We start from the raw sequence: 82,163 nt of genomic DNA on the forward strand, positions 1-82,163 counted from the left end.
CGGCCGACGAAACGGCCGCCCTGCCGGGGTGCCGGACCGTCAGTGATCGCGGGCGTCCAGCCGTTCCCGCTGCGGTACGACCGTGTACTTGGGGTCCTCGGCGGACACCACCCCGGCGTGGAACACGGCGAACCGCAGGGCCGCCGAGCCGGCCAGCAGTGCCGCGCCCGCCGTCGCCGACAGACGGCGGTCCGGACGCCGGCCCGCGAGGGCCGCCAGCGCCGCGCCGCCCGCCGTGAGCGCCTCCGCGGCGCGCAGCAGCGTTCGGGGCCTGCCCTGCTCGTACGGCTCCGCCGCCAGGCCCGTGCGCCGCTTCATCAGCCGGAAGGCGCCGAGCTCCAGGGCGGCACCCAGCACCGCCATACGGTGCGCGGGTCCCGCCTGCGCCCCCGGGGCGCCGACCAGGCCAAGTCCGGCCGCCGCGCTCGCGGCGGATCCCGCGAACACGAACGGCATCTCGCGGTAGCCCTCGTGCCAGGTGGGCACCGCCGTGTCGGAGATCAGGACGGCGGTGTAGGTGGCGACCGCCGGTCCCAGGACGGCCGCGCCCGCCGTGGCGGCGGCCCCGGCCATGCGGTAGCGGCCCGCGACGTCGGTGGCCGCGGCGGCCAGCGTCAGCGGCGCGTAACCGGCGAGCAGCCAGGAGCCGACGCTCATCGGTGAGGTCGGCTTGAGGACGCGGAGCATGTTGATGAAGCGGGCCGGGCGCCCCAGGTCGTGCACGAGCGCGGCCAACGACAGCGAGATCGCGCCCGCGGCGCCCAGCTTCGCGGTACGGGCGAGCACCGGCCGCCCGGTGGCCTGGCCCCCGGCGGCCAGCAGCGACGACGCGCCCGCGAGGCCGCCGAGGTAGAGGTAGCCCGCGATGTCGAGGGGTTTCCAGACCGGCTTGTTCAGGATCGGCTTGCCGTAGTACGAGGAGAACTGCGCCTCGGGCACCATGGACCGCTCGCCGCGTCCGCGGCGCCGCCGACGGCGTCCGGTGTGCGCGCCGGTGAGAGCCTCGCGTCCGGGGCGGGCCCCCTCAGAGCCCCGAACAACATGGGCGCCCGGCTCGCGGCGTCTGGCCCGCACGCTCGCCGCGTTGCCGAAAGGCCCACGTAGCGCCGCTACGAGGGCCTTCCGGCGCCTTGCGATCGCACGCACCAGACGCCGCGAGCTGATCGGATTCCCATTTTGTTCGGAGCCCTCGACACCGTCGCGGGTGACGTCCGATCCGGTCATCGCGGCCTCCTGGCGAAGCTGACGGCGGCCAGCGCCGCGAGCGATGCGGCGGCCGCCGCCGCGTGCCGCCACATCGAGGGCAGGTCCCGGGTGGTGACGACCGGGTCGGGCGGCAGACCGTAGACCTCCGGCTCGTCCAGCAGCAGGAAGAACGCGCCGTCGCCGCCGACACCGTCCTCGGGGTTCTCGCCGTACAGGCGGGCATCGGTGACCCCGGCGGCCTGGAGTTGGGCGACCCGGGCGGCGGCGCGTTCGCGCAGTTCGTCGAGCGGGCCGAACTGGATGGAGTCGGTGGGGCAGGACTTGGCGCACGCCGGTTCCATCCCGACGCCGAGCCGGTCGTAGCACAGGGTGCACTTCCACACCCGCCCGTCGCGGGGACGCTGGTCGATGACGCCGTACGGGCAGGCGGGCACGCAGTACCCGCAGCCGTTGCAGATGTCCTCCTGGACCACCACCGTGCCGAACTCCGTCCGGAACAGCGAGCCGGTCGGACACACGTCGAGACAGGCAGCGTGCGTGCAGTGTTTGCAGACGTCCGAGGCCATCAGCCACCGGAGTTCGGTGCGTCCGTCCGGGGACACCGGCGAGATCTCCCCGGCCGGTGCGCCGGCGGGTGCGGAGCCGGGCGTGGGCGCGGTGGCTCCCGGGCCCGGGGAGGAGGCGGAGGTGCCGAGGCTCCGGGCGGCGTCGAAGACGTCGACGTCCCGGTGGCCGGCACCGGGCTCCTGACCGCCGAGCGGTTTGCGCTGCTCGATGAACGCAACGTGCCGCCAGGTGTCCGCGCCCAGCCCCTGGGTGTTGTCGTAGGACATGCCGGTCAGTTCCAGGCCGTCCTCGGGTACGGAGTTCCACTCCTTGCAGGCCACCTCGCACGCCTTGCAGCCGATGCACACGGAGGTGTCCGTGAAGAAACCCATGCGCGGCGGGGTGTCGGTGTACCCGGCCGCCTTCGCCACGTCGGGTTGCGGACCGAAGAGCAGGTTGGCGCGCACGGCCTCCTCGCCTGCCCCGCCGGCCTCCGCGGCGCTGCCACGCGTCATGCCCCGACCTCCTGGACCCTCTCGTCACATCCCCGCCTGCGGTGCGACGCCTGGCCGCCCTGCGGACGGACGACGGGAATGTGACGACAGGGCCTCGCCCAGTCGTCATCGGCACCCGTCGAGTTCGGCGCTCACTCGCCTTTCGAGCCTGGCACGAGTCCCCCGGGTGCGCTCGCCGGAAACACCCTCGGGGGATTTTGTGCCGGAGGCGGCAGTTCGGCAGCCCGACCGTTCGGTCCATCGACGAGCCGCCGTGGACGGCGTCCACCGGCCGGCGAGTGGGGGTTCGCGAGAGCCGGGAGCGCCGCGCGGTAGGAGGACGTATGCCGGAGCGTGAGAGCCCCGCGCGGGCCGTGGACGACGTCGATGCGGTGACCCGGGCCGTCATGACCGCGTCCCGGCTGCTGGTGGGAATCGCCGCCCGTTCCCTCGCGCAGGTCGAGGAGCCGGTGACGCTCCCGCAGTTCCGGATGCTGGTCGTGCTGTCCACCCGGGGGCCCACCAAGCTGGTCACCCTGGCCGACCTGCTGCAGGTGGCCCCCTCGACCGCCATGCGGATGGTCGACCGGCTCATCGCGGCCGGGCCGGCCGACCGGCAGACCAACCCCGCCGACCGTCGCGAGACCCTGCTGGGACTCACCGAGGAGGGCCGGCGGACGGTGGAGGACGTCACCGCACGACGCCGTGCCGAGATCGCCGCGATCGTCGAACGGCTCGCGCCGGAGCGGCGGGCGGCGCTCGTCGAGGCCCTCGCCGCCTTCAACGAGGCGGGCGGAGAGCGGCCGGCACCCGCGTAGGGCGAGCCGGAGCCGCACCCGCTCGCCTGACGGCACGACCACCCCCGCCGCCGTCCCTCCCACCGCGCGGGCGGGCGTCAGTTGGCCGACGGACTGGGCGCGGGGGAGGCCGTGTTGATGTTCAGGTCCGGGCGCGGAGTGAGGACGACCATCGGCTCTCCGGGCTGGGGTGCCGGCGGGGTGAGCTGGTCCTTGGGGAGCTTGGGCGGGGTGGTCTGCTGAAAGTTGGCCTGGTCGAAGTTGACCGTCCCCGTCTTCTCCATCATGGTCAGGTGGTCCAGGACGGTGTCGTTGGCCAGGTCGGCGAGCTGACGCACCAGCGTGTTCTTGGTGGTGGCACGGATCTTGGCGATCACCGGGAAGATCTGGCCGTGGGTCACACGCATGATGTTCGCGGCGGTGGAGTCGAACTCCCTGCCGTTGGCCGCGTCCGCGGTCGCCACGAACCGCTGCTGTTGCGGTGTCGCCCGGTTGGGCAGGATGATGCCCAGCTCCGGGGCGATCTTGCGGCACATCTCGTCGAGTCCGGCGTGCCCGACGATGAGGTGCTTGCCGGCTTCCCGCATCTCCGGCGACGAGCCCTTCTTCAGCGAGATCTCGCCCAGGGGGTACTCCCACAGCCCCGCGGAACGCACCTTGACGACGAAGTCGCGGTCGGCCTCGGTCAGCGGGCCGTACCGGGTGTTGGCGATGACCCGGTCCGGAGAGCTGGACGTGGTCTGGACGCCGAGCATGGCGGGGTAGGCGAGGGCGGTGAGGGTCAGGCCCAGCGCCCCGGCCACGAAGAGGGTTCCTGCGATGTTGCGGGATATGGGCATGCTGCCTCCATGCACGAGCGGCTTGTACAGCAGGAGGTACGTAGGCGCCAGCCGCGTCGATCATTGCTTTGGGAAAAACTTGTCCAGCCCCCTGTGTCGTGCGTCACAGGGGGAGGTGTGCGGGAGGTGTGCTCACCGTGTCAGGGGGCACAGGGCCGTGATCAGGCCTGTGATGCCCAGGAGCGCGCAGGCGCACGCCGCGTGGGCCTTGAACAGAGCGCGCCGCAGTGCGGCGTACCGGGCCTCGTACTCGTCCCGCAGTTGCCGGGCGCGCCGGGCGATGGCGGCCAGTGTCTGACGGGTGATGTCGAGACGCTGGCTGACGTAGTGGCGTACCAGCTCCTCGGCCTGTGCGGTCGTCAGCCAGGGGAGCCGGGCGCACAGGGCCTCGGCTTCGCGGTGCGCCCTGTCGTACTCGGCGTGGGCGAGCAGGTAACCCTCGACTTCGGCGGCGAGCGCGGGGCCCTCGGCGTGCGGTGTCCTGTCGTCCGGTGCGGCGCTCACCGCGGGGGTTCCTGGTGTCCCGGTGCCTCGATGACGTCGCGCTTGCCGGTGTAGGTCGCGTAGTCGACCTCGGCCAGGTCGGGGTGGTGCAGGTCGAAGGCGGGGGACTCGGAGCGGATCCGGGGCAGGGTGGTGAAGTTGTGGCGCGGCGGTGGGCAGGAGGTCGCCCACTCCAGCGAGCGGCCGTAACCCCAGGGGTCGTCGACCTGGACGCGCTCGCCGTACTGCGCGGTCCTCCACACGTTGTACAGGAACGGCAGGGTGGACATGCCCAACAGGAAGGCGCCGATGCTGGAGACGGTGTTCAGCCAGGTGAAGCCGTCGGCGGCCAGGTAGTCGGCGTAGCGGCGGGGCATGCCCTCGGCGCCGAGCCAGTGCTGGACCAGGAACGTGGTGTGGAAGCCGACGAACAGCGTCCAGAAGTGGATGTACTCCAGGCGGTGGTTGAGCATGGTGCCGGTCATCTTCGGCCACCAGAAGCTGAATCCGCCGAACATCGCGAACACGATGGTGCCGAAGAGCACGTAGTGGAAGTGCGCGATCACGAAGTAGCTGTCGGTGACTTCCCAGTCGAGTGGCGGCGAGCCCAGAATCACGCCGGTCAGCCCGCCGAAGAGGAAGGTGACGAGGAAGCCGGCCGCCCACAGCATCGGCGGCTCGAAGGACAGCGAGCCCTTCCAAATGGTGCCGATCCAGTTGAAGAACTTCACGCCGGTCGGCACGGCGATGAGGTAGGTCAGCAGGGAGAAGAACGGCAGCAGCACGGCCTGGGTGGCGAACATGTGGTGGGCCCACACCGTGACCGAGAGGCCGGCGATCGAGATCGTCGCACCGACCAGGCCCATGTAGCCGAAGATCGGTTTGCGGGCGAAGACGGGGATGATCTCGGTGATCACGCCGAAGAACGGCAGGGCGAGGATGTAGACCTCAGGGTGCCCGAAGAACCAGAACAGGTGCTGCCACAGGATCGACCCGCCGTTGGCCGGATCGAAGACATGGGCGCCGAAGCGGCGGTCGGCTTCCAACGCGAAGAGGGCGGCGGCCAGCACGGGGAAGGCGAACAGGACCAGGACCGAGGTCAGCAGCACGTTCCAGGTGAAGATCGGCATCCGGAACATCGTCATGCCGGGAGCGCGCATGCACACGATCGTGGTGAGGAAGTTGACCGCACCCAGGATGGTCCCGAACCCCGCCAGTGCCAGCCCCATGATCCACAGGTCGGCGCCGAGCTGGACGGTGCGTTCGGGGCCGCTGAGCGGGGTGTAGGCCGTCCAGCCGAAGTCCGCCGCCCCGTCGGGGGTGAGGAAGCTGCTCAGCACGATCAGCGCGCCGAACAGGAACAGCCAGTACGACAGCATGTTCAGCCGCGGGAAGGCCACGTCGGGCGAGCCGATCTGCAGCGGCATGACCGCGTTGGCGAAGCCGGCGAAGGTCGGGGTGGCGAACAGCAGCAGCATGATCGTGCCGTGCATCGTGAACAGCTGGTTGTACTGCTCCTTGGAGACGATCTGCAGACCCGGGCGCGCCAGCTCCGCCCGGATCAGCAGCGCCATCGCCCCGGCGATCATGAAGAAGGCGAACGACGTGATCAGATACAGATGCCCGATCTTCTTGTGATCCGTCGTCGTCAGCCAGGACACCACCACGCGCCCCGGGTGGCGACGCCCCTCGACCGGTACGAGTGTGGCCGGCTCCGTCTGTGCGGTCATCGCAACAACTCCAGATACGGGAAAAAGCCGCGAATAGAAATTACGCGGTCAAAGATCCCGTAACGGCGCTTGCTGCGCACGCGCATGCGGCTGAATGGCTCGTCGTGTCGGACACCCCCCAGTGGCGGGTGCATGCCACCTGACCTATCCTCACGAGCAGTACGACGTGAGGTGCCGGCGGGTGCCCGGCGGAGCGCACGAGGCAGACCATGGGAGTCGTGGCCCGCGTGGACGCGTACCAGCGGCGCCACCGCTGGGCGGGGCTGCCGCTCGCCGTGCTGTACAAGTTCTACGACGACCAGGCGACCTATCTCGCCGCGGTCCTCACCTACTACTCGTTCCTGTCGCTGTTCCCGCTGCTGCTGATCCTCGTCTCCGTCCTCGGCACGCTGCTCAGCGGCAACCCCCAGTTGCGGGAACGCGTGCTGAACTCCGCGCTCGGCGAGTTCCCCGTCATCGGCGACCAGCTCGGCGAGAACATCCACTCCTTCCACGGCAGCGGCGTCGCCCTCGTGGTGGGTGTGGTGGGCAGCCTCTACGGCGCCCTGGGCGTGGCCCAGGCCGCGCAGCACGCGCTGAACAAGATCTGGGCCGTGCCACGGCACGCGCGCCCCGATCCGTTCCGGTCACGGCTGAGGGGCCTGCTGTTCCTGTCGATCCTCGCGCTCGGGCTGCTCCTGACCACGGGGCTGTCCGTGGCGGAGTCGCGGGCGAGCGTGTTCGGGGCCCGGCTGGAGACTGGCGTCAGGGTCGCCGCCGCAGCCGTGGCCATCGTCCTCAACGCGGCTCTGCTGCTGCTCGTCTACCGGACGCTGATCCGACGCCGGCTGCCGCTGCGCCGTCTGTTCGGCGCCGTCCTCGGCGGCGCCTTCGCCTGGCAGCTGCTGCAGTGGGGCGGCTCTTACTACGTCAGCAAGGTGCTGCGCGGCGCCACGGCCACCTACGGCCTGTTCGGCATCGTCCTCGGTCTGCTGGCCTGGCTCTACCTCGGGGCCCTGATCTTCCTCATGACGGCCGAGGTCAGCGTGGTCCGGATCATGCGGCTGTGGCCGCGCAGCCTGCTGACCCCGTTCACCGACCGGGTGCAGCTCACTCCGGCCGACCGGCGGGCCTACCAGTCGTACGCGGCCACCGAGGCCTTCAAGGGCTTCGAGAAGATCAGAGTCCGCTTCGGTCCGCCCCCGCGCCCGCCCTCCGACTCCGACGACCCTCCCGAGACAGCCGGCTGACCGGCGGGCGGCGGCAGGCAGGGCGGCGTGTCGTATCCGCGACGCGACACGCCGCGATGAGATGCACCGCTTGTCTCAGCGAGGGGTATCTCGGCGAGGGGTGCGGCGGTGACGCCGATGGTCAGGCCCATGGCCGCCGGCCCCGGAACCGCCGTCACCGCGCCGACCCGGCAGTTGTTCCAGACGATGCCGGCCGCGCGCCGTGCGTGGCGGTGACCACCCAGGGGGAGATGACGAGCCACACGCCGAGCGGGGCGACCACCCACGCCAGGTGGAGCATCCGGTCCGGAGCCAGGGCCGCGCAGAACCCGATCAGGGCGACGGTGGCGCCGACGATCAGGTTGTTGACCGTGATGAACGGGGCTCCCGCCGAGAAGTGCACGACCCAGGGCGGGATCGCCGCGTGGAGGCCCGCCAGCAGTACCCGTCCCGCGAGGGCGATGGCCGACCCGCTGGAGGCCCTGCGTTCCAGCCGTTCCCGCATTACCGCGAGGTCGGGATGCGTGGTCATCCCGGTGGTGTGCTGCGCCATTGCTGCCGCCTCCTGTGGGTGATTCCCGGGATTGTGGCGCCTACGACGTGAGGGTGGCCGCGTCGCCCGTGCCGTTTACGCGTCGCCCGAGAGGGTCACTCATCGTGGCGGCAGAGGTGCGTGGCGAGGGAGCAGACATGACGTTGGTGGCCGATTTCGTGTTGCAGCGCCTGCGCGAGTGGGGTGTCGAAAGGGTCTTCGGCTATCCGGGTGACGGGATCAACGGACTGCTCGGTGCCTTCGACCGGGCCGCGGGGCACCCGGAGTTCGTCCAGGTCCGGCACGAGGAGATGGCCGCCTTCATGGCGTGCGCCCATGCGAAGTTCACCGGCGAGGTCGGCTGCTGCACGGCCACCTCCGGCCCCGGCGCGGTGCACCTGCTCAACGGGCTGTACGACGCCAAGCTGGACCACCAGCCCGTGGTGGCGGTGGTGGGCCAGCAGAAGCGGCTCTGTCTCGGCTCGCACTACCAGCAGGAGATCGCCCTCGAGCAACTGTTCGCGGACGTCTCCGAGTTCTGTCAGATGGTGGTGCACCCGGGGCAGGCGCGGCACGTCATCGACCGGGCGTTCAAAACCGCGCTGACCACCCGAGGCGTCGCCACGATCATCATTCCCGAGGACGTGCAGGAGGCGGACGCCCAGCCCTCGCCGCCCAAGACGCACGGCGCCGTCTTCTCCAGCGTGGGCTGGAGCCGCCCCCGGGTGCTGCCCGACGAGGGCGAACTGCGCAAGGCGGCCGACGTGCTGAACTCCGGCAGCAAGGTCGCCATGATCATCGGCCAGGGTGCGGCCCACGCCGAGAGCGAGGTCGTCGAGACGGCCGAACTGCTGGGCGCCGGGGTCGCCAAGGCACTGCTGGGTCGCGAAGTGCTGCCGGACGACCTGCCGTTCGTCACCGGCCCCATCGGCCTGCTCGGCAGCAAGGCCAGCGACAACATGATCAAGGGCTGCGACACCCTGCTGATGGTCGGCACCAGCTTCCCGTATGCCGAATGGCTGCCCGACGAGGGCCAGGCCCGCGGCGTCGAGATCGACATCGACGGGCGGATGATCGGCATCCGCTATCCCATGGAGGCCCATCTCGTCGGGGACTCCAAGGAGACGCTCAAGGCCCTCCTGCCGCTGCTCAGGCGCAAGGAGGACCGCAGCTGGCGGAAGAACATCGAGAAGGACGTCGCCGAGTGGAACGCGGTCTGCGAGAAGTGGTCCGACCAGCACTTCGGCGGGAAGATCAACCCCCAGGCCGTCGCGGCCGAGCTGTCCCCCCGGCTGCCCGACGGCGCGATCCTGACGGCCGACTCGGGTTCGGGAACGAACTGGTGGGCGCGCCATCTGAAACTGCGCGAGGGCATGCGGGCCTCCCTGTCGGGCACGCTGGCCACGATGGGTCCGGGGACGCCGTACGCGATCGCCGCGCGGTTCGCGTATCCCGACCGGCCGGTGATCGCGTTCGTCGGCGACGGCGCGTTCCAGATGAACGGCATGAACGAGATGATCACCGTCAAGCGGTACCTGGACCGGCTGTCCGGACCGGCGCCGTTCGTCTTCTGCGTGTTCAACAACCAGGACCTCAACCAGGTCACCTGGGAACAGCGGGCCATGGCGGGGGACCCCAAGTTCCCGGGCTCCCAGTACATCCCCGACGTCCCGTACGCCAAGTACGCCGAACTCCTCGGCCTGAAGGGCGTCTACTGCGACAAGCCGAAGAAGGTCGGCACCGCCTGGGACGAGGCGCTCGCCAGCGACCGGCCGGTGGTGCTGGAGTTCAAGGTGGACCGGGAGATCGCCCCGATCCCGCCGCACATCATGACCGAACAGGGCAAGAAGGCCGCCAAGGCCGTCGTGCGCGACCCCGAGAGGGTGGGCATCGCCACCAAGGGCGTGCGCCAGAAGCTCGCCGAGTACGCCGAGCGCCTCCCCGGACGCCACCATGGGGACTGACCACGAGACCCACGGCCCGGCGCCGGCCGAGTGCCGCATCGACGCGGTCGACGTGCACGCCTTCGAGGTGCCCACCGACGGCCCGGACGGCAAGGAGCAGGACGGAACGCTGGACTGGGACTCCACCACGGTCGTCCTGGTCCGGGTCCACGCCGGCGGGCGGACCGGGCTGGGGTACACCTACGGTGACGTGTCGGCCGCCTCGTTCGTCGAATCAAAGCTGGCGCCGGCGATCAAGGGCCAGGACGTGACCTCGCCGCCGGCCCTGTGGCAGCGGATGGGCGTGCGGATCCGCAACGCCGGGCGCCCGGGCGTCGGAGCCATGGCGGTGTCCGCCGTCGACGTGGCGCTGTGGGACCTCAAGGCGAGGCTGCTGGGGCTCCCCCTGGTCCGGCTGCTCCCGGCCTACCACGACCGTGTGCCCGTCTACGGCAGCGGCGGCTTCACCAACTACTCGCTGGACCGCCTCACCGACCAGCTCACCGGATGGGTGGATCAGGGCATCCCCCGCGTCAAGCTGAAGACCTCGCGGGCACCGGAGCGCGACCCGCTGCGGCTGACCGCGGTGCGCAAGGCGGTCGGCGACGAGCCGGAGCTGTTCACCGACGCCAACGGGGCGCTCGGCCGCAAGGAGGCGCTCTACTGGGCGCGCCGTTTCCACGACGAGTGGGACGTGCGCTGGTTCGAGGAACCCGTCAGCTCCGCCGACCTGGAAGGACTGCGCCTGTTGCGCGAGCGCGGACCGGAGCGACTGGAGATCGCCGCGGGCGAGTACGCCTACATGATGCGGGACTTCGTCAACCTCGTGGAGTGTCCCGCCGTGGACTGCCTCCAGGCGGACGTCACCCGCTGCGGCGGCATCACCGGCGTCCTGGAGGTGGCCGGCCTCTCGGCGGCCCATGACCTCGACCTGTCGGCGCACTGTGCCCCGGTGGTGTCCGCGCACGCCTTCTGCGCCGTACGACGGCTGCGGCACCTGGAGTACTTCCACGACCACGTACGGGTCGAGAGCCTGCTGTTCGACGGCACCCTGACGCCCGCGGACGGCGCCCTGCGACCGGACACCGGACGCCCGGGGCTCGGCCTGGACGTCAAGTGGGCCGACGCCGAGCCGTACCGCGTGTACGGGGCGCGGCCGAGCTGAGCCGGGGCAGGTACGGTGGCGGACCGATCAGTGCGTGACGCGCGGCCGCGAGTGGTGTTCGCAGAACCAGCGGCCGAACAGCGCACCGCCGAAGACGACGAACCCGACACCGGTCAGCCAGGACTCCAGTACCAGGACGACGCCGAGCGGTCCGTAACTGACCGCGTTGCTGACGATGAGCGGCGTGAAGACGAGATAGGAGAAGACCCGCAGACCGATCAGCCCGACGATGGTGGCCAGCGCGCCCGGCAGCAGGTCTCGCCAGCGCACCTGACCGCCCAGGAGGAAGCGCTGGCCCCACCAGAAGAACAGCACGCCGGTCGCCAGGGACACCACGACCCGCAGCCATCCGTGCAACGCCAGGCGTGTCTGCACCTCCTGGTAGAGGTAGGCGGTGAGCACGATCAGCCAGGTGGCCTGGCGCCAGATGCGGTGCCACGGGCCGGGAGGCAGGTTCCAGATCCGCTCGTACCCGTTCTGGACGCTCGCGCCGAAGGACACCCCGAACACGGCGAGCAGAATCCCGCCCCACACACTGGTCGCGCTGATCACCTTGCGGGGCGCGGTGGTGATGTCGGTGACCACGTGCGCGGACCGGCCGGACAGCCCCATGCCGTCGACCAGCCAGGTCGTGAAGCCCCCGCGCGCCAGAGGGTCGGCGGCCGCCACCACGATGAGCAGGGGCGCCAGCGTCACCAGGGCCAGAGTGGCGAAGCCGAGGGCGCGGTGCATCAGCTCCAGTTCACGGCCGCGCCGGACCAGGTCGTACGTCTTCAGCCGGTCCCACACGTGGTGCACGGCCTGCCGGATCAGTTTCACGGCCTGCTCCGCGATCATCCTCCCGCTCCTTGGGTGCCCCGCCGATGCATGACGGGTGATCGAAGGACGGGGGGACAAACGTGGGACGGCGCGGGCGGATCCGCTGTGACCTCACGGGATTCCGCCGGATCACAGCACCTTGCGCTGGACCAGGGCCGCGAGGGCCAGGGCGCCCGGAAGCAGCGGCAGCCAGACCGTCAGGACCCGGTAGCCGATCACGGTGGCCGTGGCCAGCTCCACCGGTGCGCCGTACGCGATCAGGGTGACCACCAGCGCCGCGTCGACCGGGCCGATGCCGCCCGGCGCGGGGACGGCCCCGGCCGCCGTGCTCGCGGCGAGAAACGCGAAGATCATCTGCGGCCAGGACAAGGGCAGGGCGAGCGACGCACCGACCGAGGCGACCACACTCGCCTGGAGCACCGGGGCGGCGGCCGAACCGCCCCACAGGGCGAGGACCCGGCTGGGCCGCGTGTGCAGCAGTCGCGCGTCGGTCAGGGCGGTGCGGGCGAAGCCGAGCGTCGCCCGGCGCAGCGGACGTACGGCCGTCAGGAGCACGGCGGCCGTGCCGAGACCGAGGACCGCCCCTCCGGCCACCAGGAGCAACGTCCCCTCGTCCGGGACGAGTCGGCCGAGCCTCAGCATCTTGGGGAACGCCAGGACGAAGGCCACGAGCACCAGCGTTTTCGCGATCGGTTTGACCAGCGAGTACAGGGCGAGGGAGGCGGTGGCCCGGGCCAGGGGGATGCCGCGGGCCTGCAGGAACCGCAGGGTGACGGCATGGGCGCCGATGCTCGCCGGCAGCACGTGGTTGGCCGCCCCGGCGGCGAACTGGGAGGCGAGCAGCGGCAGCGGCGGAAGGCGCTCCGGTACGGCGCCCTGGCGGACGCACGCCGCGGTCACCCAGCCCAGGCAGGTGAAGAAGACCCCGGCCAGCAGCCACCGGGGGTCGGCGGAGGCCAACCGTGCCGTACCGTCGCGCACGGCACGCCAGTCGGCCACCGCCCACGCCCCGATGAGCAGGAGCGGGACCAGGCCGAGCACACGGCGGGCCAGGCGCGCGTACGAACGGGAGCGGACGGGGGCGGGGAGCGGTCGGGAGAGGTTGTCGAGCGGGAGCAGGGACACGGCGCACATCGTCCTTCCCCATCACTCCCGCGGGTACGCGGCGGACGGACGCAAGGCGAGGCAGGGGGACGTGAGCACCGTTCCCGCCCGGTGTGACGGCACGGTGTCCGGGAGGCGAAGGTCCGTCGGCGGGAGGACGACCGGCCCTCGGCGGGAGGACGACCGGCCGAGGACCCGCCGTCCCGCGCCCGCGACGTCCGCCGTCACTTCGAGCCGGAGAACCGGGCGAGCGGGCCCTTGTGCCGGAGTAGGGCGTAGCCGATGCCGAGCCCCAGGGCCACCGGCGCCTCCAGAGCGCCGGCGACGGCCAGCGCGCCGAGACCCACGTACAGGGGCAGGCCGTGCGCGGCGGGCAGGACCCGGCGCGCGGCGGCCACAGGAACCGCGACGGCGTTGACCGCCCAGGTGGCGGCCTCGCCGAGCGAGGGGACGGTCAGCGTGATCGTGCGCCCACCGGAGGCGGCGGGCGGTTTCCTCTCCGGCCGTCTCACGGCCGACTGCCGCACGACCGGCCGAGTCGCGACGGCCTGCCTCACGGTCGCCTGTCTTGTGCTCACCTGCCTCGCTGCCGCCTGTCTTGTGGTCACCTGCCTCGTGGCCGGCCGTTTCGCGGACGACTGTCGCGCGACCGGCCGCGTCGCGGACGACTGTCGAGCGGACGACTGTCTGGTCGTCGCCTGTCTGGTCGTCGCCTGTCTCGTCTTCGGCGGTGTCGCTGCCGCCTGTCTGGTCGTCGCCGGCCTTGTCGCCGACTGTCCTGTGGTCGGTTGTGTCGCGTTCGGCCGACCGGCGACCGGCCGTCGGGCGGCCGACGAGGCGTCGGACCGCTGCCTCGTGCGCGCCGCGGCGGCGGGCTGCCCCGCCTTCGTGCTGCTCGTCACCGTGCGTCTCTGAGCGGTCTTCACCGGGCGCTTCTGCGTGGACTTTCGCGCGGTTTTCGGCGTGGTCACGGTTCACATCCGTTCGTGGGTCCGGGACATCGCCCCCCACCGAGGCAGACGGTACCGGCGGGGAAAGGGGCCTGCGAGCCGGGAAGCCGTTCGGATCAGCCCGCCGAGCGGGCGCTCCGGGTGCGCGCGATGATCGGATCCGTACGAGGACCGGCCCGCTCGGGAGGTGGCACGGATGTCGCTGGTGTCAGGGACGCGACTGCCACTGCCCGGCCCGCTGGCCGACGGCCTGGCCGCCGGTGCCCGGGGTGCCGCGGAGGCGGCCGTGACGCTGCTCGGCCTCGACCGGCGGGACGTGTGGTCCCGCCCGGGCCGCTGCCACATCCAGGTCCGCGGCGTGCACGGCCCCCGCGGCATGCGGGTCGGCCGGATCGTGGAGCGCGCTCTGGAGGAGCATCCCGGGGTGCTGTGGGCGCGTGTGAACGCACCGGCGGAACGGGTCGTCGTGGAACTGGCCTCGCCGCCGCCGTCGCGGCAGGAGCTGCTCCGGATCGTCGCCCACGCCGAGGCCCACGGGGCCGCCGTCACCGCGGAGCCCGGCGAGTACGACGAATGGTGCCCCGAACCGCACCACCCCTGTGAGGCGCCGCGCAGCCGGCCCACTCTCCCGCTCCTCGCCGCGGACATCGCGGGCCTGATCCTCACGCTCGCCACCCGCCTGTCGCCGTGGACACCGCTGCCGGCCGAGGTGGGGGCGCTGGCCACCGCCGTCCAGTGCCACCCCTGGCTGCGCAGGCTGGTCACCTCCGGCCTCACGGAACTGGACCGCCCCGAATCGGTGGTTCCGACGCTCAACGCGCTCGTCCAGGGCCTGGCCACCCGTGGCGGAGGACTCATGCTCGACGCCGCGCAGCGCATCGCGCAGTGGCGGGAGGCGAACGCGACCCTCGAGGCGTGGGCGGACGCGGAGCCGCGGCTGGTGCGGGGACCCGAGCACGCGCAGGCCGAGCCGGTCGTCGTGGAACGGCCGCGAGTCCACCGCGACGTGACGACATGTTACGCCGAACGGGCCATGGGGGCGGGCGCCGCCGTGGGCGCCCTGACCGCGCCGTACGCGGGACTGCGGCGCGCGCTCGCGGTGGCGCTGGCCGGCATGCCGAAGGCTCCCGAGGCCGGGCGGGAGGGCTTCGCCACCAGCCTCGGCCGGTTCCTCGCGCTGCGCGGCGTCGTGGCCATGGACCGCGGTGCGCTGCGCCGCCTGGGCCAGGTGGACACCGTGGTGCTGGACGTGGACGTGGTGCGGGGCGGGCGGTACGAGCTGACCGACCTGGTGCCGCTCGACGGCGCCGACACCGAACAGTGCTCCGACCGGCTCTTCGCCCTGTTCGACCCGGCCGCGCCGACACGGGTCCGGCGCGACGGCGAAGGCTGGGTGCTCGGCCCGCTGGAGGACCTGGAACTGACCGGCCGCACCGGGCGCCCGGCCGCCGAGCGGCTGCGGTCCCGGGGCAGCGAAGGGGTGCTGGGACTCGCCCTGCGGCGCCGCCTGATGGCCGTCGCGGGCGTGGCGACGCAGACCCTTCCGGGCGCGCAGGCCCTGGCCGCGGCCGCCAGACGTTCCCAGATCCGGGTGGTCCTCGCCGGCGACCCGACCGACCCGCGGCTCGGCTTCGTCGACGCGACGGTGCCCTCGGGGCACCGCCTGGTGGCGTCGGTGCGGGCCCTGCAGGCGGACGGCGCGGTGGTGCTGCTGGTGTCGGGCAACCGCCGTGCGCTCGCGGCGTCGGACTGCGGCATCGGCGTGCACCGGGACGGGGAGCCGCCGGCCTGGGGCGCCGACCTGCTGGTCGGCACCGATCTGGAGTCGGTGGCGCTGATCCTGTCCGGCGTCGGCGTGGCCCGCCGGGTCGACAGGGACAGCGCCGTGCTGTCCACCGGCGGCAGCGGCATCGGCGCGGTGGCGGCGTTGCGGGCACCGGCCGCCGAAGCGTGCTCGCGCGGGCAGGCGGCGTGCAACACGGCCGGGGCGATCGCCTTCTGCCTGGGCGTCTGGCGCGCCCGGCAACTCTGCTCCCGCCCCGTCACCCCCTCCGTGGCGATCGTGCCCTGGCACCTGATGCCGCCCGCGCGGGTCCTTCAGAGGCTGCGGACGTCCGCCGACGGGCTCTCCCCGCAGGAGGCCGCCGCGCGGGCCGAAGGCCCCTCGGGGACGGGTGCCGCGCCGCACACCACCCTGCTGTCCGCGTTCGTCGAGGAACTGGCCAACCCGCTGACTCCGGTGCTCGCGGGCGGGGCCGCCCTGGCCGCCGCCGTCGGGTCCAGGGCGGACGCCGCACTGGTCGCCGCGGTCACCGCCACCTCGGCGCTGGTCGGCGGTGTGCAGCGGGTCCGCACCGAGCGTGCCCTCGCCGAGCTGACCGCGCGCTCCGCGGTCGGGGCACGGGTGCGGCGCGGGGGCGTCGAGCGGCTGGTCACCGCCGAGGAGCTGGTGCCGGGGGACGTCGTCGTGCTGAGGCCCGAGGACGTGGTGCCCGCCGACTGCCGGCTGCTGTACGCCGAGGGTCTGGAGGTCGACGAGTCGTCATTGACCGGCGAGTCCCTGCCCGTCGCCAAGACCCCGGCCCCCGTGGTCGCCGCGCAGCTCACCGGGCGCTCCTCGATGCTCTACGAGGGCAGCACGGTCTCCACCGGCGCGGCGGTCGCCGTCGTGGTGGCCACGGGCGCGGCCACCGAGGCAGGGCGCACCATGGCCACCGCGCGGGAGGCCGCACCGGTCACCGGCGTCGAGGCGCGTTTGTCGTCGCTGACCAAGGCCAGCCTCCCCGTGGCGACTGCCTCCGCGGTGGCGGTGGCCGGGGCGGGACTGCTGCACGGGCGCCAGTTGGCCCAGAGCCTCGCCTCCGCGGTGAACCTGGCCGTCGCCTCGGTCCCCGAAGGGCTGCCGTTCCTCGTCAACGCCGCCCAACTGGCCTCCGCGCGCCGCCTGGCCGAGCAGGGCGCCCTCGTCCGCAACCCGCGCACCATCGAGGCACTGGGCCGGGCCGATGTGCTCTGCTTCGACAAGACCGGCACCCTCACGGAGGGCAACCTCCAGCTCGTCGCGGTCAACGACGGAGAGCGGAACGTGTCCGTCGACCGGCTGGGCCCGCGGCACAAGGCGATCCTGTCCGCGGCGCTCCGGGCCACTCCCGTCGCCCGGCAGTCCGAGCCGATGGCCCACCGGACCGACCGGGCGGTGGACGCCGGGGCCCGCCGGGCGCGGGTGTCGGTCGGCCGCGGCGCGCCCGGCTGGCGGCGCACCGGCACCCTGCCCTTCGACCCGTCCCGGGCCTACCACGCCACGGTGGGCCGCACCGCCGGCTCCACCCTGCTGAGCGTCAAGGGCGCCCCGGAGACCGTACTGGCCCGCTGCTTGCGCAGACGACGGAACGGGACCGAGAGCGTGCTCGACGACGCCGGGCGCAAGGCACTCGCCCGGGCCACGGAGGAGCTCGCCGGCGCGGGCCGCCGCGTCCTCGCCGTGGCCGAACGCCCCCTGGGGCAGGACGAGGAGCTGACCGACGACGCGGTGCGGGACCTGGTCTTCGTGGGCTTCGTCGTCCTCGCCGACCCGGTACGCCCTTCAGCCGCGCCGGCCACCGCCCGGCTGCGCGCGGCGGGCGTGCACACCGTCCTGCTCACCGGGGACCACGCCGCCACCGCGGAGGCCATCGCGGCCTCCGTCACCGGCGAGCCGCACCAGAAGGTCTGCACCGGGCCGGAGTTGGACGTGCTCGACGACGACGAACTCGACGCGCTGCTGCCCACGGTGGACGTGATCGCGCGGTGCACCCCGCACCACAAGGTCCGCATCGTCGAGGCGTTCCAGCGGCTCGGCCGCGTGGTGGCGATGACCGGCGACGGTGCCAACGACGCCCCGGCCATCCGGCTCGCCGACGTCGGCATCGCCCTGGGGCGGCGCGGCACGCCCGCGGCGACGGCCGCGGCCGATCTCGTCATCGGTGACGACCGTCTGGAGACGATCGTCGCCGCGCTGACCGAGGGCCGGGCGATGTGGACCTCGGTCAGGACCGCGCTGGCCATCCTGATCGGCGGCAACCTCGGCGAGGTCACCTTCAGCGTGCTCGCCTCGGCCGTGGCGGGCAGCTCACCGCTCAGTGCCCGTCAGATCATGCTGGTGAACCTCCTCACCGACCTAGCTCCGGCGCTGTCCATCGCCGTCCGCACCCCGGCCGAGAGCACCAGGGAGCAGCTGCTCCGGGAAGGACCGCACCAGTCGCTGGGCACCCCGCTCACCCAGGAGATGGTGCAGCGTGGGCTCACCACGGCTCTCGGCGCGGGACTGGCCTGGACGGTCGCCCGGTTCACCGGCACGCGCCGCCGCGCCGCCACGGTCGCGCTGGTCGCGGTGGTCGGCACCCAGCTCGCCCAGACCCTCACCAGCGGCGGCGCGGACCTCCAGGTGCTCGCCGCCACCGTCGGTTCGGCCGCCGTGCTCGTCGGGATCGTCCAGACCCCGGGCCTCAGCCAGTTCTTCGGTTCCACTCCGCTCGGCCCCGTCGGCTGGGGCACCACTGTGGCGTCCATCGCGACCGCCACGCTCCTCCACGGGACGCTGAAGCCGCTCTCGCAGCGCCTGGCCGGTGCCGGATGGCTGCCCGCCGGGGCCGAGGCGCCCGGGGAGGCCGCGCCCGTGCCCGTGGCCGCCGCCCTGACGGCCTGGCTGAGCGGTGCGCTGTCCCGCCTGGGCCTGCCCGTACCCGGGGCGGGCGCTGTCGTCGCGTGAACGAAAAGCCGGCCCCGTATTTCCCGTCACTCCTCGGGCGTGTCCTCGTCCACCTGGTACGTCTTGGTCCAGGTGGCGCCACAGCGACAGCGGGACGACTCGATCAGTTCGCCGTTCTCGCTCACACTCAGACCGTGTCCGATGCGCACGTGAACATGTTCACCCACGGCGCGTCTCCTCTCGCTGACGGAAGCCGACGGAAATGCCATTGAACGAGATGCCGCGGCAGGGAGTAAGAGCGCGTTCGCATGGTGAGACGTTTCGAGAAACGTGCGCATTCCTCCCGGACGTCAGAATGGAAGGGAGGAAACGCCATGGCACGGATATTCGTCGACGGCGACGATCTCGTCGTACGCCTGAGGTGGCGGGAAAAGGCGGCCGCCCGCCACGGCGACGTACGGGTGCCGCTCGAGGCGGTACGCCGGGTGACCGTCGAACCCGACTGGTGGCGTGCCCTGCGGGGAGACGCCCGGCGGGGGCTGTGGATCCCCGGGACGCTGTGCGTCGGAACGCGGGGCCATCCCGGCGGAGAGGACTTCGTGGTGGTGCGGCCGGGCGCGCCCGTCGTGTGCGTCGCCCTGCGGCCCGGCGCCCCCTTCCGCCTCCTCGCCGTCTCGCTGCCGGACGGCGCCGAGGCCACGGCGCGACGACTGCGCCGTCTCGCACCCAGGATCGACTCCTCCACCTGCGCGCGGGAGGCGATCCCCGTCCCCGGGGAGAGTTGACCGCAGAACCCAGCGGCGGATTGTGCCGACGTGGGTTGCGGCCCCTGTCGTACGGGCGTTTTCTGGAAGTGTCCGGCGGTGAAACGAGCGCGAACGGGGCCACGGCACAGCCCGAGGACCCTCGCCTGCAGTGCCTCCCCCGGTAGCGGCTCCGTCCCGCCGCCGTCAGTCGGCGTTCGACGCGGAGGTGACGCAGGTGAAAGCCGTCGTCTATGAGAAGCCCTTCAGCGTGGCTGTGAGGGATGTCCAGGATCCCCGGATCGAGCACCCGAACGATGTGCTCGTACGGGTCACGTCGTCCGCGATCTGCGGTTCGGACCTGCACATGTACGAGGGCCGCACGGCGGCCGAGTCGGGCATCGTCTTCGGACACGAGAACCTCGGCATCGTCGAGGAGGTCGGCAGCGGCGTGACCTCCCTGTCCGAGGGCGACCGCGTGGTGATGCCCTTCAACGTCGCCTGCGGATTCTGCAAGAACTGCCTCGCTGGAAAGACCGGGTTCTGCCTCACGGTGAATCCCGGGTTCGCCGGCGGAGCCTATGGATATGTGGCGATGGGTCCGTTCACCGGTGGTCAGGCGGAGCGGCTGCGGGTGCCCTATGCCGATTTCAACTGCCTGAAACTGCCACCCGGTGAGGAGTTCGAGACCGATTTCGTCCTGCTCGCCGACATCTTCCCGACCGGTTACCACGGATGCGAACTCGCCCAGGTGTCCCCCGGTGAGAGCGTGGCCGTCTACGGTGCCGGCCCGGTGGGTCTGATGGCCGCCTACTCCGCGTTGCTGCGCGGGGCGTCGAAGGTGTTCTCCGTCGACCGGGTGCCCGAGCGGCTCGCCAAGGCGGAGGAGATCGGGGCCATCCCCATCGACTTCACCAAGGGCGACCCGGCCGAGCAGATCAAGGAACAGACGAACGGAGAGGGCACCGACAAGGGCGTGGACGCCGTCGGCTACCAGGCCCAGGCGCACGACGCCAGCCATGAGGAACCCGCCATCGTCCTCAACGAGCTCGTGGAGACGGTGCGGCCCACCGGCATGCTCGGTGTACCGGGCCTGTACGTGCCCTCCGACCCCGGCGGGCCCGACGAGCACGCCAAGCGGGGCCAGTTGCTGGTCTCCATCGGCCGGATGTTCGAGAAGGGTCAGCAGATGGGCACCGGCCAGTGCAACGTCAAGCGGTACAACCGCCAGCTGCGTGATCTGATCATCGCGGGGCGGGCCAAGCCCAGCTTCGTGGTCTCCCATGAACTGCCGCTGGACCAGGCGCCGCAGGCGTACGAGAAGTTCGACAAGAGGATCGAGGGCTACACCAAGGTGGTACTGCACCCCGGTCACGCCCTCGCGGCCTGAGCGACGGGTCCGGGCGCGCACGGGCGCCCGGACCCCGTCAGTTCTGGTAGGTCGGCGGCCATCCCGTGAAGGCGCTGACCGAGGCCTCCGCCCACGCGCTCGGTCCGGTGGTGGGCACCCGCGGGCACGGCGGCTTCACCGGCATGCTGCTCGGCCCGGTGAGCCAGGGAGTGCTGCACCACGCCCACTGCCCCGTCATCACCGCGCTGCACGACCTCCACGCATGAGCCGCTAGGAGCCTGCTCCGGTGCCGGTGCCGGTGCCGGTGCCGGTGGTGGTGGTACCGGCGGTGGTACCGGTCCCGGCAGCGCTGCCCTGATCTTCCTGCCCCGGGACTTCTCCCGGCACGCGGACCGGTGACGCCCCGGCCCGCAGATCCTCGACCGCGCGCTCCGGAAGGTTTCCGTCCGCTTCCCGCCGCTGCTCACGCTCCGGTCTCAGGACCTCCAGGACGGCGGAGCCGTCGATGGTCTCGCGGGTGACGAGCAGGCCGGCGAGCCGGTCCAGGGCCCGGCGGTGCTCCCGCAGCAGGCCGGTCGCCCGCTCCTCGGCCTCGCGCAGCAGACGTGCGGCCTCCTGGTCGATGATCCGCTGGGTCTGTTCCGAGTACGGCTGCCGCATCGAGTCCTCCGGGGTCTCGCCCAAGTAGTGCGGGCCCGCGGCGGCGTAGCCGACCGGGCCGAGCGCCGGGGACAGACCGAAGTCCCGCACCATGCGCGTGGCGATCTGGGTGGCCCCGGCCAGATCGTTGGCGGCGCCGCTGGAGCCCTCGCCGAAGACCACCAGCTCGGCCGCCCGGCCGCCGAGACGCACCGCGAGCAGATCCGTCAGATAGGCCTCGCTGTACAGATGGCGTTCGGCCTCGGGAAGCTGCTCGGTCACCCCGAGCGTCATGCCCGACGGCAGGACGGTGACCTTCGCGACGGGGTCGGCGTGCTCGCACAGCGCGGCGACCAGGGCATGCCCCGACTCGTGCACGGCGACCGAGTGGCGCTCCTCGGGCAGCAGGGCGTTGGACGCCTCGCGACGGCCCAGCAGGACCCGGTCGCGGGCGGCGTCCAGATCGTGCGGCTCGATCAGCACGCGGTCGGCCCGTACGGCGTTGATGGCGGCCTCGTTGACCAGGTTCGCGAGGTCGGCGCCGGAGAAGCCGGGAGTCGCGCGAGCCACGGTGCCGAAGTCGACGTCGGGCGACAGGATCTTGCCCCGGGCGTGGACGGTGAGGATCGCGGCGCGCTCGGCCTGGTTGGGCAGGGGGACGGTGACCTGCCGGTCGAACCTGCCGGGGCGCAGCAGGGCGGGGTCCAGCGCCTCCGGCCGGTTGGTGGCGGCGAGCACGACGATGCCCGTGGACTGGTCGAAGCCGTCCATCTCGGCCAGCAGCTGGTTGAGGGTCTGCTCGCGTTCGTCGTTGCCGCCGATGTGGCCGCTGCCCGAGCGGCGCGCGCCCACGGCGTCCAGCTCGTCGATGAAGACGATGGACGGCCCGCGCTTGCGGGCCTCGTCGAACAGGTCCCGCACCCGAGAGGCGCCCACGCCGACGAACATCTCCACGAACCCGGACCCGGTCACTGACAGGAACGGCACGTCGGCCTCACCGGCGACGGCACGCGCGAAGAGCGTCTTGCCGGTGCCGGGCGGTCCCACCATGATCACTCCGCGGGGTCCCTTGGCGCCGGCCGCCGCATAGCGCATGGGGTTGCGCAGGAAGTCGACGACCTCGCTGATCTCCTGCTTCACCCCGTCGTATCCGGCCACGTCGTCGAACCGGGTGGTGGGCCGCTCCGCCTCGATGATCTTCGCCCGGGAGCGGCCGATGGCGCTGAGCCCACCGGTGACCGAGCGCGCGGCACGGCGCCCGAACCACCAGAAGGCGCCGACCAGGAGCAGCAGCGGGAGGAAGGCGACGAAGAACGACAGGAACGGGTTGCCGCCGCTCTTGCTCTGCGAGGCGGTGATCTGCACGTGCTTGGCCTGGAGCTGCTGCTGCAGCGACCCGGTCCCCAGCGCGGTGGGCAGCTGGGTGGTGAACTTGGTGCCGTTCTTCAGACTGCCGCTGACCGCCCCCTTGTCGTTGATGTCGACCGTCTTGACCTGCCCGGCACCGACCTTGGCGGTGAAGTCGCTGTACGCCAGGTGGGCCGGCGGGGTCCCCGACGGGGCGCGCACCAGCATGATGACGACCAGGAACGCCACCCACAGCAGCGGAACGATCCACCACTGCCGGCCCCCCGGCGTGGGCCGCTGGTTCCCGGGCGGCCTCGGCGCGTCCCGGGGCGGCCCGGACTTGGCCGGTGGCGTGAGATGCCGGTGCGGCATCCGCACTCGCGTGATCACCACCCACCGCCTCCTCCCACCAATGCGATGTCACCCGGCGCCCGGCGGCGGGGCATTCCCGGGTCACTTCTCATGGTCTCTCGCCCGGCCCCGGAACGGCGCCCGGCCGGGTTAATACTCCAGCTGTAGATCGTGATCCGAGAGAGGTACGTCGGCGAGGGACGGCCGTTGTTCCAGCCACATCCCGTCGCACATGATGACTCTCCACCGTCGTTCCGGCTCGCCGCGCCAAGCGCGCACAGTCCTCGGGACCACGCGTAGATACAGAAAGGAACCCTCTTCCACGCGTGGATCCCACCCGAACTTGTCGGCGAACGCCTCCGCTGCGCCTCCGGGCACCTCCTGGTCCGGGAAGCACTCCGCCTCACCCTGGAGGAGCACCACGTCGAAGGTGTCCGGTAGCGACAGGCGCACGCGCGGCTCTTTGTGGACGTTCCGCGCAGTCACGGAAGTCGCGCTGGTGCACATCCACACTGCTCGCCCATCCCACAAGAACCACAGCGGCACCTGGTGCGGCCCGTGATCAGGGTGAGCCGTCGACACCCATACATCCCGCTCGGTGACGAGCCGCTCCAGAGTGTCGCGCATACGCTCCGGCGTCGGGCGACGGACGATTCCCGTGGTCTCCAGGACCGGACCCTAGCCAAGCAGGCGCGAAGCGCGCCTGAGGCGCAGGACCGACTCCCAGCGACCGATGAACCCCTCAGCTTTTGGCGCGGGGCGACCAACTTCGGTGCTCGGAGTGGCCAGCGGAAGTACTCAGTCACACTTGTCTCCGGTAGTGGCTGGCTCGTGATCGCGCCTGGTGGCTGCGTCGCCAGGCGGATCAGCTGAACCCGTGGTCCGGACCGTGAACGGGCCGGACCACAACACTGATGAACAGGCGCTGGATCTCGTTGCAGGTCAGCGGGATCAGGTCGCCCGGCGTGGGGCGGTGTGCGTGTTCATCGGCGCGGACGACGGCGAGGAAGGCATGGGCCGGCATCGCGAGGGTCACCCAGTGGACCCTGAAGACCTTTCCCCGGCCGTGACCGCCCGCTCTCACCCGACGAGCACGTCCGCCCAGCGACTGGACCCGCCGGGATGCGTCTGTACGCCGCACCGGGCCGACAGCGTGGTGACGATGTCGATGCCCCGGCCGTGCTCGTCCGGGTCGACCTCGCAGGACGTACACGCGGGTCCCATGTCGGTCACGCCGACCCGTACGGCATCGCGACCGTCCACCAGGATCCGTGACAGCCTGAGCGTGGCCGGGGGCATGGCGTGCACGAGCGCGTTGGTGAGCAGCTCCGAGGTCACCAACAGCACGTCGTCAGCGGCGTCCGCGGGCAGGTTCCAGCAGGTGAGGACCGCCTGGACGCGACGGCGCACCGCCGAGACGGCCCTGGGCGCGTGCGGCAGCGGAAAGACGTGTTCCACGCCCACGCGCGGCGCCGCGTCGAGCTGCGCTGTGATCATGGGGCTTCCTCCTCGGACAGCGCCACCGGCCGGAAGCCGGGCGTGATGGAACGCTAAGGAAGGAAATGTTGCGGGTCAATGAACTGCGGTCGGCATTACCGAACACAAGTCCTTAATCGGGACGAATCCGGACTATGATCGCTTCATGGCAGGCCCGGTCCAGTCCATCGAGAGGGCGGCGGCGATCTTGCGCCTGCTCGCCGCCGGCCCCCGTCGGCTCGGACTCGGCGAGGTGGCGTCCGCGCTGGGTCTGGCCAAGGGCACCGCCCACGGCATCCTGCGCACCCTGCAGCACGTCGACTTCGTGGAGCAGGACGCGACGACGGGAAAGTACCAGCTCGGTGCGGCCCTGCTGCACCTCGGCACCAGCTACCTCGACGTGAACGAGCTGCGGTCGCGCGCCATCAACTGGGCCGACGCCCTGGCCGCCCGCAGCGGGGAGGCGGTCCGCCTGGGCACACCCCTGGAGGGCAAGGTGCTCGTGGTCCACCACGTCTTCCGGCCGGACGACACCCTCCAGACCCTGGACGTGGGCGCGCTGCTGCCGCTGCACGCCTCCTCCCTCGGCAAGGTTCTGCTGGCCTTCGGGGCTGCGCCCGTGGAATCCCTGCTGGGGACCGAACTGGAGGCGTACACCCGGCACACCCTGGTCCTCCCGGAGGACCTCACCCGGGCGCTCGGCGAGATCCGGGAGCTCGGCTGGGGCGCCGAGGTGCAGGAGATGAGCGTCGGCGAGGGCGGGATCGCCGCACCGATCCGGGGGCACGGCGGTCTGGTGGTCGGCGCGATCGGCCTGTCCGGCCCCGTCGAGCGGATCTGCGACACCAAAGGCCGGCCCCTGCCGGCCCTGATCACCTTGCTCCGGGAGGCGGCGCGGGCGATCTCGAGAGACCTGGGCGCGGCCCGCTGGTAGGTCCGGGCACCCCGGCGACGCATGGGAAGGCAGGCCCGATCATGGTTGAACGGTATGTGGTGTCCATCGACCAGGGCACCACGTCCACGCGGTGCATCCTGTTCGACCACCGCGGGCGGCTGGTGTCGGTCGCCCAGAGGGAGCACCAGCAGTACTTCCCCCGGCCCGGTTGGGTGGAGCACGACGCCGTGGAGATCTGGCGCAACCTGCAGCGCGTGGTGCCAGAGGCCCTGGCCAACGCCGGTATCGACCCCGGACAGGTCGCCGCCATAGGGATCGCCAACCAGCGCGAGACGACCGTCCTGTGGGATCCGCTCACCGGGGCCCCCCTGGGACGGGCGATCGTCTGGCAGGACACCCGTACCGGCCCGATGGTCGAGGACCTCATGGACCGGCCGGGGGAGGAGTTCTTCCTAGACCGCTGCGGCCTTCCCCCCTCCACCTACTTCTCCGCGCCCCGGATCCGCTGGCTGTTCGACAACGTCGGGGGCCTCGAGCAGCGGGCCCAGGCCGGCGAGGTGCTGTTCGGCACCATCGAGAGCTGGCTGATCTGGAACCTGACCGGTGGCACCGACGGCGGTCTGCACATCACCGACGTCACCAACGCCAGCCGCACCATGCTGATCAACATCCGGACGCTGACCTGGGACCAGGAACTGATGGAGTTCTTCGGGGTGCCGCGCCCGATGCTGCCGGAGATCCGCTCCTCCGCCGAGATCTACGCCGAGGCCCGCTCGGTACTCCCGGGCGTGCGCATCACGGCCGCCCTCGGCGACCAGCAGGCGGCCCTGTTCGGGCAGACCTGCTTCTCGCCCGGCGAGGCGAAGTGCACCTACGGCACCGGCAGCTTCCTGCTGATGAACACCGGTACCGACCTCGTGCGGTCCCGGCACGGGCTGCTCACCACCGTCGCGTACAGGATCGCCCCCCATCCCACGGTCTACGCCCTGGAGGGCCCCATCGCCGTCACCGGCTCCCTGGTCCAGTGGTTCCGCGACCGTCTCGGCCTGATCAACAGCGCACCCGAGATCGAGACCCTGGCCCGTACCGTCGAGGACAACGGCGGCTGCTACATCGTCCCCGCGTTCTCCGGACTGTTCGCCCCCCACTGGCGCAGCGACGCACGCGGCGTCATCGTCGGCCTCACCTCCTACATCACCAAGGGCCACCTGGCCCGGGCCGTCCTGGAGGCCACCGGCTGGCAGACCCGGGAGGTCGTCGACGCGATCAACGCGGACTCCGGGCTCGCCCTGAAGCAGCTCAAGGTGGACGGCGGCATGACCTCCGACAACCTGCTCATGCAGATCCTGGCCGATGTGCTCGACGTTCCCGTGGTACGGCCGATGGTCGCCGAGACGGTCTCCCTCGGCGCCGCCTACGCCGCCGGACTGGCCTCCGGCTACTGGCCCGATCTGGAGGTGCTGCGCCGCAACTGGCACCGGGCCGCCCAGTGGCTGCCCGACATGGACCCCGAGCGGCGGGAGTGGGAGTACGAGAACTGGCAGCGGGCCGTCGAGCGGTCCCTGGGCTGGATCCGGCCGCCGAAACACTCCTCGTGACGGAGGCGACGGAACCAACCGTGGCAGCAGAGCCGCTCGCTCAGGTCCGCCGTCCCCGCAGGAGCGCGCGGATCCGCCGGCGTGCGCCCTCTTCCGTGAGGCCGGCGGGTCGCGGCGGCTCGGTCTCCGCGTCCACCACGAACTCCACGACCACGGGCCGGCGCGCCGCGAGAGCGGCGTCCCAGGCGGCGCCGATGTCCTTCGGGCGGTAGCAGTGGACGCCCTCCAGACCGAGCAGGCGGGCGTAGGCGGCGTAGGGCACGTCCGGGACCGAGGAGGTACCGCTCAGCCGGGGATTGCCGGTGGCCGCCCGCCGGTCCCAGGTGGCCTGGTTGAGGTCGCGGTTGTTGAACACGCAGAAGACCAGCGGGGGGCCGCCGGACAGGCGGTCCAGGTGGTCCTTGACGGTGATCATCTCGGCCATCCCGCTCATCTGGAAGGCGCCGTCGCCCACGAAGGCGATGACCGGCCGGTCCGGATACGCGAATCGGGCCGCCAGGGCGTACGGGACGGCGGTGCCCATGGCCGCGTGGTGCCCCGAGAGCGCGGCGCGCATGCCGGCGCGCAGGTGGAGATGGCGCGCCCACCACACGGTGCTGGAGCCCGCGTCGGCCGTGAGCAGCGCCCGGTCGGGGAGCCGGTCGGAGAGCTCGGTGGCGACGGCGGCCGGGTTGATGAGGTGCCCGAAGTGCTGCCGGGCCTCGGTGCGCCGGTTCCTGTGCCAGGTCCGCACGCTCTTCTCGACGCTTCGGTGCCAGGCGCGGTTCTTCTTGTGGCGCAGCAGGGGCAGCAGCGCCTCGAGGGTCGCCTTCGGATCGCCGACCAGACGCACGTCCCCCGGCCGGCACGGAACGGTCACCCCCGCCTCCGGGTTGATCTCGACGCTCCGCACCGCCCACCGGCCGGGCGGCAGCCAGGCCTCGCGGGGCCCCGCCCCGACCAGCAGTAAGGTGTCGCAGGCACGCACCAGCCTCTCGCTGGCCGGACTGGCGACCCGGCCCGCCGGACCGGTCACGTACCCCAGGTCGTCGGGCAGAACGTCCAGCGCCAGCAGCGCCTTCGCCACTCCGGCACCGAGCAACTCGGCCGCCCGCTCGACCTCCGCCCCCGCACGCGCAGCGCCCCGCCCGATGACCATGGCGACTTTCCGGCCCTCGTCGAGGATGGCGGCCGCACGGCGGAGCTCCCCCTCCTCCGGCATCAGGAGCGGCCGGCTCCGTCCGAGCGCGAGGACGTCCGCCGGAACCGCCCTCCCGGCCGATGGCGGGGCCTGCTGGTCCAGGACGTCGGCCGGCAGGATCACCACGGCGACACCGCGCCGGGCCGACGCCGTCCGGAAGGCCCGGTCCAGGACGGGCCCCGCCTGGTCCGGAGAGATGACGACCTCGCAGGACTCCGCCACGTCCGCGCACAGCCGGTCCAGGTGCACCGCCTGCGGCCGGCGTGGCCCCGGGCCGGTACGCGGCGTGTCACCGAGCAGGGCCACCACCGGCTGCCGGTCCAGCTGGGCGTCGTACAGGCCGTTGAGGACCTGCACGGCCCCCGGCCCGGACGGGGCGAGGCAGCAGCCGACCGTGTCCGTGAACCGCGCGTGCCCGCAGGCCATGAAGGAGGCGGCCTCGCCGTGCCGCGCCTGGACGAACTCCGGCTCCCGGCCCGCCCGGCGGAAGGCCTCCAGCAGCGGGTCGGCCCCCTGCCCCGGATAGCCGTACACCCGGACGACGCCCCAGGCGCGCAGGCGCTCCCGTACGACTTCCGAAACCACGGCCATGAGTCCTCCCAGCACATGTGCTGGGAGGAGACCTGCCCCGGGCTCGGCCGTCCCCGACCGCGACCGGGGCGAATGGGTCCCGCCGGACCGCTTTTTCCACCCATTGGCGCAGGTCCCCGCCAGGTGTTGCCCGGCCGCCGGCGGAGGCCGGACGCGGGCACCCGTCCGGCGCAGCGGGCGTTTCGCCCGCGCCACGAGAGGACACGGCTGTGTCGATCGGAAGCGGACGGCTGCCCCGGGAAGGACGAGCGCGTGCCGGCGTCGGAGGATGAGCGGTCCAGTGCGGCGGAGCACCGCGGAGAGCGCCTGGTGTCGGTGCTCGACCGGCGCATGCCGCTGCGGACGCTGGCACAGGAGTACCTGCGCAAAGCCTTTCCCGACCACTGGTCGTTCCTGCTCGGCGAGATCGCCCTCTACAGCCTGCTCGTCCTGGTCGTGACGGGTGTCTACCTCACGTTCTACTTCCACCCGGACATGACCGAGACGTCGTACACCGGCTCCTACGCCCCGCTGCGGGGCACCCGGGCCTCCCAGGCGTACATCTCGGCGCTGAACATCAGTTTCGACGTCCGGGGCGGGCTGCTCATCCGGCAGATCCACCACTGGGGAGCGGACGTCTTCGTCGCCGCCATCGGCTGCCATCTGCTGCGGATCTTCTTCACCGGAGCCTTCCGCCGCCCCCGCGAGATCAACTGGATGATCGGGGTGACGTTGTTCCTGCTGGCCCTGTTGGAGGGGTTCTGCGGCTACTCGCTCCCCGACGACCTGCTCTCCGGCACGGGGCTGCGCACCTCGCAGGGGATCGTGCTGTCGATCCCCGTCATCGGCACCTATCTGAGCTTCTTCGTCTTCGACGGCCAGTACCCGGGACACGCCGTCATCCCCCGGCTGTACATCGCGCACGTCCTGCTGGTCCCCGGCCTGCTGCTGCTGCTGGTCCGGGTGCACCTCGGGCTCGTGGTGCAACTCAAGCACACCCAGTGGGCCGAGCCCGGCCACACCAACCGCAACGCGGTCGGCAAGCCGCTGTTCCCCCAGTACGCCGCCAAGTCGGCGGGTCTGTTCTTCGCCGTCGCCGGTGCCCTCGCCCTGATGGCGGCGCTGTTCCAGATCAACCCGATCTGGGATTTCGGTCCCTACCGCACGGACCATGTGTCGCTGGACTCGCAGCCCGACTGGTACGTCGGCTATCTGGAGGGCGCCCAGCGCCTGATGCCCGCCTGGGAGACGAACTTCGCCGGCCACACGATCGCCTGGGACGTGTTCCTGCCCGGGGTGGCGCTGCCCGCCGTGCTGTTCGGGGTCCTCTACTGCTATCCACTGTTCGAACGCTGGCTGACGGGACCGTCCCACGAGCACCACCTGTGCGACCGGCCGCGCAACCAGCCCACGCGCACGGCGCTCGGTGTGGTGGGCGTGACCGTCTACGTGGTGCTGCTGATGGCCGGGGGCCAGGACGTGCTCGGGTACGTCTTCCACGTTCCGGTCGAGTACCTGACGTACGCCTTCCGCACCCTGCTGTTCGTCGGCCCCCTCTTCGCCTACTGGGCGACGCGGCGTCTGTGCCTGGCGCTGCAGGCGGCGGACCGGCGCAGGCTGCGGGAGGGAGGGGGCACCGGGGACGTACGGCGGACGGCGGACGGCGGCTACCGCGAGGGCCGGACACCGCTCCCGGCCGAGGAGGCCTACCGGATCCTGGTGCGCGACACCCCCCGCCCCAGGGCGCACGGCACGGAGGCGTGGCGGCTCTTCCGCCGGCACCGGGTGCGCAACCGGCTCAGCGCCTGGTACTTCGGCGACCGCGTCGAACTGCCCGCCGACGACTGGCAGAGGCGGGCGGTGCGGGCCGTGACCGCCGACCCGGAGGAGGCCGAGAAGGCCCACAGCGCCTGAGGGCCCGCGGGGTCAGCCGGTGCGTCGCAGCTCCCGGGCCTCCTCCGCGTGGATCCACCGCCAGGTCACCGTCAGCGCCGCGAGACCGACCGGCAACATGGACACCACCATGGCGAGCCCCGCCGCGTCCTCACCCGCGGCGATCAGCCCCACGGCGGGCAGGTCGAGCAACGGCATGGACAGGTAGAGGTAAAGGCATCTGCCGGGGTCGGTCAGACGGTGCCGGGTGCCCACGACCGGCAGCCAGAACCACACCGCCGCCACCACCACGGCCGCCTCCCACCAGGCCATGGGGCCCGGTGGCCGGGCAGCAGCCCCGGCATGCGCGAGCGTCACCGCGGCGTGCAGCACGAGGAAGAGCGGCAGCGCGGCCCCCGCGGGCAGCGACAGGCGCCACCACACGGGGTGCCGCCTGGTGGCCCGGATCATGCCCGGGACCAGCGCGGACACCGACAGGCCGGTCACCGCCATGCTCCACACGGGGCCGGCCATCGCGTGCCCGGTCACGCCTCATCCCTCGCCGGGGGTGGAGGCGCCCCGTACTGCCAGGGCGGCGGCCACCCCCAGCAGCGGGACGGCCACGACCAGCAGCCACAGGCCGTAGACGGCGGAGAGTACGCCCAGGGTGATCCCCGCCGCCGCGGGCAGGACCGCCGCCGCGCCGCCCCGGGGCAGCCGGTAGCGGGTGTGCTGTTCGGGCCCGGCCTCCGATGACCCGAGCACGAGCAGTGCGGCCAGTTCGAGCAGCGCCACCGCCGAGCCCCACAGCCAGTAGACGAGGCTCGCTTCCCCGTAGACGGCGAGGACCGCGAGCAGCACGCCGTTGAGCAGCCCCCACCCGGCCACCATGACCGCCGCCGCGTGCCGTTTCACCCGCGGCTCCCGGACAGCGCTGCCCGGTCGTCCGGCTTCCCCCGCCCCTCCCGCAGCGTCAGCAGCGGGGCGTGGCCGTGCACCGGCGGCACCGGATACTCCGGCGTGAAGTTCGTGGCCGGCGGCGGCGAGGAGGTGGCCCATTCCAGGGTGTTGGCACCCCACGGGTCGGGCGGCGCGGGCACATGGCGGCCCAGCGAGCGCTTGCGCAGCGTCCACAGCACATTGACGACGAACACGACCATGCCCGCCGCCAGCACGGCGGCTCCGCAGCTGGCGAGCAGGTTGAGCAGGCCGAATCCGTCGAAGGGGGCGTAGCTGACGACGCGGCGCGGCATGCCCTCGTAGCCGAGGGCGAACATCGGCAGGAAGGTCAGGTTGGTGCCGATCACCAGCAGCACGAAGTGCAGACGGCCCAGGCGCTCGCCCAGCTCCACACCGGTGGCCTTCGGGAACCAGAAGTAGACGGCCGCGAACAGCCCGAAGGCGCTGCCGGCGAACAGCACGTAGTGCAGATGGGCCACCACGAAGTAGCTGTCCGTCAGGTGGTAGTCGAGGACCGGGGTGCCGACCATGATCCCGGTCAGGCCCCCGATCAGGAACTGCGGCAGGAAGGCGAGGGCGAAGAGCATCGGGGTGCGGAAGACCAGCCGGCCGCCGAGCACCGTGCCGATCATGGCGAAGTACTCCACGCCCGCCGGGACCAGCAGGCTGATCGACGTCAGGGAGTAGTAGTCGTTCGCAACCTGCCCGGTCGCGAACATGTGGTGGGCCCACACACTCATCGACAGGGCGGCGAACACGAGCAGGGACAAGACGGTCCCCTTGTAGCCGAAGAAGGCCCGCCCGGAGAAGACGGCCAGCACCTCGGCGACCGCCCCGAGATACGGGAAGAACATCACGTACACGACCGGGTGGCCGTAGAACCAGAACAGGTGCTGGTAGCCGATGTTCCACGCGTTCGCGTGGAAGACGGACGGGTCGGCGCGGCCCGCGGCGAGCAGGGCCATCGCGGCCAGGAGCGAGGGGAAGGAGCCGATGACCATCAGGCAGCTGGCGACCATGGACCAGGTGAAGATGGGCATCCGCAGCATGGTCATCCCCTGGGTCCGCTTGCGCAGCGCCGTCCAGAGCACGGTCCAGCCCATGAGGATCATGCCCGTGGTGGAGAGCACCACGCCGACGATCCACAGGTCGGGTCCCACGCCGGGGGAGAAGTCGCTGTCGGCCAGCGGCGGGTACGAGAACCAGCCCGAGCTGGCGCTGCCGTTGGTGGCGGCGAGACTGACCAGCACCAGAACGGCCCCGCACACGTAGAGCCAGTAGCCGAGCAGCGTGGTGCGCGGCGCGGCGACGGCCGGGGCACCGATCTGCAGCGGGACCAGGTAGACACCGATCCCGAGGGCGAACGGCGTGATGACCAGGTAGATCATCCCCGAGCCGTGCAGGGTGAACAGCTGGTTGTAGGTGTGCGGGAGCACCAGGTCCAGCTCCGGCTGGGCGAGCTGACCGCGCATGATCAGGGCGAAGACGCCCATCACCAGCAGCAGCACCAGCGAGGTGGCGACGGTCAGCAGACCGATCCGCTTGTGGTCGGTGCTGGTCGCCCAGCCGAGCCAGTTCCCCGCCGGCACCTCCATGGACCCGCTCGGCGCCTGAGCGGTCGTCATGCGGGCGTACCGCCCGCCGGCGCCCCCGCGTGCTGTGCCAGCCACTTGTCGTACGCCGCGGGCGAGACGGCCTTGAGCCAGAAGTCCATGGTGTGGTGGCGGTCCCCGCAGAACTCCCCGCACCGGCCGATCCAGCGGCCCTCGCGGTCCACGGTGAGGGTGACGGTGTTCACGTGGTGCGGGAAGATGTCCCGCTTGTAGCGGAGATCGGGCACCCACAGCGAGTGGATGACGTCCGGTGAGGCCATCTTGAACCTGATGGGCCGTCCCGTCGGCACCACGAGAGTCGGTCGCCTTCCCGCCCGGCAGTCGGCACTCACCCGGAGCGACTTCCTGGCCTGCGGGTAGTCGAACCGCCAGCACCACTGGAACGCCGTGACGGTCACCTCGACCGGATCGCCGTGCGCCGCCGCGTGGTGCTCGTCGTGATTCTGCCGGGCCGTGCAGACCACCAGGAAGGCCGCCACGGCGACCAGCACGGCGACGTAGAAGGCTTCGGGACGGGTGTGTTCGAGTCGGCGCGACGGGCGGCGCCGGGCCCCCGCCCGGCGTCGTACCACGGCGAGGAACACCAGCACCGCGACGACGGCGAACACGAACGCGGCGAGGGCGGACTCGAGGGCGAACACCGTCCCGAAGAACTGCCGCGTGGTCATGGGGCTCCTGTGGTGTCGCGCCGGACGCGTGAACAGGATCGGACATTACGGGCGAACGGCGTTTTCCGGCCAGGTGACACACCGTACGCCCACGGTTCAGCGGGGGTGCCGGGAGCCGTGCCGCAACGCAACCATCCGCCAGATCCTGACCTCGCGCATGATTCCGGGCATCTCCCTCACCAGCAGGGTCAGCGCCAAGCCGCCCACGATCAGCGCCTCCGCCATCAGCACTCGTCTGGCCGTCATCTTCCGTACTCCTCGCTCGTCGTGTGTGCGGCCGCGCCCCAGCGGGCGCGGCCGTGACCGGTACCTCACCCCGGGGAGAGACTCGGCATCATCTTCATGATCGCGTTGTGCTTCTTCCAATGGATCCCGGTCGAGCGCCGCGCGTCGGCGGTGCCGTCCTTGTGGTGCCCGGGCTGCCGGTGGTAGGGGCCCTTGTTCCCCTGGTGCAGCCCGGTGACGTGCCGGGGCGTATAGGTTTTGACCTGCGGTCTGCCTACTCGGATCCTGCCCATCGTCAGCTCCTTGCCGGTTCCTACGGTTGTTCGGTCAGCTCCGCGAAGAACCGCTCGATGGCCGGCCACACCCGGCTGCCGCCGGACAGGCCCCGCCACTCCCGCCGGACGAGCGCGACCATCCGGAAGCAGTCGTCGATCGGGACGATCCAGTGGTGCTTCGCGGAGCGTGCGGTGTTCACCAGCAGTGCCTCCACCTCCGGTGCGAGACCGGCGAGCGGGGGACACCGGGCGACCACGTCACGCCAGGCCCCCGCGTCCGCCTCCCAGCGGGTGGCGCCCGCGGGGCTCGGGTAGTGCGCGCTCACGGTGCCGTCCGAGTGCCGTACGAAGAACGCCAGCCCCACCGGGACGCCGAGTTCCCGGGTGCCCACCTCGGGCAGCCGCACCCGGCGCCGAGGCACCAGCCGGTACCGCCCCTCGCTCGCCTCCTCCTCCACGAAGAGCAGGGAGCAGGGCCGGCACGCGCACAGCACCTCCTCCTGCCCAGTGTCGTACAGGTGCCGGTGCTCGGGCTCGACGTCGGCGCCGCACAGGTCGCACCGCTCCGCGTCCGGCCGCCGGGCGGCGGCCGAGCGGATGACGCGGGCCAGCGCGCCGGTGGTCACGACCGCTCCCCGGCGGACACCGTGCGCACGGTCAGCGTGTCGACCGGGACGAACGCGGGGGGCCTCGCGTCGTCACCAGGCGCCCGTTCGACGCCGGAGAGTTCGGGCGCCAGGGCGAGCACGGCCTCGCGGACCGCCTCCTCCAGCGCGGCCGAGGAGGACCCGCACCCCTTGGCGGCGAGCCGCACCCGGGCGACCCCCTCATCGACGCCCGCCAGTTCCACGTCCCCGCCCCGCTCCCGCACCGCCGGACGCAGCCCGTCGACGGCGCGGGCGGCCCGGACCTCGGGCGGCTCTGGGTGGATGTCGTGCAGCACCAGGAGATGACCGACGAGGTCGTCGGCGGCCATACGGTCGACCAGGGTGGGGTCGGCGGCGTCCAGGACGCGGGCCAGGGCCTCGCCGTACACCTCGGTGAGGATCCGCACCGCCTCGATCGCCGCCCCGGTCATCGGACCCGGAGCGCCTTCGAGCTGCCCGAGCAGCCCGTCGAGGCGGGAGAGCCGCTCTGCGACCGCCGCTTCGTCGAGCCGCGCGGAGTCATCCATGAGCCGCTCCGAACATGGGCGAGTGCATCTTGGTCAGCGTGTTGCCCTTGCCGAGGTACATGTGCACGCCGCAGGGCAGACAGGGGTCGAAGCTGCGGACGGTGCGCATGATGTCGACGCCCTTGAAGTCCTCCGGACCGTTCTCCTCGAAGATCGGCTGGCCCTGGACGGCGTCCTCGTACGGTCCGGGGGTGCCGTAGTGGTCCCGCGGGCTCGCGTTCCACGGCGTCGGCGGGTACGGGTGGTAGTTCGCGATCTTCTTGTCCTTGATCACCAGGTGGTGGGAGAGGACACCCCGCACCGCCTCGTGGAAGCCACAGCCGATCGCCTCGTCCGGTACCTCGTAGTTCTCGAAGATCTTGGTGTCACCGCTGCGGACCTGGTCCATCGCCCGCTCCAGGAAGAAGAAGGCCATGGCGGCGGAGTAGGCGACGAAGTACGGCCGGGCCCGGTCGCGTTCGATCGTGTTGCTCCACTGGGGGATCTTCCACTCGAACGTCATCTCCGGCAGTTTGTCGCTCTTGGGCAGCGAGATGCGCACGCTGTGTCCGGTGGCCTTCACATACGGCGTGTCGACCAGCCCGTTGAGCGCCGTCGACCACAGCCGGGCGAGCGGGCCGCCGCCGGTGTCCAGCGCCAGGTGCTGGGCAGTGTTCTTGTCGTACCAGCGCGGGCTCATCACCCAGCTGTAGTTGCCCTCGAAGTTCCGCTTCTGCGGCACCGGCACCGTCGTCTGGTTCCAGGGGTGGCGCATGTCGACGGCGTTGCCGAGTGGGTCGTGGGTGACGAACGGCTCCTCGTTCACCCAGTCCTCGTAGTAGGAACTGCCCAGCAGGATCCGCATGCCCAGGTTGATGTCGACCAGGTCGTTGGTGACGAGACTGCCGTCCACGACGATGCCCGGGGTGACGAACATCGCCTTGCCCCAGTCGCTCATCGTCTCGTAGCGGTAGTCCACAACGTCCGGGTTCTGCCAGGCGCCCCAGCAGCCGAGCAGGATCCGCCGGCGGCCCACCTCCTCGTAGCCGGGCAGCGCCTCATAGAAGAAGTCGAAGACGTCGTCATTCATCGACACGGCCTGCTTGATGAAGTCCAGGACGCGCAGCAGCCGGGAGAGGTAGTCGGTGAACGTGGTCGGCTCCGGCATGGTGCCGACCCCGCCCGGATACAGCGTGGACGGGTGCACATGGCGCCCCTCCATCAGGCAGAACATCTCCCGGGTGATGCGGCTGACCTTCAGCGCCTCCTTGTACAGCTCGCCCTCGAACGGGTTGAAGGCACGCATGATGTCGGCGATGGTCCGGTAGCCGTGGATGTAGCCGTTGCGGGCCTCAGTGCGCTCGGCCCGGGCCAGGAGGCTCGGGTTGGTGGCCTTGACCATGGCCTCGCAGAAGTCGACGAACACCAGGTTGTCCTGAAAGATGGTGTGGTCGAACATGTACTCGGCCGCTTCGCCCAGGTTGACGATGGTCTCCGCCAGTCGCGGCGGCTTGACGCCGTAGGCCATCTGCTGCGCGTAGTTGGAACACGTCGTGTGGTTGTCACCGCAGATCCCGCAGATGCGCGAGGTGATGAAGCCCGCGTCGCGGGGGTCCTTGCCCTTCATGAAGACGGAGTAGCCCCTGAAGAGCGAGGACGTGCTGTGGCACTCCACCACCTCGCGGTTCGCAAAATCGATCTTCGTGTAGATGCCGAGATTGCCGATGATCCGGGTGATCGGGTCCCAGGACATGTCCACGATCTGCGCGGGCTTTCGCGCCGCGGCTCGCGGCTCGGTTGCCGTCATGTCCGTGCCTACCTCGCTCTCTCTCGCTGTCGCCTGCGCCCGTCGGGGCGCCAGTACGGGTCGTAGCCGCTCGTCAACTTGTCCTTGTTGTGGCGCCACTTGGGCTCACGGTTGACGGCCATGTTGGTGATGCCGCGCAGCCGCCGGATCACGGCCCCGTAGGGCCTGATCACAGCGGACGAGAGGGTGCCGCCCGTCGGCTCGTCCATGAACGGCATGAAGGCGTCCGGGAACCCGGGCATCGTGCAGCCGATGCAGATGCCCCCGACGTTGGGGCAGCCGCCGATGCCGGCCATCCAGCCGCGCTTGGGCACGTTGCAGTTGACGACCGGGCCCCAGCAGCCGATCTTCACCTGGCACTTGGGGGAGTTGTAGTCCTTGGCGAAGTCGGCCTGCTCGTAGTAGGCGGCCCGGTCGCACCCCTCGTGCACCGTCTTCCCGAACAGCCACTGCGGGCGCAGCATGTGGTCCAGCGGGGGCGGCGGCGCCGACCCGGCCGCGTGGTAGAGCACCCAGGTGAGGGTCTCCATGAAGTTCTCCGGCTGGATCGGGCAGCCCGGCACGTTGACGATCGGAAGCGCGCCCTGCGACTTGAAGTCCCAGCCCAGGTAGTCCGCGAGACCCATGCAGCCCGTGGGGTTGCCCGCCATCGCGTGGATCCCGCCGTACGTGGCGCAGGTGCCGGCGGCGACGACCGCCCAGGCCTTGGGCGCGAGCTGGTCGATCCACCAGTTGAGGGTGAGCGGTTCGCCGGTGTCCTGGTCGTTGCCGAACGACGTCCAGTAGCCGTCGCCCTCGATGATGTTCTGGTTGGGGATCGAGCCCTCGATGACGAGGATGAACGGCGCCAGTTCACCGCGGGCCGCGGCGCGGAACGGGGCGAGGAAGTCCTCGCCGCCCAGGCTCGGGGAGAGCACCTTGTTGTACAGGTTCACCTTCGGCAGGCCCGGCACCAGCCCGGCGACGATGTCCTCGATCGCCGGCTGGCCGGAGGCCGTCATCGAGACGGTGTCCCCGTCACAGCTCATGCCCTCGGAGATCCACAGGATATGGATCTCGCCGAAGCCGTTCCTCTGCTCAGCCCTCGTGGGCTGCTGGCTGACCTCCGTGGTACCGCTTTCGACGGTCATGTCCTCGGCCTCCCTTGGAGTCGGTCCCGGAGTCGGTCGTAGGCCGCGGCCACCGGTCCGGCGAAGGCCAGGGCGGGAGGCTCGTCGGGCGCGTTGGGGTGCGGTCGGGTCGGGGCGGTCTGCTTGGACCGGGCCAGGAGTTTGCCGAGCCGCAACAGCTCCTCCTCGGAGACCGCGTCGCGGAGCAGGGGCATCAGCTCGCCCTCCTCCTCGCGGATGTGCTCCTCGACCTCGCGGCGCAGCTCGTCCATGAGTTCGCTCGTACGCTCGTCGTCCCCGGACTGCTTGTCCAGGGCCAGGAGGGTCTCCTTGACGGCCCTGTGCTCGCTCAGGTGCTCGCGGATCCGCTGGTCCCCGTCCGACAGCACCTTCTTGGCCAGCGGGTAGACCATCAGCTCCTCGAGCGCCGCGTGCTTGGACAGCTCGCGGACCAGGGTTTCCACCACGGCCCGGCGCTGCGCTGCGGAGGCGGCGGCGTGGTAGTCGCGGAACAGCTGCTCGACCATCCGGTGGTCGTGCATCAGCAACTCGATGGCGTCCATTACGGCCTTCCTGGTCGGGGACGGTGGCGGCACAGAGGTGGGGCGGATCCGCCGGCTAGGAGGCGGAGGAGGGGGACGGGGCCGGGGAGGGGGCGAGGGAGCGGATGGCGCCGTGCAGCCGGGCGAGCACCTCCGGCGGCATGGTCTCCACCCGGTCGAGGATCCGCGCGGCCCGCGGGTCGGTGGCGCGTGCCTCGCGCTTCTCATCGTCCGTGAGCAGCAGCGTCCGCAGGGTCAGGATCTCGTCGATCTCCGCGGCGTCGTGCAGGTCGCCGGGGCTCTCCGGGGCCACCTGCGGGTGGTCGGGCAGGATGATGGGCGACGACAGGACGAGCGAGTCGGACCCCTCCGGGCCCGCGAGCACCGGGAAGGTGTGCAGGTTGCGGCACTCCCTCACGTACGGCGCGACGTCCTCGGGCGGGTCGATCGAGGAGTAGAAGCCGAGCCCCTCACCGCCGACGAAGGTGTGCGCCGCGATGAGCGAGTGCCGCAGGGCCTCGTCGCGGGGAGCGTCGGGGGGCGTCGTACGGCCGGTGTTCTCGGTGCGGACGCGCAGGCGGTACAAGGAGTCGGCGCCGGCGACGGGTTCGAGGTGCAGCGTGGTGCGCGCCTCGACGGGGGAGCGACGGCGCACCAGGCGCCCCGCGTCCGCGGGCAGGGGCTCGGTCTCGTCGCCGCCGGGAGCGCCGAAGGTGAACTCCGCGTCGCGGGCGAGGAGTTCGGCGAGCGGAGCGCTGAGGTCGGTCTCGCGCGGCATCGCCTCGTCGAAGGACAGATGGACCGTACCGGCGGTCTCCAGGGAGTCCACGGGCGTGTGGTGACCGTCCTCGTCCCGTCGCTCCACGCCTCGGTACTGCATCTGCAGATAGCGCACGCGCACCCGCACCACGGCGCCGGATCGGGCGTGCAGCAGGCACTCGGTCTGCTGCTGCCAGGACTCCACGGACCCCGAGACGCCCGGCGTCACCGGGCCGTGGGCCTCGGCCCAGGCGCGGGGGGCGAGGATGCCGAACTGCCAGCGCACCCGGTTCTTGGCCGACGAGCGGCGGTACGGGTAGAGCAGGTATCCCTCGTAGAGGACGGCGTCGGCCACGGCGCACGCCTCTTCGACCGCGGAATGCACGCTCACGGTTTCGGCCAAGGGGTCGCTCACCGTAACTCCTCACTGACCATCTGTACGTATTGCAGTGGTTTACAACGATCACACCTTTTATTGCGAAGAGCGCGTATTGGGCGCGGATGGGTGAGTGGCGCGTCGAGAGGGGCGGGGAGGCGTCGTGTCGGCACGGTCTGAGCGGGTACTGCGGGGAGGTGACTGACGGCCGTCGGCCCCGGCGGGAACCCGATGCGGAACGAGACGGAGGCGGCAGCGATGGGGATGCAAGGCGACGACTCGGCGGAGGGCAGGAGCCGAGTGGGCGACGCGGCGGCGCGGCTGGCCCAGGACACCGCGCAACTCGCCCGCCACGAGATACTCGCGGTGCAGAGCGAGGTCAGGGCGGCGCTGCGCCGGATCGGAGCGGGTGGCGCGCTGCTGGGCGCCGCCGGGGTCTGCGGCCTGCTGGCCCTGTGGTCGGCCCACGAGACGGCCCTGCGGACACTGGAGTCGGCCCTGCCGGGCGCCCGCGCGTCGGCCGTACTGGCCTGCACCTACGCCACGGGCGCCGCAACGCTGGGCGTCGCGGCCCGCAACCGGGTACGCGCCGCCGGCCAGGCGTCGGCGGACGCACTGGACCGGGCACGGGAGGCCGTTCCGACGGGGGTGCGAAGGGGCGAGGGGGACAAGGGGAGCGACTGAGCGGGGTCGGCGCACGGGCCGGTGGGCTCAGCGGCCCGGAGCGCGGGGCTGTGGTGAGCCGGCGCGGGCGCCGGAACGCGGCGAGTCGGAGGGCTCGGCCGCGCCGGGCGTTGGGCCGTTCGGGTGGTCGCATGGGAGTCGGTGCGGCGCGTATGCGGGGCGGGAGCGCCTGCGGGGTGCCGGGGTGGCAGGCTGCGGGGTCGGGTCGGGGCCGTCCGGGTCAGGGGGTGTCCGACAATTCGCGTCACGCGCCCGGCGGGAATCGTCGGACACCCCCAGCCCCGGCCCTGACGGGCGGCACCACGCTCGCGCGCCGTGTGGGCCGTCGGTCCATGGACGGCGCGTACGGAAGGAATGGGTGTCCGTGGAGATGACCCCGGTCGACTCCGAACCGGCTCGCTCCGGTCCCGCGTTCACCGAGCCGGCGTACCGGCGGGTGCGAGCCGCGCAGGGATGCAGCGCACCGGTCGGTGACGCGACCGCCTGGGACCTGTTCCGCATGGCCTTCGCCTCGGTCTCCCCGCCCGGCGCAACCCGCCCGCCCGCCGCGGGCAGCGGCTGCCGACGCCCGTGACCACCGTCTGCCGCCAACCGGCGTTCCCCCTCGGCACGCGTGGCACAGTGGGCTCATGTGCGGTCGGCCTTCATGGCCACTTCCAGCACGTACGCCGTACCAGACGGCGGACACGGACACCTACGAGCACCTCACCCCGGACGCCACCGGCCGGGCGGTCGAGGTGATGGACGTGCGCTGATCCGGCACCGTGCTGATCCGGTGCGGCATGACCCAGCGTATTCGCAGGTCGGAGGGTGGTTTGGTATGTGCGGTCGATATGTCTCCACCCGGGGCCCCCAGGATCTCCTACGACTGTTCAGGGTCACCGACTGGGACGAGAGGGACGACCTGCCGCCGAGCTGGAACGTCGCTCCCACGGACGACGTGTGGGCGGTTCTCGAACGCGCCCCTCGCGGCTCGGCAGCCGTCCGGCGGCAGTTGCGCCCGCTGCGGTGGGGCCTGGTGCCGTCCTGGGCGAAGGACCCGAAGATCGGCGCCAGGATGATCAACGCGCGGATGGAGACGGTGCACGAGAAGCCCGCCTTCCGCCTGGCCTTCCTCAGGCGGCGCTGTCTGCTGCCCGCCGACGGCTTCTACGAGTGGCAGCAGGTGCCGGCCGACGGCAAGGCCAAGGCCCGCAAACAGCCGTACTTCATAAGCCCGCAGGACCGCCAGGTCATGGCCCTGGCGGGGCTGTACGAGTTCTGGCGCGACCCGTCGGCCGCTGAGGACGACGACTCCGCCTGGTGGACGACCTGCACCATCCTCACCACGGAGGCCACCGACGCCGCGGGTCGCATCCACCCCCGGATGCCACTGGCCGTCGCCCCCGGCCACCAGGACGCCTGGCTCGACCCCGCGCACCAGGACCCGGCCCGGCTGCGCGCCCTGCTGAACCCTCCCGCGGACGGCCGTCTGGACGCCCGCCCCGTCTCCACGGCCGTCAACGACGTCCGGAACAACGGCCCTCAACTGCTGGAGCGAGCCGAGGCGTAGGCTCCGACGGCACGACGCCCGTCGGCGTATTCGCTCGTATGCTGGTCCCGGAATCGCTCAAACGAACATCCAAGGGCGGGGAGGCCTCATGCGTGAGCCGGTCGATCTCAGGCGTCGGCGGATCCTGGCCGCGGTGCAGTCGCGCGGTGCAGCGCGGGTGCGGGACCTCGCCGCCGAGCTCCAGGTGTCCGTGGTGACGATCCGCCGGGACGTGGAGGAGCTGACCCGTGAGGGGAAGCTGCGGCGCGGTCACGGGGTGGTCCGCTCGACGCTTCCCGCCCAGGAGGTGCCGGGCACCCCCGTCGCGGACGGGGACACCGTCGCCGTGGTGGTGCCCGAGCGGCATTCGTACCTCTACGAGACCCTGCACGGCGCCCGCACCGCGCTGGAGGAGGCCGGCCTGCGCATCGCCCTGCACATCGCACCGCAGGTGCCCGGAGCGGAACGCCCGCAGGTGGAGCGGGCGCTGGCGGAGGGCGTACGCGGTGTTCTCCTCGCGCCTCGGTGGCGCACTCCGGCGGCCGAGGAGGCCGACCACGAGTGGCTCGCGGACCTGGGCGTGCCGACGGTGCTGATGGAACGGCGGCCCCGCAAGGGCAGCGCCCTGCACGCGATGGACTCGGTGTGCTCGGACCACTGGTACGGCGCCCACCTGGCGGTGGAGCACCTGGTGGGTCTCGGACACCGGCGGATCGTCTTCGCGACACGCGACGACAGCCCCACCGCGCGCACCCTGCGGGCGGCCCTGGGCGAGGTCGCCGAGGCGCATCCGCTCGTCGAGGAGTGGGCCTGGGCGCTGAGTTCACCCGCGGCCGGGGAGGGCGGGCCGACGGACCTGGCGGCTCTGCTGCGCAAACTCGGGGCCACCGCGGCCGTGCTGCACGGCGACGTCGACGCCCTGATGCTGGTTCAGCAGCTCGCTGAGAACGGTGTGCGGGTCCCCCAGGACTGCTCGGTCGTGGCGTACGACGACGTGGTGGCAGGGCTGGGCACCCCGCGGCTGACCGCCGTCTCGCCGCCCAAGAGCGAGGTGGGCCGTGTCGCCGCCGAACTGCTGCTGCGACGGCTCGAGGGCTCCGGCAACGGCGCGGTTCGCTCGGCGCAGCGCATCGAGCTGTTGCCCACGCTGGTGGTGCGCGACTCCACCGGTGAGCACCCGCGCTCAGGAATGAGCGTTTGACCGTTTTATTTTCTTATGACCGATCTATTGACCGTTTTTGGTGCGGCCGTGAGGATTCCCGTGTCTCGAACAGGTCGTGTCCGCAGGGACACCAGCAGCCGCGGGAGGCGCCATGCCTGGTCGACAGAGCCGTCGATCCGTGCTCGCCGCGATGGCCGCACTACCGCTGACAGGGGCCGTGAGCGCCTGCGGCGGCTCGGCGGGTTCCCCGTCGCGCGGCACCGGCAGGACCACGCGCATCACCTTCTGGTCCGCCCTGCGTGGCAGCCAGGAGGTGGTGGACGCGTTCAATCGCACGCTCGACCGCATCCAGGTCGACTTCCAGCTGGTCCCCTCCGGAGGACAGGGCGGCTACGCCAAACTCAGCAACGCCGCCCGGGCCGGCAACGCGCCCGACGTCGCCACCATCGAGTACCCGCAGGTCCCCGGCTTCGCCATCGACGGCGTCGCCCGTGACATCACCGGGCTCGTCAGCGACACCCTGCGCGCCGAACTGCTCCCCCAGGCCCTCGGCCTGACCACGGTTTCAGGGACGCGTGTTCAGCGTCCCGCTCGACGTCGAGCCGATGGTCATGCACTACCGGGCGGACCTGTTCGAGCAGTACGGACTCCAAGTGCCGCGTACCTGGGACGAGTTCGAGGACCTGGCCCACACCGTCCGGCGCAAGGCCCCGGAGCGGCGGCTGGCGCTGTTCCCCACCGACGGGGCCACGCAGTTCGCCGCGTACTCCTGGCAGGCGGGCGCCCACTGGTTCGACACCTCCCACGGCGCCTGGAACGTCTCCCTCGCCGACGCCCCTACCCGGCGCACCGCGGCGTACTGGCAGCGGCTGATCGACGACGACGTGGTGTTCATGAACGCCGTCGAAAGCCGGCAGTCCGACGCGCAGATCGGGTCGGCTGCTCGGCCGGGCCACCGTCAACGCCGTGGTCGCGCTGTCCGTGCTCTACACCCTGCTGCCCGTGCTGTGGCTGGTCCTCGCCGCGGGCAAGACCAGGGACGCCCTGTTCGGCAGCGATCTGCTGTCCCTGAAGGACTTCTCCTTCCTGACGAATCTGCACGACCTGTTCGCCATGGACGACGGCCAGTACGGCCGCTGGTACCTCAACAGCCTGCTCTACGCGGTCGTCGGCGCCGCGCTCGGCGCCCTGATCAGCGTGGCCTGCGGGTACGCCTTCGACAAGTACCGCTTCCGGCACAAGGAGAAGCTGTTCGGCATGGTCCTCGCGGCGGTGATGGTCCCGCAGACCGTCCTCGCGCTGCCGCTGTACCTGATGGCCTCCGGCGCCGGCCTGGTCAACACCTTCTGGGCGGTGTTCATCCCGGTCCTGTTCAACCCGTTCGGCGTCTACCTGGGCCGCATCTTCAGCCAGGGCTACGTGCCCGACGAGGTCCTGGAGGCCGCGCGCATGGACGGCGCCGGCGAGCTGACCACGTACGTCAGGGTGGCGCTGCGCATGCTCGGCCCCGGCCTGGTGACCGTGTTCCTCTTCCAGCTCACCGCCATCTGGAACAACTTCTTCCTGCCCATGGTGATGCTGTCCGACCAGGACCTCTATCCGGTCAGCCTGGGCCTGTACACCTGGAACAACTCGGCCTCCGTGTCACCCGAGTACTACCCCGTGGTGATCATGGGCTCGCTGCTCGCCGTCCTCCCGCTGATCCTCGCCTTCGCCCTGCTGCAGCGCTTCTGGCGCAGCGGACTGACCGCCGGCGCCGTCAAATAGCCCCTCCGGTCAGGAGTTCCCGCACCGACATGACCCTCTCGACGCCAGGACCCGGCTTCCGCCCCCGTGCCGCCCTCGCCATGTCCCCCGAGGCCGCCGCGGCCGTCCTCGACCCCGAGTCGCTGGACGCGCTCGCCGCGCTCTGCGATCTCGCCCCGCCGCCCGTCCTGGACGACTTCAGCACGCCCCGGGCCCGGGCCGTCCTCGCCGACGTCGACCTGCTGGTCACCGGCTGGGGCTGCCCCCCGCTCGACGAGGACACGCTCGCGGCGGCGCCCCGGCTGCGGGCGGTCGTGCACACCGCGGGCAGCGTCCGCGGACACATCACCGGCACCTGCTGGGAGCGCGGCATCGACGTGTCCTCCGCAGCCTCCGCCAACGCGGTACCGGTCGCCGAGTACACCCTCGCGATGATCCTGCTCACCGGCAAGCACGTCCTGGAACGCGCCCGCGCCCACCGCGCCACCCGCACCCGCGACGACTGGCTGCGCACCCCCCGCGCCATCGGCAACCACCGCCGCACCATCGGCATCCTGTCCGCATCGCTCACCGGCCGCCGCGTCATCGAACTGCTCCACCCGCACGATCTCCACGTCCTCCTGCACGACCCGTACGTCACCGACGCCGACGCAGCCGAACTCGGCGTGGAACGTGTCGGGTTGGACGAGATGTTCACCCGCAGCGACACCGTCAGCGTGCACACCCCGCTGCTGCCCGCCACCCGCGGCCTGGTCAGCCGCGCACTGATCGAGTCGATGCGCCCCGGCGCCGTCCTCATCAACACCGCCCGTGGCGCGGTCGTCGACCAGGACGCGCTCACGGATGCCGCCGTGGCCGGCCGCATCCGGGCCGTCATCGACGTCACCGACCCCGAAGTCCTGCCGCCCGAGCACCCGTTGTGGGACTGCGGCAACGTTCTCCTCACCCCCCATCTGGCCGGCTCCCAGGGCAACGAGTGGCGCCGCCTCGCCGACCTCGCCCTCGCCGAGACCGCGCGCTGGGCCTCCGGCGCCGGCTTCCTGCATCCCGTACGACGCGAAAGGCTGGCCTTCCAGGCATGAGCACCCCCGGCATCCCCTCCGAACTCCCCCCTGAGAACCACGAGTCGAGCCCGTACACCGGATACACGCGGGCCCACTGGGAGGCCGTCGCCGACGGGTTGCTCGCCTCCGCGTGGCGCTGGAGCACACCGGGCTGCGCCCTGCTCGACCTGCCCGGGCGTCCCTCACGCTCGGGAGTGCGTTCCGACGGACTGGAGGGCTACGCCCGCACGTTCCTCGCCGCCGCCTTCCGGGTGGCGGGCGCCGCCGGGGACGACCCGCACGGCTGGCTGGAGCGGTACGCGCGCGGCCTCGCCGCCGGCACCCGCACCCCCGGCCGCGACGACACCGAGTCCTGGCCGCTGATCCTCGACCACGACGTGCAGGGCCAGCCGATGGTGGAGTCCGCGTCGGTCGCGCTGGGGCTACGGCTGACCGCGCCCTGGCTGTGGAAGAGCCTCGATGCGGACGTCCAGGACCGGGCGGAGGAATGGCTGCGTGGGGCGCTGCGTCACACGCCCGCGCCCAACAACTGGTACCTCTTCCCGTACACAGTCGCCGGATTCCTGGAGTCGGTCGGCCGCGGCGACGCGGAGACGGCTGCGGCACGGCAGCGGGCGCTGGACCTGCTGGAGGAGTGGTACCGGGGCGACGGCTGGTACGCGGACGGGGACGGCCGCGCCTTCGACCACTACAACGGCTGGGCCCTGCACCTGTACCCGGTGCTCGACGCCCACCTCGCCGGGGACGAGGAGTCGTCCGCGCGCTACGGGGCGCGGCTGCGGGAACACCTGGACGGCATCTCGCTGATGTTCGGCGCGGACGGCGCGCCGCTGCACTTCGGCCGGTCGCTCACGTACCGCTTCGCCGCGTCCGCCGCCGTCGGACTGGGCGCCCTCACCGGCCACACCCCGCTGACCCCGGGCACCTCCCGGCGCCTGGCCAGCGGCAGCCTGCGCTACTTCCTTGACCACGGCGCACTGAACGAGGACGGGCTGCTGAGCCTCGGCTGGCACGGCCCGCACGAGGCGACCCTCCAGACCTACTCGGGTCCGGCGTCCCCGTACTGGGCGTCGAAGGCGTTCGTGTCCCTGCTGGCACCCGTCGGCCATCCCCTGTGGACGGCCCGGGAGGAGCCCGCGCCGGCCGAGGAGGCCGACCGGGTGCTCGCCCTGCCGGCACCGGGGCTGCTGGTGCAGGCCACCCGGGCCGACGGGATCGTACGGCTGCACAACCACGGCAGCGACCATGTGCGGCCCCACGAGGGCGAGTTCGCCGCCGAGGACGATCCGCACTACGGGCGCCAGGCGTACTCCACCCGAACCGGCCCCACGGTCCCCGGGAACATCCCGGACAACCACCTGTCCGTCGAGGTCAAGGGACGGGGAACCGTACGGCGTCGCGTCCATCCTCTGGGGGCGGGCCACGGCGAAGGCTGGGGCTGGGCCGCCTCCTGGCACCGGCCCGTGTTCGCAGCCGGGCCGCCGATGGTGCCCGGCCTGAGGGTGGAGAGCGTCACGGTGGTCCACGGACGGTACGAACTGCGCGTTCACCGTGTGAGCGGCGCCCCGGACGGCGCCCGGGTCACCCACACCGGCTGGGCCACCGGTCCGGAGGAGCCCGTCGTGACGGCGCTGCACGGGCTCCACGGCTGGGACGAGGGCCCCGAGCCGGTCCCCGCGCCCGGCGGCACCGCCTACGCGCGCTGGGCCCGGGTCCCCCGGCTCACCGGTCGGGCCGGCGGCACCACCGTGCACGTGTGTCTGGCGAGCCTGACCGCGGAACCCGACCCGGCGCCCCTGGCGGAGGCGGTCGCCGACGTGACGGTCGACGACGACGGCGTCGAGGTGACGTGGGCCCACGACGGGGCGCGGTCCCGGGTCGGGTTCCGGAAGTTCGGTGTCTCGCTCCTTCAGTGAGTGACCGTTCGTCAGGCGATGTGGTAGCTGTCCCCGTACACCTTCCAGTCCAGCGGCGGGTCGAGGTTCAGATTGCCCTTGCGCAGGAACACCCGCTGCTCGGTGTCGACCCGGCTGGTGTCGCTGTGGGCCTCCTCCTGCTTCATGGCCCACACCCGCGCGTCCAGGAAGGCGTCCAGGTAGGCGACCTCGCCGCCGCCCTGCGCCGGCGGCTTCGCCGTGCGCAGGGCCCGCTTGCGGATGTTGCGGAAGCTCGTCGGGTCGTCCCCGTCGCCGTGCATCACGATGGCGTCGTAGTACGTGAACTGCCCCAGGACGCCCAGCCCGTCCGCCTTGCCCTGCTGGACGGCCGGGTTGAAGTACACCCGGTCGCGTTCGTCGTTCTGCGCCTGCTGGAACGCCGTGTCCTGCGCCGCCTTGCGCCAGTCCTCGGGGAAGTTCGGGTCCAGTCCGTCGTGGGAGTCGCTGCCGTTCACCCGGCGCAGTGCCGGCAGGTACTTGGCGAGGACGTTGCCGGGCTTGCGGTCGGTGTAGAGCTGGACGAGGTCCAGCATGTCGCCGGTGCCGGAGCAGAATCCGATGATGCCGGCGGTGTAGCCGCGGCCGTCGCCGATGTCCTCGATGTACTTGTACTGGGCTTTCCAGTCGAGGGAGGAGTTCTCCGCGCTCGAGACCAGCTTCATGGCGATCTCCTTCTTCGCGGGGTCGTCGAGCCCGACGGCCCTCGCCGCGTCGGGGGCCGCCGCGGCGTGCTGGGCGTCGAGGAGCGGGACGGCCGCCAGCGAGGCGCCTATGAAGGCGAGGACGGCGCGACGCGAGGTGCCGGAGGGGGCTGCCGCGGCATGGTTCGGATGCACCACAGGGACTCCAAGTGAAGGTGGGGGGTGGGAACTTGGGCGTGCACTGTTAGGAAAGTTTCCTATCAGACGTTGGCGCGCGCGGTCACCGGTGCGGCGGGCAAGTTCCCGGTAAAGAGCGGGAGATGGGCGGGACCTCTCCTTGGCGGGACATCTCCTCAGCGCAGCGGCTGCTCGGCCCAGATGACCTTGCCCCGGGGCGTGTAGCGGGTGCCCCAGCGCTCGGTGAGCTGGGCGACGAGGAACAGGCCGCGCCCGCCCTCGTCGGTCATGGCCGCGTACCGCAGATGGGGTGAGGTGGTGCTGCCGTCGAAGACCTCGCAGATCAGGCTGCGGTCGTACAGCATGCGGACCCGCACGGGCGCGCCGCCGTACCGGATCGCGTTGGTGACCAGCTCGCTGAGGATGAGCTCCGTGGTGAACGTCAGCTCTTCCAGACCCCACCGCGCCAGCTGCCGGGTCACCGACGCGCGCACCTCGCCGACGGCCGCCGGGTCCGTCGGCACCGGCCACTCGGCCACCCGGTCGGCGGCCAGGGCCCGGGTGCGCGCGACGATCAGGGCGATGTCGTCGCTCGGCCGGTCCGGCAGCTCCGACTCCAGGACGGCCCGGCAGGTGTCCTCCGGGGACGGCCCGGCTCCGGCCAGCGCGGTGCCCAGCAGCTCCAGACCGTCGTCGATGTCCCGGCCCCGGTCCTCGACCAGCCCGTCGGTGTACAGCACCAGCCGGCTGCCCTCCGCGAGCTCGAGGTCGGCCGTCTCGAACGGAAGCCCCCCGAGGCCGAGCGGGGGACCGGCCGGAACGTCGGGGAACTCCACGCTGCCGTCAGGCCCGATCACGGCCGGTGGCGGATGGCCGGCCCGGGCGACGGTGCAGCGCCGGGAGACCGGGTCGTAGATCGCGTACAGACAGGTCGCGCCCGTGACGGGGGCGCTGCCCGGATCGGCTGCCTCGTCCTGGTCGATGCGGCCGACCAGCTCGTCGAGCAGCCCGAGGAGTTCGTCGGGCGGCGGGTCGAGCGCGGAGAAGTTGTGCACCGCGGTGCGCAGCCGCCCCATCGTGGCCGCGGCGTGCAGCCCGTGGCCCACGACGTCGCCCACCACCAGCGCCACCCGGGCACCGGCCAACGGCAGTACGTCGAACCAGTCACCGCCCACTCCGGCCTGCGCCGGAAGGTACCGGTAGGCGATGTCCAGGGCCCCCTGCGCGGGCAGCGTCCGCGGAAGCAGACTGCGCTGCAGCGTCACCGCCATGCTGTGCTCGCGGGTGAAGCGGCGAGCGTTGTCGATGGAGACCGCGGCGCGGGCGACCAGCTCCTCGGCGAGGGCCAGGTCCTCCGCGTCGAAGGGCTCCGGCTTCTCGCAGCGCCAGAAGTTGACCAGGCCCAGGATCAGGGACCCCGCCCGCACCGGCACCGTGATCAGCGAGTGGATCCCGTACTCCACCACCTGAGCGGTCCGCTCGGCGTCCTGCGCCAGCCAGCCCGGAGCCTCGCCGAGACGGGGTTCGAGGACGGCCCGTCCGTGCAGCCCCTCGGCCTGCGGAGAGGACTCCACCCACTGGATCCGCTCGCCCACCGAGTACAGGGGAGTGTCCTTGCGGACACCGCTGAACGCCGCACGGCGCAGCTCGTTCCCCGCCTCCGGCTCCTCACCGCCCAGCACCGCCTCGAACAGGTCCACACTGGCGAAGTCCGCGAACCGCGGGACGGCCAGCTCGGTCAGCTCCTCGGCGGTACGCGTCACATCCAGGCTCGTGCCGATGCCAAGACCGGCGTCGTAGAGCAGGCTGAGGCGTTCCCGCGCCACCTCGGCCCGGCCGGACAGGGCGCGCAGCTCCGTCGAGTCGCGGAGGGTGGCCGCACTGCCGGGCGGGCCGCCGTCCACGTCGGTGGACCGCTGGTTGATGGCCAGCAGCCGGTCCCCGACCAGGTGCACCTCGTCTGTGGCGACCCGTCCGGAGGCCAGGAGGGCGGCGGTCTCCGGGGGGAGGCCGAGCTCGGACACATGGCGCCGCTCGGCGTCCCTGGGCAGGCCGAGCAGGCGGTGCGCCTCGTCGTTGGCGAGCAGCAGGTCGCCGTCTCCGCCGAGGATCAGCACCCCTTCCCGTACCGAGTGCAGCACCGCGTCGTGGTGCTCGTACATCCGGGTCATCTCCCGCGGCCCCAGGCCGTGGGTCTGGCGCAGCAGCCGCCTGCTGACAAGTGCCGTGCCCGCTGTGGCCAGGGCGAGGCCCACGGCCGCGGCGGCCAGGACGAGCGGCATCTGCCGGTTCGCCGCGCCGCCCACGTGTTCCGTCGTGACACCGGCCGCCACCAGGCCCACGACCTTGCCGTCGGGCGCCCTGACGGGCACCACCGCCTGCACCAGCCGCCCGATGGTCCCGTTGATCTCCTCGATCTCGGTGCCCCCGGCCAGCGCCGGCTGGATGTTCCCGACGAACTTCTTGCCGATACGGTCGGGTCTCGGGTGGGTGTAGCGGATCCCGTCGGTGTTCATGACGACGATGAAGTCGACCTTCGTCGCCTTGCGGGCGGCCTCGGTCCGCGGCTGCAGCACGGCCGTGGGGTCCGGGCTGCCCAGTGCCTGGACCGTGCCCGGCGCGTTGGCGAACGCCTCGGCCACGGCCAGGGAGCGGTTGCGGGCCTCCTGTGTGGTGTCGTGCCGCACCTGCAGCAGCAGCGCCGCCACCGCCGCGACGACCAGCAGCAGCACGATGACGACCTGCAGGACGAAGACCTGCCCGGCGACGCTGCGCCCGCTCAGCGCCGCGCGCAGTCCCGACCGGGACCGGCCCGCCGCCTCCTGTTCGCGGCCCGCGAGCGAACGGCGCGCCGCTCGCCCCGGTCCCTGCTCCGACGCCCCTGGAGCGCGGTCGTGCGCTGGTGCGCGCACACCGCCGGCACGACGGGGCGAACGGGTACCGGGTCGACCCGGAAGCCGGACCATGTGCCATGTCTACACTGCCGCGCCCCGGGAGGCGAGAGGCGTCACACACGGTGGCGGTTCCGGTGCCGTTCCCGTGACCTGCCCGCCGCCGAGTGGTGGCCCCGGTATCCGCCTTTCGGGTGAACCTGCCGCCTGTCTGCGGGGGCGGCCGACGCGTGTGGCCGACGATCGCAGACGGCCGGGCACATCTGTCCGCACCGTCGTCCGCCGGGAGTACGCCGTGCACATTCTGCTCGTGGCCAGCGCGTTCAACAGTCTCACCCAGCGCGTCCATGGCGAACTGCGCGACCGCGGCCACACCGTCGCGGTGGAACTCGCCCTGCCCGACGGTTCGCTGACTGAGGCGGTACGGCGGCACGCCCCCCAACTCGTCCTGGCGCCCCTGCTGAAGACGGAGATCCCCCGCGAGGTGTGGGCGGCGTACCCGTGCTTCGTCGTCCACCCGGGTCCCGTCGGCGACCGGGGGCCGTCCTCCCTGGACTGGGCCGTCCAGGAGGGCGCCGAACGCTGGGGTGTGACAGTCCTCCAGGCGGAGGAGGAGATGGACGCCGGTGACGTGTGGGCGTCCGTCGCCTGCCCCCTCCCGCCGCTGTCCAAGAGCGACCTGTACCGGGGCGAGATCGCCGACGCGGCCCTCGCCGCCGTCCTCCTCGCCGTCGAGCGCTTCGCCTCCGGGACCCACACGCCCGTGCGGCAGGACACGTCGCGGCCCCGTCCGTATCTCGACCAGAGCGTGCGGCGCATCGACTGGGACACCGACGCGACCGACACCGTCCTGCGCAAGCTGCGCGCCGCCGACTCGCAGCCCGGCGTGCTGGACGTGCTGCTCGGCGAGGAGTGGTACCTGCACGGCGGCCACCCCGACAACGATCTGCGCGGTGCCCCCGGGGAGCTGCTCGCCACCCGGGCCGGGGCGATCTGCCGGGCGACACGCGACGGCGCCGTGTGGATCCCCGAGCTGCGACGGCGGCGCCGCCCCGGGCAGCCGCGCTCGGTCAAGCTCCCCGCCGTGCAGGCCCTCGGCGACCGGCTGCCCGAGCTGCCCGAGCTGCCCGTCCCGCCGGGCGCGCGGTGGCCCGCCTGGACGGACATCCGCTACCGCGAGGAGGGCGGCGTCGGCTTCCTCTCGTTCTCCTTCCCCGGCGGCGCGATGAGCACCACGCAGTGCCGGCGCCTCCTGGACGCCTACCGCCAGGCCTGCGCGCGCCCCACCTCGGTGCTGGTGCTCGGCGGGCAGCGGGACTTCTTCTCCAACGGGATCCACCTGGGCGTCATCGAGGCGGCCGAGGACCCGGCGGCCGAGTCCTGGGCGAACATCAACGCCATCGACGACCTGGTCGAGGCGGTCCTGACGACCACGGACCGGCTGGTGGTGGCCGCACTCGCGGGCAACGCGGCGGCGGGCGGCGCGATGCTGGCCCTGGCCGCCGACGAGGTGTGGTGCCGATCCGGCTGCGTACTGAACCCGCACTACCGGCTGATGGGCCTCACCGGCTCGGAGTACTGGACGTACACGCTGCCCCGCCGGGTGGGCGCCGCCGCGGCCGACCGCATCGTGCGCGAGGCGCTGCCGATGAGCGCCGCCGGCGCCCTCGGCCTCGGGCTCGTCGACCGGGTGATCGAGTGCGCGCCGCAGGACTTCGCCGCGGAGGCCGGCCGGCTGGCGGCGCGGCTGGCGTCGCTGCCGGGGACACGGGCACGGATCGCGGCGAAGAAGGAGGCACTGGAGCGCCAGGAGAGCACCGAGCCCCTGTCCGCCTTCCGGGAACGGGAGCTGGCCGCGATGCACCGCGTCTTCCACGACCCGTACGCCCCCTACCACGCCTTGAGACGCGCCTTCGTCCGCAAGGAGAAGCCGTCGTGCACACCCCCGCACCTGGCCCAGGCCACCGGCCCCCGCACCGCGGGGGATCCGGTCCGGGCCGAGGCCCCGGCCGAGGAGCACACCCCGTAAGCCGGCCCCACCGGAAGGACCGCCATGAGCGTGACCGCGTTCGCCCCGCAGACCGAGGCCCGCTTCGCCCTCGCCCGGAAGGTGGCGGACGCCGTCCTCTTCGAGGGCTGCCCGCTCCACCCGTACCGGACCTCCGCCCCCCGCACCCGGCTGCGAAGGCAGTGCGGGGTGCTCGTACCGCCCGCCTGGGGCGCGGGCAGCGAGGAGTACGACTTCCAGCACACCGAATGCCTGATGGAACCGGGGCCCGGCGCCACCCTCGCGGTGGAGCTGCGCTTCCTGCGCGCCCGGCGGCGCACGGTGCAACGGGCGTTCCCCGACGGTGAGTTCGAGACGGTGCCCGAACTCCGGCTGGGCGAAAGGCTCCTGGTGTCCTGCGACGAGGGCACCGAGGAGCGCGTCGACGCGGTCGTCACCGTCGACGAGCTCACCGACGGTGACGGGGTCATCGTCGCCTTCGGCCGCCGTGCGGGGGAGGAGCATGAGCAGATCCTCGACGAGGACGGCCGGGTCGTCGGCCGTACGGTCCGCCGGGGCGAGGAGATCCGCGGTCTGCTGCGGCTGTCGGCACACCGGCTCGAGGGGCCCTGCCCGGTCCTGCGACTCACCGCCGTGGTCGAGAACACCAGCGTCTGGGCGCCCGAGGCCGGGGAGAGTGCCGACCGGGGCGCGGCACTGCCGCACTCCCTGGTCTCCACCCATCTGCTGATGGGGCTGAGCGCCGGCTCCTTCCTGTCGATGAGCGATCCCCCCGAGTGGGCCCGGGCCGCGATCGCGTCCTGCCGCAATCTGCACACCTGGCCCGTCCTCTCCGGCGAACCGGGCCGCGCCGACGTGATGCTGTCCTCACCGGTCATCCTGGAGGACCACCCGAGGATCGACGCGCAGGACGGGGCGCCTGCGGACACACCGTGGCGGGACCCGGCGGGCGAGCCCGGCGGCGAACCGGAGGGCGGACGGATCGTGGTGAACGGGCGGCCGGTGGGACCCGGGAGCCGGGTGCGGCTCGACCCGGGGCTGCGGCGCACCGACGCCCAGGACGTGTTCCTTCGGGGCCGCCCCGCGACCGTCGAGGCCGTGCGGCACGACGTGGACGGCTCGGTCCACCTGGCGGTGACCGTGGACGACGACCCGGGCGCCGACGTCCGCCGCGAGCGGGGAACCTTCCACTACTTCCGCCCCGACGAGGTCACCCCGCTGGAGGACCACGTATGAGCGGCACCGTCCTCGTCGCCGGCATCGGGAACGTCTTCCTCGGGGACGACGGCTTCGGCGTGGAGACCGCCCGCGCGCTCACCCGGTGCGAACTGCCCGCGCACGTCGAGGTCGTGGACATCGGGGTGCGCGGAGTGCACCTCGCCTACCAGCTCCTCGACGGCTACGACACCCTGATCCTGGTGGACGCCACCGCGCGCGGTGAGGCCCCCGGCACCCTGTACGTCATCGAGCACGACGACACGGGCGCCGACGATCTCGAAGTGGCCACGATCGACGGCCACCGGATGACCCCCGACGCCGTACTCGCCCTGCTGAGCACCCTGTGCGCCGGAACCGGAGCCGAACCGCCGCGCCGCACGCTCGTGGTCGGCTGCGAACCGGCCTCGGTGGAGGAGCGGGTAGGACTCAGTCCGCCCGTGTCCGCCGCGGTCCCCGAGGCCGTCCGGCTGATCGAGGAGATGCTGTGCGGCGAACGGCGTACGCCGCCGGACGGCGACGGCGTGCCGGTCCACGGGCCCGGGGTGCCTCACCTCTAATGGTTCCCGGCGGGCCGCGCAAGCGGTCCCCGTCCCCACGGGGCGGGGACCCGGCCTTCGCCGGGACGGAGACCCATGCACGAGATGTCCATCGCGCTGGCGGTGATCGGCCAGGTGGAAGAGGCGGCCGAGCGGGCCGGTGACGTCACGGCGGTGCGTTCGGTACGGCTCCAGGTGGGCGAACTCGCCGGTGTCGTACCCGACGCCCTGTCCTTCTGCTTCGAACTGGCCTGCGCCGGGACCCTGCTCGAGGGCGCCGAACTCGTCACCGACGAGGTCCCGGGGCGGGCCCGCTGCGAGCCGTGCGCGCACGAATGGGCCGTCGGCATGCCGCCCCTGCTGAGCTGCCCGCGGTGCGACGGCGCCGCCATCGACCTGCTGTCGGGCCGCGAACTGCAGATCGTCAGCGTGCACTGGGAGGACGCCCGGACGCACGCACCCACCCGCGAAACCGTCCCCGAGGAGCGCTGAACCATGTGCCGAGTGGTCGACCTGCAGCAGGCCGTACTCGCCAAGAACGACCAGGCCGCGCACACCCTGCGCGCGGAGCTCGCGGCCCGCGGCACCACCGTCGTCAACCTGCTGTCCAGCCCGGGCAGCGGCAAGACCGCCCTCCTCGAACGCGAACTCGTGCTGGCCCGGGAGCGGTCGGTGCCGGTCGCGGCGCTCACCGCCGACCTCGCCACCGAGAACGACGCGACACGGCTGGCGCGTTCGGGCGTGCCGGTCAAGCAGGTCCTCACCGACGGGCTGTGCCATCTCGAGGCCGACACGCTCGCCCGCCACCTCCAGGGATGGCTGCCGGAGGGGACCCGGCTGCTGTTCGTGGAGAACGTCGGCAACCTCGTCTGCCCGGCCTCCTACGACCTGGGGGAGACCCTGCGCGTCGTCCTCGCCTCCGTGACCGAGGGCGAGGACAAGCCGCTGAAGTACCCCACCGCCTTCGGCCTCGCCCACCTGGTGGTGGTCACCAAGACCGACATCGCCGAGGCCGTCGCCTTCGACCTGGCGGCGTTCCGCGCGAACGTCGAGCAGGTCAACCCCGGTGTGGAGGTGCTGCTCACCTCCGCCCGCCGGGACCTGGGGCCCGGCGCCCTGCTCGACCGGGCGCTGGCCGCCGCGGACGGCGCCCCCCTGCACACACCCGTCATGGCCCGGCCGGCCCACGGCCACACCCATGACCACGCGGACCGCGCCGGCGCCCTGGCGCAGTCCCGCTCGTGAGCGCTCCGCCCCCGACGGCCGTCGCCGTCCAGGCGCCGCTGCGCCGCAGGGTCACCGTACGGGGCGTGGTGCAGGGCGTGGGCTTCCGGCCGTACGTCCATGCCCTCGCCACCTCCATCGGGCTGTCGGGGCATGTGACGAACACCCCGGAGGGTGTCGTCGCGGAGGTCGAGGGGGCGCCCGCTGCCGTCGGCCGGTTCTGCGACCGCATCGCCGAGGACGCCCCACCGCTGGCCCGCGTCGAGCGCGTCGACCACCAGGACGTGCCCGCCGCCGGCGACACCGCGTTCACCATCCTCGCCTCCCGCACGGACGGCCCCGCGGGCACCCTGATCCCGCCCGACACCGCCACCTGCGCCGCGTGCCTGCGGGAGCTCGCGGACCCCGACGACCGGCGCCACCGCCACCCCTTCATCACCTGCACGCACTGCGGCCCCCGGTTCACGATCGTCACCGGCCTGCCCTACGACCGGGCGAAGACGACCATGGACGGCTTCCCGATGTGCCCCGACTGCGCCCGTGAGTACGCCGATCCCGCCGACCGCCGCTTCCACGCGCAGCCGGTCGCCTGCCCCGCCTGCGGGCCACGCCTGCGGCTGCTCGTCCGCCCCCGGGACGGCGACGGCCCGCCGCGACCGGTCACGGACACCGACCCGGTCGCCGGGGCGCGCCGGCTGCTGGCGTCCGGCGCGATCCTCGCCGTCAAGGGCCTGGGCGGCTACCACCTGGCCTGCGACGCCACCGACCCCGCCGCCGTCGCCCGGCTGCGCGGCCGCAAGGCCCGCGGGGACAAACCGTTCGCCCTGATGGCCCGGGACACGGACGACATCGCGCACCTGGTGCGGCTCACCGACGAGGAGCGGAGCCTGCTCACCGGCACCGTCCGCCCCATCGTGCTGCTGCGCCGCGTGACGCCCGCGCGCGGAGCCCACCAGCCCGCCGACGCCGTCGCACCCGGCAGCCCCGACCTCGGCGTCATGCTGCCGTACACCCCCGTGCACCATCTGATGCTCGGCCTGCCCGGCGACGCCGACGGCCCGCGACTGCTCGTCATGACGAGCGGCAACGTCTCCGGCGAGCCGATCGTCACCGACGACGAGGAGGCGCTGGAACGGCTGGCGCACCTGGCCGACGCCTGGCTCACTCACGACCGGCCCATCCATGTGCCGTGCGACGACTCCGTGGTGCGGCTGTGCGACGGCAGGCCGCTGATCGTGCGCCGCGCCCGCGGCTACGCCCCCCTGCCGCTGACCCTTCCGGTGCCCGTGCGCCCGGCCCTCGCCGTCGGCGGCGACCTGAAGAACGTCTGCTGCCTCGGCGAGGGCCGCCGGGCCTGGCTGTCCGCCCACATCGGCGACATGGACGACCTCGCCACCCAGCAGGCCTTCGAACGCGCCGTCGCCCAACTGGAGTCGATCACCCCCGTCCGGCCCCGGCTGCTCGCCGCCGACCGGCATCCCGCCTATCGCTCCGCCCGGTGGGCCGCCCACAACGCGGCGGGCCGCCCCGTCGTCCGCGTCCAGCACCACCACGCCCACATCGCCGCCGCCATGGCCGAACACGGACTCGACGGCAGCAGGCCGGTGCTCGGCGTGGCCTTCGACGGCACCGGCTACGGCGACGACGGGGCCGTATGGGGCGGGGAGTTCCTGCTCGCGGACTACGACGGTTTCACCCGCCTCGGCCATCTCGCCTATGTGCCGCTGCCCGGCGGCGACGCCGCGGTGCACCGGCCGTACCGCGTGGCGCTCGCGCATCTGCGCGCCGCCGGCCTCGACTGGTCCGCGGAGCTGCCCTGCGTGGCCGCCTGCCCGCCCGACGAACGCCGAGTGCTGGCACGGCAGTTGGAGCGGAACCTCAACTGCGTTGCCACGTCCAGCATGGGCCGGCTGTTCGACGCGGTGTCGTCGCTCACCGGCGTCTGCCACCGGGCGGGATACGAGGCCCAGGCCGCGGTCGAGCTGGAGGCCGCCGCGCTGCGGGCACCGGCCGGGGACACCTCCGCGTACGCGTTCGCCCTACGGGAGCCGGAGACGGACAGCGGCGCGGAGAGGATCGACGGCCCGGAGGGGGTCGGCCCGCTGCGGGCCGATCCGGCGCCCGTCCTCGCCGCGATCGTCGACGACCTGCGCGCGGGCGTGGGACCGGAGCTGATCGCGGCCCGTTTCCACCGGGCCGTCGCCCATCTCGTGCACCGCCTGTGCGCGCTCGGGCGGGAGCGGCACCAAGTGGACACGGTCGCCCTGACGGGCGGCGTGTTCCTCAACTCACCGCTCTCCTCGGCCTGCGCGCGTGCCCTCGGCGCGGACGGCTTCACGGTGCTGCGCCACCACCTGGTCCCGCCGGGCGACGGCGGCCTGGCCCTCGGCCAACTCGTCGTCGCGGCACGCGCCGGGGCGGCCCCCGACTGACCGACCGTCCCGGCAGCGCCGGGCGACGCACCACCCACAGCGAGGAGAGGCCCATGTGCCTGGCGGTACCCGGCAGAGTGCTGGACATCGAGGAACGTGACGGCACCCGGATGGCCAACGTCGACTTCGGCGGGGTGGTCAAGGAGGTGTGCCTGGAGTACCTGCCCGACCTCCAGGTCGGCGAGTACGCCATCGTCCACGTCGGCTTCGCCCTGCAGCGCCTGGACGAGGAGTCGGCGCGGCAGACGCTCGAGCTGTTCGCCGAACTCGGCACGTTGCAGGAGGAGTTCGGCGACCCCTGGGAAATGGCCGCGGAGGCGGGCGGGGTGCTGCCGCCCGCACGCGAGGAGGCGCGGAAGCAGTGAAGTACATCGACGAGTTCCAGGACCCGGATCTGGCACGCCGGCTCCTCGACGAGATCCACGCCACGGTGACCAGGCCCTGGGCGCTGATGGAGGTCTGCGGAGGACAGACGCACAGCATCATCCGCCACGGCATCGACCAACTGCTGCCCGACCAGGTCGAACTGATCCACGGGCCCGGCTGCCCCGTGTGCGTGACCCCGCTCGAGGTCATCGACAAGGCCCTGGAGATCGCCTCCCGACCCGAGGTGATCTTCTGCTCCTTCGGTGACATGCTCCGCGTGCCCGGGACCGGACGGGATCTGTTCCAGGTACGGGGAGAGGGTGGAGACGTACGGGTCGTCTACTCCCCGCTCGACGCCCTCAGGATCGCCCAGCAGAACCCCGGCCGGCAGGTGGTGTTCTTCGGCATCGGCTTCGAGACGACCGCGCCCCCCAACGCGATGACGGTGTATCAGGCGCGCAAGCTCGGCATCCGGAACTTCAGCATGCTGGTCTCCCATGTGCGCGTGCCGCCCGCCATCGAGGCGATCAGGCGGTCCCCGCAGTGCCGGGTGCAGGGGTTCCTGGCCGCGGGGCACGTGTGCAGCGTGATGGGGATCGACGAGTACCCGGAGCTGGCCGAGCGCCACCGGGTCCCGATCGTGGTGACCGGGTTCGAACCCCTCGACATCCTGGAGGGCGTGCGCCGGACCGTGGCCCAGCTGGAGCGAGGCGAGCACACCGTCGACAACGCCTACGCGCGCGCGGTGCGCCCCGAGGGCAACCCGGCCGCCAAGGCCATGCTGGAGGACGTCTTCGAGGTCACCGACCGCGCCTGGCGCGGCATCGGTGTGATCCCGGACAGCGGCTGGCGGCTGTCCGCCGAGTACCGCGACTACGACGCCGAGCACCGCTTCTCGGTCGAGGGCATCCGGACCGAGGAGCCGGCCGCGTGCCGCAGCGGCGAGGTCCTGCAGGGCCTGCTCAAGCCGCACGAGTGCGAGGCGTTCGGCACCGTGTGCACCCCGCGCAGCCCGCTCGGCGCCACGATGGTCTCGAGCGAGGGCGCCTGCGCCGCGTACTACCTCTACCGGCGCCTGGACACCACCCCTGCGGCCCGGGAGGCGACCTCCGTTGTCTGACGCCATCGACCTGACCGCGCCCCTGCCGGACCCCGCGGCCTGGACCTGTCCGGCCCCGCTGCGCGACCAGTCCCGCATCGTGATGGGCCACGGCGGGGGCGGGGCGCTGTCCGCGGAACTGGTGCAGGACGTGTTCGCGCCCGCGTTCGGGGGCGAGGTGCTGCACCGGCTCGGCGACGCCGCCGCGCTGTCGCTCGGCGGTCTGCGCCTGGCCTTCTCCACCGACTCCTTCGTGGTGCGGCCGCTGTTCTTCCCCGGCGGCAGCATCGGCGACCTCGCCGTCAACGGCACCGTCAACGACCTCGCCGTCAGCGGGGCCCGGGCGGCCTACCTCTCCTGCGGGTTCATCCTGGAGGAGGGCGTCGAGATCGACACGGTCACCCGGGTCGCCGACGCGCTGGGCGCGGCCGCGCGGGCGGCCGGGGTCGATGTGGTGACGGGCGACACCAAGGTGGTGGAGGCCGGCCACGGCGACGGCATCTACATCAACACGGCCGGGATCGGGCTCATCCCGGCGGGTGTCGACCTGCGGCCGCAGCGGGTCGTCCCCGGTGACGTCGTGATCGTCAGCGGTGCGATCGGCGTGCACGGTGTGGCGATCATGAGTGTGCGGGAGGGGCTGGAGTTCGGCGTGGAGATCGTGAGTGACTGCGCGCCGCTCGGCGGACTGGTGGACGCCATGCTCGCCGTCACCCGGGACCTGCACATGCTGCGGGACCCCACGCGGGGCGGGCTGGCGGCCGCTCTGAACGAGATCGCCGCCGCCGCGGGCGCCGGGGTCGTCATCGAGGAGCGCAAGGTCCCCGTCCCGCCCGCCGTCGCCAACGCCTGTGCCGTGCTGGGCCTGGACCCCATGTACGTGGCCAACGAGGGCAAGCTGGTGGCGTTCGTGCCCCGCCAGCACGCCGACGCGGTGGTGGACGCGATGCGGGCGCATCCGCGCGGTGCCGAGGCCGCGATCATCGGCGAGGTGGTCCGGGACCATCCCGGCATGGTGGTGGCCCGTACCGGGCTGGGGGGCACGCGGGTGGTGGACATGCCGCTCGGGGAGCAACTGCCCCGGATCTGCTGACCGGAGGGTACCGAGGCGCCGCTGCGCCGGCTCGTCGAGTCTGGCGGACATGACAGCCGCGCTGCCGCGCACGGGGGAGCCGGTTCCCGCGGGTGGAACTCGCCGTTCAGCCACCCCGGTTGAGGCTGCGGTTGCGTCAGGCGCCGCCGCTCGTGCCGGATGTGCGGGTGTGGGCGGTGGGCCAGCCCGACCCGCGGACGTGCCCCGCCGCAAGGGCCCGGACCTGGACCGGCTGGCCCGGGTCCGCAACCGGGCCTCGCTGCGCGGCGCCGAGGAGGCCGTGCTGATCACCCCGTCCGGGGTGGTGCTGGAGGTCGCCCGCTCCAGCGTGGTGTGGTGGGGGGAGGACACCGTGTGCCTGCCCTCACCGCACCCGCCCGTCCTCGCCGGGGTGACCGTCGCCCTCATCCAGGAAGGCGCCGCCCGGATCAGCGCCGCGATCTGCGCCTCGTCGAAGGCCTCCGCCGCTTCGGCATGGACCCCGTCCGGGACGTGCCCGTCGTGCACCGGGGTCACCGCCTCGGTCAACGCCAGTGCGGCACGCTCCCGCTCGGTGAAGAACGGCGTCTCCCGCCAGGCGTTGAGCGCGTAGATCCGCTGCTCGCTCTGACCCTGGGCGCGGGCGTCCTTGGTGTGCATGTCGAGACAGGACGCACACCCGTTGATCTGCGAGGCCCCGAATGCGGATCAGTTCCAGGATTTCCGGCTCGACCTTGGCGTCCAGCGCCGCGGAAACTGCGGCCTGGTGCAGCACGCCCATGGCACCCGACACCTCGGGAGTAACGCGCTTGAGGGAGGCTCGGGAAGGAGATTCGCTTTTGACCATGGGGCGACTTTGTCCCTGAAATGAGGACCGGCCGGCGGGACACCGGGAATTCCTTTCACGCCGATCCCCTGTACACCTCCTTCACGTTCGGGCGCGGCGCGGGGCGATGGCGGGCGGCCGGGCCGAGCGCGAAGGCGTGCAGCAGGTTCTCCGTCGTCCGGGTGACGAAGGCGCGGGTGCGGGCGTCCATGCCGTGGTCGTGGCCCCCGTCCGGGGTGCCGGCCATCAGGGCCTCCACCCAGCGCATCGTGCCGGTGGCGAAGACCCCCGCCCCGCTCGGCACCGTGTAGTACGCCGAGTCGCTGGTGCTGCGCCGGCCGTTGCACACCAGCGGCGAATGGGCCGTGATCTCCAAGGGCTCCGGGACGGGGGCGTCCGGGGTGACCCGGTCGTACTCCACACCGACCAGATGGCCGAAGCCGTCTCCGGGGCGTACACCCGTCCCCTCGTAAAGCCAGTGGTCCGCCGCGTGCACGACGTACCGCGCGTCCGTCGGATACCCCTCGTACAGCACGCCCGTCATCGACGACTCCGGGTCGGCCCCCGGGGCCTGACGGAAGTCCGTCGTCACCAGCCTGGGGTGGGTGCTGTAGCAGGGGTCGGCGCGGAAGGAGGACTTGTAGCAGACCACCGTACGGTCGGGCCTCGCCTCGCCCTGCTCCAGCCGGACCCGGCGGAAGCAGGTGTTGGCGCCGAGGAAGGCCACGTTGGTGCCCGCGTCGCGAGCCTCGGTGACGTGCCGGCGCTGCTCCGGGGTCCAGTACTCGTCGTGACCGAGGCAGATGACGGCCCTCGCCCCGCGCAGCACGCCCGGGTCGCGGTGGACGTCCATCCCGGTGGTGTAGGCGAGGGGAACGCCGAGCCGTTCGGCCAGCACCACCGCCGCCCGCTCGTACACCAGGAACTTCTCCGCGCCGCTGGAGTCGTAGGGCCGGTCGAAGCTGACGGCGAGGGACCGGGCGGCATACGCACCGGAGGGACCCTCGTAGAGGCTGTAACCGCCCCACCGGTTGTACGCCTGCCAGGTCGCCGGGGCGTGCATCAGCACCGTACGGCCCGCGCCCCGCGTGGAGCGCACGATCAGCGGGACGTACCGCCGGTGGCCGCCCTCCGCGTCCAGCCGCAGCAGATACGCGCCCTCCGGCCAGCCCGCCGTGCTGAAGGCGAGCGTGCGCTTCCAGTCGGTGCGAATGGTGCGGGTGCCGGACGTCAGTTGCGGCTCCGCCTGGACGCGGCCCCTTACGCGCCCGGAGGACCAGACCAGCCGGGCCTCGGCCCCGCCGTACCACCCCACGCGGAAGGCCGAGACACGGAAGGAGGAGGCGGTCGTCGACACGTACAGACCGCACTCCTCGCCCGGGGTCACGCTCACCCGGTCCGCATACCCGACGACGGCCGCCGCGGGACCTTGGGAGCGGATACGCCAATCGGGCGTCCCGGCGCGGTCCCGCTCCGCCTCGGGGCGGTGCGAAGCGGCCGCCGACGGATGGTCGTGTGCGGAAGGGGCCGGGTCGCAGGCGGCGGCCGCCGCGACGAGCCCGGCGCCCGCGCACGCTTCCAGGAAGGTCCTGCGCCGCAGCCCCGGTATGTGCTCCGTCCCGTGCCGCGGCACCTCTCGCTGGTCAGGGCCCACATCGCCTCCCGTCATCGCCTCCCGTGCGTCCGGCTCGGGTGTCCACCGCTCCCTCCGCGAGTCAGCGTGGCACAGCACGCGGGGGCCCGCGCCTCAAGGAGGCGCCGGGCGCAGCGCCTGCAGCACCGCCCATGCGACGGACACGAACGGCACGGCCACCACGGCACCGATCACGCCCGCGACGATGCTGCCCGCGAGGACGGAGACGGCGACGACCAGAGGGTGCAGGCGGACGGCCCAGCTCATCACGAGGGGATGCAGGACGTGCCCCTCGATCTCTCCGATGACGACGATGAGCAGCACCACGGCCGCCGCCGTGATCGGACCGCGCCCGGCCAGGGCGACCACGGTGGCCACAGCGAGCGCCACCGGCGAGCCGACCAGCGGCACGAACGTGGCGAAGAACTCCAGCAGGGTGAGCGGCAGCGCGAGCGGCACCCGAAGCAACAGCAGGACGATGCCGACGAGGATGGCGTTGGTTGCGGCCACGATGATGATGCCCCGCGTGTACCCGGCGAAGGTCCGCCAGGCCGCGTGCCCCGCCCGGTCCCACGCCGGTCGGGCACCCCGGGGGAGGAGCTGGTCGCGCACCCAGGACCACAGGCGTTCGCCCGAGTGGATGAAGAAGACGGCGAAGAACAGCGCGAGGGCGAGCCCGGTGACCAGCTCGACGACCCGGCTCAGGCCGCTGAGGGCGCTGCTGAACACGGCTGCCCGGTGGGACGAGAGATACGAGCCGATCTGGTTCTGCAGATGCGAGAGACTCTTGTGACTGAGCCGGAGCGGCGGGCGCTCGAGCCATCGCTCGATCCTGTCGATGCCGCCGCGGAACTCCCCGGTCAGCTTTCCCCACTCGCCCGCCACCGCCTCACCCACGAGGGCGAACAGGGCGAGCAGGAGCAGCAGGCTTCCGACGAGGGAGACCGCGACGGTCAGGGGCCGTGGCAACCAGCGGCCGAGCAGGTCGGCCAGGGGACGCAGCACCGAGGTGATCACCAGTGCGAGGAACCACGAGACGGCGATGAGCTGGAAGCGGCCCAGAATGGTGAAGATGCCGTAGACGACGAGCCCGACGAGGACCAGGCGCCAGGCGTAGGCGGCGGCGACGCGCAGCCAGGGAACGACACGCTCGGACGCGGGCACCCGTTCGGTGGCCCGGGCTCGCGGAGGGAGGCGCACGGACGGGGACGGCCGGCTGCCCCGCACCACACCCACCCTGCGCCGCCCCCGCCCCGTCCCGCCCGCGTCCGCCACCACACCTCCCGCGCGCCGACTGCCGGTCACCTGCTGAAGTCAGTAGGCACCAACCGCACACGGACCGCCACACCACGCGCCCCCATGGCCGACGCCGTGACCCCGCCCCGCGCGCACCGCCGACGGGTCACTCCGAGTGAGCGCAAGAGGCCGCCGTCCGGGCGGAAAGTCAGTATCGTGAGGGCGGGAGAGTCGCCGTTGACCCGCACCCTGTCTGCGCGATCCGGCCGGAGGAATCGATGAGCGGGGAAGCGCGCGGGCGGTCCGAGCAGCACCTGCCCCAGCTGCGGCTTGACGAGCTGCTGGACGAACTGCAGGCCCGCATCGACGCGGCACGCGGCACCCAGGACCGGGTGCGCCGCCTCCTTCAGGCCGTCCTGTCGGTCGGACGCGAACTCGATCTGGCGCAGGTGCTGCGCAGCATCGTCGAGGCGGCCGTGGTGCTCGTCGACGCCGAGTACGGCGCGCTGGGCGTCATCGGCGACGACCTCACGCTCTCCCAGTTCCTCACCGTCGGCGTCAGCGAGGACGCGCGGACCGGGATCGGGGCGCTGCCCAGCGGGCACGGCATCCTCGGCGAGCTGATCCGCCATCCGGAGCCGCTGCGCCTGTCACAGCTCTCCGACCACCCGGCCTCCTACGGCTTCCCGGCCCACCACCCGCCGATGCACTCCTTCCTCGGCGTGCCGATCAGGGTCCGCGACCAGGTGTTCGGCAACCTCTACCTCACCGAGAAGCGCGGTGCCGAGGAGTTCGACGCCGAGGACGAGGCCGTGCTCTCCGCCCTGGCGGTGGCGGCCGGCGTCGCCATCGAGAACGCCCGGCTGTACGAGGAGACACGGCTGCGTGAGCGCTGGGTGAGGGCCAGCTCCCAGGTCACGAGCGCCCTGTTGTCGGGTGCCCCGAGCGCGGACGTGCTGGAGCTGATCGTCGAGCAGGCGCGCCGGATCGCCTCCGCAGAGGTCGGCATGATCGCCGAACGGGTGCCCGGGGAGGACGTGCTGCGCCCGCTGCTCGCGGTCGGTCTCGAGGCCGACAGGCGCCGCGGCCTCGTGATGTCCCGGCAGGACGGTTTCGTGGAGGCCGCGCTGAGCACCGCCGAACCGGTGGTCAGTCCCGACATCCGGCACGACCCCCGGATCGACCCGGACTCGGCGCTGTGGGCCGGACTCGGACCCGTGGTCGGCGTACCGCTGGTGGCGAGCGGCAAGTCCATCGGCGTCCTGGTGCTGGGGCGCACCGCGGGGCGCACCCCGTTCACGGACACCGACGCCGGCCCCCTGCTCGGCTTCGCGGGGCAGGCGGCGCTGGCGCTGGAGCTGGCCGAGCGGCGCCGGGACGCCGAGCAGATCACGCTGCTCAAGGACCACGACCGGATCGCCCGCGATCTGCACGACCTCGCCATCCAACGGCTGTTCGCGGCCGGCATGACCCTGCAGAGCACCCAGCGCTTCGTCGACCACCCCGAGGCCGCCGAACGGCTCTCGCGGACCGTCGACGACCTCGACGAGACCATCAAGATCATCCGGTCCACCATCTTCGGGCTGCGCGCACACGGCGACCGGCGGCGGGAGGAGTCCGGGCTGCGCAGACGGGTGTCGGAGGCGGTGACGGCGTCGGCCGACTCGCTGGGTTTCACGCCCGCGCTGCGCATCGAGGGCCTGGTGGAAACGGACGTCCCGGGTGACGTCGCCGACGATGTGACCGCCGTGCTCGGGGAGGCCCTGAGCAACGCGGCCCGGCACTCCGGGGCACGGTCGGTGGACGTCCATCTGCGGCTCTGCGGGCGCGAGCTGACCCTCACGGTGGCCGACGACGGCTGCGGCGTGCCGGCCGGTGCCGTCCGCAGCGGCCTGCGGAACCTCGAGGAACGGGCCGTCGCCCTCGGCGGCACGCTCGGCGTGGGGGAACGCCCGCAGGGCGGCGGGACACGGCTGGTGTGGCGTGTTCCTGTGCGGCCGGCGGGCGAGTGATGATGCGGCTCGGCGGGGACTGACGGTGCGGCTTGCGGGCGAGTGGTGGTGCGGCCGGCGGGCGAGTGGTGGTGCGGTCGGCGGGGACTGACGGTGCGGCTCGCGGGCGAGTGGTGGTGCGGTCGGCGGGCGAGTGACGATGCGGTCGGCGGGTGACTGACGGTGCGGCGTTCCGAAGTGCCTACGGCACGGCTCAGCGGGCGCTGCGTTCCGCCGACTCGGACGGTTCCAGATGGGTGGCGAGGACGGCCGCCTGGACGCGGCGCTGCACGCCCAGCTTGGCCAGCAGCCGCGAGATGTGGTTCTTGACCGTCTTCTCCGACAGATAGAGCCTCTTGCCGATCTCCCGGTTGGTCAGCCCGTCCCCGATCAGCGCGAGGATGTCACGCTCGCGCGGGGACAGACTCGCGAGTTCGGGCGACAGGGTCGGCTGCTCGGCGGGGTCGGCGCGCAGCGAGTGCATCAGCCGCGCGGTCGTCGCCGGGTCGAGCATCGACTGGCCGGAGGCGACGGTGCGGACCGCGGACACCAGGTCGGAGCCCCTGATCTGCTTCAGGACGTACCCCGAGGCGCCCGCCATGATCGCGTCGAGCAGCGCGTCCTCGTCGTCGAACGAGGTCAGCATCAGACAGGCCAGCTCCGGCATGTGGCTGCGCAGCTCACGGCAGACGGTGATGCCGTCGCCGTCCGGCAGGCGCACATCGAGGACGGCCACATCCGGCCGCACCGCCGGACCACGGGTGAGCGCGTGTTCGACGGTGTCGGCGTCCCCGACCACCGAGATGTCGGGTTCGGCGTCCAGCAGGTCGGCCAGGCCGCGCCGTACGACCTCGTGGTCGTCCAGCAGGAACACCCGGATCGGGTCCTGCTCGCTGAAGGTGCGCGCCTCGGCCATGACGACTCCTCGTTCCCCTGTCGAACCTCTGCCGAAGGACGGACCGTGGGCCGCCCACTGTCGACGATCATCACGCGCCCCGCCCGCACGCACTAGGGCCGACCGGCCCCACTCGCCGCCGTGCGCCCTTTTCGGCCCTGTCGCCGCGGGCCGACAGCCCCGCCGACGAGCCACCCCAGGAGGAGCCGTCCCGGTCACCTCGCCTGGCCCTCGTCAGCCGAAGGTGCCGCTGCCGTAGGGGGCGTACAGGTCCAGCAGCCGGGTGCGTTCCGAGCCGAGGCGGTAGGACAGGATGCCGCCCATCCACTGGGCGACCGCGAAGCCGAGCACCGGATCGTCCTGGCACATCGAGCGGACCGCTGCGGCGTCGAACTCGTACGCCCGCACCGGCGTCGTCGTCTTGGCGCCCAGGTGCCAGGCGTGCGGGCCGAACAGCCAGGACCAGCCGAGGAGTTCGTCGTGCCCCAGGGTCTCGATGACCGCGGCGCGGCGGCCGGGCACGTGCAGATCGAGGTCGACGGTGCCGGAGCGGATGATCCAGAACCGGTCGGCGCGTCCGCCCTCCTCGCACAGGCGCGTTCCCTGGGGGAAGGTCACCTCACGGGCGGTGCGCATCAGGTGCTCGCGGTGCGCGAGGGGCAGCGCACGCAGCATGCTGGTCGTGGGGGGAGCGTTCATCACGGCCTCCAGGGGGCGGCGTGGCAACCCGACGCTCCCAGCGTGACCCCGCCTCCCCGCCCCTGGCCATGGGCCACCCGGCCCCGGGCCGGGACGTCCGGCACCGCGCCGGCGACCCCGGCCACCTGGGGTCATGCGCCCTGGCCGGGGCCCCGGAAGGTGACTGGCCGGGCGTGGGGGCGTTGGGCCGTTCGGGCCCCCTGATGGGTCCCTGCGGCCCCTGCGCGCGACGCCGTTCCCGCGCCAGGCTCGACGCAGGGACAGCAGAGCCCGGACAGGAGGTGCGCCCATGGTCCGGCCGGTTACCGCGGGAGTCGACGCGTCCGGCGAGAGCCTCGCGGCCGCCCACTGGGCAGCCCGGGAGGCGCTGCGCCGGGGTGCGCCGCTCCACGTCGTCCACGCCTGGAGGCGGCAGCCGCTCCCGGCGCCGTCCGGCGGGTGCGGGGACGACCGGCGCGCGGTCGGGGAGCAGATCCTGGAGCGGGCCGTGCGCAGCGTTCGCGCCGCACATCAGGGGCTGGAGGTGGAGGCTCTTCTGTCGGCCGAGTCCCCGGTGACCGCGTTGCTCGCCGCGGCCGAGGATTCGGAGATGCTGGTGCTCGGATCCCGTGGTCTGGGCCGCGTCGCCGGGTTCGTGATCGGCTGGGTGTCCCAGCGTGTCGTCGCCAGGGCATCGCGCCCCGTGGTGCTCGTACGCGCCGGTGAGACCTCCGTCGACGAGCACCTGCCGGTCCTGGACGGCGTCTCGCCCGAGGAGATCCCCGAGACCCCCTACCGCGACGTCGTGCTCGGGCTGGACCCGCGGGACCCGCTCGACGAGCCGATCGGGTTCGCCTTCGACTCGGCCCGCCGCCGCGGCACCGCGCTGCACGTGGTCCACGCCGTCGGCGACGTCCATGCGCACGCGGCCGGCGGACCCGAGGTGCTGGCCGAACAGGAACACCTCGTGAACGCCGCGCTGCGGCCCTGGCGCGAGAAGTTTCCCGGGGTCCCGGTGTCCGAGACCGTCTCCACGGGCCGCCCGGCCCCGCAGCTGGTGCGGGCCTCCACCCGCGCCTGTCTCGTCGTCGTGGGGCGCCGGACGCGGGACGGCCTGTTCGGCCCGCACATCGGCTCCGTCGCGCACGCCGTTCTCCACCATGTGGCCTGTCCGGTCGCCGTCGTCCCGCATGCCTGACACCGGGCTCGGGACGGCGGTCCGGCCCCGCTGCACCATGCCGCCTGTCCGGTCGCCGTCTTCCCCTCGACGGACGGGACCGGCGGCGTTCGTATCCCCGCACAACGGGTACCCCAGCCCGCCGCGCCCGATGAACACCCCGACGACGTGTGGAGTCTCAGATGCCCGACGCCGAGCACCCCGGCACCGTACTGACCGACGAGGAACTGCACACCCTCGACGCCCACTGGCGGGCCGCCAACTACCTGGCCGCCGGTCAGATCTACCTGATGTCCAACCCGCTGCTGACCGAGCCACTCAGGCCCGAGCACATCAAACCCCGCCTCCTCGGCCACTGGGGCACCTCCCCCGGGCTCAACCTGGTGTACACCCACCTCAACCGCGTCATCAGGGCGCGCGACCTGAACGCCCTGTGCATCTGGGGACCCGGGCACGGCGGACCGTCCGTGTTCGCGGGCTCCTGGCTGGACGGCAGCTACAGCGAGACCTACCCGGACGTGACACGGGACGCGGAAGGGATGGCGAAGCTGTTCAAGCAGTTCTCCTTCCCGGGCGGCGTACCCAGCCATGTCGCACCGGACGTGCCGGGCTCCATCCACGAGGGCGGCGAACTCGGCTACTCGCTCGCCCACGCCTACGGAGCCGCCTTCGACAACCCGGACCTCGTGGTCGCCTGCGTGATCGGTGACGGCGAGGCGGAGACCGGTCCGCTTGCCGCCTCCTGGCACTCCAACAAGTTCCTCGACCCCGTCCACGACGGCGCGGTCCTGCCGATCCTCCACCTCAACGGCTACAAGATCGCGAACCCGACCGTCCTGGCCCGGCTCCCCGAGCCCGAACTCGACGAACTGCTGCGGGGATACGGCCACGAGCCGATCCACGTCACCAGCGACGACCCCCTCCAGGTGCACCGCGCCATGGCGGAGGCCTTCGACGCCGCCCTGGACCGCATCGCCGAGCTGCAGCGCACGGCACGCGAGGACGAGGCGGCCGAGCGGCCGCACTGGCCGGTGATCGTGCTGCGCACACCCAAGGGCTGGACCGGGCCCGCCGAGGTGGACGGCGAGCCGGTCGCCGGGACCTGGCGCTCCCACCAGGTGCCGCTGGCGGGCGTCCGCGAGAACCCCGAGCACCTGCGCCAGTTGGAGGCCTGGCTGAAGTCCTACCGGCCCGAGGAACTCTTCGACGCCGGCGGCCGCCCGCGCGCCGACGTGCTCGCCTGCGTGCCCTCCGGTGCCCGCAGGCTCGGCGCCACCCCGCACGCCAACGGCGGGCTGCTCGTCCGGGGCCTGCCCATCCCGTCCCTGGACGACTTCGCGGTACCCGTCGAGAAGCCGGGCTCGGCCCTGCACGAACCCACCCGCGTCCTCGGCGGCCTGCTGCGACAGATCATGAAGGACACCGCGGAACGGCGGGACTTCCGACTGGTCGGCCCGGACGAGACCGCCTCCAACCGGCTGCAGGCCGTCCTCGACGCCAGCGGCAAGGCCTGGCAGGCCCAGGTGCTCCAGGTCGACGAACACCTCGACCGGCACGGCCGTGTGATGGAGATCCTCTCCGAACACCTCTGCCAGGGCTGGCTGGAGGGCTACCTCCTCACCGGCCGCCACGGACTGTTCTCCTGCTACGAGGCGTTCGTCCACATCGTCGACTCGATGGTCAACCAGCACATCAAGTGGCTGAAGACGTCCCGGCGGCTGCCCTGGCGCGCCCCCATCGCCTCCCTCAACTACCTGCTGACCTCGCACGTGTGGCGCCAGGACCACAACGGCTTCTCCCACCAGGACCCCGGCTTCGTCGACCACGTCCTCAACAAGAGCCCGGAGGTGGTCCGGGTCTATCTGCCGCCGGACGCCAACACACTGCTGTCCGTGGCGGACCACGCCCTGCGCAGCCGCGACTACGTCAACGTGATCGTGGCGGGCAAACAGCCGTGCTTCGACTGGCTGTCCCTGGACCAGGCCCGCGCCCACACTGCGCGCGGCGCCGGGATCTGGGACTGGGCGGGCACCGAGAACGGCGGGGAGCCCGACGTGGTCCTCGCCTGCGCCGGGGACGTGCCGACGCAGGAGGTGCTGGCCGCCGCGCAGCTGCTGCGCCGGCATCTGCCCGAGCTCGCGGTCCGGGTGGTCAACGTGGTCGACTTGGCCCGGCTGATGCCGCGCGAGGAACATCCGCACGGCATGACGGACTTCGAGTACGACGGCGTGTTCACCGCCGACAAGCCGGTGATCTTCGCGTACCACGGCTACCCGTGGCTGATCCACCGCCTGGCCTACCGCCGCACCGGCCACCGGAACCTGCACGTGCGCGGCTACAAGGAGGCCGGGACCACGACCACGCCGTTCGACATGGTGGTCCGCAACGACCTCGACCGCTACCGCCTGGTCATGGACGTCATCGACCGCGTCCCCGGCCTCGCGGTGCGGGCCGCCGCCGTGCGCCAGCAGATGGCCGACGTCCGCACCCGCCACGAGGCGTGGATCCGCGATCACGGTACGGACATGCCGGAGGTCGCGGACTGGACGTGGGCGTCCTGACCCACCTGCCCAGGGCCGGTGACCCCGGGACCGGCAGGAGTGACCTCCTAAGCGGCGGGATCTCGCCCGGCTTCGGCGGTGGTCAGCAGAGGCAGGGGCGCGCAGAGGGGTACTCGAAAATCCCGTTCGCTTCCCTTCGTGCGGCCCGCTCGGGCCCGGCCGGTGATCGGGGCCGACCGGCCCAAGCAGAACCCCGCAAGGTGGGACAAGCTGGATGTGATGGGGAAATCCGGCTCGACGCCGGATGTACCGCCGTACCGGCTTCCGGACGGTCCCCGGGCCCCGGCCCGGGGGGAGGAAGGAAGGATCGTCATGAAGGGCTTCGTCTTCCACGGCCCCGGAAAGTCCGCCTGGGAGGAGGTCCCGGACCCGGACATCAAGGAATCCACCGACGCGATCGTGCGCGTCGAGACCACCACCATCTGCGGGACGGATCTGCACATCCTCAAGGGTGACGTGCCCGAGGTGCGCCCCGGCACGGTGCTGGGGCACGAGGCGGTCGGCGAGATCGTGGAGGCCGGACGGGACCTGCACGCCGTACAGCCGGGGGAGCGCGTCCTGGTCTCCTGCATCACCGCCTGCGGCCGGTGCGGCTACTGCTGGGAGCGGACGTACGGCCAGTGCCGCGGCGGCGGAGGCTGGACCCTCGGGCATGTCATCGACGGAACCCAGGCCGAGTACGTCCGGGTGCCCCACGCCGACCTGTCCGTGCACGCCATGCCCGGCGCGGTCGACAGCAAGGACGCCGTGCTGCTCGCGGACATCTTCCCCACCGCCTACGAGGTGGGCGTGCTCAACGGACACGTCCGCCCCGGGGACAGCGTGGTCGTCGTCGGAGCCGGGCCCATCGGGCTCGCGGCGATCGCCACCGCCCGGCTGTTCGCCCCCGAGCGGATCGTCGCCGTGGACCCGGCCGCGATGCGGCTGGACGCCGCCAAGGGGCTCGGCGCCGATGCCCTGGCCGACCCCGTCGATGCCCAGGAGCTGATCGCCGACCTCACCGACGGACTGGGCGCGGACGTGGTCATCGAGGCGGTCGGCGTGCCGGAGAGCTTCGAGCTGTGCACACGCGTGGTGCGGCCCGGCGGGCACATCGCCAACATCGGCGTGCACGGGCGGCCCGTGACCCTGCACCTGGAGGACCTGTGGAGCAGGAACGTCACCATCACCACCGGCCTGGTCGACACCTACTCCACGCCCACGCTGCTGCGGATGGCGGCCGCCGGCCGGCTGCCCACCTCGTCGCTGGTCACGCACACCTTCCCGCTGGACCGGATGGAGGAGGCGTACGACGTCTTCGGCCGGGGCGCCGACACCGGCGCGCTCAAGGTCGTACTGGGCGGGGAGCAGCACGAAGTCGTCGCCGTCCGGGCGACCTGACGGAAGGAAGTGACGCGCCATGCCCACACACGCATCGCCGGACGCGGTGGAGGGTCACCAGGGTCACCACCCACCCGGAAATCTCGGACGCCGGATCGCCCTGCGGCGTGAGGAGCTGGGACTGTCCCGGAAGGAGGCGGCGCACCGGGCCGGCATGGCCTCCAGCTATCTGCAGTACCTGGAGGAGCAGCCCACCGCCGCGCCCGGCGTCAGCACCCTGCTGAGGCTGGCCGGCGCACTGGAGACCACCGTGCTCGAACTCACCGGCGGGGACGTCGACCTGCCGCCCGGCCTGGGACAGGCCGGAGGGCACCCGAAGTTCACCGAACTCAGTATCCGGGAGTGCCGGGACCTGCTGTGCACGCACGGCGTGGGGCGGCTCGCGGTGCCCACGGAGTCGGGGCCGGTGATCGTTCCCGTCAACTACGGCGTCGTCGGCGGCTCGATCGTCTTCAGGACCGCCCCGGAGGCGGTGCCCTCGCAGGCCGCCGACTCCCAGGTGGCCTTCGAGGTGGACCGCATCGACGGATCGTTCAGCCAGGGCTGGAGCGTGCTCGTGTGCGGACACGCCCGCACCGTCACGGACCCCGACGCCGTCCGGCGGCTGGAGGAGCAGGCGTACAGCACGCCGTGGGCGGGCGGGCAACGGGACCTGTGGATCCGTATCGATCCCCACAGAATCACCGGACGGCGCATCACCGTATGACCGGGCCGGCGGCCCTCGCCCGGACGCCTGTGGCACGGATCGGAGGACACCATGCACGGCACCCCCCACCTCGTCGGCGACGTCATGACCCGAAGGGTCGTCGCCGTCGGCCACGCGGCGACGTTCAAGGACATCGTCAAGGCCATGGGAGACTGGAAGGTCAGCGCCCTGCCCGTCCTGCAGGAGGGCAACCGGGTCGTCGGCGTCGTCTCCGAGGCCGACCTGCTGCGCAAGCAGGAGCTCCGCGACGGTGAACCCGGCCGGTACGCGTCGCTGGAGCGGGCGGCCGACCTCGCCAAGGCCGGCGCGGTGACCGCCGAGGAGCTCATGACCGCGCCCGCCGTCACCGTCCACGTGGAGGCGACCCTCGCCCAGGCCGCCCGGACCATGGCCCAGGCCAGGGTGAAACGTCTTCCGGTGGTCGACGACGAGGGCACGCTGCTCGGCATCGTCAGCCGCTCCGACCTGCTCAAGGTGTACCTGCGCGACGACGAGGACATCGCCGAGGAGATCCGCCGCGAGATCGTCGCCCGTCTCTTCCCCGCCCCGGTGGAGCCGGTCCGCGTGGAGGTGCGGGACGGCGTCGTGCGGCTCACCGGCCGCGTCCGCGACACCGGTCTCGTGCCCGTCACGGCACGGCTGGTGCGGGGTGTCGAGGGCGTGGTGGACGTGGACTGCGCGCTCATGGGGCCGCCCCGGGTTCCGGACCTCGAGGCCGACTTCCCGCGGGACGAGGCGTCGCGGCGGCCCCGGAGAGCCGGCAGCGTCAGATGACGCGCCCCGAGAAGGTGACGACCGATGGCGACGACCTGTCGTACGGCGGGGACGAGGGTGTGGCTGTGGCGGTGGCGGCGTAATCCGCTGCTGCGGCGCAGCGACCGCTTCGAGGCCTGGATCGTCCTCGTCACCTGGTTGCTGGTCCTGCTGGCCGGGGTGCTCGCTGGGCGTGCGGCGGCGGGCGCCGTGGAACACGGTCTGGCCGTGCGGGCCGCCCACTCCAACCCCGTGCGGGCGCTCCTGACCCAGGACGCGGCGCGAACCACGGAAGACGTGCACGCCTACGGCAACGGCGGCGTGTGGGCGAACGTCCGCTGGAGCGCACCCGGAGGCCCGCACACGGGTCTGGCGAGGGTCGAGCCCGGGTTGAAGGCGGGAGACCCGGTCACCGTGTGGACGAACGACGGCGGGAACCTGGTGTCCAAACCGGCCACCGGCGCCGAGACACGGCTGCAGGCATCGCTCGTGGGCACGATCGTCGGATGCGGTGCCGCGGGCGGGGTGCTGGCCTGCGGGTGGCTGGTGCGCGGGCGCCTGGAGCGGCAGCGCATGGAGGAATGGGACCGGGAGTGGGAGTGTGTCGGGCCGCAGTGGCGGTAGGGACCTGCACCTGCTGAAGCGCGCGGTCGGCGGTCAGCCCGTCTCGGCCCCGGAGAGGTGGCAGTCCACGTCGACCACACCCTCGACGGCACGCGCCAGCCGGACGGTCATGGGGATCATGGTCGTGTCCCTCACCTTCCCCGTGAGGGTGACGACACCCTCGGCGACCATGACGTGGATCGGCTCCACGGGTGCGGGGAAGAGGACGTCGACTATGTCGCGGCGTATCTCGTCGGCGATGTCGTTCTCCTCCCGCAGGAACACCTTGAGCAGGTCGGCGCGGCTGACGACCCCCTCGAGGAGCCCCTCGTCGTTGACCACGGGGAGCCGCTTCACCTTGCGCAGGGCCATGATGCGGGCGGCCTGGGCGAGGGTCGAGTCGGCGTGCACGGTGACCGCCGGAGCGGTCATCAGCTCGCCCGCGGTCAGCGCCCCGGCCTTGGCCAGGTCGGACAGGCGCCGCGCCAGCGTGTACGGGTCCGGATCGCTGTCGCGGAACTCCTCCTTGGGCAGCAGGTCGGCCTCGGAGACCACGCCGACCACCCGGCCCTCGCCCTCCAGCACGGGCAGCGCGCTGACCTTCCACTGCTCCATGAGCCTGACGATGTCCTTGAACGGGGCGTCACGGCCGACGGCGACGACGGTGTGCGTCATCACGTCGCTGACGACGTGCGGGCCGGCGGTCACGGTTCCTCCTCGGCGTCGGACACGGTCCCCGGCGGTCGGGCACCGGCTCTCAGGGGCTGCCGCTGCCGTAGGGGCCGTACAGGTCGAGCAGCCGGATGCGGGCCGCGTTCAGCCGGTGGGCGAGGACCTGGCCCACCCAGACGGCGACGGCACGGCCGAACTCGGGGTCCTCGGCGCACATCGCCCGCACGGTCACCGCGTCGAACTCGTAGGCCCGCACCGGGGACATGGCCTCGGCACCCGACTGCCAGACATGCGGTTCGAAGTGCCAGGACCAGCCCACCAGCTCGCCGTGGCCCAGCGACTCGATGACGGCGGGCCGGCGGCCGGGCACATGCACGTCCAGGGCCACGGTGCCGGTCCGTACGATCCAGAACCGGTCGGCCCGCCGGCCTTCCTCGAACAGCCGGGTCCCCTCGTCGAAGGAGACCTCGCGGGCGATCCGCATCAGCCGCTCGCGGTGCTCGGCGGGAAGGGCCGCGCCCACGGTGGTGACAGAGGCCATGGCTTCACTGTCCTCTCGTTCCTGCCGCCGCGAAGGCCGGGCGTGCCACACTCGGCGCTGGGACTCCACAGGACGCATGACGGGCGGGAAGGACCCATCCGGTTCTCTCGGATCCTGATTGCGCGGTGCGCGGCCGCCGGCCGCTTCCCCGCGTCTTTCGCAGGTCCTTCCCGTCACCATCAGCACACCACGCACCCGCCGCGGCCACCAGGGCCGATCGGCCCCATGGCCCTCCAGGGGCGCGAAACACCCGTCACGGTCGGGCAGGGCCGGCCATGCCGGCCATCTGGACGATGTCCTCGGAGGCGACGTCGTGCAGCCGGATGGCGAGGTCCTCCAGGGCCCGGCTGGCAGCGAGCTCGTCGCCGATCTCGGGGATCGGCCGGTCGACGGGGTTGCGCCGGGCCGCGCCTCTGCCGGCGACGGTCGACGTGTCAGGCGTCCTCAGCACGGCGCGGGCATGGGTGTCGTCGCCGTCCTCGGTGATGTAGATGTCCACGGTCCACTGCTTGGCTTCCATCGGGATCACTTCCCCGCACCACGAGGTGTTCGTCCCTCTTCTTCGGCTTCTTCCAGCCTGCGCCTGTCTCCAGGTCCGGTCCACACCGGCGTGCCGCGGCCGTGGGCCGCACCTGTGACGGATCACACCGTTTGGTGGGCTCCCCCTGTGATTGGCGCCATTTCTCCGTTTCCGGCCGGCCGGTAGCGTGACGCCGATGTCAGCCGATCTGTCCCCCGTCATAGCCGCCACCACCCAGTGGCTGCTGCGCTCCTATCCCGGGACCGGAGGAGCCCTGGACGCCGCCCTCGCCGAGGCCCAGGCGTCCCAGGCCGTCATGGTCGCCGCCTGGCTGCGCTACCCCACCGAGGCCGACGCGGCCCTCGTCGTGTTCGTCGGGCCCGGCGGCTCCGACCGCCTGGACTGGCTGACCGGAGCGGAGGCGGCGGCCGTCGACGAGGCCGACGCCGGCTGGCGGACCTGGGTGGACGAGGTGGTCGCCAGCTGGGCGGCCTGCCTGCTGACCATGCCGTCCCTCGCCGGTGACGCCGTCGCGGCACTCGACGGCAGCGAGCACGCCCGGGGGCTGGTGTTCGACTTCCGTAGGCTCACCGACCCGGGTGAGCAGGACCGCAGGGCGGCGCCCCTGCTGCGCCACCCCGACCTGCTGGCGCCGCTCGCCGGCCTGCACCGGGACTCCCTCGTGAAGCGACTGCACGGCGAGCCCGTGGACGAGGGCGGCCCTCTCGGGGACCCGGTCGCCGGCTGACGCGGGTGGGCCGCGAGGGCGCCGGGTGACTCGGCCCCGAGGACCCTGAGGGACGGGATCGCCGACATCCGAGGCGCCCGCACCCTTCGCTCCCCGACCGGCCGACCGCGGGCGACTGCTCCCGTGTCCAAGCCGGCGGCTCCCGTGTCCAAGCCTGCGGCTCCCGCGTTCAGGCGGGCTGCTCCCTCGTTCAGGAGCGGCCGCGGCCGGTGACGAAGTCGCGGACCCGGTCGACCAGGCCCGTCCCCGGCGCGAGCAGTTTGTTGAGCGGCGGTGTGTCGGGAGCGGCCGGGTGGGGGCGCGTGGGGGCCGTCTTCTTGGCGGTGCGGATCTTGTCGCCGAGCTGGTCGAGCATCTCCTGGCCGCAGGCCTGTCGCAGCCTGGGAAAGAGGTTGTCCTCCTCGTCCTGGACGTGCGTGGTCACCTCGTTCTTCACGGTCATGAACGTCCGGTCGAACTCGGGGTCCTCGACGGAGCACCCCTCCAGCTGTTTGAGGGCCTGCTCCACCCTCGCGTGGTCGGCGAGCTCCTTGTCGGCGATCGCGCCGCCGCCCTCGACGTGCTCCCGCACCGCCGGGTACAGGTACTGCTCCTCCGCGACGGAATGCCGTACGAGTTCGATCGTCATCTCGTCGGCCAGCTTGCGGCGGTCCTTGTGGCCGCTGGGCAGCGACTCGATCCGCTGGAAGAGGCTTTCCACCTCCCGGTGGTCGGTGGTGAGCTCGGCGATGACGTCGCCACCGTGTGCCATGGCGGCCTCCCTGTGACGTGGCTGATGTGTGGGGCGGACGGCTGTCCGGGCTGCTTGTGGCAGCCCTGAACCGCCCGGACATCATTTCCCCGGACAAACAGGGCGATAACGGCAGCCGCCGGTAGTCCCCGGATCGGCCGAACGGCCACCTCACCGGTGCGGCTCGGGGAGCGCGACGTCACTCGAAGCGTGAGGTGTCGCCCGCTCCCTTGCGTACGATCTCGGGCTCGCCCCCGGAGAAGTCGATGACCGTCGTCGGTTCGGTGCCGCAGTCCCCGGAGTCGACCACGGCGTCCACGACGTGGTCGAGCCGCTCCTTGATCTCCCAGCCCTGGGTCAGCGGCTCCTCCTCGCCGGGCAGGAGCAGGGTGCTCGACAGCAGCGGCTCGCCGAGCTCGGCCAGCAGCGCCTGCGCCACCACGTGGTCGGGGATGCGGACCCCGACCGTCTTCTTCTTCGGGTGCAGCAGCTTGCGCGGCACCTCTCGGGTCGCGGGCAGGATGAACGTGTAGCTCCCGGGCGTCGAGGCCTTGATCGCGCGGAACACGTCCTTGTCGACGTACACGAACTGGCCGAGCTGCGCGAAGTCCCGGCAGACCAGGGTGAAGTGGTGCCGCTCGTCGAGATGGCGGATCGCCCGGATACGCTCCATGCCGTCCCGGCTGCCCAGCCGGCAACCCAGCGCGAAGCAGGAGTCCGTCGGATACACCACGAGCGCACCGTCACGGATGCTGTCGGCGACCTGGCCGATCGTGCGTGGCTGCGGGTTGTCGGGATGAACGTCGAAGTACTTCGCCATCCGCCGAGTGTCGATCACGCGGGGGTGCGCTGTCCACGTGGCCGAACCTCGGGCGCACATGTCCGTGGTGCGCAGACCCTTGACGGCGAGTCGGGCTCCCGGCTTCCGTTGGGTCTGAGGTCACCGGGCGGCGGGGTGTGCCGCCCGGCAGGGGTTCGGCTTGCCGCGGTGGTCAGGCGGGGGCCGCGACCGGCTCGCGTCGTCCGGCCCTCGCGGCCTCCCGCTCCCGCCCCGTGGCGTCCGCCGTGAGCGGCAGAGCGCGCGGGAGGGGGCGGGTCTCGCGCAGACTCGGCGCGGGGCCCACTGGCACGAGCGCAGCGGGATCGCCGGCCCGGGCCCGTTGCGAGAACCAGATGATCTTTCCGCCGGCGTCGGTGGCGCAGCAGCCCCAGCCGTTGCTCAGCGCCGCGATCTGCACCAGACAGCCGCTCGGCGCGTAGTGCGGCCGGATGTCGCGCTCGCTGTCCTGGACAGCGGTGATCAGGTGGTGACCGTTCCACCACATCTCGATGGTGGTGTTCTTGTCCGCGGCGTGGGCGTCGATCGTCCGCAGCAGCGCTTCGGCGCACTGGCAGACGGGTTCGACGAGGATCTCCAGATCCCAGTAGCGGAGGTGGGCGGCCAGGATCCGCCGGACATGCCCGATCCGCTCCGGGCTGACCTCGACGTCGAGGTGGTAGTAGCAGGGCGCTGCGGTCTTCATTGTCGTTGGCTCCTCACCGGCGCAAGCTCTCGCTCCTCCTCGCCCCTGTGGGCGGGCCCCGATCACGAAGCGTGAGCGGTCGTCGCTCTCGAGTCAGTCCCAGAGTGCGAGCACTACTCCATTCGTGCAACAGGAAGCCCTTCAGCCCCGGTGATTGAATGCCGAACAGGACGCTGAGTGATGGGCCGTGCACCATAGGTGAAACGCTCAGCGCTGAGATCGGAGGTGACCGGTGCCATGCCCCTGCCGGCCAGAGCCGAGGTCGCCAGACATCTGAAGCGGTATCGGGAGTGGGAGCGCCTGATGCTTGCGTCCCCCGACGACCGGGAGGTGCGCGGCGCTTTCGAGAGCACCGGCTACAGCCTGTGCGTGCTCATGGGGGAGCGCTGCGCACGCGAGGCCGCCGACGCCGCCGAGCTGTATCTCCGCACGCACAGTGAGCGGACCGCACGCCCCTCCCCGGCAGCTTCGACGGACGGGTAGGCAGAGCGCCGTACGCAGCCCTGGACCCATGACCGCAGAGCCGGCGCCCACCGAGCTCGTCGACGGCGAAGGAGGCGAAGACGGATGGAACAGCAGGCCGCGCACCGGGACGGGGCGAGCCCTGTCGCCGGGGGCGCGAGGGCCTCGATCGGACGCATACCGATCGTGGACGTCCGTCCGGCCGTCGACGGCGGCCGACGCGCCGCCAAGGCGGTGGAGGGGGAGACCTTCCAGGTCACCGCCACGGTCTTCGGTGAGGGGCAGGGCGCGATCGGCGCCAACGTCGTCCTCTGCGACCCCGAGGGCCGCCCCGGCCCGTGGACGCCGATGCGCGAGCTGGAGCCGGGCAGCGACCGCTGGGGCGCCGAGGTGACCCCGCTGTCGGCCGGCCGCTGGACCTACGCCGTGGAGGCGTGGAGCGATCCGGTCACCACCTGGTGCCGGCACGCCCGGATCAAGGTTCCGTCCCGCATCGACGTCGCCCTGGTCCTGGAGGAGGGCGCCGACCTCTACGAGCGCGCGGCCGGGGGAGTGCCGCAAGCACCGCTGGGGGAGCTGCTGCGCGCGGCAGCCCGCGCCCTGCGCGACGAGTCCCGCCCACCGGTCGCACGCCTCGCGGCTGCGCTGACGCCTGAGGTGGATGCGGTGCTGGCGCGGTATCCGCTGCGTGAACTGGTGACGTCCTCTGATCCGTTGCCGTTGGTGGT

Annotated in this window: 75 protein-coding genes and 6 pseudogenes; 41 read left to right on the forward strand and 40 right to left on the reverse strand. The window is 72.2% G+C overall.

Annotation, left to right across the window (positions count from 1 at the left end):
- Positions 1-39: 39 nt before the first annotated feature.
- Positions 40-942 (reverse strand): NrfD/PsrC family molybdoenzyme membrane anchor subunit, encoded by a 903-nt coding sequence (gene nrfD, locus AB0N14_RS23090; RefSeq protein ID WP_366027661.1) that lies wholly within the window; start codon positions 940-942, stop codon positions 40-42.
- 278 nt (positions 943-1,220) lie between these two features.
- Complete coding sequence (locus AB0N14_RS23095; protein ID WP_366027590.1) at positions 1,221-2,267, reverse strand: 4Fe-4S dicluster domain-containing protein; 1,047 nt, start codon at positions 2,265-2,267, stop codon at positions 1,221-1,223.
- Between the two features lie 323 nt (positions 2,268-2,590).
- Between AB0N14_RS23095 and AB0N14_RS23100 the strand changes: the two genes are divergently transcribed.
- Complete coding sequence (locus AB0N14_RS23100) at positions 2,591-3,064, forward strand: MarR family transcriptional regulator (RefSeq protein WP_366027591.1); 474 nt, start codon at positions 2,591-2,593, stop codon at positions 3,062-3,064.
- A gap of 77 nt (positions 3,065-3,141) precedes the next feature.
- On the opposite strand, the gene AB0N14_RS23105 is transcribed toward AB0N14_RS23100, so the two are convergent.
- From AB0N14_RS23105 to ctaD, 3 genes are all read right to left on the reverse strand, one after another.
- The gene (locus tag AB0N14_RS23105) at positions 3,142-3,882 is read right to left on the reverse strand and encodes a DUF4142 domain-containing protein (protein WP_366027592.1); all 741 of its coding nucleotides are present in this window, start codon (positions 3,880-3,882) and stop codon (positions 3,142-3,144) included.
- 132 nt (positions 3,883-4,014) lie between these two features.
- Entirely contained in the window at positions 4,015-4,386 is a 372-nt protein-coding gene (locus tag AB0N14_RS23110; RefSeq protein ID WP_366027593.1) for a hypothetical protein, read from the reverse strand.
- A complete protein-coding gene (gene ctaD / locus AB0N14_RS23115; RefSeq protein WP_366027594.1) occupies positions 4,383-6,095 on the reverse strand; it encodes a cytochrome c oxidase subunit I in 1,713 nt (570 codons plus the stop codon). Before ctaD ends, AB0N14_RS23110 begins: the two co-directional genes overlap by 4 nt.
- A gap of 209 nt (positions 6,096-6,304) precedes the next feature.
- Here ctaD and AB0N14_RS23120 point away from each other — a divergent pair, with 209 nt between their 5' ends.
- A complete protein-coding gene (locus AB0N14_RS23120; protein WP_366027595.1) occupies positions 6,305-7,324 on the forward strand; it encodes a YhjD/YihY/BrkB family envelope integrity protein in 1,020 nt (339 codons plus the stop codon).
- A gap of 154 nt (positions 7,325-7,478) precedes the next feature.
- Here the strand turns inward: AB0N14_RS23120 and AB0N14_RS23125 are convergent, their stop codons facing one another.
- A complete protein-coding gene (locus AB0N14_RS23125) occupies positions 7,479-7,856 on the reverse strand; it encodes an SPW repeat protein (protein WP_366027596.1) in 378 nt (125 codons plus the stop codon).
- Between the two features lie 137 nt (positions 7,857-7,993).
- Between AB0N14_RS23125 and AB0N14_RS23130 the strand changes: the two genes are divergently transcribed.
- Both AB0N14_RS23130 and AB0N14_RS23135 read left to right on the forward strand, forming a co-directional pair.
- The gene (locus AB0N14_RS23130; RefSeq protein WP_366027597.1) at positions 7,994-9,799 is read left to right on the forward strand and encodes a thiamine pyrophosphate-requiring protein; all 1,806 of its coding nucleotides are present in this window, start codon (positions 7,994-7,996) and stop codon (positions 9,797-9,799) included.
- On the forward strand, positions 9,789-10,943 hold the full coding sequence (locus tag AB0N14_RS23135; protein ID WP_366027598.1) for an enolase C-terminal domain-like protein: 1,155 nt from the start codon (positions 9,789-9,791) through the stop codon (positions 10,941-10,943). Before AB0N14_RS23130 ends, AB0N14_RS23135 begins: the two co-directional genes overlap by 11 nt.
- 27 nt (positions 10,944-10,970) lie before the next feature.
- Here AB0N14_RS23135 and AB0N14_RS23140 read toward each other — a convergent pair whose 3' ends face one another.
- From AB0N14_RS23140 to AB0N14_RS23150, 3 genes are all read right to left on the reverse strand, one after another.
- Complete coding sequence (locus AB0N14_RS23140) at positions 10,971-11,780, reverse strand: ribonuclease BN (protein WP_366027599.1); 810 nt, start codon at positions 11,778-11,780, stop codon at positions 10,971-10,973.
- A gap of 111 nt (positions 11,781-11,891) precedes the next feature.
- Complete coding sequence (locus tag AB0N14_RS23145; protein WP_366027600.1) at positions 11,892-12,887, reverse strand: lysylphosphatidylglycerol synthase transmembrane domain-containing protein; 996 nt, start codon at positions 12,885-12,887, stop codon at positions 11,892-11,894.
- Between the two features lie 203 nt (positions 12,888-13,090).
- The gene (locus tag AB0N14_RS23150) at positions 13,091-13,378 is read right to left on the reverse strand and encodes a hypothetical protein (protein ID WP_366027601.1); all 288 of its coding nucleotides are present in this window, start codon (positions 13,376-13,378) and stop codon (positions 13,091-13,093) included.
- 58 nt (positions 13,379-13,436) lie between these two features.
- On the opposite strand from AB0N14_RS23150, the gene AB0N14_RS23155 reads away from it, so the two are divergent.
- Together AB0N14_RS23155 and AB0N14_RS23160 are read left to right on the forward strand one after the other, a co-directional pair.
- Positions 13,437-13,781 (forward strand): hypothetical protein, encoded by a 345-nt coding sequence (locus AB0N14_RS23155; RefSeq protein ID WP_366027602.1) that lies wholly within the window; start codon positions 13,437-13,439, stop codon positions 13,779-13,781.
- Positions 13,782-14,012: 231 nt separating this feature from the next.
- A complete protein-coding gene (locus AB0N14_RS23160; RefSeq protein WP_366027603.1) occupies positions 14,013-18,563 on the forward strand; it encodes an HAD-IC family P-type ATPase in 4,551 nt (1,516 codons plus the stop codon).
- A 26-nt stretch (positions 18,564-18,589) separates the two neighbouring features.
- On the opposite strand, the gene AB0N14_RS23165 is transcribed toward AB0N14_RS23160, so the two are convergent.
- The gene (locus tag AB0N14_RS23165) at positions 18,590-18,730 is read right to left on the reverse strand and encodes a hypothetical protein (protein WP_366027604.1); all 141 of its coding nucleotides are present in this window, start codon (positions 18,728-18,730) and stop codon (positions 18,590-18,592) included.
- Positions 18,731-18,877: 147 nt separating this feature from the next.
- Between AB0N14_RS23165 and AB0N14_RS23170 the strand changes: the two genes are divergently transcribed.
- The 3 genes and pseudogenes from AB0N14_RS23170 to AB0N14_RS23180 all read left to right on the forward strand — a co-directional run.
- Positions 18,878-19,288, forward strand: coding sequence for a hypothetical protein (locus AB0N14_RS23170; protein WP_366027605.1), 411 nt, complete (start codon positions 18,878-18,880; stop codon positions 19,286-19,288).
- A gap of 196 nt (positions 19,289-19,484) precedes the next feature.
- The gene (locus AB0N14_RS23175; protein ID WP_366027662.1) at positions 19,485-20,636 is read left to right on the forward strand and encodes a glutathione-independent formaldehyde dehydrogenase; all 1,152 of its coding nucleotides are present in this window, start codon (positions 19,485-19,487) and stop codon (positions 20,634-20,636) included.
- 50 nt (positions 20,637-20,686) lie between these two features.
- Positions 20,687-20,863: pseudogene (locus AB0N14_RS23180) on the forward strand (universal stress protein); the annotation flags it as partial.
- A 4-nt stretch (positions 20,864-20,867) separates the two neighbouring features.
- Here AB0N14_RS23180 and ftsH read toward each other — a convergent pair.
- The 4 genes and pseudogenes from ftsH to AB0N14_RS23200 form a co-directional block, all read right to left on the reverse strand.
- Positions 20,868-22,976: an ATP-dependent zinc metalloprotease FtsH gene (gene ftsH, locus AB0N14_RS23185; protein ID WP_366027606.1), complete on the reverse strand. Its 2,109-nt coding sequence runs from the start codon at positions 22,974-22,976 to the stop codon at positions 20,868-20,870.
- A gap of 108 nt (positions 22,977-23,084) precedes the next feature.
- Entirely contained in the window at positions 23,085-23,603 is a 519-nt protein-coding gene (locus AB0N14_RS23190) for a pyridoxamine 5'-phosphate oxidase family protein (protein ID WP_366027663.1), read from the reverse strand.
- Between the two features lie 196 nt (positions 23,604-23,799).
- Positions 23,800-23,973: pseudogene (locus AB0N14_RS23195) on the reverse strand (IS701 family transposase); the annotation flags it as partial.
- Between the two features lie 41 nt (positions 23,974-24,014).
- Positions 24,015-24,431, reverse strand: coding sequence for an ATP-binding protein (locus AB0N14_RS23200; RefSeq protein WP_366027607.1), 417 nt, complete (start codon positions 24,429-24,431; stop codon positions 24,015-24,017).
- Positions 24,432-24,576: 145 nt separating this feature from the next.
- Here AB0N14_RS23200 and AB0N14_RS23205 point away from each other — a divergent pair, with 145 nt between their 5' ends.
- Together AB0N14_RS23205 and glpK are read left to right on the forward strand one after the other, a co-directional pair.
- Positions 24,577-25,344 carry an IclR family transcriptional regulator gene (locus AB0N14_RS23205; RefSeq protein WP_366027608.1) on the forward strand — a complete coding sequence of 256 codons (768 nt, stop codon included), beginning with the start codon at positions 24,577-24,579 and terminating at the stop codon, positions 25,342-25,344.
- A 41-nt stretch (positions 25,345-25,385) separates the two neighbouring features.
- Complete coding sequence (gene glpK, locus AB0N14_RS23210; RefSeq protein WP_366027609.1) at positions 25,386-26,903, forward strand: glycerol kinase GlpK; 1,518 nt, start codon at positions 25,386-25,388, stop codon at positions 26,901-26,903.
- Between the two features lie 40 nt (positions 26,904-26,943).
- Here the strand turns inward: glpK and AB0N14_RS23215 are convergent, their stop codons facing one another.
- Complete coding sequence (locus AB0N14_RS23215; RefSeq protein ID WP_366027610.1) at positions 26,944-28,674, reverse strand: thiamine pyrophosphate-dependent enzyme; 1,731 nt, start codon at positions 28,672-28,674, stop codon at positions 26,944-26,946.
- Between the two features lie 330 nt (positions 28,675-29,004).
- On the opposite strand from AB0N14_RS23215, the gene AB0N14_RS23220 reads away from it, so the two are divergent.
- Positions 29,005-30,567, forward strand: a complete 1,563-nt coding sequence (locus AB0N14_RS23220) for a cytochrome b N-terminal domain-containing protein (protein ID WP_366027664.1) — start codon at positions 29,005-29,007, stop codon at positions 30,565-30,567.
- A 12-nt stretch (positions 30,568-30,579) separates the two neighbouring features.
- Here AB0N14_RS23220 and AB0N14_RS23225 read toward each other — a convergent pair whose 3' ends face one another.
- The 12 genes and pseudogenes from AB0N14_RS23225 to AB0N14_RS23280 form a co-directional block, all read right to left on the reverse strand.
- A complete protein-coding gene (locus tag AB0N14_RS23225) occupies positions 30,580-31,074 on the reverse strand; it encodes a hypothetical protein (protein WP_366027611.1) in 495 nt (164 codons plus the stop codon).
- Between the two features lie 3 nt (positions 31,075-31,077).
- The gene (locus AB0N14_RS23230; protein WP_366027612.1) at positions 31,078-31,440 is read right to left on the reverse strand and encodes a hypothetical protein; all 363 of its coding nucleotides are present in this window, start codon (positions 31,438-31,440) and stop codon (positions 31,078-31,080) included.
- On the reverse strand, positions 31,437-33,110 hold the full coding sequence (locus AB0N14_RS23235) for a cbb3-type cytochrome c oxidase subunit I (RefSeq protein WP_366027613.1): 1,674 nt from the start codon (positions 33,108-33,110) through the stop codon (positions 31,437-31,439). Before AB0N14_RS23235 ends, AB0N14_RS23230 begins: the two co-directional genes overlap by 4 nt.
- Entirely contained in the window at positions 33,107-33,766 is a 660-nt protein-coding gene (locus AB0N14_RS23240; RefSeq protein ID WP_366027614.1) for a cytochrome c oxidase subunit II, read from the reverse strand. Before AB0N14_RS23240 ends, AB0N14_RS23235 begins: the two co-directional genes overlap by 4 nt.
- Positions 33,767-33,862: 96 nt before the next feature.
- Positions 33,863-34,012, reverse strand: a complete 150-nt coding sequence (locus tag AB0N14_RS23245) for a hypothetical protein (RefSeq protein WP_366027615.1) — start codon at positions 34,010-34,012, stop codon at positions 33,863-33,865.
- A gap of 65 nt (positions 34,013-34,077) precedes the next feature.
- Positions 34,078-34,284, reverse strand: coding sequence for a hypothetical protein (locus tag AB0N14_RS23250; RefSeq protein WP_103842360.1), 207 nt, complete (start codon positions 34,282-34,284; stop codon positions 34,078-34,080).
- Between the two features lie 20 nt (positions 34,285-34,304).
- Entirely contained in the window at positions 34,305-34,892 is a 588-nt protein-coding gene (locus AB0N14_RS23255; protein ID WP_366027616.1) for a DUF5947 family protein, read from the reverse strand.
- Positions 34,889-35,440: a NifU family protein gene (locus AB0N14_RS23260; RefSeq protein ID WP_366027617.1), complete on the reverse strand. Its 552-nt coding sequence runs from the start codon at positions 35,438-35,440 to the stop codon at positions 34,889-34,891. Before AB0N14_RS23260 ends, AB0N14_RS23255 begins: the two co-directional genes overlap by 4 nt.
- On the reverse strand, positions 35,433-37,226 hold the full coding sequence (locus AB0N14_RS23265; protein WP_366027618.1) for a nickel-dependent hydrogenase large subunit: 1,794 nt from the start codon (positions 37,224-37,226) through the stop codon (positions 35,433-35,435). Before AB0N14_RS23265 ends, AB0N14_RS23260 begins: the two co-directional genes overlap by 8 nt.
- Positions 37,227-37,234: 8 nt before the next feature.
- On the reverse strand, positions 37,235-38,356 hold the full coding sequence (locus AB0N14_RS23270) for a hydrogenase expression protein HypE (RefSeq protein WP_366027619.1): 1,122 nt from the start codon (positions 38,354-38,356) through the stop codon (positions 37,235-37,237).
- On the reverse strand, positions 38,353-38,898 hold the full coding sequence (locus tag AB0N14_RS23275; RefSeq protein ID WP_200422828.1) for a hemerythrin domain-containing protein: 546 nt from the start codon (positions 38,896-38,898) through the stop codon (positions 38,353-38,355). The genes AB0N14_RS23270 and AB0N14_RS23275 overlap by 4 nt, the downstream gene beginning before the upstream one ends.
- 79 nt (positions 38,899-38,977) lie before the next feature.
- Positions 38,978-40,051: pseudogene (locus tag AB0N14_RS23280) on the reverse strand (hypothetical protein); the annotation flags it as partial.
- 192 nt (positions 40,052-40,243) lie between these two features.
- On the opposite strand from AB0N14_RS23280, the gene AB0N14_RS23285 reads away from it, so the two are divergent.
- The 9 genes and pseudogenes from AB0N14_RS23285 to AB0N14_RS23325 all read left to right on the forward strand — a co-directional run bounded on the left by AB0N14_RS23285 (position 40,244) and on the right by AB0N14_RS23325 (position 48,115).
- Positions 40,244-40,696: a phage holin family protein gene (locus tag AB0N14_RS23285; RefSeq protein ID WP_366027620.1), complete on the forward strand. Its 453-nt coding sequence runs from the start codon at positions 40,244-40,246 to the stop codon at positions 40,694-40,696.
- A gap of 364 nt (positions 40,697-41,060) precedes the next feature.
- Positions 41,061-41,270 carry a hypothetical protein gene (locus tag AB0N14_RS23290; protein WP_366027621.1) on the forward strand — a complete coding sequence of 70 codons (210 nt, stop codon included), beginning with the start codon at positions 41,061-41,063 and terminating at the stop codon, positions 41,268-41,270.
- Positions 41,271-41,325: 55 nt separating this feature from the next.
- On the forward strand, positions 41,326-41,451 hold the full coding sequence (locus tag AB0N14_RS23295) for a hypothetical protein (protein ID WP_366027622.1): 126 nt from the start codon (positions 41,326-41,328) through the stop codon (positions 41,449-41,451).
- Positions 41,452-41,516: 65 nt separating this feature from the next.
- Positions 41,517-42,248, forward strand: coding sequence for an SOS response-associated peptidase (locus AB0N14_RS23300; protein ID WP_366027623.1), 732 nt, complete (start codon positions 41,517-41,519; stop codon positions 42,246-42,248).
- Between the two features lie 88 nt (positions 42,249-42,336).
- Positions 42,337-43,428: a substrate-binding domain-containing protein gene (locus AB0N14_RS23305; RefSeq protein ID WP_366027624.1), complete on the forward strand. Its 1,092-nt coding sequence runs from the start codon at positions 42,337-42,339 to the stop codon at positions 43,426-43,428.
- 112 nt (positions 43,429-43,540) lie between these two features.
- Positions 43,541-44,327 (forward strand): annotated as a pseudogene (locus tag AB0N14_RS23310) (extracellular solute-binding protein); the annotation flags it as partial.
- A 1-nt stretch (position 44,328) separates the two neighbouring features.
- Positions 44,329-45,156: a carbohydrate ABC transporter permease gene (locus AB0N14_RS23315; RefSeq protein ID WP_366027665.1), complete on the forward strand. Its 828-nt coding sequence runs from the start codon at positions 44,329-44,331 to the stop codon at positions 45,154-45,156.
- Positions 45,157-45,185: 29 nt separating this feature from the next.
- On the forward strand, positions 45,186-46,217 hold the full coding sequence (locus tag AB0N14_RS23320) for a hydroxyacid dehydrogenase (RefSeq protein ID WP_366027666.1): 1,032 nt from the start codon (positions 45,186-45,188) through the stop codon (positions 46,215-46,217).
- Positions 46,214-48,115, forward strand: a complete 1,902-nt coding sequence (locus AB0N14_RS23325) for a DUF2264 domain-containing protein (RefSeq protein WP_366027625.1) — start codon at positions 46,214-46,216, stop codon at positions 48,113-48,115. Before AB0N14_RS23320 ends, AB0N14_RS23325 begins: the two co-directional genes overlap by 4 nt.
- Positions 48,116-48,126: 11 nt before the next feature.
- Here the strand turns inward: AB0N14_RS23325 and AB0N14_RS23330 are convergent, their stop codons facing one another.
- Both AB0N14_RS23330 and AB0N14_RS23335 read right to left on the reverse strand, forming a co-directional pair.
- Complete coding sequence (locus tag AB0N14_RS23330; protein WP_366027626.1) at positions 48,127-48,975, reverse strand: chitosanase; 849 nt, start codon at positions 48,973-48,975, stop codon at positions 48,127-48,129.
- A gap of 155 nt (positions 48,976-49,130) precedes the next feature.
- Positions 49,131-51,920 carry a SpoIIE family protein phosphatase gene (locus AB0N14_RS23335; RefSeq protein WP_366027627.1) on the reverse strand — a complete coding sequence of 930 codons (2,790 nt, stop codon included), beginning with the start codon at positions 51,918-51,920 and terminating at the stop codon, positions 49,131-49,133.
- A gap of 220 nt (positions 51,921-52,140) precedes the next feature.
- Between AB0N14_RS23335 and AB0N14_RS23340 the strand changes: the two genes are divergently transcribed.
- The 10 genes and pseudogenes from AB0N14_RS23340 to AB0N14_RS23385 all read left to right on the forward strand — a co-directional run.
- A complete protein-coding gene (locus AB0N14_RS23340; protein WP_366027628.1) occupies positions 52,141-53,874 on the forward strand; it encodes an enoyl-CoA hydratase-related protein in 1,734 nt (577 codons plus the stop codon).
- A 24-nt stretch (positions 53,875-53,898) separates the two neighbouring features.
- Positions 53,899-55,089 (forward strand): hypothetical protein, encoded by a 1,191-nt coding sequence (locus AB0N14_RS23345; RefSeq protein ID WP_366027629.1) that lies wholly within the window; start codon positions 53,899-53,901, stop codon positions 55,087-55,089.
- Positions 55,086-55,628 carry a hydrogenase maturation protease gene (locus AB0N14_RS23350; protein WP_366027630.1) on the forward strand — a complete coding sequence of 181 codons (543 nt, stop codon included), beginning with the start codon at positions 55,086-55,088 and terminating at the stop codon, positions 55,626-55,628. The genes AB0N14_RS23345 and AB0N14_RS23350 overlap by 4 nt, the downstream gene beginning before the upstream one ends.
- Before the next feature lie 75 nt (positions 55,629-55,703).
- Complete coding sequence (gene hypA / locus AB0N14_RS23355; RefSeq protein WP_366027631.1) at positions 55,704-56,099, forward strand: hydrogenase maturation nickel metallochaperone HypA; 396 nt, start codon at positions 55,704-55,706, stop codon at positions 56,097-56,099.
- Between the two features lie 3 nt (positions 56,100-56,102).
- Positions 56,103-56,852 (forward strand): hydrogenase nickel incorporation protein HypB, encoded by a 750-nt coding sequence (hypB, locus tag AB0N14_RS23360; protein ID WP_366027632.1) that lies wholly within the window; start codon positions 56,103-56,105, stop codon positions 56,850-56,852.
- Complete coding sequence (hypF, locus tag AB0N14_RS23365) at positions 56,849-59,263, forward strand: carbamoyltransferase HypF (RefSeq protein WP_366027633.1); 2,415 nt, start codon at positions 56,849-56,851, stop codon at positions 59,261-59,263. Before hypB ends, hypF begins: the two co-directional genes overlap by 4 nt.
- A gap of 53 nt (positions 59,264-59,316) precedes the next feature.
- Positions 59,317-59,628: a HypC/HybG/HupF family hydrogenase formation chaperone gene (locus tag AB0N14_RS23370; protein WP_366027634.1), complete on the forward strand. Its 312-nt coding sequence runs from the start codon at positions 59,317-59,319 to the stop codon at positions 59,626-59,628.
- Positions 59,625-60,749, forward strand: a complete 1,125-nt coding sequence (hypD, locus tag AB0N14_RS23375; RefSeq protein WP_366027635.1) for a hydrogenase formation protein HypD — start codon at positions 59,625-59,627, stop codon at positions 60,747-60,749. Before AB0N14_RS23370 ends, hypD begins: the two co-directional genes overlap by 4 nt.
- Positions 60,742-61,821: a hydrogenase expression/formation protein HypE gene (gene hypE, locus AB0N14_RS23380; protein WP_366027636.1), complete on the forward strand. Its 1,080-nt coding sequence runs from the start codon at positions 60,742-60,744 to the stop codon at positions 61,819-61,821. The genes hypD and hypE overlap by 8 nt, the downstream gene beginning before the upstream one ends.
- A 49-nt stretch (positions 61,822-61,870) precedes the next feature.
- Positions 61,871-62,185: pseudogene (locus tag AB0N14_RS23385) on the forward strand (aminotransferase class IV); the annotation flags it as partial.
- 53 nt (positions 62,186-62,238) lie between these two features.
- Here the strand turns inward: AB0N14_RS23385 and AB0N14_RS23390 are convergent.
- The 3 genes and pseudogenes from AB0N14_RS23390 to AB0N14_RS23400 form a co-directional block, all read right to left on the reverse strand.
- Positions 62,239-62,647: pseudogene (locus AB0N14_RS23390) on the reverse strand (carboxymuconolactone decarboxylase family protein); the annotation flags it as partial.
- Positions 62,648-62,702: 55 nt separating this feature from the next.
- Positions 62,703-64,280 (reverse strand): N,N-dimethylformamidase beta subunit family domain-containing protein, encoded by a 1,578-nt coding sequence (locus tag AB0N14_RS23395; RefSeq protein WP_366027637.1) that lies wholly within the window; start codon positions 64,278-64,280, stop codon positions 62,703-62,705.
- 93 nt (positions 64,281-64,373) lie between these two features.
- On the reverse strand, positions 64,374-65,534 hold the full coding sequence (locus AB0N14_RS23400) for an AI-2E family transporter (RefSeq protein ID WP_366027667.1): 1,161 nt from the start codon (positions 65,532-65,534) through the stop codon (positions 64,374-64,376).
- A 239-nt stretch (positions 65,535-65,773) separates the two neighbouring features.
- Here AB0N14_RS23400 and AB0N14_RS23405 point away from each other — a divergent pair, with 239 nt between their 5' ends.
- Positions 65,774-67,507, forward strand: a complete 1,734-nt coding sequence (locus AB0N14_RS23405) for a GAF domain-containing protein (RefSeq protein ID WP_366027638.1) — start codon at positions 65,774-65,776, stop codon at positions 67,505-67,507.
- 193 nt (positions 67,508-67,700) lie between these two features.
- Here the strand turns inward: AB0N14_RS23405 and AB0N14_RS23410 are convergent, their stop codons facing one another.
- On the reverse strand, positions 67,701-68,402 hold the full coding sequence (locus tag AB0N14_RS23410) for a response regulator transcription factor (RefSeq protein ID WP_366027639.1): 702 nt from the start codon (positions 68,400-68,402) through the stop codon (positions 67,701-67,703).
- A 213-nt stretch (positions 68,403-68,615) separates the two neighbouring features.
- On the reverse strand, positions 68,616-69,080 hold the full coding sequence (locus AB0N14_RS23415; RefSeq protein ID WP_366027640.1) for a cyclic nucleotide-binding domain-containing protein: 465 nt from the start codon (positions 69,078-69,080) through the stop codon (positions 68,616-68,618).
- 289 nt (positions 69,081-69,369) lie between these two features.
- On the opposite strand from AB0N14_RS23415, the gene AB0N14_RS23420 reads away from it, so the two are divergent.
- The 6 genes from AB0N14_RS23420 (at position 69,370) to AB0N14_RS23445 (ending at position 76,260) form a co-directional block, all read left to right on the forward strand.
- On the forward strand, positions 69,370-70,257 hold the full coding sequence (locus AB0N14_RS23420; RefSeq protein WP_366027641.1) for a universal stress protein: 888 nt from the start codon (positions 69,370-69,372) through the stop codon (positions 70,255-70,257).
- A 161-nt stretch (positions 70,258-70,418) separates the two neighbouring features.
- Positions 70,419-72,797 carry a phosphoketolase family protein gene (locus AB0N14_RS23425; RefSeq protein ID WP_366027642.1) on the forward strand — a complete coding sequence of 793 codons (2,379 nt, stop codon included), beginning with the start codon at positions 70,419-70,421 and terminating at the stop codon, positions 72,795-72,797.
- 312 nt (positions 72,798-73,109) lie between these two features.
- Positions 73,110-74,177: a zinc-dependent alcohol dehydrogenase family protein gene (locus tag AB0N14_RS23430; RefSeq protein WP_366027643.1), complete on the forward strand. Its 1,068-nt coding sequence runs from the start codon at positions 73,110-73,112 to the stop codon at positions 74,175-74,177.
- 19 nt (positions 74,178-74,196) lie between these two features.
- The gene (locus tag AB0N14_RS23435; protein WP_366027644.1) at positions 74,197-74,883 is read left to right on the forward strand and encodes a pyridoxamine 5'-phosphate oxidase family protein; all 687 of its coding nucleotides are present in this window, start codon (positions 74,197-74,199) and stop codon (positions 74,881-74,883) included.
- Between the two features lie 51 nt (positions 74,884-74,934).
- A complete protein-coding gene (locus AB0N14_RS23440; RefSeq protein WP_366027645.1) occupies positions 74,935-75,657 on the forward strand; it encodes a CBS domain-containing protein in 723 nt (240 codons plus the stop codon).
- Positions 75,658-75,681: 24 nt separating this feature from the next.
- Positions 75,682-76,260, forward strand: coding sequence for a hypothetical protein (locus tag AB0N14_RS23445; RefSeq protein ID WP_366027646.1), 579 nt, complete (start codon positions 75,682-75,684; stop codon positions 76,258-76,260).
- 33 nt (positions 76,261-76,293) lie between these two features.
- Here the strand turns inward: AB0N14_RS23445 and AB0N14_RS23450 are convergent, their stop codons facing one another.
- The 3 genes from AB0N14_RS23450 to AB0N14_RS23460 form a co-directional block, all read right to left on the reverse strand.
- The gene (locus tag AB0N14_RS23450; protein WP_366027647.1) at positions 76,294-76,947 is read right to left on the reverse strand and encodes a CBS domain-containing protein; all 654 of its coding nucleotides are present in this window, start codon (positions 76,945-76,947) and stop codon (positions 76,294-76,296) included.
- Between the two features lie 49 nt (positions 76,948-76,996).
- A complete protein-coding gene (locus AB0N14_RS23455) occupies positions 76,997-77,452 on the reverse strand; it encodes a cyclic nucleotide-binding domain-containing protein (protein WP_366027648.1) in 456 nt (151 codons plus the stop codon).
- 253 nt (positions 77,453-77,705) lie between these two features.
- Positions 77,706-77,972 carry a DUF1876 domain-containing protein gene (locus AB0N14_RS23460; protein WP_366027649.1) on the reverse strand — a complete coding sequence of 89 codons (267 nt, stop codon included), beginning with the start codon at positions 77,970-77,972 and terminating at the stop codon, positions 77,706-77,708.
- Positions 77,973-78,168: 196 nt separating this feature from the next.
- On the opposite strand from AB0N14_RS23460, the gene AB0N14_RS23465 reads away from it, so the two are divergent.
- A complete protein-coding gene (locus tag AB0N14_RS23465; RefSeq protein WP_366027650.1) occupies positions 78,169-78,720 on the forward strand; it encodes a hypothetical protein in 552 nt (183 codons plus the stop codon).
- Between the two features lie 190 nt (positions 78,721-78,910).
- Here the strand turns inward: AB0N14_RS23465 and AB0N14_RS23470 are convergent, their stop codons facing one another.
- From AB0N14_RS23470 to AB0N14_RS23480, 3 genes are all read right to left on the reverse strand, one after another.
- Positions 78,911-79,471: a hemerythrin domain-containing protein gene (locus AB0N14_RS23470; RefSeq protein WP_366027651.1), complete on the reverse strand. Its 561-nt coding sequence runs from the start codon at positions 79,469-79,471 to the stop codon at positions 78,911-78,913.
- A 178-nt stretch (positions 79,472-79,649) separates the two neighbouring features.
- On the reverse strand, positions 79,650-80,270 hold the full coding sequence (locus AB0N14_RS23475) for an L-threonylcarbamoyladenylate synthase (RefSeq protein WP_366027652.1): 621 nt from the start codon (positions 80,268-80,270) through the stop codon (positions 79,650-79,652).
- 172 nt (positions 80,271-80,442) lie between these two features.
- Positions 80,443-80,973 (reverse strand): pep a2, encoded by a 531-nt coding sequence (locus AB0N14_RS23480; RefSeq protein WP_366027653.1) that lies wholly within the window; start codon positions 80,971-80,973, stop codon positions 80,443-80,445.
- A 237-nt stretch (positions 80,974-81,210) separates the two neighbouring features.
- On the opposite strand from AB0N14_RS23480, the gene AB0N14_RS23485 reads away from it, so the two are divergent.
- Together AB0N14_RS23485 and AB0N14_RS23490 are read left to right on the forward strand one after the other, a co-directional pair.
- Positions 81,211-81,456 (forward strand): DUF5133 domain-containing protein, encoded by a 246-nt coding sequence (locus AB0N14_RS23485; RefSeq protein ID WP_366027654.1) that lies wholly within the window; start codon positions 81,211-81,213, stop codon positions 81,454-81,456.
- Between the two features lie 84 nt (positions 81,457-81,540).
- Positions 81,541-82,163 (forward strand): maltotransferase domain-containing protein (locus tag AB0N14_RS23490; RefSeq protein WP_366027655.1); only part of this gene is annotated, 623 nt, incomplete at its 3' end.

The organism is Streptomyces sp. NPDC051104, from assembly GCF_040682835.1.
Classification (GTDB): Bacteria; Actinomycetota; Actinomycetes; order Streptomycetales; family Streptomycetaceae; genus Streptomyces; species Streptomyces cynarae.

Coding starts and splice junctions, on each gene's coding strand:
- nrfD (WP_366027661.1), bottom strand. CDS start 942: ATGGTGCCCGAGGCGCAGTTCTCCTCGTACTACGGCAAGCCGATCCTG.
- AB0N14_RS23095 (WP_366027590.1), bottom strand. CDS start 2,267: ATGACGCGTGGCAGCGCCGCGGAGGCCGGCGGGGCAGGCGAGGAGGCC.
- AB0N14_RS23100 (WP_366027591.1), top strand. CDS start 2,591: ATGCCGGAGCGTGAGAGCCCCGCGCGGGCCGTGGACGACGTCGATGCG.
- AB0N14_RS23105 (WP_366027592.1), bottom strand. CDS start 3,882: ATGCCCATATCCCGCAACATCGCAGGAACCCTCTTCGTGGCCGGGGCG.
- ctaD (WP_366027594.1), bottom strand. CDS start 6,095: ATGACCGCACAGACGGAGCCGGCCACACTCGTACCGGTCGAGGGGCGT.
- AB0N14_RS23120 (WP_366027595.1), top strand. CDS start 6,305: ATGGGAGTCGTGGCCCGCGTGGACGCGTACCAGCGGCGCCACCGCTGG.
- AB0N14_RS23125 (WP_366027596.1), bottom strand. CDS start 7,856: ATGGCGCAGCACACCACCGGGATGACCACGCATCCCGACCTCGCGGTA.
- AB0N14_RS23130 (WP_366027597.1), top strand. CDS start 7,994: ATGACGTTGGTGGCCGATTTCGTGTTGCAGCGCCTGCGCGAGTGGGGT.
- AB0N14_RS23135 (WP_366027598.1), top strand. CDS start 9,789: ATGGGGACTGACCACGAGACCCACGGCCCGGCGCCGGCCGAGTGCCGC.
- AB0N14_RS23140 (WP_366027599.1), bottom strand. CDS start 11,780: ATGATCGCGGAGCAGGCCGTGAAACTGATCCGGCAGGCCGTGCACCAC.
- AB0N14_RS23160 (WP_366027603.1), top strand. CDS start 14,013: ATGTCGCTGGTGTCAGGGACGCGACTGCCACTGCCCGGCCCGCTGGCC.
- AB0N14_RS23170 (WP_366027605.1), top strand. CDS start 18,878: ATGGCACGGATATTCGTCGACGGCGACGATCTCGTCGTACGCCTGAGG.
- AB0N14_RS23200 (WP_366027607.1), bottom strand. CDS start 24,431: ATGATCACAGCGCAGCTCGACGCGGCGCCGCGCGTGGGCGTGGAACAC.
- AB0N14_RS23205 (WP_366027608.1), top strand. CDS start 24,577: ATGGCAGGCCCGGTCCAGTCCATCGAGAGGGCGGCGGCGATCTTGCGC.
- glpK (WP_366027609.1), top strand. CDS start 25,386: ATGGTTGAACGGTATGTGGTGTCCATCGACCAGGGCACCACGTCCACG.
- AB0N14_RS23215 (WP_366027610.1), bottom strand. CDS start 28,674: ATGGCCGTGGTTTCGGAAGTCGTACGGGAGCGCCTGCGCGCCTGGGGC.
- AB0N14_RS23220 (WP_366027664.1), top strand. CDS start 29,005: ATGCCGCTGCGGACGCTGGCACAGGAGTACCTGCGCAAAGCCTTTCCC.
- AB0N14_RS23235 (WP_366027613.1), bottom strand. CDS start 33,110: ATGACGACCGCTCAGGCGCCGAGCGGGTCCATGGAGGTGCCGGCGGGG.
- AB0N14_RS23240 (WP_366027614.1), bottom strand. CDS start 33,766: ATGACCACGCGGCAGTTCTTCGGGACGGTGTTCGCCCTCGAGTCCGCC.
- AB0N14_RS23245 (WP_366027615.1), bottom strand. CDS start 34,012: ATGACGGCCAGACGAGTGCTGATGGCGGAGGCGCTGATCGTGGGCGGC.
- AB0N14_RS23250 (WP_103842360.1), bottom strand. CDS start 34,284: ATGGGCAGGATCCGAGTAGGCAGACCGCAGGTCAAAACCTATACGCCC.
- AB0N14_RS23260 (WP_366027617.1), bottom strand. CDS start 35,440: ATGGATGACTCCGCGCGGCTCGACGAAGCGGCGGTCGCAGAGCGGCTC.
- AB0N14_RS23265 (WP_366027618.1), bottom strand. CDS start 37,226: ATGACGGCAACCGAGCCGCGAGCCGCGGCGCGAAAGCCCGCGCAGATC.
- AB0N14_RS23270 (WP_366027619.1), bottom strand. CDS start 38,356: ATGACCGTCGAAAGCGGTACCACGGAGGTCAGCCAGCAGCCCACGAGG.
- AB0N14_RS23275 (WP_200422828.1), bottom strand. CDS start 38,898: ATGGACGCCATCGAGTTGCTGATGCACGACCACCGGATGGTCGAGCAG.
- AB0N14_RS23285 (WP_366027620.1), top strand. CDS start 40,244: ATGCGGAACGAGACGGAGGCGGCAGCGATGGGGATGCAAGGCGACGAC.
- AB0N14_RS23295 (WP_366027622.1), top strand. CDS start 41,326: ATGTGCGGTCGGCCTTCATGGCCACTTCCAGCACGTACGCCGTACCAG.
- AB0N14_RS23300 (WP_366027623.1), top strand. CDS start 41,517: ATGTGCGGTCGATATGTCTCCACCCGGGGCCCCCAGGATCTCCTACGA.
- AB0N14_RS23305 (WP_366027624.1), top strand. CDS start 42,337: ATGCGTGAGCCGGTCGATCTCAGGCGTCGGCGGATCCTGGCCGCGGTG.
- AB0N14_RS23320 (WP_366027666.1), top strand. CDS start 45,186: ATGACCCTCTCGACGCCAGGACCCGGCTTCCGCCCCCGTGCCGCCCTC.
- AB0N14_RS23325 (WP_366027625.1), top strand. CDS start 46,214: ATGAGCACCCCCGGCATCCCCTCCGAACTCCCCCCTGAGAACCACGAG.
- AB0N14_RS23335 (WP_366027627.1), bottom strand. CDS start 51,920: ATGGTCCGGCTTCCGGGTCGACCCGGTACCCGTTCGCCCCGTCGTGCC.
- AB0N14_RS23345 (WP_366027629.1), top strand. CDS start 53,899: ATGAGCGTGACCGCGTTCGCCCCGCAGACCGAGGCCCGCTTCGCCCTC.
- AB0N14_RS23350 (WP_366027630.1), top strand. CDS start 55,086: ATGAGCGGCACCGTCCTCGTCGCCGGCATCGGGAACGTCTTCCTCGGG.
- hypA (WP_366027631.1), top strand. CDS start 55,704: ATGCACGAGATGTCCATCGCGCTGGCGGTGATCGGCCAGGTGGAAGAG.
- hypB (WP_366027632.1), top strand. CDS start 56,103: ATGTGCCGAGTGGTCGACCTGCAGCAGGCCGTACTCGCCAAGAACGAC.
- AB0N14_RS23370 (WP_366027634.1), top strand. CDS start 59,317: ATGTGCCTGGCGGTACCCGGCAGAGTGCTGGACATCGAGGAACGTGAC.
- AB0N14_RS23405 (WP_366027638.1), top strand. CDS start 65,774: ATGAGCGGGGAAGCGCGCGGGCGGTCCGAGCAGCACCTGCCCCAGCTG.
- AB0N14_RS23410 (WP_366027639.1), bottom strand. CDS start 68,402: ATGGCCGAGGCGCGCACCTTCAGCGAGCAGGACCCGATCCGGGTGTTC.
- AB0N14_RS23415 (WP_366027640.1), bottom strand. CDS start 69,080: ATGAACGCTCCCCCCACGACCAGCATGCTGCGTGCGCTGCCCCTCGCG.
- AB0N14_RS23420 (WP_366027641.1), top strand. CDS start 69,370: ATGGTCCGGCCGGTTACCGCGGGAGTCGACGCGTCCGGCGAGAGCCTC.
- AB0N14_RS23425 (WP_366027642.1), top strand. CDS start 70,419: ATGCCCGACGCCGAGCACCCCGGCACCGTACTGACCGACGAGGAACTG.
- AB0N14_RS23430 (WP_366027643.1), top strand. CDS start 73,110: ATGAAGGGCTTCGTCTTCCACGGCCCCGGAAAGTCCGCCTGGGAGGAG.
- AB0N14_RS23435 (WP_366027644.1), top strand. CDS start 74,197: ATGCCCACACACGCATCGCCGGACGCGGTGGAGGGTCACCAGGGTCAC.
- AB0N14_RS23440 (WP_366027645.1), top strand. CDS start 74,935: ATGCACGGCACCCCCCACCTCGTCGGCGACGTCATGACCCGAAGGGTC.
- AB0N14_RS23445 (WP_366027646.1), top strand. CDS start 75,682: ATGGCGACGACCTGTCGTACGGCGGGGACGAGGGTGTGGCTGTGGCGG.
- AB0N14_RS23455 (WP_366027648.1), bottom strand. CDS start 77,452: ATGGCCTCTGTCACCACCGTGGGCGCGGCCCTTCCCGCCGAGCACCGC.
- AB0N14_RS23460 (WP_366027649.1), bottom strand. CDS start 77,972: ATGGAAGCCAAGCAGTGGACCGTGGACATCTACATCACCGAGGACGGC.
- AB0N14_RS23465 (WP_366027650.1), top strand. CDS start 78,169: ATGTCAGCCGATCTGTCCCCCGTCATAGCCGCCACCACCCAGTGGCTG.
- AB0N14_RS23470 (WP_366027651.1), bottom strand. CDS start 79,471: ATGGCACACGGTGGCGACGTCATCGCCGAGCTCACCACCGACCACCGG.
- AB0N14_RS23475 (WP_366027652.1), bottom strand. CDS start 80,270: ATGGCGAAGTACTTCGACGTTCATCCCGACAACCCGCAGCCACGCACG.
- AB0N14_RS23480 (WP_366027653.1), bottom strand. CDS start 80,973: ATGAAGACCGCAGCGCCCTGCTACTACCACCTCGACGTCGAGGTCAGC.
- AB0N14_RS23485 (WP_366027654.1), top strand. CDS start 81,211: ATGCCCCTGCCGGCCAGAGCCGAGGTCGCCAGACATCTGAAGCGGTAT.